Below are 111,337 nucleotides of genomic sequence, written 5' to 3'. Positions count from 1 at the left end.
CTCGATGCGTATTTCGTCTATCCCGAAGAGTTGAAGTCGGTGGCGCGCGTCCAGGTATTCCGCGATTTCATCGTCAGCAAGGCGCAGCGCTGGCCGTCATAGCCAGAGATGTATGCAAAATGTCGCACGCAAGAATGTCGCACGCATCTTGCGCATGACTGACATTCCAAACCCGCTGTTGCGATACATCGCCGCTCGATACGATACTCTTTTCATCCGATGCGGTGGTCTGCTTCCTGTCCCCTCCTCCTGCGGACCCTTGCACCGGAATCTTTCAAGCCGTGAAAGCGGAAGGAAAGATGATCGTATCGGCCTCTCAAGGCTGTCGACTAACAAGCCGGGCTTTTAGCCCGGCTTTTTTCGTTTCAGGTATTCCGTTCGCCCCGCCTTCACCATGGCGTAAGTCGCGTCACGCGGAGAGCTGCAGCCGCGCCAGCCGCAGGGCGTTTCCGATCACGCTCACCGATGACAGCGCCATGGCCGCGGCGCCAATCGCGGGTGACAGCAGCAGGCCGAAAGCCGGATACAAAATACCAGCCGCGATCGGCACGCCCGCCGCATTATAGAGGAAGGCGAACGCCAGATTCTGGCGGATGTTGCGCATCGTCGCCACCGACAACGCCCGCGCTTGCACGAGGCCCATCAGGTCGCCGCGCAGCAGCGTGATGCCCGCGCTCTCGATTGCCGCATCGGTACCACCGCCCATCGCGATGCCGACATCGGCGGCCGCCAGCGCGGGCGCGTCATTGACACCATCGCCGACCATCGCGACGCGGCGGCCCTGCTTCTGCAACCGCTGCACCGCTTCGCTCTTGTGTTCGGGCAGCACATCGGCCTCGACCTCGGTGATGCCGAGTTGCGCTGCGACCGCGCGCGCGGTGGCGATGTTGTCGCCCGTCAGCATCACGATCTTCAGCCCCGCAGCCCGCAACCTGTCGAGCGCGGGCCGCGCGCTGTCCTTGATCGGGTCGGCGATGGCGATGATGCCGCGCACGACGCCATCGACGGCGGCATAGATCGCCGTCGCGCCCTGTTCGCGCTGCTTCCGCGCGGCGTCATCGAGCATTGAAGTGTCGAGCTTCATGTCCCGCATCAGCGCCGCGTTGCCGAGCGCGACGGTCTTGCCTTCGACACGGCCGCTCGCGCCCTTGCCGGCGGGCGAGTCGAAATCCTCGACCTTGCCGCGCGCCAGTTGCCGCCGCTCCGCCGCCGCGACGATGGCCGTAGCCAGCGGATGCTCGCTGGCCTGTTCGACACTGGCCGCGAGACGCAGCAGTTCGTTCTGGCTGAAATTCTCCGTAGTCTCGATCGCGACGACATCCGGCTTGCCTTGCGTCAGCGTGCCGGTCTTGTCGATCACGAAGGTGTCGATTTTCTCCATGCGCTCCAGCGCATCGGCATCGCGCACCAGAATGCCGGAGCGCGCGCCGCGCCCGATGCCGACCATGATCGACATCGGCGTGGCGAGGCCGAGCGCGCAAGGACAGGCGATGATCAGCACCGTCACAGCGGCGAGAAGCGCGAAGGAGTAACGCGGCTCGGGGCCGAACATCGCCCACGCCGCAAAAGCGAGCACCGCCGCCGTCACCACGGCGGGCACGAACCAGCCCGCGACATAATCCGCCAGCCGCTGCACCGGCGCGCGCGAGCGCTGCGCCTTGGCGACGAGATCGACGATGCGCGACAGCACGGTGTCGCGCCCGACCTTGTCGGCGACCATCACAAGTCCGCCGCTCTGGTTCAGCGTGCCGCCGATCAGTTGCGCGCCATCGCTCTTGGTCACGGGCATCGATTCGCCGGTCACCATCGATTCATCGACGGCGGAGCGGCCCTCTTTCACCGTACCGTCCACCGGCACCGTCTCGCCGGGGCGCACCCGCAACAGGTCACCGACCGCGACCATATCGAGCGCGATGTCTTCCTCGGCTCCATCCTTGATGCGGCGCGCAATTTTTGGGGCGAGCGACAGCAGCGCGCGGATCGCGCCGGAGGTCTTCTCGCGGGCGCGCAATTCCAGCACCTGCCCGAGCAGCACCAGCGTCACGATCACCATCGCGGATTCAAAATACACCGCGACGCCGCCATGCATGTCGCGGAATGCTTCCGGGAATGCCTGCGGCACAAGCACCGCCGCGACGCTGTAGAGATAGGCGATGCCGGTGCCCATCGCGATCAGCGTGAACATGTTCAAATTCCACGTCACGACCGAACGCCAGCCGCGCACGAAGAACGGCGCGCCCGCCCACAGCACCACAGGGGTTGCGAGCGCCAGCGACAGCCAGTTCGCCACTGACGGCGGCACCAGATGCCGCCCGAACAAATGTCCGCCCATCTCGATCACGAACACCGGCACGGTGAGAGCGAGCGCGATCCAGAAACGGCGGCGCATGTCGATCAGTTCGGGATCGGGCTTGTCGTCGAGCGAAACGGTTTCCGGCTCCAGCGCCATGCCGCATTTCGGGCAGGTGCCGGGGCCGATCTGACGCACCTCGAGATGCATCGGGCAGGTGTAGATCGTGCCGGGCGCGGCTTCCGGCTCGGGTTGTTTCGGCGCAAGGAATTTTTCCGGGTCCGCCTTAAAACGGTCGTGGCAGCGCTGGCCGCAGAACACGTATTCGGTGCCCTTGTAGGCAAAGCGTCCGCCCTTCGGGGTACGCGGATCGACCTTCATGCCGCAGACCGGATCGATCGCGACCGGCGCTTCGTCCGTGGCCGCCCCGTGGCAACAGGAGCCGTGCGCCTGATGGGAATGCGCGGCAGGCGGGAGCGCTTTCACGTCGTGAGCGCCGGAGCCGTGACCGCCACAGCAGCTTGATGTCTTGCCCGCTTCGCCACTCATCGCACCCGCCTTGATCTTGATACCCCTATGGGGTATATGAACCAGATGAGAGACGAGATCAAGTCATCCTGCCGGAAACGGCTGAAACGCATCGAGGGTCAGGTGCGCGGCCTCATCGAGATGATCGAGGCCGACCGTTACTGCATCGACGTCGTGACGCAGATCGCCGCCGCGCGCGCCGCCTTGCGCCGTGTCGAGGAGGAAATCCTGCGCGATCACGTCGCGCATTGCGTGGAGCATGCGATCCGCTCGGGCGACAAGGCCGACCAGCGCAAGAAGATTGCCGAACTGATGGACGTGGTCAGCCGCGCCGACCGCTGAGCCGTGATCAAGCCGCCAGGCGTGAGAAGCGGCACCGATCGCGTCGAAGATTACGCAATCCGGACCCGCGCCGCCCGCCCGCATGGAGACACTCAACCGATTTTCCTGACCTCGTCAGCCGCGGAGGGCTTATGTCTCTTGATTAATATAGGGTACCCCCCTATGCTAAAGGCATGTCTCACACCGTCAAAAACAAATCCAGACTTCTGGGCCGCGTCAGACGCATCAAGGGCCAGCTTGAAGCCGTGGAGCGGGCGCTGGAAGCCGAAATCGGATGTGCCGATGTCCTGATGCTGGTCGCTTCCGTGCGCGGCGCGGTGACCGGCCTCACGTCGGAACTGCTCGAAGACCACATCCGCCACCACGTCGTCGATCCCGCCCACGAGAAGGACCCGGAAAAGGCCAAAGGCGCGGCCGATCTGATTGATGTCGTGCGAACCTACCTGAAATGACCCGATGACCGATTTCGCAAATCTGCTGCAACAAGGCTCCGCGCACGCCTGGCTGTTCGTGCCGAGCGCGATCCTGCTGGGCGCGCTTCACGGCCTCGAGCCCGGCCATTCGAAGACGATGATGGCGGCCTTCATTGTCGCGATCCGGGGCACCGTATTTCAGGCCATCCTGCTCGGACTGTCGGCCGCGATCTCTCACACGGCGATCGTCTGGATTGTGGCCGCGGCTGGCTTGTACTTCGGGCGCGAATGGGGCGGCGAACAGAGCGAGGGTTACTTCCAGCTCGGCTCGGCGGTCATCATCGTCGGCGTCGCCATCTGGATGGCGTGGCGAACATGGCGTGACAGCCATTCGGATCACGATCATCACCATCATCACGACGCGCCCCAGCGGATCGAGATGGGTCGGTCTACTCTCACCCTTCAGATATTCGAGGACGGCGCGCCACCGCGCTGGCGGATTGCAGCGGAACGCGGCGATCTGCCCGATGCGGAAAGCATCAGCCTCGAAACCGTGCGACCAGACGGCGCGCGGCAATCCTTTCGCCTCACGCGAAGCGGCAACATTCTCGAGAGTCTCGAAGAAATTCCCGAGCCGCATGCGTTTCAGGCAAACCTCAAGCTGGCGGGGCATCCCTCAGCATTCGAACTTGTCTTCGAAGAACATGACCATTCACACATGGACCTCGGCGATGAAGACGATGCGCACGCCCGTGCCCATGCCGCCGATATCCGCAACCGTTTCGCCGGACGAACCGTCACCACATGGCAGATCGTGCTATTCGGCCTCACCGGCGGCCTGATCCCCTGCCCCGCAGCGATCACGGTTCTCCTGCTCTGCATTCAGCTCAAGCAGTTAAGCCTCGGCTTCGTGCTTGTGCTGTGTTTCGGCATCGGCCTTGCGCTGACCATGGTCTCGGCGGGCGTTCTCGCGGCGCTGAGCATACGGCATATCGAAAAACGCTGGTCGGGGTTCAGCCGCTTTGCCCACAACGCGCCGTATGCGTCAGTCGTTCTGATTTTGATCGTGGGTCTGTACACCGGATGGCTTGGATGGAATTCGATCTGACCGCAATGGCAAGCGCTGAGCCAATTCCCGGCACGCCTGATTAAGCGTGCGAAGCGGTCCCGATCGCGTCGAAGATCACGCAATCCGGGCCCGCACCATCGGGGCAATTCGCATCACACGAACGCACCATCGATGCGAGCGACTTTTCCAGCGCGGCCAACTCCGAAAGCCGCCCCCGCACCTTTTCCAGATGCATGCCCGCGAGGTCGCGCGCATCCGAACAGGACGAACGATTGTCCTGCATGGTCGCTAGCAGAGAGCGGATGTCATCCAGCGACAGATCGAACGCGCGGCACCGGCGCACGAATGTGAGCCGGCTGACATCCTCGTAATCATAGGTGCGCTGTCCGCCGCTTAATCTCATCGCGGAGCGCAACAGACCGATCTCTTCGTAATACCGGATGGTGGCGACGGTCGTCTCCGTCCTCCGGGCCAGTTCTCCAATCCGCATCGGCGTGTCCATTTCGGGCTTGAACCTCAAGTTACTTGAGGGGCTACAGCCGGGACATTCACGACCTCGACTGGAGCTTCACATGCACGTTATCGAACAGACGTCCACCTGCACCACCGCCTGCACGCCTGCAACCGACACCACGCCCGGCTGCGGTTGCGCGCCCAGATCCTCACTGAATTCGAAACTGACCGGCGCGGCCGCGACCTCCGCGATGTCCGCTGTCGCCTGCACGTCCTGCTGCGTGCTGCCGCTGGTACTGCCCGCCGTGGTGATGGCGAATATCGGCGGCGCCATCGCCGTTCTCGATCATGCCCATATCTGGATGACACGGCTTGCGATGCTTGTGCTGGCCCTCGCGTGGGGCGTGACGATCCGTCAGGCCGTCAAGAACAGGACATGGCCGGCGCGGACAGCCATCGCCCTGCTCGTCGCCTCGACAGTTCTCACCACGACGGCGGCGTCGTGGAAATGGATCGAACCGGCCGCCTTCCAGATGCTCGGCATCGTCAAGAAGCAAAAGGCACAGGTCGATGCGGGGAAGTACCTGCTTCGGGTAGATGACGCCGGGCGTATGGTGTAGATCGCTCGGCATCCAAGGAGGCGCGATGAGAACCACCCTCGCCTATGCCGGCGCTGCATTCATGGAGATCGCGGGATGCTTCGCCTTCTGGGCGTGGCTGCGCCTCGGCAAGTCCGCCTTGCTGGTGATCCCCGGAATCGCGGCGCTGATCCTGTTCGCCTATCTCCTCACGCTGGTGGAGAGTGAGGCGGCGGGCCGCACCTTCGCGGCCTATGGCGGCGTCTACATCCTCGCGTCGGTGGCGTGGCTCTGGCTGGCGGAAGGGATGCAGCCGGATAAATGGGACCTGTCGGGCGCGGCGATCTGCCTGATCGGGGCCGCAATCATCATCGCCGGACCGCGTTGACCGATCCGATTTACTCGCAAAAGGATAGCTGGAAGGGGCGATGGTACAGTTGGGTGGGATCGAACCACCGACCTCCGGATCCACAATCCGGCGCTCTAACCAGCTGAGCTACAACTGCATCCTTCGTCGCGCCCCGAGGGCTGCGAACGCGCGGAAACTAGGGGCACCGCCCGGCTTTGGCAAGACCGGACAAGCCATTCTGCAACAAGAGATTCTATCAGAATGGCGGCCCTACCGGACAGGCGGAATCCTGCCTTTTGCCAATGCAAATACGAAAACGGCCGGGCAAGCCCGGCCGTTGATGGATCAATTTCTAAAATCGCTCAGGCGACGTTCTGGAACGCCTTGGTGACGCTGGCCTTGAGCGGCTCGACGGTCTCGGTTGCGACCTTCTGGCCAAGCTCGGCGATTTCCTTCGACTGCGCGGTGAGCGCCTCGAACTGCTTGCGCGCATGGGAGCTGACGAGCTCGGCCGCTTCCGCCAGCGAGCCGACGCCGACCAGCGAGTGGGCAAAGTCGAACGATGAAGTCACATTGGTCTGAGCGATCTCGACGAGCTTGGCTGTGAAGCCGCTCGCGCCCTTGGCAGCCGACGCATAGGCCGCTTCCAGCGCCTCATTGTTGCTTTCGGCGGCAGCCTTCAGCTTCTGATAGCCGTCGCGGGCCTGATTGACGCCGTTCTCGGCGAACGCACGGAACTGCTCGGGAATCTGGAACGGGGTGGTGGTGAAAAAGCCCTGGGTGCTCATATTGGTATGTCCTCAGCCTGAGAGATTGAGGCCACGCGCAGCCCGGCACTTGACCGGCCACCAGCCTCTGACCATCCCAATATAGGCGATGTTTTGTGCAATGCAATATTTTTATTGCATTGCGTTAAATTCGTTTTAAGCCGCTGATTTAACGTGGCTTTGCGCTATCCATCGCCGCCTTGGTGACGGCCTGCCCCATTTCCGAGGCCTGCTCGGCCAGCGCCTTCATCTGCGCCTGCACGTATTCGGAATGCAGCCGCATGATCTCGGTCAGGTCCGAGGCGTGTACGAGCTGCTGGGCGTAAGTCAGCGACGACTGGACGTTCTTTTCCGCAAACGAAATCGCCTTGGCCGTAATGTCCTTGGCGTTGGCGCGCGCCGCCTCGCCCGTCCCCGTCAGGGTGCTGGCGGTCTGATGGGCCTGCCCGAGGAAGCTCTCGAACGCCTTGCGAGCCTGATCGAAGCTCGCTTCCGCCATCGAACGCATTTCCTGGGGAATCTCGAAACGATTGTTGTCAGCCATGGCGTCGCTCCTGTTCGTTCCGGCTACTTGCCAGCCTCGTGAAGACCAACGGATGGCAGAGCCAAGCGGTTCCTGCATCATGACAGCGCGGCGTGACAGCCATCCGACCGGTATCGTGCCGCGCGCGAAATTTTTTGCAATCGCCTGAGGCATTGTCGCGGGAGATTTCCTGATACCAGTTAACGTTATCGGCGGTTTGGGCCGCAGCCTCCCCGCCCCCGGTGGACTCATCCGCCGTCCCATTGATAATCAGCCTGTAAGGCTCACACCGATCAGCCGAATTTCTTTTTGGAGCAGGATTTCAAGCGTTGCCCAGAGCCGAGTTTTCCTTGCAGGCCATCCGCAACAACCGGCTCTCGACATTTTGTCTGAGCGCCGCGCCCGCCTGGGTCTGGTCCGAGGCAGGCCATCGCCTACTCTGGGCCAATGCGGCAGGCCGCGCGTTCTTCCGCGCATCGGATGACGATGCGCTGCTCGCCCGCACGTTCGGGCCCGCCGATCCCTATCGCCGGCAGGTGAAGCAACTGGCCTCCATCCTCGCGCCGTCCGGCGCGTTGCGGCTGGAGCGGCTGCGCGGATTCGGCGCACATCTCGGCGGCCTGATGACGTGCGGCTGCTCCAGGATTTCACTCGACGGCGAGAGCGGCATTCTCATCGCCGCCGCACAGCCGGGTGGGCGGGTGCAGCCCTTCGCGGAGCGCCTGCGCGCACTGATCGAGGATATCGGACTACCCGCCGCCGCATTCGTGAACGGGCATCTCGAAGTCGCCAATTCCGCGGCCCGCGCATATGACGAAACCATAGGTGAGCTCGCCGGAATCGCGCTGCCAACGCATTTTCCCGAGCAGGGCTCCGCCCTTGAGACGCCGCTCGGGCGCGCGATCGTTCACCGTGCAGGCGCGGAGCCGGAAACCGCGCTGATCGTGCTGCTGGAGGGGCTGGCCGCGCGTCCGCGTCCCGACAAAGCCGTTGACGCAGCCCCGGTTCCTGTTGTCGAACCGGCCCGGGCGGGCGAGGTTGTGCCCATGCACGAACCGGCTCCGCGCGAACCGGCCGCGCCCTCTTTGCCAAACGAGTTGTTCATGGATGACAGCGTGGGGTCCGATAGCCCTCCCGAGATAGCGCCCGCAGCAACGCCCGAATTGATCCCGCTGCCGGACGATCTCGCCGGACAGCGGCGGAAGCACCCGCTGCGCTTCACCTGGGCGATGGATGCCGAAGGCCGCTTCTCGTTCGGCGCGGGCGAATTCACGCATCTGATCGGCGCGCAGACCGCGGCCGCGTTCGGCCGGCTCTGGAATGAGGTCAACGCGGCGCTGGCGCTCGATCCCGAGAACCGCGTGGCGCAGGCGGTGGCCGCGCGCGACACCTTCAGCAGCGTTCTTTTGCAATGGCCCGCCGACGGTCTCGATGCGCGTTTGCCGGTCGAGATGTCGGGCCTGCCGCTCTTTGGCCGCGACCGCGCCTTAGCGGGCTATCGCGGCTTCGGCATCTGCCGCGACCTCGACGGCCTCACCCGTGCCGCCGCGCAGCGCCGCCACGACACGCTGTTCGACTCCACTCCCGTGCCGACGCCGCCGCCCGCCGCTCCGACTCCTGAACCATCCGTTCCGCACGCCGGGACCGTGTTCGATGAACCGGCCAAGGCCGAAGGCGTGGAGGCGCCGCCCAACGTCGTGCCGTTCCGTCCCGCCAACGACGACGCGCGGGCGCCGGTGCTGACGCCCGGCGAGAACAACGCCTTTCAGGAACTGGCGCGGCAATTGTCCGAACGGCTGGAAAACGAAACCGAGCGGCGGCTCAGCGCCCTGCACGAGGAAGAACTGGCCAACGACAGCACCGCCACCCAGCCGCAGGACGACGCGATCTTCGCGGACGAGGAAGATGAACCCGCGGCGGCGCCCGCGCCATCTTCCCCCGCCGCACACGCGCGACAGAACACCTCGCTCTACGATCAGTTGCCCTCGGGCGTACTGGTCTATCGCGCCGACCGCCTGCTCTACGCCAACAACGCCTTCCTCTCAGCCACCGGCTACACGACGCTCAACGCCCTCAACAGGGATGGCGGGCTCGGCGCGCTCTATGTCGGGTCAGGCGTCGCGGACACGGACTCATCCGGCGAAGGCACGCCGATCAAGGTCTCCACCGTGTCGATGGGCGCGCATCAGGCGCTCGACGCCAGGCTCCACACGATCGACTGGGAAGGCGAGAGCGCGCTGGCGCTGATCCTGTCTCCGGTTGCGCCACAACGGACGGATACCATCCCCGTCGCCGCTGCCGAACCGCCGCCGCGCCCCGACCTCATCGAATCCGACGAACTCGCGACCATTCTCGAGACCACCGCCGAAGGCGTGGTGATGTTCGACGGCGACGGCCGCATCATCGCCTGCAACCGCAGCGCGGAAGCATTGTTCGGCCGCGACGGACTCGAGGGCCACAATCTGTCCGAACTGTTCGCGCCGGAAAGCCAGCGCGCGGTTCTCGACTATCTCGAAGGCATCAAGTCCGGCGCCATGCAGGGCCTGTTCGAACAGGGCCGCGACGTGCTCGGCCGCGCGCCTGATGGCGGCGCGATGGCGCTCTCGGTCACGATGGGACGCACCCGCCCGGATCGCCCGCGTTACTTCGCGGTGTTCCGCGACAAGCCACCCGCCGCTCCCGCGCCTCGCGCGCCGGAACAGGACAAACGCTCCGATGAGCGCACCGCCAGCGCCAAGGCCGACCTGCTCGCCCGCCTCAGCCATGAGGTACGCGCGCCGGTCAACGCCATCATCGGCTTCGCCGACGTGATGATCGAGGAGCGGTTCGGCGCGCTCGGCAACGAGCGCTACGCCGACTACATGAAGGATATTCGCGCCTCCGGCGAGCGGGTGGTTTCCATCATCGATGACATGCTTGATTTGTCGCGGATCGAATCCGGCAAGCTCGATCTCGAATTCGTCAATCAGGATCTCAACGTGCTGGTCGAGCAATGCGTCGGCGTGATGCAGCCGCAGGCCAACCGCGAGCGCATCATCATCCGCTCGTCGCTGACGCACGGCCTGCCGAACATCCAGGCCGACGCGCGGGCGCTGCGCCAGATCGCGTTGACGCTGATCGGCACGGCCATCCATCTCGCCAATGCGGGCGGACAGGTCATCGTCTCGACGGCGCTCAACGATCTTGGCGAAGTGGCGCTGCGCATCCGCGACACCGGTCACGGCATGAACGACAACGAAATCGCGGCGGCGATGGCGCCATTTCGTACGCCCTCGCCCACGGACGAAGTGGCCGCCGGCAACGGCACCAACCTGTCGCTCGCGAAAGCGCTGGTGGAGGCCAATCGCGGCCGCTTCCATCTCAGGAGTTCGCCGAACACCGGCACGCTGATCGAGGTGGCGTTTTCGCAGACCCCCGCGACGGCGTAAGGTCTCTTAGCCCTTCAGCGCCACCTTGTAGTCGGCCTCGGTCTTGGCCTTGACGTCATCGAGCGTCACGCCGTCGGCGAGTTCGATCAGCGTCATGCCGCCCGTGCCGTTCTTGTCGATGGTGAACACCGCCAGATCGGTGACGACGAGATCGACCACCTTCTGGCCCGTGAGCGGCAACGTGCATTTGTGCAGCAGCTTCGGGCCGTCCTTGGCCGAATGCTCCATCACCACGACGACGCGCTTGACGCCCGCGACGAGGTCCATCGCGCCGCCCATGCCCTTCACCATCTTGCCGGGAATCATCCAGTTGGCGAGGTCGCCGTTCTGCGCGACCTGCATCGCGCCGAGGATCGACAGATCGATGTGGCCGCCACGGATCATGCCGAACGAATCCGCGCTGGAAAAATAGCTGGTGTCCGGCAGTTCGGTGACGGTCTGCTTGCCGGCGTTGATGAGATCGGGATCTTCCTCGCCCGCATAGGGGAACGGGCCGGTGCCGAGCATGCCGTTCTCGCTCTGGAGCGCAACGTCGATGCCCTCGGGAATGTAGTTCGACACCAGCGTCGGGATGCCGATGCCGAGATTGACGTAGAAGCCGTCGCGCAATTCCTTCGCGGCGCGCGCGGCCATCTGTTCGCGGGTCCATGCCATGATGGTTCTCCTGAATTAGGCGCGCTGGCGCACGGTGCGCTGCTCGATGTGTTTGAGTGCGGGATCGACCGCGACGATGCGCTTGACGAAAATGCCGGGCGTGTGGATCTGGTCGGGATCGAGTTCGCCGGCAGGCACCAGATGCTCGACTTCCGCCACCGTCATGCGCGAGGCGGTCGCCATCATTGGGTTGAAATTGCGCGCGGTCTTCCGGTAGATCAGGTTGCCGGCGGTATCGCCCTTCCAGGCATGGACGATGGAGAGGTCCGCGAACAGCGCGCGCTCCATCACATAGGTCTCGCCGTCGAAATCCTTCAGTTCCTTGCCTTCCGCCGCCAGCGTACCGACGCCGGTCTTGGTGTAGAAGGCCGGAATGCCCGCGCCGCCCGCGCGGATGCGCTCGGCCAGCGTGCCCTGCGGATTGAATTCGAGATCGAGTTCGCCCGCGAGGAACATCTGCGCGAAGGTCTTGTTCTCGCCGACATAGGACGAGATCATTTTCCTGATCTGCTTCCTCTCCAGCATCTTGCCGAGGCCGATACCATCGACGGCGGCGTTGTTGGAGATCACCGTGAGGTTCTTAACGCCGCTGTCGCAGATCGCGTTGGCGAGCGTCTCGGCGATACCGCACAGACCGAACCCGCCGGACATGATCGTCATGCCGTCGCGGAGCGTGCCTTCCAGCGCCGATTTGGCGTCGGGATATACCTTGTTCATGAGCAACCCATTCCAGTGGACACGACGGCTACCCGCCGGGCTGAAGATGTTCTTAGGCGCAATCCGGAAAAGCCGTCAATTGAGCAAAAATAGGCAGACTGCCCGATGGCGATCCCAGAACCGTCTCAAGACGGTCTCAGGATCGGCCGCTTTCATGACCGGACGATGTCCCGCCCCGATGGCACGGGCCGCGAGCAGGTGTGGCAAAGGCCCCTCAAGCCTTGAAAGCGTCAAGAAAACGGATCAAGTTGCGCGCGGCCGGGGCGGTCCCATGGATCCCCGCAATCACACCATCGAACCGGATCGTTCTATTTGACCACGCACGCGATCAGACGCCTTGCTTTGCCCGTGGCGGCCGTCCTCGGCGCCGTGCTGGCGGGCCTTCTCGCAAGCTCGTGGTTCGTCGATCGCAATGCCGTCCGGCAGGCCGTCGAAACGCAAATTCGCGACGCCACCGGACTGGAGCTTGTCGTCACCGGCAAGACCGAGGTTTCGCTGTTTCCCTCCGCGCGGGTCGTTCTCCACGGCGTCGCCCTGAAGGGCAGCGCGGATAGCGACGCGCCGCTCAGCACGGACCAGTTGCAGGCAAGGCTCAGCCTGTTCGGGCTGATCGCGGGACACACCCGCGTCACCGACGTGGCGCTGCACGCACCGCGCATCCGCGTGACCGTGGACAAGGACGGCCACTCCAACTGGGCGCCGATCGTGCAGACCTTCGCCCGCGCGGTGAAACCCGCCGCCGCGCGCGATGTCTGGTTTTCCGACGTCAGGATTTCGGACGGCACCCTCGCCTATCGCAACGCCAGGAACCAGGCGAATGAAACGGTGGGCGGCATCGATCTCGCGATCTCGCTGCCGTCCAGCTCGCGCAGCTTCTCCGTGCGCGGCCAGTCCACCTGGCACAACGAGCAACTCGAGGGCAGCTTCACGATCGCCGACTTCCTCGCGGCGGTCGATGGCGAGAAATCCGGCCTGAAGGTGAAATTCTCCGGCGCGCCGCTGAAGCTCTCCTTCGACGGCAGCATGACCAACCGTTCGAGCCTGCTGCTCGACGGCACGCTGACCGCCGACACTAACTCGCTGCGCGGCCTGACGCGCTGGGCCGGTTACGAATTGCCGGGCGGCAACGGGTTTGGCCCGTTCTCGCTGAAGGCGCGCGCCAACGTGGTCGGCAATTCGGTGGCGCTGACCAATGTCGCCACCTCGCTCGACGGCAACGCCGCCGAGGGCGTGCTGACCTTCAACGGCAGCACCGGCCAGCAGACCCTGCAAGGCACGCTCGCGGCCGATACGCTCGACCTCACGCCCTATCTCGGGACCATCCGCCTGCTCGCGGGCGCGCATGAATGGAACCGGCAAGCCTTCGACCTGCGGGCGCTGTCGGAAACCAGTCTCGACATCCGTCTCTCGGCGGCAAAAGTCACCATCGGCTCCTCGAAGCTGGGGCGCACCGCGTTCGGCGCGAACGTGCGCAACGGCACGCTGGCGCTCTCGATCGGCGAAGCGCAGATGCTCGGCGGCATCGCCAGAGGCTCGCTTTCCGTCAGCCGCATCGATGACGGCGCCAACGTCAAGGCGCAGTTCGGATTCACCGATGTCGATCTCGAGGCCGGCGGGGCCGAACTGTTCGACATCCGCTCGCTGCGCGGCCGCGGCGACCTCAACCTGACGCTAGAAGCGCAGGGCGCGAGCGCCTTCGCGCTGACACAGACGCTCGACGGCAGCGTCGTGCTGACGGCGCACGACGGCGCACTCTCCGGGTTCAACGTCGAACAATTGCTGCGGCGGCTGGAGCGCCGGCCATTGTCGGGTGCGGGAAGTTTCCGCAGCGGCTCAACGCCGTTCGACACCCTGCGGATCGCCGTCACCATCAATGACGGCATGGCGCACGCGGACGATATTGCGCTCGACGGACCCGCGACGCGCGTGACGCTGACCGGCGACGCCTCGATCCCCTCGCGCGAATACGACCTGAAAGGCACCGCCGCACTGAAGGCGGCCGCGGGTGCGCCGCCGGAATTCCAGTTGCCGTTCGTTGTGCAGGGGCCGTGGGACGATCCCCTGATCCTGCCGGATTCCGATATCCTGATCCGCCGCTCGACCGTGACCGCGCCGCTGCTCGACTCGCTCAGGGACCACAAGGCGCGCGACGCCGTGAAAGCGGTGATCGAACGGCTGTCGGGCAAGAAGCCCGCGCCTCCTGCCCCTGCTGCTCCACCCGCAGCGGAAGCACCGGCAGCGGCGCCGCAGGCGAATTGAACTTACAGCGGCGCGGCGTTCTCGCCACGATCGCTCGACAATTTCGAAGCAAGTGACGCCGCGACGATCACCGCCGCGACAAAGGCCACGATCAGCGTGCAGATCGCGTTGATCTCCGGCTTCACCCCGAGCCGCACTTCCGAATAAATCCGGATCGGCAGCGTCGAGGACCCCGGTCCCGTGGTGAAGCTCGCGATCACCAGATCATCGAGCGACAGTGTGAACGCCAGCATCCAGCCCGCGGCAATCGAGGGCCAGATCAACGGCAGCGTGACGGACGCGAACGCCCGCGCCGGGCTGCAACCGAGATCCATCGCCGCCTCCTCCAGACTGCGGTCGAGCCCGTTCAGCCGCGCCTGCACCACCACCGCGACAAAGCACATCGTCAGCGTGGTGTGGGCGATGGTGACGGTCCAGAAGCCGCGCCCGGCATCGATGGCGACGAACAGCAGAAGCAACGAAAGCCCGGTGATGACTTCCGGCATCACCAATGGCGCATACAGCATTCCGGAAAACAACGTGCGGCCGCGAAAAAATCCGCCGCGCGACAGACCGACGGCCGCCAACGTGCCGAGCAGTGTCGCGAGACTCGCCGACACCACGCCGACGCGCAGGCTCATCCAGGCCGCCGACAGCATTGCGCTATTGTCGAACAATTCGCGATACCATTTCAGCGACCAGCCGCCCCACACCGTGACGAGGCGCGAGGCGTTGAACGAATAGATCACCAGAATGACGATCGGCAGATACAGAAACGCCAGCCCCAGCGCGAGAGCCGCGACATTCACCGCCGAGGGTTTATGCAGCGCGCGCGCCATCAGCGGCTCTCCAACTGCTTGCGCTGGATGTGCTCATAGACCAGCAGCGGCGCGAGCAGCAGCACCAGCAGCACGACGGCGATGGTCGAGGCCACCGGCCAGTCGCGGTTGGTGAAGAATTCCAGCCACAGCGTCTGGCCGATCATCATATTGTCGGAACCCGCGAGCAGATCGGGGATCACGAATTCGCCCGCGATCGGGATGAAGCACAACAGCGCTCCCGCCGCGATGCCAGGCAGCGACAGCGGCACGGTGACGAGCCAGAACGCCTTCAGCCGCGAGCAGCCGAGATCGCCGGCGGCCTCCAGCAATGCGCCGTCCATCTTCGAGAGCGTCGCGAACAGCGGCAGGATCATGAACGGAAAATACGAATAGACGATGCCGAGATACATCGCGGCGTCGGTCGACAGCCACGGCACCGGGCGGTCGATGATATGCAGCGTCAGCAGCAGCGAGTTGAGAAGCCCATCGTGCTGCAAAATGTTGATCCAGGCATAGATGCGGATCAGGAACGAGGTCCAGAACGGCACCACCACCAGCATCATCGTGACGCTTTGCCAGCGTTGCGGCAACCGCGACATCGCGTAGGCGACCGGATAGCCGATCACGAGCAGGATCAAAGTCGAGACCAGCGCCACGGTGACGCTGCGCAGGTAAGAGAAGATATAAATGTCGTCGGAGGCGAGCAGATAGAAATTGTCGAGCGAGAGTTTCGACAGGCCGTCGCGAAAGGCGCTCCACCCCCCGAATAGATCGAACGCCGGCGCATAAGGCGGCTGCGCGATCACCGTCTGCGACAGCGCGATCTTCAGCACGAAGCCGAACGGCACCAGAAAGAACAGCGCCATCCACACATAAGGCGCGACGGCGGCGATCCGTGCCGGACGGGTGAAGATGCGGCGGCTTTTCATTGCGTCAGCACCACCGCGTCTTCCGGCGCGAACGACACCACCACTTGCTGCCCGGTCTCGAACGCCGCCTCGCTGCCCGCCGCGTTGACGCGCGCGACCTGGACGACATCGCCACCCGCGAGTTTCACGCGATAGCGCGTCAACCCGCCGAGATAATCGGCATCAACCACCTCGCCCGGCTGCGCGTTGACGCCGCCTGAGGACACATCATGCGAGAGCGACAGCTTCTCGGGCCGCACCGCGATCGAGACCGCCTGCCCGGCTTGCACCGCGCCCGCGACACGAAACACGCCGGCCGTCGGCATCGCAACGCTCACGCAGCCGCCCGCCTGCGACACCACCTGCCCGTCGAACAGATTGACGTCACCGACGAAGCCCGCGATCCAGCGCGAACCCGGCCGCTCGTACAGCGCGCGCGGCGTTGCCACCTGCACCAGTTGCCCCTTGTTCATCACGCCGATCCGGTCGGCCAGCGTCATCGCCTCCTCCTGATCGTGGGTGACGATGATGAAGGACATGCCGAGGCGGCGCTGCACCTGAATAAGCTCAGCCTGCGTTTCCGCGCGCAGCTTCTTGTCGAGCGCCGCCAGCGGCTCGTCGAGCAGCAGCAGGCGCGGCCGCCGCGCCAGGGCACGCGCCAGCGCCACGCGCTGACGCTGCCCACCGGACAACTGATCGGGCTTGCGCCGCTCCAGCCCCTGCAACCGTACCAGCGCGACCATCTCCGCGACGCGCATGGCGATTTCATCTTTCGGTAGCCCCGCCCGCTTCAGGCCGAAGGCAATGTTGGCCTCGACACTGAGATGGGGAAACAGCGCGTAGTTCTGGAACATCATGTTCACGGGGCGCAGATGCGGCGGCACGTCTGCGATGTTCTCGCCGTCGAGCCAGATGCCGCCTTGGTCCGGCGTCTCGAATCCGGCCAGCATCCGCAACAGCGTGGTCTTGCCGCAGCCGCTCGGGCCGAGCAGCGCAAAGAACTCCCCCGCGCCGATCTGGAGCGACACGCCATCGACGGCGGTAAAGCCGCCGAACCGCTTGCTGACAGTCTCGATGCGCATCAGCGGCGCAGATGCAGCGCCGCTCATGAGAATCCATTCCGCATTTGATCGCGAACTCCCGCCCCGATGGCCTTTTCAGGCCGCGCGCCAAACCAAAGCGTCCATGCTCTTGGCATCACTGTGCGCATTGTCAAGCCGGGCGGCCGCAGCCACCCGACGCACGTTCACAGGAGGGAATGTAAAGCTAGCTGACCCGGCGGATGGTGACGACGTTGCTGCCTTCGACATCGACATAGGGCTTGCGTCCCACCCAGGCGTCGTAGTGCACGATCGGGCCCGGCTTGCCCAGCAGATAGCCCTGGATCTGGTCGCAGGCCTCCACCGCGAGGAAGCTCAACTGATCCTGCGTTTCGACGCCCTCGGCGACGATAGAGATATCGAGGCCGTGACCAAGTCCGATCACCGAACGGATGATCGCCGAGGATTGCTGGTTGCGGCCGAGATTCATGACGAAGGCGCGGTCGATCTTGATCTTGTCGAACGGGAACGCTTGCAGATAGGTCAGCGACGAATAGCCGGAGCCGAAATCGTCCATCGCGATACGCACGCCGAGCGCTTTCAGGCGGCGCAGCAGCAGCAGGCTGCGCTCGAAATCGTCGATCAGCACGCCTTCGGTGATTTCGAGTTCGAGCCGGCCGGGGGTGAGGCCCGTCTCCAGCAGGATCGAATGGACAAGCCCGACCAGATCGCCATGCATGAACTGCGCGGGAGACAGGTTGACGGCGATCTGCAAATGACGCGGCCACGATGCGGCCTCGCGGCAAGCCTCCCGCAAAATCCATTCGCCCAGTTCGACGATCAGGCCGCTTTCCTCGGCGAGCGGAATGAAATCGGACGGCGGCACGAAGCCGCGCGTCGGATGCACCCAGCGTACCAGTGCCTCGAATCCCGTCACGTCGTCGCCGCACAGATGCTGGCGCGCCCGCGCCAGCGGCTGGTAATGCAGCGACATTTCGCCCTTGCGCAGCGCGTTGTGCAGGTCCTGATGCAAGGCGCGCCGGTCGCGAATCTGCTGATCCATTTCGGCTTCGTAGAACACGATCGAACCGCGCGACTTGGCCTTGGCGCGGCTCAGCGCCGCACCGGCATTCGCCAGCAGCGCCGCGCCATCGCGGCCGTTACGCGGGAAGATCGAGATGCCCGCGGTGACGCCGATGCGCAGGGTCTTGCCGTCGATCTCGAATTCCTGAGAGATCATCCTGGCGACAGTTTCGGCGAGTTTCCACGCCGCCGTCGGCTGCTCGCCGTCGATGATCATGCCGTATTCGTCGCCGCCGAGCCGCGCGACCACGCCTGCGCCGGCCGCTTTCTCGAGCCGCTTGGTCACTTCGATCAAGAGTTTGTCGCCGATCTCGTGACCGAACACGTCGTTGACTTCCTTGAAGCGATCGAGATCGACCGACAGCACCGCGAATTCCTCATTGGTGCCGTCGCAGGCGTCGATCAGTTGCGCCAGCGCCTGCAAGAACGCGGCGCGGTTCGGCATGCCGGTGAGGCCGTCGTGATAGGCCATGTGCGCCATGCGCGATTCCGTCTCGCGCCGGTCAGTGATGTCGTCGCTGGTCTTGATGAGATATTGCGGCGCGCCCGCCTCATCGGTGACGGTGACGCGGCGGGTGGCGAACAGACGCAGCCCGTTGTCAGTCGGAATCGGGTGTTCTTCGGTGACAAGGCCGCCCTGCTGGATCGCGGCATCGTCGCGCTGAAGCACGAACTTCGCCGCAGCCTCGGGATGAACCTCCATCACCGTCTGGCCGATGATGGCGCCACGCTTGCGATTCAGAATAGTCTCGGCCGCGCGGTTGGCGAGCACGAACTTGCCGTCCTTGATGCGCTTGACCATGACGGCGGAGGGGATGTTGTCGAGCACCATCTCCAGGAAGCGCTTGGTCGAGGCCAGTTCTTCCGAAAGCCTGCCCTCCTCGGTGCAATCCTCGTGCGTGGCAACGATACCGCCGTTGGAGAGCGTCTCCTTCTTCATGCGGATACGCCGCCCGTCCGGCAGCACATTGACATAGCCCTCGGGCGCCATGGAGTCCTGCCAATAGGTCTCGATGTCTTCCGCCAGCATTCCACGCGCCTTGCGAAGCTCCATCAACTCGAGCCGCGTCATGTTCTTGCGGATGTCGGAACGCGACAGGCCGTAGATTTGCAAATACCGGTCGTTGCAATACGTGACCACCTGCCGCGCATTGGTGATGACGATGCCTTGCGACAGGTTGTTGAGCGCGGAGGAGACGAAAAATTCGCGGCGCGCATTGATCCGGCGGGCGCGGCGCAGCGCGGACATCACCCAGACGAACATCGCGAACAGAATGAAAATGACGATCAGGCCATCGACCACGATCTGAAAAGTCAGGGACCTCTGGTCCATGCCAGCGAAACCGGTCGCGACTTCGGCGTCGGTCATGGCATGGGCCATCGGGGCGGTCATCATCGACAACGCGACAACCAAACCCACCCCGCCGGAGAAGCGGATGGCCCCCGTTCTGATGATCCTGCGCCAGACGTCCATGATAACCCGTGGATTGACGAGCGACACTCTCTGGTTGCAGCGGTATTCATCGGGTAAACGCGTACCCCAGCACCGCGATTTATTCACTTCCGCGCGAGCAAATGGTTGGTCATGGTTAATGAAATCCTCACCGGCCCGAAGCCACGAACGCCTATGACGCAAACGCCGCACCGGAGAATGCATGGATCGCGTTGAGTGCATCGTCGTGGGCGCGGGAGTCGTGGGCCTCGCTGTGGCGCGCGCGCTCGCTTTGGCCGGGCGCGAGGTGATCGTGATCGAGACTGCGGGCGATATCGGCACCGGCACGTCATCGCGTAATTCGGAAGTGATCCACGCCGGCATCTATTATCCCGCGGGCAGCGCCATGGCGCGGCTGTGCGTCACCGGCAGGGAGTTGCTGTACCGCTACTGCGAGGACCACGGTGTGCCGTACCGCCGCTGCGGCAAGCTCATCGTCGCCACCGGGCCCGACGATCCCGAGAGACTTTCCGCGATCCGCGCCCGCGCCGAGGCGAACGGCGTCACCGATCTGGTCACCTTGAGCGCGGACGAAGCGCGCGCGAAAGAACCCGCACTGAACTGCACCGGCGCGCTGCATTCGCCCTCGACCGGCATCATCGACAGCCACGCATTCATGCTCAGCCTGCGGGGCGATGCCGAACAGGCGGGCGCGGCGTTCGCCTTTCACGCTCCGCTCATGAAGGCGCGGCGGGAGGGCGAGGGATTCGTGGTCGAGACCGGCGGCGATGCGCCGATGACGCTCGGCTGCGATCTCCTCATCAACGCGGCCGGACTGAGCGCGCCGGAGGTGGCCCGCGCCATCGAAGGACTGCCGCCCGAGCATATTCCCACGGCCTACTACGCCAAGGGCAATTACTTCGCCTGCGCGACGCGCGTGCCGTTCTCACGCCTGATTTATCCGCTGCCCGAGCCGGGCGGCCTCGGCGTGCATCTCACGCTCGATACCGGCGGCGCCGGACGGTTCGGCCCCGACGTCGAATGGGTGGAAACGCTCGCCTATGATGTCGATCCAGAACGCGCGGAGCGTTTCTATCCGGCGATCCGGCGCTATTGGCAGGATCTTCCGGATGGCGCGCTTGTGCCGGCCTATTCAGGCATCCGGCCCAAGATCGTTCCGCCCGGCGCTCCCGCGCAGGATTTCGTGATCCAGGGCGCGCAGCGTCACGGCGTCCCGGGACTCGTCAACCTGTTCGGTATCGAATCGCCGGGCCTGACCGCATCGCTCGCGATCGCGGAAGACGTGCGGGCCCTCTTTCCGCGCGATAAATAGCGGCGAAAGAGCGGCCCTTCACGTCCAGTCGTTTCAAGTCCTGGAAAAAGACAGGCGGGAAAATCAGTGCAGGGTCTGACCGCCGGACGCCTTCAGGCGTTCGATCTGGTCCTTGAGCAGCAGCTTGCGCCGCTTCAATTCGACAATACGCACATCGTCAGTCGCGAGATTCTTCAAAGCCTCGTGCAGTTCGCCTTCGAGCATACGGTGCTTACGCTCCAGTTCAACGAGATGCGCCTGAATCGCCATTAGAAGTCTCCTTCTTCCGTGGATGTCAGATACGAGGTCGAACGGAAGATTGTACATCGCAATTGCGATCTGTCGACTGGGATCGATGCGACACATTCAAACTTGTTGTTATCCGGAGAAGGGAACGGATCGCATTTTAGAAAATCCCAACCAGAAATTGCGAAGGCTGGCACCGCACGTTCTTTTCTGCCATGAAGAGAGCGAACTACACGTCGCAGACCGGCAAGCCGTCGATCATTATGGCCGAACAAGACAATAACGAATTCGCTCTCGAACTGGCGCGGCTGCAACAGGAGCATCGTGACCTTGATGCCGCAATCGAGGCCCTGCACCATTCCCCCGCGCCGGACCTGCTGCAACTGCAACGGCTGAAAAAGCGCAAGTTGCAGTTGCGCGACCGGATTTCCTTCCTCGAAGACCAGATCACCCCCGACATCATCGCCTGACCGGCGGCCGTGGCCGAAAAACCCGGGCGGCATGCCCCGTGTCCGGCATTGACCATGACGCCAACTCCCTCCCAAAGCGGTTGCCCCGCAGGGGTGCGCTCCTGTAATCCTTGTCTTTCCGCCATTTTTTCGAGAACCAAGCCGCCATGTCCGCCCCGATCGCCATCATCATGGGAAGCCAGTCCGACTGGGAGACGATGCGGCACGCTGCCGAGACGCTGGACGCCCTTGGCGTCGCCTCGGAGCGGCTGATTGTGTCCGCCCACCGCACCCCGGAGCGGCTCTACAGCTTCGCCAAGGGCGCCAAGGCCGCAGGCTACAAGGTCGTGATCGCGGGCGCGGGCGGGGCCGCCCATTTGCCCGGCATGACCGCCGCCATGACCGAACTGCCGGTGTTCGGCGTGCCGGTGGAATCCAGGGCGCTGTCGGGCATGGATTCCCTTTATTCCATCGTGCAAATGCCCGCCGGGGTGCCTGTTGGAACCTTGGCGATCGGCAAAGCCGGCGCTATCAATGCAGCACTTCTCGCCGCCAGCGTGCTCGCGCTGTCCGACGGCGCGCTGGCGGTGAAACTCGCCGCATGGCGCAAGCAACAAACCGACGCCGTCTCCGAGCGGCCATAAGGATCTCCGGTGATTTCATCGAAACAGGTGGCGCTGAAACCCGGCGACACGGTGGGTATTCTGGGCGGCGGCCAGCTCGGCCGGATGCTGGCGCTCGCGGCCGCGCGGCTCGGGCTTAAATCGCACGTCTTCTCGCCGGACCCGGATTCTCCCGCCTTCGACGTCGTGCAGCACTGCACCTGCGCCGAATATGCCGACATCGAGGCGCTGGAACTGTTCGCTTCCGATGTCGATGTCATCACCTACGAATTCGAGAACGTCCCGACCGCCGCCGCGCTGGCCTTGCAGGCGCGCCGCCCGGTGCTGCCGGATACGAAAGTCCTCGAAACGACTCAGGACCGCCTCAGCGAGAAGAACTTCGTCAACGCGCTCGGCATCGGCACCGCCGGTTACGCTGACGTGACCTCCGCCGAGAGCCTGCGGCAGGCGGTGAAGAAGATCGGCCTGCCCGCCGTGCTCAAGACCCGGCGCTTCGGTTATGACGGCAAGGGTCAGGCGATGATCCGTGAAGGCGACGATCTCGACGCGGTGTGGGCGGCGCTCGCCACCCGATCGGCGATTCTGGAAGGCTTCGTGCCGTTCGAGAAGGAAGTTTCGGTGATCGCCGCACGCTCGGCGGATGGCCACGTCGTCTGCTTCGACGTGACCGAGAACGAGCACCAGAACCACATCCTGAAATTCTCTTATGCGCCTGCGGCGATTCCCGCGGCACTGGCCGACGAGGCGCGCGACATCGCCGCGAAAATCGCCAACGCGCTGAACTATGTCGGCGTGCTCGGCGTGGAATTGTTCGTGGTGCCCGGCGCGAACGGGCCGCGTCTGCTGGTCAACGAGATCGCTCCGCGCGTGCACAATTCCGGCCACTGGACGCTGGATGGCGCGTCGGTGTCGCAATTCGAGCAGCACATCCGCGCCATCGCGGGTTGGCCGCTCGGCAACCCGATCCGCCACGGACAGGTCACCATGACCAACCTGATCGGCGACGACATCCTCGACTACGGCAAATGGCTGACCATGCCCGGTGCGACGGTCCATCTCTACGGCAAGGGCACATCGCGCCCGGGACGCAAGATGGGGCATGTCACCGAGGTGAAGCCGCACAAGTAAAACAAAAGGCCGCCGCGATCGCTCGCAGCGGCCTTTGTGTTTCGAAGTGAAATTACTTCCGCCCTTCGACGATGCCAGCCGGCTCATCGCTCAGCCAGCGATAGACCACCCCGCCGATGACGCCGCCGATCAGCGGCGCGACCCAGAACAGCCAGAGCTGCTGCAACGCCCAGCCGCCGACGAACAACGCGGGGCCGGTGCTGCGCGCGGGGTTCACCGAGGTGTTGGTGACGGGAATGCTGACGAGGTGGATCATGACGAGCGCAAGGCCGATGGCGAGCGGCGCGAAGCCCGCAGGCGCACGGCCGTGGGTCGCGCCCATGATGACGAACAGGAACATGGCGGTCATCGTCACTTCGCAGACGAAACCGGCCACGAGGCTGTATTTGCCCGGCGAGTGATCGCCATAGCCGTTCGAGGCGAAGCCGCCCGCGAGGTCGAAGCCCGCCTTGCCGCTGGCGATGACATACAGGAGTGCGGCACCCGCGATCGCGCCGATCACCTGGGCGACGATGTAGGGGATGACCTGGCTTCCGGGAAAGCGGCCGCCCGCGCAAAGCCCCACCGTCACGGCGGGATTGAGATGGCAGCCGGAAATGTGGCCGATGGCGAAGGCCATGGTGACGACGCTCAGGCCGAAGGTCAGCGAGACGCCCAAGAGGCCGATGCCGACCTGCGGAAAGGCCGCCGCCAGAACCGCGCTGCCGCAGCCCGCGAAAGTGAGCCAGAAGGTGCCGATCAGTTCGGCGGCATATTTTTTCGAATTCATCCGTGGTCTCCCGGAACGGTGGCCTGTCTGTCGGGCGGAACCGTGGGAAATCCGGCGGCCTGAACCATCCAGCGCCCGCGAATCACCCTCCGCCCAAGCCCAATTTGCCTGTGATTTGTGGCTTCCCTACCTGCGAAAAACCCTGTCCACAGGCGTGGACACCATCACCCCGATCTGGTAGAAACCCCGCTTCGACGTGAAGGGCTTTGCCTTTGGCGACCCTTTCTTTCGTCCCCATTTTCAGGCTTTCGAACCAAAAAAGGATGCCGCGTGCAGGTTCTCGTCCGCGATAACAATGTCGACCAGGCCCTCAAGGCGCTGAAGAAGAAGATGCAGCGCGAGGGTATTTTCCGCGAGATGAAGCTCCGCGGTCATTACGAAAAGCCCTCCGAGAAGAAGGCTCGCGAAAAGGCGGAAGCCGTTCGCCGCGCCCGCAAGCTCGCGCGCAAGAAGCTGCAACGCGAAGGTCTGCTGCCGATGAAGCCGAAGCCGGTGTTCGGCGCTGGCGCCGAGCGTGGCGCGGGCGGCCGTGGCGGCGCAGCCGGTGGCGCGCGCGCTCCCCGCTCCTAAGCGGCAAATTTCTTTCAGATACAAAAAACGCGGGCCTTGTGGCCCGCGTTTTTCGTTGGAGCCCCCTCCGCCGATCGCGGAAGGGACATGAGCAAGACATCAGCCTCTGGTGTTGAGCCAGACCACCTTTTCCTCGGTAAAGTTCTTCAGCGCCGCCGTGCCCCGCTCGCGGCCGAGCCCTGAATCATGCGCCCCGCCCCACGGCAGGCGCACGTCGGTGTAGCCGAACGTGTTCAGCCAGACCGTGCCGGCCTTGGCCCGGCGGGCGAAGTTTTGCAGGCGGGCGATGTCGCGGCTCCACGCACCGGCGGCAAGGCTGAATGCCGTGCCGTTGGCGATGCGCAGCGCATCCGCATCGTCCTTGAACTTGATGACGCTCACCACAGGTCCGAAGATTTCCTCCTGCGAGATGCGCATCTCGTGCTCGACATTGGCGAATACCGTGGGCTGGATGTAGAAGCCGCGCGTGCCGATCCGTTCGCCGCCGGTGGTAAGCGACGCGCCCTCCTTCTGCCCGATCTCGATGTAACCGAGAATGCTGTTCATCTGCTTCTCGGAAATCACCGGACCGAGCATGGTGGAGCGATCCGACGGATCGCCGATCTTCATGGTCCGCGCGCGGGCCGTGAGCCGTTCCACGACTTCGTCGTAGACCTTCTCATGCGCAAGCACGCGCGAGCCCGCCGAGCACACCTGGCCCGCGTTGAAGAACACACCCGACGCCGCCGACTTGGTGGCCGCCGCAAGGTCCGCGTCCTCGAAGATCACGTTGGCCGACTTGCCGCCCAACTCGAGCGAGACGTGTTTGAAGTTGCTCGCGGCACCCTTCATGATGCCACGGCCGACGCCCGGCGAACCGGTGAACGTCACCTTGTCGACATCCGGATGGTTGACGAGCGCCTCGCCGACCACGCGGCCGGAGCCCGCGACGATATTGAGGACACCCGCCGGCAACCCGGCTTCGAGGGCGAGTTCGGCGATCCGCAATGCCGTGAGCGAGGTCAGTTCGGCCGGCTTCATCACCACGGTACAGCCACATGCCAGCGCGGGAGCCAGTTTCCACATTCCGATCATCATCGGGAAATTCCACGGCACGATGGCCGCGACCACACCCACCGGCTCGCGCACGGTGTAGGTCAGCGCGTCCTCACGCGCGGGGATCACCTCGCCATGAACCTTGTCGGCCCATCCGGCGTAGTAGGTCAGGGTGTCGATCGCGGCGGGCAGGTCCTGCCGCAACACGGCCGAAATCGGCTTGCCGGCATCGAGACTTTCGAGTTCGGCGAGTTCGTCGGCATGTTCCTTCATCAGTTCGACGAGCCTGAACAGGATCCTGCTCCGCTCGGCGGCGCGCATCAGGCTCCACGGGCCTTCGAACGCCCGCCTTGCTGCGGCAACGGCCCGCTCCACATCCTCCACGCCGCCTTCGGAGACGGTTGCAATAACGTCCTCGGTGGCGGGGTTGATGCTTCTGAAGGTCTTGCCGGAGGCGGCAGGCACCAGCTTGCCGTCGATGACGAGCAGTTTTTCCCGGGCCGAAACGCGCCTGATGAGCGATGCAGCATCGTAGTCATATGCTACAGACATCATATTCCTCCTTTTCTTGTTGTTTGAAGGTAAGTGAGTTGGATCAATAAAAAATATGATATCTTAAGCAGATGCCCCGTTCGCTATCTGGTATATAATATACAGATATATGAATTATTGTGCATAAGGACAGGTATGATGCTTCATATCGAAATCGAGCCGGTCTGGCGGTTTCGCAAGGAGGGCAGCCCGCAGGCGGCCATCGTCATGCTCGGAATCCTCAACGAGATTCGACAGACCGGAAAACTCACCAGCGCCGCCACGCACGCCAATCTGTCGTACCGGCACGTCTGGAATCTGATCGAGCAATGGTCGGCGTTCTTTGGCGCAGCACTCGTTGAACGCCAGCGCGGCCGCGGCACGACGCTGACGCCGTTCGGCGAGAAGCTGGTCTGGGCGGGACAGCGGCTCGAAGCGCGGCTCGGCCCGCAATTGCAGAACCTCGCGCAGGAGCTTGCGAGCGAGATCAAGCCGTTCCTGCATCAGGAGCCGTCCGTGATCCGCGTTCACGCAAGCCACGGCTTCGCGGTGTCGAAACTGCGCGAGATGCTCGACCGCCTGCCCGCGCTCGGCGTCGACCTGCGCTATGTCAGCAACCAGAACTCGCTGGTCTCGCTCGCGCAGAATGCCTGCGACCTCTCGGGCGTGCATCTGCCGCGCGGCCCGTTGCGCGAGCAGAACATCCGCTCCTGCCTCGAATGGCTCGACCCGCGCGAGGACCGCGTCATCAGCCTCGTGACGCGCGAGATGGGGCTGATGGTGAAGCGCGGCAACCCGCTGCAAATCAACTCGCTCGAGGATCTCGTCGCGCGCAAGGCCCGCTTCGTGAACCGCGACCACGATTCCGGCACGCGGCAGGTATTCAATCAATTGCTCGAACTGCACGGCATCCACCCCTCCGCCGTGCACGAGACCCAGCTGGAGTTCACCCACGCGGCGGTCGCGGCGTTTGTGGCGAGTGAAATGGCGGATGCAAGCTTCGGCGTCGAGGCGGCCGCGCGGCAATTCGGGCTCGATTTCATCCCGCTGGTGACGGAGGATTATTTCTTCGTCTGCCACCGCGCCTTCCTCGACACAGTGCCGATGCATCATCTGCTGGAACTGATGAAGGGCGACGAATTCCGGGACGCCGTCTCCAAACTTCCGGGCTACAGTCCGTCCAATCCCGGAGAGATCAGCCCCGTGAAGGATTTCTTCGAGTCGATGGTGGAAAATCCCGGTGCACCGGCGCCTTCGCGGCCCCCGGTCAAACGGGCTCAACCGGGGAAAAAGATCGCCGCAAAGACTGCCGTAAAAACCGCTGCAAAAACCGCGAAGAAAAAAGCACGCCGCTAGGCGCGGTCATCGGACCATCCGCCATTGTCTTCGCCACCGGGCCCGGCTTCACCCGCCCGATGACAGGCTCTGGCGGTACCCGGTCCCGGGAGTGAATTCCCGCTTTCGCGGGAATGACGGGGGGAGAGTCTGCCCAATCCGGACAGGCTGCACCTCAGCGCGGCAGCACCGCCTGAAACGCGGACTTCGTCGCCGACATCACGTCCGAGACGACCGAACCGCTATCCTTCTTGCCGCTATCGCCAGCCTGCAAATCGAGCGGACGCGAGGGGATGTCGGCGGGGGGCACCAGATGCGAGGCGCTGACATCCGCAACGGGCGGCGTGGTGGGAATGGAAGCCGTCGGCAGCGGCGCGACTGAGGCGGGCGGCATCATCGGCGCAGTGGGGCTGATGTCGGCCTCACGCACCGGCGGCGCGGCAGGCTGAGGGCTCGGGGCCGCGACCACCGAAGCGACCGGATGTTCGGGCATTTTCGGAACCGGCTGCGCCACGGCCGCGGGTTGTTCGGCCCGCAGCCGTGCGATGGCGGCGCGCGCCAGATCGTTGGCGTCGGGAGTTGCCGCCGCTTCCTCGGCCGGTCTGGCGGCCGGAGTCCGGGCCACGGGAGCCGCCTTGGCGAGGGCGCGCTCGCGCTTCTCGGCTTCCTTCTTCTCCAGTTCCCGCTTCTCGGCCTCGCGCTTTTCGCTGGCGAGCCGTTCGGCGGCCTTGCGGGCATCGGCCTTGTCCGCGGCGGCCTTCTCGGCCGCAACCCGGGCCGCAGCTGCCTTCTCGCTGGCGATCCGCTCCGCGGCCGCCTTCGCCTCGGCGGCTTTGGCTTCCGCCCTGGCGGCAGACTCGGTCTTCGCGGCGCTCTCGGCGTTGTTCGATGTCCCGGAGGCGGCCTGCGCAGGAGCGCTCATCGCCGCCGGGGGCTTGTCGGCGGGCGGTTTGGCGTTGATGTAGTTCGTGACGATGTACGCGCCGACGACCGTCGCCACGATGGATGGGATCACCTCCAGAAGATATTTGGACAGAAATTTCTTGATCATCGCCGAATAGGCTCCCCGCGCCGCGCCTGCATGCGGGAACTTTTGGGCCGATTGAGGGATCAACTGCGACCGCATGGTGGCAATTCGACCCCTCATTCGCACAGTTCGGTTACAGCATCTTTAAGCGGCCAAACACCATGAAGCTGGTGGGGTTCTTGCCGTACAGACCGACAAGATCGTGAGGAAGCGCGTACTGACTCACGAGGCCGCCGAGACCGAATTTGGCGTGTTCGGTGCGCACGAAATCGTAGATTCCGCCGACGCTGACCTTGCCGACAGTAAACCGGCGCCCTTCGAGGCCCGGAATATCCTCGGTCAGTTCGCCCTCCTGAACGCGCTCGCCGCGCATGAACAGCGTCACATTATTTTGAAGGATGAGCGCGCTCTCGATCAGCCAGGCGTCGAGCACATCGCCCGGCTGTAGCATCTTGCGGCCCCACGCGACCGTCGTGCTCCAGACATTGCCGCCGCCGAACGTCGTCGTATAGATCCCCGACACCGTCAGCCGGTTTTCGTTGACCGTGGGCGCAAGTTGCTCCGGCGAATTCAGATGGCCATACGACACCTGGAATGACCATTCCCGTGCCGGATTCCAGCTCACGCGGCCCGCGAAACTGTCGAGATAGGGCCGCTCGATGTCGTAACGGTACTGATCCGGCTCGCGGCCGCGAAACGACGATCCCTCGATCTTCCAGTCGCCCATCACCACGCCGGCCGTCAGCACGCCGAAGGTGATGTGGGTGGAGTCGAGCCAGTGATGGCTGATCGGCGCTTCCGGATTGTCCGCACCGCTGGTGCGATGCATGAACGCGGGCGGCCCGAGCGCAGGCTCGCCCGGCAGGCCGCCGTAAACGAATACGCTGGAGTTGGCGGTGAGGTTCTGGCTGTAGGTCGCCGCCAGTTCCATGAACAGGTCGTGCGGGTGCTGGCGATCGACCAGATGCGATGTTCCATTCGCCGTCTCGCCGGTCGCCAGCAACAGCGGATAACCATTCGCGCCCATGAAAGGCTCGGGCGATAGCATCGCCCGCACGCCGAACGTGCCGTCGCCGAGCGGCCGCTGCATCATGGTCATCAGCATGCCGCTGGCGAAGGTCTTGTGTGCGCCGCGCGGACCACCCTGATTGTCATAAATCAGATTGACCACCCCGTGGCTCATCACGCTCCAGTCTTCCAGCTTCCGGTAGATGCCCTCATGCGGTGAAGTGTCCGGCAGCCAGCTCGTGCCGGAACCATCGCGGGTCATTGCATACGGACCAAGAGGGCTGGCCATGGCATGCGACATCTGTCCCATGTCATGTCCGTTCATGTCATGACCGTTCATGACCTGCCCGGCCATCTCATGGCCGCGGGTGCCTTTCTGATGATCATGCGCATGATGGGAGGACGATCGCTTTTTCCCGGCGAGCCTCGCCGCCGGTTTCGCCGCGCGATCTTTCGGCATGTCCATTGTCATGCCGTCCGTATGTTTGTGATCGCCATGCGGCGCGGATTGCTCGTCCGCCTGGGCAAAAGCCGGAGAGGAGACGAGGAAAGCAAGCAAGGTGGCGGCACAACCGGCCGCGCGCCATTGTAAATCCAAAGGCATCTGGTTGATCCCAAATTCAAGACCTGACTGGCCTGCGGTCACGCAGGCATGAGACGTCGCCCTTACGGACGCGGTATCAGGCCGCGATGGGAATTCTGGGATCGGGGAAAATGGCGGCGTCGGCCAGCCTTGTTTCGCGCTCACCGTAACGAACGGCCAGCGCAATGCGGGCAGGCGTCAGCGCGCGCGACACCGGTTCGACATAGGCTGTCGCGCACATGGCGCAACACTTCATGTCCTTGCAGGAATCGGCGGATTTTTCCGCAGGCGCTCGGGATTCGGAATGCATATGCATGGCAGGCATTGCATCGTGCTGCGCGGCAGAGGCATGCGCATCCGCATGCATGTGAACAGCCTGTTGCACCGGCGCAGCAGCCGCGACACGGATGTGCGGCACGCCGCTTGCGATCAACGCAAGCACGAGGCATCCGGCCAGAATATATCGCAGCAACCCGATCATGCTCACACCTTAGCCAAGGGCGATATGACCGGCAACAATCGCCGCATACCTTCAGGGTACGAAAACCAGCAGCAGGAAGATCGCGAAAATAACCAGATGCACCAGCCCGAACAGGATGTTGGTGCGGCCGGTTCCGAACGTCATCATGCTGACCAGCATCGTCATCGCCAGCAGCACGATATCCCGTGATGGCAGGCCGAGCACGAGCGTCTTATCGAGAAGGTAGGCCGCCTCGGACACCGCCGGAATCGTCAGGCCGATGGTGGCGAGCGACGAGCCGAGCGCGAGGTTGATGCTTTTCTGCAAATCGTTCTTGCGGGCGGCGGACAGCGCCGCGATGCTCTCCGGCAATAGCACAAGCATGGCGACGACCACACCGGCGAAGGCGGGCGGCGCGCCGATGGCCGCAGCACCGGCATCCACCACCAGCGAGAACTTCTTGGCCAGCAGCACCACGGCCACCAGCGAGACAATCAGCAGCCCCACGCTCATCACCAGCACACCGCCGGACGCGGCCGCGTGGCCATTCTCTTCCTGTTTCCCGCCGATGAAATAATCGCGATGGCGGATGGTCTGGGTGTAGAGGAACACGCCGTAGAGAACGATCGTCGCGACGCTGACAAAGGCAAGTTGCAGGTGCGAGTAGACCGGCCCCGGCGTTTCCAGCGTGTAGTTCGGCATCACCAGCGTGATGGTCGCCAGCACCGTCAGTACGCACAGATAGACGTTGACGCCGGTGATCTGGAATTCCTGCTCGCGATAGCGCAATCCGCCGGCCAAAATGCACGCGCCGACAAGCCCGTTGCAGACGATCATCACCACGGCGAACACGGTGTCGCGCGCCAGCGTGGGAACTTCCTGCTCGCCCAGCATCAATGTGGCGATCAGCGCAACCTCGATGATGGTGACAGCGAGCGTCAAGAGCAGCGTCCCGAACGGCTCCCCGACCCGCTCCGCGATCACCTCGGCGTGGTGGACCGCCGCGAACACCGTGCCGAACAGCACGACGAGCAGCACCGCCGCAAACACCAGTCCCGCAACGGAATGGGTAAAGCCGATGCCGAGCGACGGAATGGCCGTGGCCGCAAACAGCAAAACGGCCAGCGTGGGATATACCCAGGCTGACCGTGGCATGTTGCTATGTGCGCTCATGCCGCAGAGGCTAGCGCATTTTTGCGAAGGTTACATCGCCTTGACGATATTCTCCGTCATCTTCTTGGCGTCGCCCAGCAGCATCATGGTGTTGTCACGATAGAACAGCGGGTTATCGACGCCGGCATAGCCCGAGGCGAGCGAACGCTTGATGAACATCACGGTGCCGGCCTTCCAGACCTGCAACACCGGCATGCCGTAGATCGGCGAGGACGGGTCTTCTTCCGCGGCCGGGTTGGTGACGTCGTTGGCACCGATCACGAAGGCCACGTCGGCCTGCGCGAATTCCGAGTTGATGTCCTCAAGCTCGAACACCTCGTCGTAGGGCACGTTGGCTTCCGCCAGCAGCACGTTCATGTGGCCGGGCATGCGGCCCGCGACCGGATGAATGGCGTACTTCACCTCGACGCCTTCCTTCTTCAGCGTGTCGGCCATTTCGCGCAAGGCATGCTGGGCCTGCGCCACCGCCATGCCGTAGCCCGGCACGATGATAACCTTCTGCGCGTTCTTCATGATGAAGGCCGCGTCGTCCGCCGAGCCGAGCTTGACCGGCTTGGCCTCGCCCGTACCGCCGCCGCCCGCGGCAGCAGCCCCGCCGTCGGCGCCGAAGCCGCCGAGGATGACCGAGATGAAGGAGCGGTTCATCGCATGGCACATAATGTAGGACAGGATCGCACCCGAGGAGCCGACCAGCGCGCCGGTGATGATCAGCGCCGAGTTGCCGAGGGTGAAGCCGATGCCGGCCGCGGCCCAACCCGAATAGGAGTTGAGCATCGAGATCACCACCGGCATGTCAGCGCCGCCGATCGGGATGATCAGCAGCACGCCGAGCACCAGCGCGATGATGGTGATGAGCCAGAAATCGACCGCGCTCTGCGACACGATCAGGCCGTAGATGAAGAACACCAGCGCCAGAGCGAGCACGATGTTGATGATGTGGCGCGCCGGCAGGATGATGGGCGCGCCGCTCATGCGGCCGGAGAGCTTGAGGAACGCGATCACCGAGCCGGTGAAGGTCAAGGCGCCGATGGCGACGCCGAGCGACATCTCGACGAGGCTCTGGGCGTGGATCGCGCCGTGGGTGCCGATGCCGAACGCGGTCGGCGCGTAGAACGCACCGGCGGCGACCAGCACGGCGGCCATGCCGACCAGCGAGTGGAAGGCCGCGACCAGTTCGGGCATCGCCGTCATCGGCACGCGCTTGGCGATCACGGCACCGATCGAACCGCCGATGGCGATGCCGAGGATCACGAGGATCCAGCCGGTTGCGCTCGCCGGCGGATGCGCCGCCAGCGTGGTGGCGACCGCGATGGCCATGCCGACCATGCCGAAGAAGTTGCCCTGACGGGAGGACGCCGGGCTCGACAGTCCGCGCAGCGACAGGATGAAAAGGACGCCTGCGACGAGATAAAGCAGGGCCGAAAGATTAGCGTTCATGGCTCAGGCCCCCGCTCACTTCTGCTTCTTCTTGTACATCGCCAGCATGCGCTGGGTGACAAGGAAGCCGCCAAAGATGTTGATGCACGCGAAGATCAGCGCGACGAAGCCGAAGGCGCGTGCCCAGAGCGGACCGTTGTCGTCGCCGACCAGCGCCACGCCGACCGCGAGCAGCGCGCCGACCACGATCACCGAGGAGATCGCGTTGGTCACCGACATCAGCGGCGTATGCAGCGCGGGCGTCACCGACCACACCACGAAATAGCCCACGAACACCGCGAGCACGAAGATCGACAGCCGGAACACGAACGGGTCGACAACCTCAATACCATGCATGGCTGTATTCCTTATGCTTTCGGCTGGAAGTTCGGGTGGATGACGGCGCCGTCCCTGGTCAGCGCGGTCGCCTTGACCAGTTCGTCGTCCCACTTCACGGCCAGCGATTTGGTTTCCTTGTCGAACATCGTCTCGATGAACGCCTGCAAATTGCGCGCATACAGGCCCGAGGCCGACGCCGCGACGCGGCCCGCGAGGTTGGTGTAGCCGATGATCTTGACGCCGCCCACGTCCGCGATCTCGTCGGCCTTCGCGCCCTCGACGTTGCCGCCGCGCTCCACAGCAAGATCGACCAGCACGGAGCCCGGCTTCATCGACTTGACCATGTCGAGCGTGACGAGCTTCGGCGCCGGACGTCCCGGAATGAGAGCCGTGGTGATGATGATGTCCTGCTTCTTGATGTGCTCGGCGGTGAGCGCTGCCTGCTTGGCCTGATACTCCTTGGACATCTCCTTGGCGTAACCGCCCGCCGTCTGCGCGTTCTTGAACTCCTCGTCCTCGACCGCGAGGAATTTCGCGCCGAGCGACTCGACCTGCTCCTTGGTCGCGGGCCGCACGTCGGTGGCGGAGACCACCGCGCCGAGGCGGCGCGCGGTCGCGATCGCCTGCAAGCCGGCAACGCCGACGCCCATCACGAATACCTTGGCGGCGGGAACGGTGCCCGCGGCCGTCATCATCATCGGGAAGGCGCGACCGAAGGCTTCGGCACCCTCGATCACCGCGCGATAGCCCGCGAGGTTCGCCTGCGACGACAGCACGTCCATCACCTGCGCGCGGGTGATGCGCGGCATCAGCTCCATCGCGAACGCCGCAACGCCCGCGTCGGCGAGCGACTTCAGCGCGGCCTCGTTGTTGTAGGGATCCATGATCGCCAGCGCGAGCGCACCCTTCTTGTAGGATGCAGCCTCGGTCGCGGTCGGGCGCTTCACCTTGATGACGATGTCGGCGTCCTTCACCGCATCCGCGCTCACCGTGGCGCCCATCGCCTCATAGTCGGCGTCCAGCAGACCGGACTTGATGCCCGCGCCCGGCTCGATCGCGACGTCGATCCCAAGCGACTTGTACTTCTTCACCGTGTCGGGCGTCGCCGCGACCCGCGGCTCGGCCGCGTCCTGTTCCTTGGCAATCGCTATCTTCATAAAGCCTCCCGCGATCTCAAAGCCGCGTCTGACCGGTGCACGACGCACCTCTGCTGCACGCGGAAGCGGCGTCAGCCGCTTCCTTCCAATCCCGTTATATGTTCAGGAAAAAAACGAATTCAGGTGAGGAAGATCGCCATCAGCGCCAAAATCACCACCAGCGTCACGCAGGTGTATTTGGTCAGCTTCAAAAAGCCCTCATAGGCTTCCTCGTGAGCGGGATAGTCGTTACCATCCGCGGTCGTGTAGGCCACCTCACTGTGGTCCGCCATTATTCTTGCCTCCAGCACTCGGTTGGTGTTCGAAATACCGTACTTGCCCGGACAGGGCAACGGCCCTTCTAGGCAAAAAGTTGGAGATAGCCCCAGGTGCCGTAATTCAACCCGGCCAGTTGTCCCGTATCCAGCGGGTCAGCCCCTCTTCGCCAACTTCACCCGCCGCCAGCGCGAGGATGATGGCGGTCGCATCGGCCGGTCTCGGGGCAAAGGGAATGTCGTTCATACGCAGGAATACCATCATCGCCTGAAATGCGATGCGCTTGTTTCCATCAATAAATGGATGATTACGGGCAAGCCCGAAGGCATAGGCAGCCGCAAGAACAGCGAAATCGGTTTGTCCGTAGTGCCATTGATTGACTGGCCGCAGAATTGCGGATTCGAGCAGTCCCTGATCCCGAATGCCTTCAGGCCCGCCAAACATCGCCAATTGTTCGGCGTGAATGTCGATGATTTCCCGAATATCCAGCCAGACCGGCTCGCTCATTTTGCCAAGGCGGCGAGCGTGTCGCGATATTCACGCATCACTTGCCGCGCGATCTCCATGGTCTTGGCATGTTTGGGATCGAAAGGAGACAATCGCAGGCTGCCATCCGGCTGCTCGAGCGGATAGACCTTGTCGCCTTCCTTGAGATTCAGGCGCGCAAGCAGTTCCTTGGGCAGGATCAAGCCGACAGAGTTGCCGATCTTGCGGATATGAAGGGCATTCCCTTCGGCTTTCGCGTCGCGAGCGGATTCGGTCATAACTCGTCTCCATTATACGGAATGTATAACGGAGATCGGCGTCCCGTTCAACAAATGTTTTACATACCCGGGCGGGGACCGCCCCTACCCCATCGCCTCCAGTTCGGAAATCATGCCCTCGATCACTGACAGGCCGCCGTCCCAGAACGTCGGGTCCTTGGCGTCCAGCCCGAACGGCGCGAGCAGTTCGGAATAGTGCTTGGTGCCGCCCGCCGCGAGCATGTCGAGGTAGCGCGCCGCGAAGCCGTCCGCCGCGTGCTCATAGACCGCATAGAGCGAGTTCACGAGGCAGTCGCCGAACGCATAGGCGTAGACGTAGAACGGCGAATGGATGAAGTGCGGGATGTACATCCAGAACGTCTCGTAACCGGGCTTGATCTCGATCGCAGGCCCGAGGCTCTCGCCCTGCACCGACAGCCAGATCTCGCCAAGCCGCTCGGCGGTGAGTTCGCCGTTGCGGCGCTCGGTGTGGACCGCGCGCTCGAACGAGTAGAACGCAATCTGCCGCACCACCGTGTTGATCATGTCCTCGACCTTGCCCGCGAGCAGCGCCTGACGCTGTTTCGCGTTCTTGGTCTGCGCGAGCAGCCGCTTGAAGGTCAGCATCTCGCCGAACACGCTTGCGGTTTCGGCCAGCGTCAGCGGCGTCGGCGCCATCAACGCGCCCTGCTTCGCCGCCAGCACCTGATGCACGCCGTGGCCGAGTTCGTGCGCGAGCGTCATCACGTCACGCGGCTTGCCCTGATAGTTCATCAGCACATAGGGATGCGCGGACGGCGTGGTCGGATGAGAGAATGCACCCGGCGCCTTGCCCGGACGCACCGGGGCGTCGATCCAGCGGTCGTCGAAGAAACGCTTGGCGATGCCCGCCATCTCAGGCGAGAAGTCGCCATAGGCTTTCAGAATGGTGGCCTTGGCATCGTTCCAGCCAATCTCGCCGCTGGCCGCGAACGGCAACGGCGCGTTGCGGTCCCAATGCGCCAGCTTCTTCTTTTTGAACCAGCGCGCCTTCAGCGCGTAATAGCGATGCGAGATACGCGGATAAGCCGCGCGCACCGATGCCACCAGCGCATCCACCACCTCGCGCTCGACGCGGTTGGCGAGATGGCGCGAATCCGCGACGTCCTGAAAGCCGCGCCAGCGGTCCGAGATTTCCTTGTCCTTGGCGAGCGTATTGGTGACGAGGGCGAAGGTGCGCTCATTGGCCTTGAAGGTTTTCGCCAGCGCCTGCGCCGCCGCCTTGCGCTTCTCGGGCGCGCGATCCTGCAACAGGTTCAGCGTCGGCTCGATGGCCAGTTCTTTCGATCCGACCTTGAAGCGCAGGCCCGCGATGGTCTGGTCGAACATGCGGTTGAACGCGCCGTAGCTGGTGGTCGATTTCTCGTGGAACAGTTGCTCGATGCGATCCTCGAGCTGATACGGCTTGTCCTTGCGGATGTCCTCCAGCCACGGGCGATAATGCCCGAGCGCCGGCGTCTGCATCGCCTGCTCGATCAGTCCGTCGTCGATGCGGTTGAGTTCGAGCGTGAAGAACAAAAGATGCGTCGAGGCATTGGTGAGACGCTCGGACACGTCGCCGTAGAACTTGGTGATCGCTGGATCGACCGTGTCACCGGCGTGGATCAGGCCCGCATAGGAAATCAGCCGCCCGGCAAGGTCGTCGATCGCCTCAAAGGATTTCACCGCCTCCGCGAGCCAGGCACCGCCATCGGGCCTGGCCAGCGCAGCCGCGATCTTGCCCTTGGTGGCCCCCTCGAACGCTGTGCAGTCGGCATCGAGCTTGTCGAGATCGCGCGCGATTTCCGGCGCGGTGATCGACGAGTACAGATCGCCCAGATTCCATACGGGAAGCTTCGCCGGCTTTGTTTTCGTGGCCGCCTTCGTCTTTGTCTTGGCGGAGGATTTGCGGACGGCGGGGGAGCGTGCGGCCATTATTCCAAACCTGTTCTGTCGTTTCGGACCAATTCGATATTCGCGAGGCTATCTCCGGTGCGCGGCGGGACCACGACCCCAGTATTTAAGAGGTCGTTAATCCGCATGCGCGAGAGTGCCCCGATTCGGGACAATTCAATCACATAGTCCGTGTTGCGGGGAGTACCATGGTTGCGACCATTCTGATTGCCGACGACGACGCCGTCCAGCGCCGTTTGCTGGAAAACATGGTGCAGCGTTGCGGCTATCAGACCATCGTCGTCGAAAGCGGCGACGCCGCGATGACGGTACTCACGGACGAGATGCGCACGGTCGACGCCGTGGTACTCGATCTCGTGATGCCGGGTCTCGACGGCCTCGGCGTCCTGTCGAAGATGCGCGAGATGGGTCTGCACATCCCCGTGGTGGTGCAGACCGCGCATGGCGGCATCGACAATGTGGTCTCCGCGATGCGCGCGGGCGCGCATGATTTCGTGGTCAAGCCGGTCGGCATCGAGCGGTTGCAGGTGAGCTTGCGCAACGCGCTCGACGCCAGTGCGCTGAAGGGCGAGTTGCAGCGCATCCGCCACTCGCGCGAGGGCCGCCTCACCTTCAAGGACATCGTGACCCGCTCGGAAGCGATGGGTCACGTGCTGGAGATGGGCAAGAAGGCAGCGTCCTCCACGATTCCGGTGCTGATCGAGGGCGAATCCGGCGTCGGCAAGGAACTGGTCGCGCGCGCAATCCACGGCTCGTCGGAGCGCGCCAGCAAGCCGTTCGTCACCGTCAATTGTGGCGCGATCCCCGATAACCTCGTGGAGTCGATCCTGTTCGGCCACGAGAAGGGCGCCTTCACCGGCGCAACCGAACGCCATGCCGGAAAATTCGTCGAGGCTTCCGGCGGCACGCTGTTCCTCGATGAAGTCGGCGAACTGCCGCTCACCGCGCAGGTGAAGTTGCTGCGCGCCCTGCAACAGGGCGAGGTCGAGGCGGTCGGCGGGCGCAAGCCGGTCAAGGTCGATGTCCGCATCATCTCGGCGACCAACCGCAATCTGCTCAACCATGTGAAGGCCGGGCATTTCCGCGACGACCTGTTCTATCGCCTGCATGTCCTGCCGCTGACGATCCCGCCCCTGCGGACGCGGCGCGAGGACATCCCCCATCTGTTGCGGCATTTCCTCGCCCGCTTCAGCGCCGAGGAAAACCGCGCCATCGCCCGCGTCGGCGCCGACGCTATGACCCGCCTCGTCAACGCCGACTGGCCGGGCAATGTCCGCCAGCTCGAAAACGCGGTCTATCGCGCGGTCGTGCTGTCCGACGGCGAGGAGTTGCGGGCCGACGACTTTCCCGCCATCAATGGCGACAATCCGGGCCCGGGCGCAGCCCCCGAGATCGAGCCGCTGACGCTCGCGCAACCCGCACGGGTTGCGGGCCATGAAATTCCCATCGCCCCCGCCCAGCCCGCACCGGCGTTCCTGCCGCACGGCACCCTGGCAATGCTGGACGAGGACGGCGAATGCCGCGCACTCGACGAGATGGAAGCCGAGATCATCCGTTTCGCCATCTCGCATTATCGTGGCCAGATGTCGGAAGTGGCGCGGCGGCTCAAGATCGGCCGTTCCACGCTGTACCGGAAGATGGACGATATCGCCGCTGTTCCCGCCGGGAAAACCAGGGACTCCTGAAAAAGGCCCCGCCCCTTCGAACCGTTGCGGCTTGGTGACAGACCAAGAGAAAGCATGCCGGGGCGGTTGCGGATCACCGCTGGTACGGTCAGTTTCCCGTGACACGTTCCGGCGCAAGCTAGGCGCATTGCGTCCGTGCGTGTACACTCTCGATGGTGCGATGAATCGACCGGCCGCGCTGCGCCCGGAACAATGAGACAACATCGCTGTTTCAGGCCGAAACAGCCTCGCTCAGGGAACTCGATAATGCATGACTTCTCGACCGGCCGCAGCGGTTTCGATCGCGTGCTGGCAGCCGTTGCGGCAACCTTCCTGCTGACCGGGACCGCAACCTTGGCCCATGCCGACCCGGCGAAGCCAGCGGATGCCGCCGCCATCAGCGCCGCAGTTCCCACACCTGACACGTCGAACGTCCCGCCGCCCACCGCCGCCGACCTCAAGTCCGAAGCGGCCAAGACTGCCGCCGAGCCCGCCAAGGCGGATGCGAAGACCGGCAACAATGCGGCGGCCGCCGACGCGCCGAAAACCGGCGCCGCCACACCCGCCGAGGCCGCCAAAACCGAGCCTGCGAAGGCCGATACGGCCACGACAGCCCCCGCCGCTCCGGCCAGGCCGGATGACGTCAAGACCGATAACGCCAAGACCGAAACTCCGGCCGCCGCTCCCGCCGTCGCTGCACTCGATCCGTCCGCCGAGGCGCTGCGCAGCCTGGTGACCGCGAAGGCGTCGAAGTATTTCGACCGCAAGAAAGAACGCGAGGCGGTGGAAGCCTTCTACAAGGACCGCAACTACGCCCCGCTGTGGACCAAGGGCGCCGCCGCGACGGCGCGCGCCAACGACGCGATCGCGCGGCTGAAGAAGGCCGATGAGGACGGCCTCGACGCCGACGATTATCCGGTGCCGAATTTTGCCGCCGCGGCCACGCCTGACGCGCAGGCCGACGCCGAACTGAAGCTGACCGAAAGCGTGCTCGACTACGCCCGCCATGCCCAGAGCGGCCGCATGCACTGGTCGCAGGTGTCCGGCGACATCCAGTATCCCGAGCACTCTCCCGACCCGGCCGAAGTGCTGATCAACGTCTCGACCGCGCGCAATGCCGGCGCGGCCCTTGAGACCTACAATCCGCCGCACAAGCTCTACAAGGAGTTGAAGGCGAAGCTCGCCGAGCTGCGCGGCAAGACCGAGGAAGCCGCCAAGATCGCCGACGGCGAGACGCTGCGCTTCGTCAAGCCGACCAAGAAGAACCCGAACCCCGCAATGATGGACGACGCCCGCGTGCCCGCGTTGCGCGCCAAGCTCGGCGTCACCGAAAATGCGAGCGACACCCATTACGACGCGACCGTCGCCGCAGCGGTGCGCAAATTCCAGAGCGCGAACGATCTCAAGGCCACCGGCGTTCTCGACAACCACACGGTTGCAGCGCTCAACGGTCCGCGCAACGACCGCAAGATCGATATCGTCCGCGTCAACATGGAGCGCTGGCGCTGGCTGCCGCGCGATCTCGGCGCGGCCGCGCTCGGCGATGCCTATGTCATCCTCAACATTCCCGATTACAGCCTCCAGTTGATGCATAATGGCGCAACGGCCTGGAAGACCCGTGTCGTCGTCGGCAAACCCGGCAAGCACGCCACGCCGCTGCTGACGGAGACGATGAAGTACATCACCGTCAATCCGACCTGGAACGTGCCGCCGTCGATCATCTACAACGAGTACCTGCCCGCCTTGCAGCAGGACCCGACCGTGCTTGAGCGCATGGGCCTCAAGCTCCAGCGCAACCCCGATGGCACCATCCGCATCTCGCAGCCGCCGGGCGAAGCCAACGCGCTCGGCCGCATCCGCTTCAACTTCCCGAACAAGTTCCTCGTCTATCAGCACGACACGCCGGACAAATATCTGTTCGCCAAGAGCGAGCGCGCGTTCAGCCATGGCTGCATGCGGGTGCAGAATCCGGATCAGTACGCCGCGACGATCCTGAGTATCGCGCTGCCGAAGGATCATTACACGCCGGAGAAAATCCGCAGCATGTATGGCCACAACGAGATCAACATCAACCTGCCGACGCCGCTCCCGGTCAACATCACCTACCAGACCGCGTTCGTGGACGACGCCGGCAAGCTCGAATTCCGCAAGGACATCTATGGCCGCGATGCGACCATGATCAAACTGCTGAAGGAAGGCGGCCGCCGCAACCTCGAAACCGTCGTCGCGCATTCGCAGCCGAACTACGTACGGCCCACCGGCAACATCAATATTCCGGGCGACGGCTACGCGGACCGCTCCTCGGCACCGAATTTCTTCCAGATGCTGTTCGGCGGCGGGGGCCGCGCGGAGGCCGAGCCGGAACCCCGTTCCCGCCGCCGCTCCTACCGTTAGGCCCGTCAATTTTTCGGGCCGGGTTCCCGGCACCGGAATTTCATCTTCCGCAATAAAATCAGGGCCCCGCCGCAAGCGGGGCCCTTTGCGTTAACCCTGACCCAGAACGCGGTATAAATACCGGCCCTTTTTTGCCACAGTCGGCTCGTTAGCTCCCGATCGCGTGATCGGGGGTGGGGGTAAATTTCCATTAACCGGCCGACGTTACACACAATTCACCATCTCCGCTGCGTGGGGTAGCGGGGATCTCTTCCTGGGCGTTCCAACAGGACGATAAGTGGCGGGCGATCATTCACGCGGCAGCAGCCTTTGGCCTGTGCGGCACTCCTTGCGAGTGAGCGCGGCCGCTATGCTTCTGCTGTTCGCGGGCGCTGGCGCGGTGCATGACGCGACCGCCAGCAACGACACCCGCACCCTCTCATTCCACCACACCCATTCCGGCGAAGACCTCACCGTCACCTTCAAGCGCAACGGCCGTTACGACGCCGACGCATTGAAGAAGCTCAACCACTTCCTGCGCGACTGGCGCAGCCAGGATTCGACCACGATGGACCCGCATCTGTTCGATATCCTGTGGGAGGTCTATCGCGACGTCGACGCCAAACAACCGATCCAGATCATCTCGGCCTATCGCTCGCCCAGGACCAACGCGATGTTGCGCCGCCGCTCGGCGCATTCCGGCGTCGCGCGTTTCAGCCAGCACATGCTCGGCCATGCGATGGATTTCTTCATTCCCGGCGTGCCGCTCGAAAAGATTCGCTTCGCCGGGCTTCGTCTGCAACGCGGCGGCGTCGGCTTCTACCCCACCTCCGGTTCGCCCTTCGTGCATCTCGACACCGGCAACATCCGCCACTGGCCGCGCATGACGCACGACCAGCTCGCGCGCGTATTCCCGGACGGCAAGACGGTCCATGTCCCCACCGATGGGCGTCCGCTGAAGGGCTACGATCTCGCGCTCGCCGAAATTCAGCGCCGCAAGGGCGACGAAGCAACCACAACAAGCAGCCGCAGCCTGCTCGCCTCGCTGTTCAGGGGCAAGCAAGCCTCGGAGGATGACGAGGAATCGTCCGCCGCCACACCGGCGACCGAACCCGCCGCCGAAACACCCGCCAAGCCAGGCCTGATCGCCTCGGCCGCCGAGAAGGTGAAGGACAAGATCGCGGAGATCGTGCCGGTGCCGCGCGCACGGCCGGTGCAGACCGCGAGCTATCGCATAGCCTCCGCGGCCCCTACCGAAATTCCGCTCGCTCCCGCCAAACCTGCCCGGGCAGCCAAACAGCCGCAGACCATGGCCGAGATGATCGAGGCCCGCGTCCGCTGGGATGACGCCGCGATGACGCCGAAACCCGCCTCGGCCGAACAGATCGCCGCCGCTAAGGCGCGCGCCGCCGATCCGCAGTCCACCGCATCGCTTCCCGCAAACGTCGCCAATGCGATGGCCTATGACGCGCCGCAACTGCTCGACCGCAACAAGATCGTCGCCGCGAGCGGGCCGGTTCCGCCGACGCACATCGCGGCCCTCGCGCGCGATGCGGCGGTGTCCGTCCATGCCACCACCGTGGTCGGCAAGACATTGCGCGGCCAGTCCCGTTCGCTGGCGACCATGCTGCGCCTCGCCAGCGCCGATCAGGCGAGCGACATCTGGCTGCGCGCGATGGTGCTGACGCCGAGCGCCAACAACGCGCTCTACACCTCGGTGATGGGCGACTGGGACATGAGGGCGATGGCCGCGCATTTCGTGAAGCCCGCGCGCGCGGTGACGATCACCTTCTCGCTCGATCCGCAGATCGGCCCCGCCTGCGACCGCTTCAGCGGCCAGGCCATCGCCGCGATGCCGACGACGAATTTCGTGCAGACCGCGGCGCTGCGGTAGGCTCACAGCAGAATGTCATGCGCGGGCTTGACCCGCGCATCCATCGTCCGCTTTAGCGGACAACCCTCATTATATGGATCGCACGAAAAAATAATGGATTGCCGGGTCATAAGGGCGTTCACGCCCGTCTTCGACGGGCTATGCCCGGCAATGACAATTTTGAAATGCGAAACTAGCTCGGCCAACCTGATACTTCGATCGGCCTCACAGCATCCCGAGCGCCTGCATGTAGGTTTCGAGGATGGTTTCCTGTTCCTCGCGCTCGTTGGCGTCCTGCTTGCGCATGCGCACGATGGTGCGCAGCGCCTTGACGTCGAAGCCGTTGCCCTTGGCTTCGGCATAGACGTCGCGAATGTCGTCGGAGATTGTCTTTTTTTCTTCTTCCAGCCGCTCGATGCGCTCGATGATGGCCTTGAGCTGGTCCTTGGCGAAACGGTGGGCGACGTCTTCCTTCACGGCGGCGGCTGTGGCCATCGGGTACTCCTGAACTTTGATGAGGCGGCGCCGGCCGGGCGGCAAAGCGTCTGTCGCGGCCACACTCATCCAGTCCACGCGGCTGCGTCAAGGCAACGCGCCGCGCCGTCCACAATGCCCACAGGGCATGTTCAGAAGGCCGTTCGCATCACGATTTTCAGTGTTCCGGGAGCGCTTCAGTGCCCGGCGGCGGCCTGCTTCATGGCCGCGATCTGTTCCGGCGAGGCATCGGTCTGGTACTTCGCCTTCCATTCGGCGTAAGGCATGCCGTAGATCGCCTCGCGGCCCTCGTCCTTGGTCATGGGCACGCCGCGCTCGTCGGCGGCGTCCTTGATCCAGTTCGACAGGCAGTTGCGGCAAAATCCCGCCAGATTCATCATGTCGATGTTCTGCACGTCGGTGCGCCTCTGCAAATGCGCGACGAGACGGCGGAAAACGGCGGCTTCAAGCTCGGTCTGGGTGGCTTTGTCGATCGCCATGATGCTCCTCGTTGTTCGGCTCCGGCCCGGATCGCCCGTGCCCTGTCTCGCTCCTGTCCAAGCACATAACCCCGGCAGCGGATTTTACCAGCCCCCCGCGTGCGGCGCGGTTGGAATTGCGCCCGTCTTTGAGTAGCCTGCATCCATGCCGAAAGTGAATTCGCGGTTGCCCACCTTGCGCCTTTTCCTGCCCCTTGTCCTCGGATCGATTCTCGCCGTCCCGGCCCTGTGCGCGTCAACCGCGCCGGCGCGGGCCGACTTCCGCCTGTGCAACAACACCTCCAGCCGCGTCGGCATCGCGCTCGGCTACAAGGACAGCGAAGGCTGGGTCACCGAGGGCTGGTGGAATATCTCCTCCCACGCCTGCGAGAGACTGCTCAAGGGCACGCTGGTGGCGCGGTACTATTACATCTATGCGCTCGATTACGATCGCGGCGGCGAATGGTCCGGCCAGGCGTTCATGTGTTCGCGCGACAAGGAATTCACCATCAAGGGCACCGAGAACTGCCTCGCGCGCGGATTCGACCGCACCGGCTTCTATGAGGTGGACACCGGCGAACAACGGTCATGGACCGTGCAACTGACCGAGACCAACGAGCAGAATCTCCAGCGCCAGCAACAACCCACCTTGCCGGGGTTGCCGAACGCGCCCGGCGCGGGCCAGCCCGGCGGCATTCTGCCCACGCCCGCCCCGCTTCCCGCACCGGGAACGAAGCAATGAGGCGGCTGCGCCGCGTCCGGATTCTCGCAACGCTCGGACCTGCGTCCTCCGACAGCGCCACCATCCGCAAGCTGTTCGAAGCGGGCGCCGACGTCTTCCGCATCAACATGAGCCATACCTCGCATGACAAGATGCGGGAGCTGATCGCCACCATCCGGAATATCGAAAGCAGCTACAACCGCCCGATCGGCATTCTCGTCGATCTGCAAGGGCCGAAACTGCGGCTCGGCGCCTTCAAGGAGGGCGCCGCGATCATCGCCAACGGCCAGAGTTTCACGCTCGATTCCGATCCCGCGCCCGGCGACAAGACCCGCGTTCACCTGCCGCATCCGGAAATCCTGCGCGCGCTGAAGCCCGGCGACGCGCTTTTGATCGACGACGGCAAGCTGCGGCTGATCGCGGAGGAAACCTCGCACGACCGCGCCGTGACGCGCGTGGTGATCGGCGGACGCATCTCCGACCGCAAGGGCGTCAGCCTGCCCGACACCGACCTGCCGGTCTCGGCGATGACACCGAAGGACCACGCCGATCTCGCCGCCGCGCTCGATGCCGGCACCGACTGGATCGCGCTGTCGTTCGTGCAGCGTGCAGACGATGTGCACGAGGCGCGGCGCATCGTGCGCGGCCGCGCGGCGATCATGTCCAAGATCGAGAAGCCGCAGGCCATCGAGCGTCTTGAGGCCATCATGCACGCCTCCGACGCCATCATGGTGGCGCGCGGCGATCTCGGCGTCGAAATGCCTGTGGAGCGCGTGCCGGGTTTGCAGAAGCAGATGACGCGCATGGCGCGGCGCATGGGCAAACCGGTGATCATCGCCACCCAGATGCTGGAATCGATGATCGCCTCGCCGGTGCCGACGCGCGCTGAAGTCTCCGACGTCGCGACGGCGGTGTTCGAGGGCGCGGACGCGGTGATGCTGTCGGCGGAATCGGCGGCGGGCAAATATCCTTCCGACGCGGTGATGATGATGGATCACATCGGCGAGGAAGTGGAGCGCGATCCGAATTTCGGAAGCGTGATCGACGGGCAGCGCCCCGCGCCGGAAGCGACCGCGGGCGACGCCATCGCCGACGCCGCGCGACAGATCGCCGAGACGCTGCACCTGCCCGCCATCATCTGCTGGACCAGTTCGGGCTCGACCGCGATGCGCGTGGCGCGCGAGCGGCCGCGCTGTCCGATCGTCGCGATCACGCCCAACGCCGTGGTCGCGCGAAAACTGGCCCTGTTATGGGGCGTGCATTGCGTGGTGGCCGATGACGCGCAGGACGGCGACGACATGATCCAGCGCGCCGGGCGCATCGCCTATCGCGACGGCTTCGCCAAGGCGGGCGAGCGCGTCATCGTCGTCGCGGGCGTGCCGTTCGGCACGCCGGGTACCACCAACATGGTCCGCATCGCCACCATCGGCGCGGACAGCGACGCCAATATCTGATTTCAGGCGGCGCGCGCCCGCTCGAAGCGGATCACCTGCCAGACGAACAGCACCACGCTCCCCAGCACCATGATCGAGCCCGCTCCGGCCAATGGCTCGCCCTCGTGCCTGCCCATATGGATCATCGCGACACCGATCACCATCACGATGGTCCCGGCGACCCAGACCATCACCTGCAAGCGCGCCACCCGCGCGACATCGAGCACGGGATGCAGGCGATAGAACAGTCCGAACAGAAACAAAGACACCCAGCCGAGCAGGTTGAGATGGGCGTGGGCCGTCAAGGTTGAATGATTCTGCGAGATCGCCATCGCAAGGCCCCAGATCATTCCGAGGGCGAGGATCAAGGCGGCGACAAGAAAACTGAGCGACGAAGCTCTCATGATGCAATCCCCTCAAATAAAGCCGAGACATAGCAAAACCGCCGCCGCGTATGAAGCGGAGCGGCGGTTCATCCACGATTTCAGATATCGCGGCCTTCGACCTTTTCGGTGAGGCTCTTCACCATGTCTGGCACCTTGTCGAGGTGCGGATTGATGGCGAGCGCGCGGCGGAACACCTCCAGCGCGTGCTTGTCGTCGCCGATCTCCTCGAGAATGACGCCCAGCCCCGCCAGCGCGCCGAAGTGACGCGGCTCGCGGCGCAGTACCTCCTCGATGTCTTCCATCGCGCGGGTGTAGTCGTTCTTCTTGTAATAAAGCGTCGCGCGCCTGTTCCAGGCTTCCGTGTAATCGGGGCGCAGCTTGATGATGGCGTCGAGCAGTTTCAGTGCTACATCGGATTCGTTGTTCTCCAGTGCGATGCTCGCGCGCGACATCAGGAGCGCGACGGTGTCGCTCGGCGTCTTCATCCAGATCGCCCAGATCCGCGCCTCGACCGCGCGGGCGCTGTCCTCGTCGGGCGCGGCCTTCAATGCATCGAACAGGAAGTCGAGGCTCTTGCCGTGAGACTGGACGGACGGAAGCTGCTTCGGCGCCTGCGGCAGTTTCTGTTTGGAAGGAGAATCGGCGTGCGCAGCCGGAGGCGCGAAAGCGAGAAGCGCCGCAAAAACAAGTCCGGCCGGAACATTGACAGCAACACGCTGGCGCAGGGTCATAAGGTGACTCTAGACGCGCAAAACGCCGCCTGCAAAGGGCAAGCGGCGTCAAACAGGCGTGATGATTTCACGGGGTGCCGGACAGCGTCCGGCAAACATCAGAGGCGATCAGCCCTGACGCGCCTTGAAGCGGCGCTGCACCTTGTTGATGACGTAAACCCGGCCCTTGCGGCGGACCAGACGGTTGTTGCGGTGACGGCCGCGGAGCGATTTCAGCGAGTTACGGACCTTCATGGGACATGCTCTTGCGAAAGGCCGTATCGACAGGCCGAGTTGCATCAATATTTATGGGCGCCCGGGCGGCAAGGCCGTCGCCGGGATGGCCGGTTTCTAGAGAGCGCGAGGCGGAATGTCAATGCAATCAAGGCTTTTTCCGCCCATCTGGCGGGAAAAGCCTTGGTTTTTCCGGCCTCTCCTGCTGAAATCCTTGGGAAAATCCCACTCTCCCGCCCCGGCGGCAGTTTACGCCCTCGGCCGCGCACCAGCCGCCTTGCCCAGCCGCGCCAGATGGGTGGCGAGGAACTCGATCAGCACCTCCACGCGGGCCGGACGCGGGCCGCCCGGCGGCATCACCAGATGCACCGCCCCTTCCGGCTGCCTCCAGCCCTTCAGAATGACTTCGACCTGCTTTTTGGCGATGGCCTCGCCGATGATGAAGTCGGGCAGGTCGGCGATGCCGAGCCCGGCGATCAGCGCCGGGATCACCGCCTCGCCATTGTTGATCCGCAACGGGCCCGACGGCCGAACCGCGACCTGCTCGCCCACATCGTTGGTGTAATGCCAGACCTCCGGCGTGGTCCGGTAGGCGTAGGTGAAGCAGCGGTGCTGGGCGAGATGCATCGGGTGCATCGGCCGCCCATGCTTTTTCAGATAAGAGGGAGCCGCAACGGTGTAGAGCGGCATCGGGCACAACCGCCGCGCCACCAGCGAGGAATCCGGCAGCCGCGCGATCCGCACGCCGATATCGAACCCCTCCCCGATCAGATCGACCATCGCGTCGCTGAGATGCAGGTCGATCGACACATCCGGATATTGCGCGAGAAATTCCGGCAATAGCGGCGCGACCACCCGCTGGCCGAACGTCATCGGCACCGCGAGCCGCACCAGCCCGCGCGGCGATGCCGCCTGCGACAGCGCCTCGTTCTCGGCCTCCTCGCCGTCCGACAGCAATTGCGCCGCGCGGATCGACAGCGCACGCCCGGCATCGGTCAGCGCGAGGCGGCGCGAGCTGCGGTTGAACAGCCGCGCGCCCAGCCGCTCCTCCAGCCGCGTCACCGCCTTGGAGACGGTCGCTTTCGACAGCGTGAGTTCACTCGCGGCGGCGGCAAACGAGCGCAGCTCCACCACCTTGGCGAAGATCGCCATCGCCTCGAAATCGGGAAGTTTCGACATCGCGCTGATTATCTCAATTTTGGAAACAATAAGTTTCAATAGTTTCTATTTATACACCAGCGAACGAAGCCTATTCAAGGGTCATCGAATTTCAACCACGGAGAAATCCAATGACCAGGTCTCTCAACGGCAAGGTTGCTCTCGTCACCGGCGGCTCGCGCGGCATCGGCGCGGCCAGCGCTCTCGCGCTCGCGGATGAAGGCGCGAACATCGCGATCAGCTACACCGCGTCGCCCGACAAGGCCGAGGCGGTTGTCCGGGAGTTACGCGGCAAGGGCGTGCAGGCGGAAGCCTTCAAGGCCGATCAGGGCAAGCCCGCCGAGGTCGAGCAACTTGTCAGCGATGTTGCCAAGCGTTTCGGCCGCCTCGACATTCTCGTGAACAATGCCGGCGTCGCCGTGAGCGGCACTGTCGATGATCCGAAGGCCGACACCCGGGCGTTCGATCGCCAGTACGCGGTCAATCTCGACGGCGTGGTGACCGCGATCCGCGCCGCATCGAAACTGATGGGTGAAGGCGGACGCATCGTCACCATCGGCTCGGATCTCGCCACCCGCGCCTCGTTTCCCGGCATGGCCGATTACGCCGCCACCAAGGCCGCGGTCGTCGGTTACACCAAGGGCGCGGCACGCGATCTCGGCCCGCGCGGCATCACCGTCAACGTGCTGCAACCCGGCTCGATCGCAACCGACATGAACCCGGAAGACGGGCCTTCGTCGGAAGCCCAGCGGTCGCTGCATGCGCTGCAACGCTACGGCAAGCCCGAGGAGATCGCCGCAGGCGTGGTCTTTCTCGCAAGTCCCGGCGCGTCCTTCGTGACCGGCACGGTGCTGAACGTCGATGGCGGCTTCGGCGCGTAACGCGAATGCCCCCGGACGAATGGCGTCCGGTTTTTTTCAGAATTCACTTCGCAATCCACTTGGAGGACATGACATGATCGAACTTCGTCCCTTCAGTTCTCTTGGCGGCGCCAACCACGGCTGGCTCAACGCCAAGCATCACTTCTCGTTCGCGAGCTACTACGATCCCGCCCGCATGAGCCACGGCGCGCTGCGCGTCTGGAACGACGACGAGATCGCGCCCAACACCGGCTTTCCGGCGCATCCGCATTCCGACATGGAGATCATCACCTATGTCCGCGAAGGCGCGATCACGCATCAGGACTCGCTCGGCAACAAGGGACGCACCGAAGCCGGCGACGTTCAGGTGATGAGCGCAGGCTCGGGCATCCGTCATGCCGAGTACAATCTGGAGCCGGTGAAGACCACGCTGTTCCAGATCTGGATCGAGCCGACGCAGCAGGGCGGCCAGCCTTGCTGGGGCGCGAAGCCTTTTCCCAAGGGCGATCGCTCGGGCAAGTTCGTGACGCTCGCCAGCGGCTTCAAGGATGACGCCGATGCGTTGCCGATCCGCGCCGAAGCACGGGTGCTCGGCACCACGCTGAAGGCCGGCGAAAGCGTCGACGTCGCGCTCAACGATAACCACAAGGGTTATCTCGTGCCCGCGACCGGCGCGGTCGAGGTCAACGGCGTGCGCGCCAATGCCCGCGACGGCGTTGCGATCAGCAACGAGCCGAACCTGCGCATCACCGCGCTGGAAGACTCCGAACTCGTGCTGGTGGAGACGGCGGCATGATTGACCTGTTGCTCGCGATGCCGGCGGTGACGCTGAGCCTGCGGACTCTGCTCGGCCGCGCCCGGCGCTGCCAGGCGCATCCGCACTGACGACAACGCCGTGGCCCATCCGGGCCACGGCACCCATTCCCTCACAAGCATAGCTGGAGACTTCCATGCCCAAGGTTCTCGTTCTTTATTATTCCGCCTACGGCCACATCGAGGCGATGGCCAACGCCGTTGCCGAAGGCGCGCGCGAAACCGGCGCCACCGTCGACATCAAGCGCGTACCCGAACTGGTGCCGCCGGAGGTCGCCAAGGCCGCGCATTACAAGATCGATCAGGCCGCACCTGTGGCGAAGATCGAGGACCTCGCGAACTACGACGCCATCGTCGTAGGCACCGGCACGCGGTTTGGCCGCATGTCCTCGCAGATGGCGAACTTCCTCGATCAGGCCGGCGGCCTATGGGCGAAGGGCGCGCTGCACGGCAAGGTCGGCGGCGCGTTCTCCTCGACCGCGACCCAGCACGGCGGACAGGAAACGACGCTGTTTTCCATCATCACCAACCTCCTGCACTTCGGCATGGTGATCGTCGGCCTCAATTACGGCTACGCCGGCCAGATGGGCGTCAAGGAAGTCCATGGCGGCGCGCCTTACGGTGCAACCACGATTACCGATGGAGACGGCTCACGCATGCCGAGCCAGAACGAACTCGATGCCGCGCGCTATCAGGGCCGCACCATCGCCGAAACTGCGAAGAAGCTGCACGGGTAAGCATATCGTCAGCGTCATTGCGAGCGAAGCGAAGCAATCCAGACGTTCCATCCGCTGGATTGCTTCGTCGCTTTCGCTCCTCGCAATGACGCGCAAGGGCGTCGTCCCCGCGCAGGCGGGAACGACATCAAGAGAGGTCCACCCGATTTTACCGCCCCCATTCGTTTGCGACGTGTCGCGGTTTTTGTCATGGTCTGCGTCCCTCGCGACTGAGACGAGCACCTGATCCCTCGCGCGTTTTCAGGTTCGCTATCACCCTTTGCAAAAATGGACTGCCCATGACCATCAAGGCCTTCGTGTTCGATGCCTACGGCACGCTCTACGACATCCAGTCGGTCGCAACGGTCACCGAGGAGGCTTTCCCCGGCCATAGCGACTTCATCACGCAGGTCTGGCGGATGAAGCAACTCGAATACACCTGGCAGCGCAGCATGATGCAGCGCTACGAAGATTTCTCGGTGGTGACGCGGGAATCGCTCGTCTATTCGCTGAAGCTGCTCGGCCTCACCTACAGCGAGGCCGTGTTCGAGCGCATCATGGACAAATACGTCCACCTCGACCTGTATCCGGACGCGAAGGCAGCACTCGCGGCCCTGAAAGGCCACAAGCTCGCGATCCTGTCGAATGGCAGCAGCCAAATGCTCAACGATCTGGTGACGAACACCGGCCTCAACCGGGTGCTCGACGCCACCATCAGCATCGACAGCGAGCGCATCTTCAAGCCCGCGCCGCAGGCCTACACGCTGATCGAGAAAAAACTCGGCGTGAAACCGGCCGAGGTGATGTTCGTCTCGTCAAATCCGTTCGACGTGGCGGGCGCGAAATCCTTCGGCCTCAACGTCGCATGGATCGAACGCGTCACGCCGCAGGCGATGGCCGCCGAGATCAAGCCCGGCGCGCCGGTAGCTCCCGTCACCATGTTCAAGGCCGTGCGAACGCAGATGGACGAACTTGGATTCCTGCCGGATCACCGCATCCGCGCATTGTCCGACCTGCCGAAGCTCGTCGGACAATAATCAGCTCTTGAAATACGGCTCGACAGTGCCGGAAAATTTCATGGTGATCGGATTGCCGTGGCGATCCTTCGCCGAGCCGACGCTCATCCGCACCCAGCCCTCGCTGACGCAATATTCCTCGACATTGGTTTTCTCGACGCCCTTGAAGCGGATGCCGATATCGCGCGACAAAACCTTCTCGTCGTAGAACGGGCTGTTGGGATCGACCGAAAGACGGTCGGGCAATTCATTGCTCATCATCATCCTTTAATTGTCGCCGCAGGCATGCCTGCCATGCGCTCATGCGCTGCCGTCCGTCATCAGACGATCAGAACGGCAAATGTCCGCTTTTGAAATAATACATCGCGAGATAGCCGATCGCCAACCCGATCACCACACCTATCGCCACTCTCATGCGCGCCTCCATTGCCTCATCATAGGCGCATCTTCACGACGGCGCGATACCGCCCGAAAGGGGAACCATCCCGTCTTACGTCCGTTTTATTAGCATTATAGCTTTGCCACCGGGGCACGGGGCGCAGGATTTAACTTTCAGCCGCCGGGAAAATTCCAATGGATGCTCCGCGCTCGACACCGGGTGATACCGCCCATCAAACCGGCATCGATCAGCTCTGTATCAACACCATCCGCACTCTCACCATCGACGCCGTGCAGAAAGCCAATTCGGGCCATGCCGGCGCGCCGATGGGGCTGGCGGCCGTTGCCTACACGCTGTGGCAGGAGGTGTTGCGCTACGATCCCGCCGATCCGCTGTGGCCGAACCGCGACCGCTTCGTGCTGTCGTGCGGCCATGCCTCGATGCTGCTGTACTCGCTGATCCATCTGTCCGGCATCAGGCGGGTAAAGGACGGCAAGGTCACGAGCGCGGAAGCGGTGACGCTCGACGACATCGAGCATTTCCGCCAGATCGACAGCGTGACGCCGGGCCATCCGGAATACAGCCACACCACCGGCGTCGAGACCACCACTGGGCCGCTCGGTCAGGGCTGCGGCAACAGCGTCGGCATGGCCATCGCCTCGCGCTGGCTGGGCGCGCACTACAACAAACCGGGGCACACGGTTTTCGATTTCAACGTCTATACCATCTGTAGCGACGGCGACCTGATGGAAGGTGTCGCCTCGGAGGCCGCTTCTCTCGCGGGGCACCTTGGATTGGATAATCTGTGCTGGATCTACGACAGCAACACCGTCACCATCGAAGGCCACACCGAACTCGCGTTCGATGAAAACGTCGCGGAGCGGTTTCGCGGCTATGGCTGGCACGTCACCCATGTCACGGACGCCAACGACTGCGAGCGCATCCGCGCCGCGCTGGAGGAATTCCGCGAGACCAAGGGCCGCCCCACCCTCATCATCGTCAACAGCGTGATCGGCTACGGCGCGCCGGACTTGCAGGGCACCTCGAAAATCCACAGCGATCCGCTTGGTGCGGAAGAAATCAAAAAGACCAAGGCCTTTCTCGGCTTTCCGCAGGACAAGGACTTCTACGTGCCGGACGGCGTGCGCGAACGCTTCCATAGCGGCATCGGCCAGCGCGGCGCGGCGGCACGCGCGGCGTGGGACAAGAATTTCCGGAATTACGCCAGGGAATACTCCCATCAGGCAAGCCAGATCGAACGCGGCCTGAAGCATGAGTTGCCGGAGAACTGGGCCAGCACCCTGCCCGTGTTCAAGCCCGATACGAAAAGCATTGCCACCCGCGAAGCGTCCGGCAAGGTGCTCAACGCCATCGCCGAGGAATTGCCCTGGGTACTGGGAGGCGCCGCCGACCTCGCGCCATCGACCAAGACCAAGCTGACCAGCGAAGGCATGACCGCGCTGGAGAAGGCCACGCCCGGCGGGCGCAACATGCATTTCGGCATTCGCGAGCACGGCATGGGTGCCATCGTCAACGGCATGGGTCTGTGCCATCTGCGCGCTTTTGGCGCGACCTTCCTGATCTTCTCGGACTATATGCGGCCGCCGATCCGTCTCGCCGCGTTGATGCGGTTGCCGGTCTTCCACGTCTTCACCCATGACTCCATCGGCGTCGGCGAAGACGGCCCGACCCATCAGCCGGTCGAGCAACTGGCGAGCCTGCGCGCCATTCCGGGCCTCGTCACGCTGCGCCCGGCCGACGCCAACGAGGTGCGCGAGGCGTATAAAGTGATCTTCAGCCTCAAGGACGAACCCGCCGCATTGATCCTCAGCCGCCAGGCGCTGCCAATTTTCGACCGGGGCAAATACGCTCCCGCCTCCGGTCTCGCGCGCGGCGCATATATCATGGCGGATGGCGATGGCGAGCCGCAGGTGATCCTGATCGGTACCGGCAGCGAGGTGCAATTGTGCGTCGCAGCTTTTGAGGAGCTGAAATCCCGCGGCATCCGTGCCCGCGTGGTCAGCATGCCGTCATGGGATTTGTTCGAGAAACAGGACAAAACCTACCGCGACACCGTACTGCCCCCGCATATCACCGCGCGGGTGGCAGTGGAGCAAGGCTCAACTATCGGCTGGGATCGTTACGCAGGCCCTTCCGGCGCCATCATCGGTATGCATACTTTCGGTGCCTCGGCGCCGCTGAAGGATCTGTTGAAGAAATTCGGCTTCACACCGGATAAGGTTGTCGAAGCGGCATTGCGTCAAATCGAACAGAACAAGGCATCATGAATCCTCTCAAAGAATTGCAGACCCATGGCCAGTCGATCTGGCTCGATTTCCTCGCGCGCGGCTTCATCGCCAAGGGCGAATTGAAAGCCATGGTTGAGCGCGACGGCATACGCGGCGTCACCTCCAATCCCTCGATTTTCGAGAAAGCCATCGGCACTGGCGACGAATACGACGCAGCCTTCGCGAAGCTCCTGAAGGGCGGCGACCGCTCGGTGATCGATCTTTATGAATCCGTCGCCATCGAGGATATCCAGAACGCCGCCGACGTTCTGCGGCCGGTCTATGACGAACTGCACGGCCATGACGGCTACGTCAGCCTCGAAGTCTCGCCCTATCTCGCCCGCGACACCGAGGGCACGCTCCAGGAGGCGCGACGGCTGTGGAAGGCGGTCGGCCGCAAGAACCTGATGGTGAAGGTGCCGGGCACAAGCGAGGGCCTGCCCGCGATCGAACAACTCACCGCCGAAGGGCTGAGCATCAACATTACGCTGCTGTTCTCGCAGAAGGTCTATGCCGACGTGCTGGAAGCCTACATCTCGGGGTTGGAGAAATTCGCCGCGACCGGCGGCGATCTCTCGAAGGTTGCGAGCGTCGCCTCGTTCTTCGTGTCCCGCATCGACACCGCCGTGGACCGGCAGCTTGACGACAAGATCGCCGCCGCCAACGACGACGACCGCAAGGCGCAGTTGGCCGCGCTGAAAGGCAAGGTTGCGGTCGCCAACGCCAAGCTCGCCTATCAGCACTACAAGAAGGTCATCGCCACCGACCGCTGGAAGGCGCTGGAAGCGAAAGGCGCGCGCGTGCAGCGCCTGCTCTGGGCCTCGACCGGCACCAAGAACAAGGCTTACAGCGACGTGCTCTATGTCGAGGAATTGATCGGCAGGGATACGGTCAACACCGTGCCGCCGGCGACGCTCGACGCTTTCCGAGACCACGGCAAGGTGCGCGACACGCTGGAGGAGAACGTCAACGAGGCCGAGGGAATCCTGTCTGGCCTGCGGCTCGCCGGCATCTCGCTCGACGCCATCACCGATCATCTGGTGGAAGACGGCGTGCGGCTGTTCTCGGAAGCCGCCGACCAGTTGCTCGGCGCGGTCGCCTCCAAGCGCGCGCGGATGCTGGGCGCGAAGATCGACACGCAGGCGCTCGCGCTCGGGGACGACCTCACCCGTTCCACCAAGGCGCTGACCGACGACTGGCGCGCCGAGGGCAAGGGACGGAGGCTGTGGAAGCGCGACGCCTCGGTCTGGACCAACCATGATGAGGCCAAATGGCTCGGCTGGCTCGATGCCGTCGAACGCGAGCATAATTCGCTCAAGCTCTACCAGCGCTTCGCCGACGCCGTGAAGCGCGCGAAATTCACCGACGCCGTGGTGCTCGGCATGGGCGGATCGAGCCTCGGGCCTGAAGTGCTCGCCACCACCTTCAAGCAGGCGAAGGGTTTCCCGAAGCTGCACATCCTCGATTCCACCGATCCCGCGCAGGTACGGCGCGTCGAGAAATCCATCAACCTCACCCGCACGCTGTTCATCGTCTCCAGCAAATCCGGCGGCACCACCGAGCCGAACGCGCTGATGGATTATTTCTTCGCGCGCGTGGAGAAAGTCAGCGGCCAGAAGCCCGGCGTGCACTTCGTCGCCGTCACCGACCCCGGTTCGTCGCTGGAGAAAGTGGCGCGGCAGCGCAATTTTATCCACGTCTTCCATGGCGAGCCGAGCATCGGCGGCCGCTATTCGGTGATCTCGCCGTTCGGCCTCGTACCTGCGGCGGCGGCGGGTATCGATATTGGAAAACTTCTCGCAGCGGCGGGCGCGATGGCGCATGCCTGCGGCGCGGACGTGCCGCCGCACGAGAATCCCGGCATCCAGCTCGGCCTCGCCCTTGGTGCCGCCGCACGCGCGGGCCGCGACAAGGTCACGCTGTCGGCCTCATCGCAGATCGCGGATTTCGGCGCGTGGACCGAACAATTGATCGCCGAATCCACCGGCAAGAACGGCCGCGCGCTGATCCCGCTCGCCGACGAGCCGCTCGGCAAGCCGGACGTCTACGGTGACGACCGCGTGTTCGTCGATCTCGCGCTGAAAGGCGACACCTCGCGCGAAGACTCGCTCAAAGTCCTCGAACAAGCCGGTCATCCGGTGATCCGCATCGCGGTGACGGATGCCGCGCATATCGGGCAGGAGTTCTTCCGCTTCGAGATGGCGACGGCGGTCGCGGGCAGCGTGATCGGCGTCAACCCGTTCGACCAGCCGGACGTCGAGGCCGCCAAGATCAAGACCCGCGAGCTCACCGCCGCCTTTGAAAAATCCGGCGCGCTGCCACAGGAAGAACCGCTCGTCACCGATGGCAATCTCGCGATCTATACCGACCGCAACAATGCCGAAGCGCTGCGCGAGGCGGGCGCGAACGGCACGGTGGACTCGTGGCTCAAGGCGCATTTCTCGCGCATCGAGTCCGGCGACTACGCCGCCCTGCTCGCCTATATCGACCATAACGACAAGGACATCGCCGCGCTTCAGACCGCGCGCATCGCGATCCGCGACAACAAACACGTCGCGACCTGCGTCGGCTTCGGTCCGCGCTTCCAGCACTCGACGGGACAGGCCTACAAGGGCGGGCCGAACAGCGGCGTGTTCGTGCAGATCACCGCCGACGACGCGAAAGACCTTGCGGTGCCGGGCCAGACGGCGAGCTTCGGCATCATCAAGGCAGCGCAGGCGCGCGGCGATTTCGACGTACTGACCGAGCGCGACCGCCGTGCGTTGCGGCTTCACATCAAGGGCGACGTTTCCAAAGGTCTCGTCGCCATCAACGCCGCGGTCGCCAAGGCACTGTCATAGGAAGACGCCATGCAGATCGGACTTGTCGGCCTCGGCCGGATGGGCGGCAACATCACGCGCCGCCTGATCGAAATGGGCAAGCACGAGGTCGTCGTGTTCGACGTCAATCCGAAGGCGGTGGACGAACTGGCGCAACACGGCGCCATCGCCACCACCTCGTTAAAAGACGTCGCGGCGAAGCTGAAAGCGCCGCGCACCGTCTGGATCATGCTGCCCGCCGGCAAGATCACAGAAGAGACCATCCACGCGCTCTCCTCCATCCTCCAAAGCGGCGACACCATCATCGATGGCGGCAACACCTTCTGGCAGGACGACGTGCGCCGCGCGCAGGCGCTGAAGGAAAAGGGCATCCATTATATAGACGTCGGTACCAGCGGCGGCATCTGGGGCTATGAGCGCGGCTACTGCATGATGATCGGCGGCGATAAGAATAACGTCGATCGGCTCGATCCGATCTTCGCCACGCTCGCGCCCGGTGAAAGCGGCGTGCCGCGCACGCCCGGCCGCGAGAAGCGCGATCCCCGTGCCGAGCAAGGCTACATCCACGCAGGCCCGGTCGGCGCCGGGCATTTCGTCAAGATGGTGCATAACGGCATCGAATACGGGCTGATGCAGGCCTATGCCGAAGGCTTCGACATCCTCAGGAACGCCAATATCGAAGCGTTGCCGCCCGAGCATCGTTTCGACGTCAACGTCGCCGATGTCGCGGAAGTCTGGCGGCGCGGCAGCGTGATCTCGTCATGGCTGCTCGACCTCACGGCAAGCGCGCTCGCGCGCAACGACACGCTCGATGAATATTCCGGCTTCGTCGAGGATTCCGGCGAGGGCCGCTGGACCATCGCCGCGGCCATCGACGAGTCCGTGCCGGCGGAAGTGATTACCGCCGCTTTGTTCGCGCGTTTCCGCTCGCGCAAGGAACACACCTTCGCCGAAAAGATTCTCTCTGCGATGCGCGCGGGCTTCGGCGGCCACAAGGAACCGCAGCAGCATCCCGATGCGCCACGCGCCAAGGCGCCGGAGAAGCTCAAGCCGAAAGACGATTAAGCAGGAGTCTCCTTATGATGAATGCCGATACCGTGAACGCACGCGAGCGGATTCCGGATTCGTGCTGCTTCGTGATTTTCGGCGTCACCGGCGACCTCGCCCACCGGCTGGTCATTCCCGCGCTTTACAATCTGGAGGAATCCGGCCTCTTGCCGGAAAAGTTCTGCATCGTCGGCGTGACCCGCACCGAGACGCAGAGCAAGGCGCTCAAGACAGACCTGATGAAGGCGCTCGAGAAACACGCCACCCGGCCGGTGACGCAGGAGATCGCCGACAAACTGTTCGGCTGCATCACCTCTATCCACGCCGACCCCAGCGATCCCAAATCCGTCGAAAGCCTGAAGGCGCAGCTCGAGAAGGCGCGCAAGGATAAAGGCATCACCAATCACCTGTTCTATCTTGCGGTGCCGCCAAGCGCATTCAAGCCGATCAGCGAAATGCTCGGAGCCGCCGGCCTGCTCAGGGAAAAGGACGGCGCGTGGCGGCGGCTGGTGATCGAAAAGCCGTTCGGCACCGACCTGCAATCCGCCCGGCAACTCAACGCCGATCTTCTCAAGCTCGCCGACGAACATCAGATCTATCGCATCGACCATTATCTCGGCAAAGAGACGGTGCAGAACATTCTCGTGCTGCGCTTCGCCAACGGCATGTTCGAGCCGATCTGGAATCGCAACCATATCGACCATGTTCAGATCACCGTGTCGGAGACCATCGACGTCGGAACGCGCGGCAGCTTCTACGAGCAGACCGGCGCGCTGCGCGATATGGTTCCGAACCATCTGTTCCAGTTGATGGCGCTGGTGGCGATGGAGCCGCCCTCGCGCTTCGACGCGCATTCGGTGCGCTCGGAGAAAGGCGAGGCGCTCGCCGCGATCCAGACCCAGACCGAGGCGGAGGCGCTGAAGAATTCGGTGCGCGGGCAATATCTCGCGGGCCGCATCGGCGACCGGCAGGTCGGCTATTATCGCCAGACCCAGGATGTCTCGCCCGACAGCACGGTGGAGACCTATGCCGCGCTGAAGCTCACCATCGACAACTGGCGCTGGGCGGGCGTGCCGTTTTACTTGCGCACCGGCAAGGCGCTCGCCGCCAAGCGCACGGAAGTCGCGATCCGTTTCAAGCAGGCACCGTTCTCGATGTTCCGCACCACCGAGGTGGAGCGGCTGTCGCAGAACTATCTCGTCATCGGCATCGAGCCGACCGAAGGCATCATGCTGCAATTCAACACCAAGGTGCCGGGCCCGCAGGTGACGATCGACGGCGTGGAAATGAAGTTCAAGTACAAGGATTATTTCAAGGCTTCGCCCAATACCGGCTACGAGACGCTGATCTACGATTGCATGATCGGCGATAACATCCTGTTCCAGCGCGCCGATGGCGTGGAAGCCGGATGGACGGCGGTACAGCCTTTCCTCGATGCGTGGAAGAAGGCCGGCGGCAAGGGGCTTGCGATGTATCAGGCCGGCACCGACGGTCCCGAGGAAGCGCACGAATTGCTGGAACGCGACGGCCGCCGCTGGCGCGCCATCGACGGTGAATGAAAATGCCCCGCCCGCGCATCATCGTCGAACGGGACGCGGTGGCCCTCGCCGAACGGGCAGCCGAGCGTGTCGTTGCGCGCGCCAGGGAAAACACCGGCGAGCCCGCGATCTGCCTTACCGGCGGCTCCACGCCAAAGCGGCTCTATCAATTGCTGGCGACGCCGGAATGGCGCAACCGATTGCCGTGGCAGCGGGTGCAATGGTTCATCGGCGACGACCGCTTCGTGCCGCCGGAGGACGACCTCAGTAATATCGGCATGGCACGCCACGCGTTCCTCGACGGCTGCGCGCCGCCCGGGAACATTCATGCAATCCCCATCGATGCTGCCTCGCCTGAGGAAGCCGCCCGGGCCTACGAACAGACCTTGCGTGAATTTCAAACCCGCCATCGCACGGACGGCGCACCGCTGTTCGACCTCGTGCTGCTCGGCGTCGGGCCGGACGGTCACACCGCCTCGTTGTTTCCGGGCTATCCCGCCGCCTCCGAGACAGAGCATTGGGTCGTCGGCGTGCCGGAAGCACACGTCGCGCCCTTCGTGCCGCGCGTCAGCCTGACGCTGCCCTGCCTCGCGCAATGCCGCGAGATGCTACTGCTCGCTGCCGGCCACGACAAGCGCGCGATCCTGTCCCGCGTTTTCGCGGGCGAAGATCTGCCCGCCACGCACGCGCAATCCGCGCGCGGCGAAACCTGGTGGCTGATCGACAAAGCCGCGGCGCCGGAATCCGGTGAGGCGTGATGGCGAGCGGGACCGTCAGGATCATCATCGTGATGGGCGTCTCCGGTTCGGGCAAGACCACGATCTCGCAGGCGCTCGCCGCGCGCTCCGGATTCACCGAGATTGATGGCGACGATTTTCATCCCGCCGCGAATATTGAAAAAATGAAGGCGGGCATTCCGCTGACCGACCGGGATCGCATGCCCTGGCTACATGCCATCGCGGACGCCATCGACAGTTATGCAGAGAACAACACCCCGACCATCATCGCCTGCTCCGCGCTGAAGCGCGCCTATCGCGATATCCTCGTGCACGGCCGCAAGGACATACGAATCGTCCACCTGAAAGGGCCGGCCGATCTGATCGCTCAGCGCCTTACGCAGCGCGGCGGCCATTTCATGCCGCCCCGACTGCTCGACAGTCAAATCGAGACACTGGAACCGCCACAGCCCGGCGAACATATTCTGACGGTGGATATCGACGCACCTGTGGATCGCATCGTGGACGAGATCATCACCGCCTTGCACCTCCCGGACAAAGCAGGAGTCCGCGCCTCATGAGCCCCATTCGTCTGGTGGTTTCCGATGTCGACGGCACGCTGGTCACGCGCGACAAGCGGCTGACACCCGGCGTCATCGCCGCCGTGCATCGCCTGCACACGCGCGGTATCGCATTCACGGCCGTGAGCAGCCGTCCGCCCTTCGGCATGCGGATGCTTTCGGCGCCCTTGAAGATCGCGCTGCCGATGGGCGCGTTCAACGGCAGCACGCTCTTCAATCCGGACGGCTCCATCCTCGAGAACCACACCATCCCGCCCGATGCCGTCGATGCCGCGCTTGATCTCCTCAATGAACGGGGCGTGGAGATCTGGCTGTTCACCGCGGAGCGCTGGCTGGTGCGGCGCGGGGATACGCCCTATGTCGCGCGCGAGCGCCATACCATCGATTTCGAACCGGAAGTCGTCGGCAACGATGCGCTTCCCCGCGACGGCATCTGCAAGATCGTCGGCGTCAGCGACGATTTCGATCTCCTCGCCAAATGCGAACCCGATTTAAAGGCGACGCTCGGCAAGGCTGCGCACGCCGCGCGCTCGCAGAATTATTATCTCGACGTCACGCCGCCCGCTCTCGACAAGGGCACCTTCGTCGAATCCGTCGCCAACCGTCTCGGCATTCCGCTCAAGGAAGTCGCCGTCATCGGCGACATGGCCAACGATCTGCCGATGTTCCTGAAGGCTGGAATGTCCTTCGCGATGGCGAACGCCAGCGACGCGGTGAAGAAGCGTGCGACCTACACCACCTCCTCCAATGAAGAAGACGGCGTCGCATCCGCCATCGACAGAATTCTGGCGCTCGTCTAGTTCTTCTTGGCGCGCTGCACGGCGGGCTTGTCGGGATGCAGCGCCGCGAAAATATTCTGAGCGGTGTTGATCATCGCGATATGAGTCAGCGCCTGCGGGAAATTTCCGGTCTGCCTCCGCAAGACGGGATCGTATTCCTCCGAGATCAGACCGACATCGTTGGCGATGCCGTGCACCCGCAGATAAAGCTCGCGCGCATCATTGACACGACCGAGCAGCACATAAGCGTCCGCGAGCCACAGCGTGCAGGCCAGGAACGCGCCCTCGATCGGCTGCACCTCGCCGTCATGCGCCTCCTGTGGATCGTGGCGCAGCACGAAGCCATCCTTCATCATCCGCCGCTCGATGGCGTCGACGGTGCCGACGATGCGCGGGTCATCCGGCTTGAGGAAACCGACGGCGGGCAACAGCAGCAGGCTCGCATCCATCATCTTCGAGCCGTAGGCTTCGACGAAGGTATTTTCCTCCGCATCGAATCCGCTGGCGCAGATCTCGGCATGGATGCGATCCCGGATGGCGCGCCATTCCTGCACCGGCCCTTCCCTGTGGAATTTTTCCACGGCCAGAACCGCGCGATCGAACGCCACCCAGCACATGACCTTCGAGAACACATAATGACGCGGCGTATCGCGCCGCTCCCAGATGCCGCAATCGGGCTCCACCCATACCTGCGCGAGATGTTTCAACAACGCCGTCTCGACCGGCCATGTCTCGCCGTTGAGCTGGATCTTGTGCACGCGCGCCTGATGGAAGGCATCCATCAGCTCGCCATAGACGTCGAGCTGCAACTGCGCGTGCGCGGCGTTGCCGAACCGGACCGGTTTGGAGTCCTCGTAACCCGGCAGCCAGTCCGCCTCCCATTCCAGCAAACGGCGCTGGCCGGTGATGCTGTACATGATCTGCATGTCGGCGGGCGCACCCGCGACCGAACGCAGCAGCCATTCGTGCCAGGCGACGGCTTCCTCGACATAACCGCTATCGATCAGTGCGAGCAGCGTGAAGGTGGCGTCGCGCAGCCAGCAGAAACGATAATCCCAATTCCGCGCCCCGCCGATCTTCTCCGGCAATGAGGTGGTCGGCGCGGCGACGATGCCGCCGGTCGGCGCGTAGGTCATGGCTTTCAGCGTAATCAGCGAGCGCTGGATGAAGTCGCGGTGCCTGCCCTTGAAATTGCAGCGCGACGACCATTCCGTCCAGAACGACTCGGTCTCCTCCAGCGCGATCTCGATATCGATCGCCTCCGGTACCGGAAAATGCGAGGGATCGTAAGTCATCACGTAATGATACGTCTCGCCCGCATGGACCCTGAAGTCGGAGACGGTGGTCATGCCCTCGCCGCGCATCTCGACATTGCTGCGCAACACCACCATATCCGGCCCAGCGACCGCTTGCAGCGTGCCGTCGTCGAGCCGCCGCACCCAGGGCACGTTGGCGCCGGAGCCGAAGCGCAGCAGCAATTCCATCCGCATCTCGATCACCCCGGCATCGCCGCGAACCAGCCGCACGATGTCCGACGCCTCGCCGCGCGGCGGCATGAAGTCGATCAGCGTGCAGGTGCCGCTTTCGCAACTGAACGTGGTTTCGAGAATAAGAGTGCCGTCGCGATAGGCACGTTTGGCGGTGAACGCCTCGCCCTTCGGCGCAATCTTCCAGCGGCCATGTTCGGGCGTGCCGAGCAATGCCGCGAAACAGGCATCGGAGTCGAATGTCGGCCAGCACAGCCAGTCGATCGAACCATCACGACTCACCAGCGCGGTCGTCAGGCAATCCCCGATCAGGGCGTAGTCTTCGATGGAAGAAGGCAATCCCGACCTCGCAAACGGCATAATAAAACCGCGCCGAAAATGACGCGTGGAAGATCAACTTCCAGTCTCTCAAAAAGTTCACGCGCCGGAAACGCTTCCGGCGCGTGAACCATTTCGAATTTTCGTGAAAATCTCCGGGTCGCGGAGTCTGGCTACAGGTTCGAGCTGTGAATGGCGTCGATCACAGCATCCGTCACATCCTTGGTGTTGTTCTTGCCGCCGACATCCGGCGTCAGGACTCCCGCGCCGGTCACTTTCTCCACGGCACGCATGATACGGGCGGCGCCATCCTGCTCGCCGAGGTGATCGAGCATCTGTACTGCGGTCCAGAAACTCGCGACCGGATTGGCGATACCCTTGCCGGTGATATCAAAGGCCGAGCCGTGGATGGGCTCGAACATCGACGGATAGCGCCGTTCGGGGTCGATGTTGGCCGTCGGTGCAACGCCGAGGCTGCCCGCCAGCGCGCCCGCGAGATCGGACAGAATGTCCGCCTGAAGGTTCGACGCCACGATGGTGTCGAGACTCTTCGGATTGAGCGTCATGCGCACGGTCATCGCGTCGACGAGGGTCTTGTCCCAGGTCACGTCCGGAAATTCCTTCGAGACCTGTTCAGCGATTTCGTCCCACATCACCATGGCGTGGCGCTGCGCATTCGATTTGGTGGAAACGGTCAGATGCTTGCGCGGGCGCGACTGCGCGAGCCTGAAGGCGAACCGCAGCACCCGCTCGCAGCCGACCCGCGTGAACACCGAGGTTTCGGTGGCGACTTCTTCCGGCAGTCCGCGATGCACGCGGCCGCCATTGCCGGCATATTCGCCTTCCGAATTTTCCCGCACGATCACCCAGTCGAGATCGCCCGGACCGACATCGCGCAGCGGCGACTTGATACCCGGTAAAATCTTGGTCGGGCGCACGTTGGCGTATTGATCGAACCCCTGGCAGATCGGCAGCCGCAGGCCCCACAACGTGATGTGATCAGGCACGTCGGGCGCGCCTACAGCACCGAAATAGATCGCGTCGAACGGCTTGAGCTGCTTCAAGCCATCCGCCGGCATCATCACGCCGTGCTTCTTGTAATAGTTCGAGCCCCAATCGAAAGACTTGAAATTGAACTTCACGTCGCCCAGCCGCGTCTCGAGTGCCTCCAGCACCCTGATGCCGGCAGCGATCACTTCGGGGCCGATACCGTCGGCGGGAATGGCTGCGATGGAATATTCACGCATTGTCGTCAGATCCTTGCTTGTGACTGAACTGGGGGATTATCGGCCGCAGGCTTGCGGCCGGTGCGGGCGAGAATGAGTGTGATGATCGCGGAGAGCGTCAGCAGGCCCGCGACGAAATACAGGCCGCCCGCGAAACTGCCGGTCGCCTGCTTGATCCAGCCGATCATCGCCGGCCCCGCGAAACCGCCGAGGTTACCCAGCGAGTTGATGGTCGCGATTCCCGTCGCCGCAGCCGTGCCTGAGAGGAACATGGTCGGCATGCTCCACAGCGGCGGCTTTGCGCAGCTGACGCCGATATTGACGACGGCGAGTGCTGCGACCACGGCGACCACCGTTCCGGCGAAGCTCGCCATCATCAATCCGCCCGCAGCCACCAGACACGCGATAACAACGTGCCATGTGCGCTCGCCGGTACGGTCGGAGTGGCGCGACCACAGCACCATGCCGACGACAGCGAGAACGGCGGGAATGGCATTGACGAAGCCAACCTGCAACGAGGTCAGGCCGAACGACTTGATGATCTGCGGCGCCCAGATGCCGAGCGTGTAAAGGCCGGCCGAGGTTCCGAAATAGACCAGCGACAGCGCAAGCACACGCATATCGGTGAGGCCCCTCCAGAAGCTGTGGCCTGTACCCGGTCCCTTCGCGGCATTTTCCGCCGCCAGCGTATCGACCAGCCACTTGCGCTCATCGTCCTTGAGCCATGTTGCCTGCTCCGGCCGATCCGTCATGAAGAACAGGACGACGACGCCGAAGATCACCGCCGGAAGCGCTTCCATGATGAAAAGCCATTGCCAGCCGGCCAGTCCGAGAATGCCGTGCATCTGCAACAGAGCGCCCGAAATCGGCGAGCCGATGGCCGTGGAAAGCGGTGCCGCCGCCATGAACACGGCAGTTGCCGCCGCGCGGCTTCGCGCCGGGAACCAATAGCTGAGGTAAAGAATGATGCCCGGGAAGAAACCCGCTTCCGCCGCCCCCAGCAGGAAGCGCAACGCATAAAAGCTGTGCGCACCCTGTACCCAGGCCATCGCGGCAGACACGATGCCCCATGAAATCATCACCCGCGCGATCCAGATTCGCGCGCCAACCTTGTGGAGGATGACGTTGGAGGGAACCTCGAACAGGAAATAGCCGAAAAAGAAGATACCCGCGCCAAAGCCGAACACGGCAGGCGACAGGCCAAGATCCTTGTTCATCGTCAACGCCGCGAAACCGATATTCACGCGGTCGATAAAGGCAATGAAGTAAAGCAGCATCACGAACGGCACGATGCGGATCGTGATCTTGCGCAGCACGCGCGTTTCAAGCTCGCTCGCCATCGACGTTTCTCTCCCTGGATTTCGTTGTCCGTGCCGTTTTCGGCATCGGCGAAAGGCTAAGGGCGGGAAAGGCGGCACCTCAATACTCACCCGATTGTGCAAATTTTTGTTATAATCGCCGCAGAGGTGACGCCATGGACTTGCACCAGCTTCGCTGCTTCATCGCCGCGGCCGAAGAACTTCATTTCGGACACGCGGCCCAACGGCTTGAAATGCTGCCGGCCGCGCTTGGCCGTCACATCCGCCTGCTCGAGGACGATCTCGGCACCCGCCTGCTCACGCGCACCACACGCAACGTCACGCTCACCAGCGACGGCGAGGTTCTGCTGGAGGAAGCGCGCGGCCTGATCGAGCAAGCGGACAAGATCGCCGCCCGGTTTCGCGAGCGCGGCCGCCATCAAACACAGACGCTTCGCATCGGCGCGATCGACAGCGCCGCCGCAGGCCTGCTGCCGTTGCTGCTGCACGACTTCCGCGACCAGCATCCGGAGATCGGCGTGCACCTGTGCGAGGAAAAAACCATCAAGCTGTTGCCGAAACTGCTGTCCGGACGGCTCGACCTCGCCTTCATCCGGCCACGGCCGAACATGGACGCGAGGCTCGTCCATCGTCACCTGTTTCACGAAACGGCCGTGGTCGCGGTACCGAAAACCCATCGGCTGTCCCGGCGCGAGAGCGTCAGCATCCGCGATCTGGCCAATGAATCCCTGATCGTTCCGGAGCGCCGCTCACGGCCGCACAGTCACGATCTCACCATGAAACTTTTCGCCGAAGCGGGGCAGCACGCCAACATCGTCCAGATCGCGGATGAAAAGCAGACCATTCTCAATTTGGTCGCAGCCAACATGGGCGTCGCCATCGTCCCTCACTGGACGTCGCGCATGGCGACAAAAGGCGTGCGTTATCTGCCGCTGCGAATACCGGATGGGACAATGGACAAGCTGCCGCTTGCGGTGGCCTGGGTCGGGAAGGCGCGCGACCCGTTACGCGATGCCATGCTCTCGACCCTGAACGAACGCCTCACCGCCTACGCCCGCGAGGCGTAAGCCTCAGTTCGCGATCAGCACCGTGTCGAGCACCGCGCTGTAGTGGCAGGCGGCCGCGAGCAGCACGAAGCCGTGCCAGATCGCATTCTGGAAGCGCAGCCGCTCCCAGGCATGAAAGATCACGCCGGCCGAATACAGCACGCCGCCGATGGCGATCAGCCACAGCGTCGTGCTGGAAAGCGAAGCCGCGATGGAGTCGTAAGCCATCACCCCGCTCCAGCCGAGCGCCAGATAAAGCACGACTGCGAGCTTATCGAACCGGCCCGGATAGAAAACCTTCAGCGCGATGCCGATCAGGGCAACCGACCAGACCCCGCCGATCAGCAGGAAGCCAAGCCTGCGGTCGGCCATCTGCGCGAGGAACGGCGTGTAGGTAGCGGCGATCAGCACATAGATCGCGGAGTGGTCGAAGCGGCGCAAAACCCACTTCACCGGCGAGACCGGCCACAGATTGTAGACGGCCGAGAACGCCAGCATGGCGATGAGCCCCACGGCATAGATCGCGGTGGTGACGAGGTTGAGCGTCGAGGCATAAATCCCCGCAAGCACGATCAGCACGGTCGCGGCGATCAGCCCGAGCGACAGGCCGGTGACGTGAACGATGCTGTCGGCGATCAGTTCGGCCCGGTCGTAGCACCAGTGCTTGGCTCCCCGGCCGGGCAGCGGCGGGAAGGCCGTCAGATCTTTCAACCGGAAAATCGTCATCCGCCAACCACTACGCTTCGGCCCAACCCTACGCCTTGACCCACAACAAAATCCTACCGTCACCTACCGTCCCATGACAACGCGATCACAATTCATGACGTCCACGTTATCTTGATTTCGGGTTCCATCATCGCCAGCTTTTCAGAGACACCCACGCTATCCTCCCCTCTCATTTGATCGAATTATGGCACCAGGCCTGTCTGACATTCTCGACGATCTGCGGCTGTCGGCGCGCTCGCTGCTCGACTACAGCGAGAGCCTGCTCAACCCGACCATCCGCCTCGGCGTCACCGGCCTGTCGCGCGCGGGCAAGACGGTGTTCATCACCGCGCTCGTGCACGGCTTCCTGCGCGGCGGCCGCTTTCCGGTGTTCGAGTCGCTGTCCAGCGGGAGGATCGCGCGGGCGCGGCTGGAGCCGCAGCCGGACGACGGCATTCCACGCTTCGCCTATGAGGCGCACCTGTCCACGCTGATCGAAAAGCGGCTGTGGCCGCAATCGACCACCGACATCAGCGAATTGCGGCTCGCCATCGACTACCAGCGCGAGAACGGCGCGATGCGCACGCTGACACTCGATATCGTGGACTATCCCGGCGAATGGCTGCTCGACCTGCCGCTGCTGCACAAGAGCTATGAGCAATGGTCGGCGGAAAGTCTCGCGCTGTCGCGGCAGGCGCCCCGCGCCGCGCTCGCCAGACCGTGGCACGACCATCTCGAAAGCCTCGCTCCCGTCGCGCCGGAGAACGAATTAGCGGCGCAGGCGGCGGCGAAACTCTTTACCGAATATCTGCAAGCCTGCCGCCACGAGCAATTCGCGATGAGCCTGCTGCCGCCCGGCCGCTTCCTGATGCCGGGCGCGCTCGCGAACTCGCCCGCCCTCACCTTCGCGCCGCTCGATTTGCCGGCGGGCGGCACGCCTCCCGCAGGCTCGCTATGGGCGATGATGCGCAGGCGTTATGAGTCCTACAAGGACATCGTGGTGCGGCCGTTCTTCCGCGACCACTTCGCGCGGCTCGACCGCCAGATCGTGCTGGTCGATGCGCTCGCCGCGTTCAACGCCGGGCCGGAAGCCTTGCGTGACCTCGAAGGCGCGCTGGAGGGCATTCTCGAGTGTTTCAACACCGGACGGCGCACGCTTTTGAGCATGATGTTCCGCCCGCGCATCGACCGCATCCTGTTCGCCGCCACCAAGGCCGATCATCTGCATCACGTCAGCCACGACCGGCTGGAGGCGATCCTGCGCAAGATGGTGGAGCGCGCCGCCTCGCGCGCGGAATTCGCGGGCGCCGCCACCGACGTGGTGGCGCTCGCCGCCGTGCGCGCCACCCGCGAGGCCAGCGTGCAGCACCACGGCGAGACGCTGCCCTCCATCATCGGCACGCCAATGCAGGGCGAGGTCTCCGGCAAGGAGACATTCGACGGCGAAACCGAAGTCGCGACCTTCCCCGGCGATCTTCCATTGTCACCGGAAGCCCTGTTCAGCGAAGGTACGTTCAAAGGCTCGGGCTCCGCGCATCCCGGCGAGGCCGATTACCGCTTCCTGCGTTTCCGTCCGCCCCGGCTCGACGCCGCGCAGGGTGAACCCGCATTGCCCCACATCCGCCTCGACCGCGCGCTGCAATTCCTGATCGGAGACAAACTGCAATGAGCGAGCGCAGCCACCCGCGCAAACCCGCCTCGTTCAGGCTCGACGACCCCCGCGTCACCCTCGCAGAAGCGGGCGAGAGCGGACGCGCACCCCATGGCGGCATCCGCATCACGCCCGAGCCGGATGCGCCGGCGCTGCCCGCGCCGATCGAATCCATCCGCCCGCGCCGCCGCCGTTTTCCGTGGGGCGGATTGTTCTGGACCACACTCGGCGGGCTTGTCGTGCTCGGCCTCGGACTTGGTGCTGCCAATCTGATCGAGGATCTGTTCGCGCGCAGCGAGGCGCTGGGCGTCACCGGCATCGCGCTCGCGGTGCTGTGCGCACTCGCCTTCGTCGTGATCGTCGCGCGCGAAGCTCTGGCGCTGGCGCGGCTCGACACCATCGAGCAGTTGCATGCGCGCGCCGACGCGGTGCTCGCCTCCGACGACCGCAAGGAGAGCGACGTCATCGTCCGCGATCTCCTGAAAGTCGCGCACGACAATCCGCAGCTCGCCCACGCCCGCGCGGTGATGCAGAGCCACACCCACGACATCATCGACGGCGCCGACATGCTGCGGCTTGCGGAGCGCACATTGATGGCCCCGCTCGATCAGGAGGCGCGGCGGCTGATCTCGAGCGCGGCCTCGCGCGTCTCCATCGTCACTGCCGTCAGCCCGGGTGCTGTGATCGACATGCTGTTCGTGTTCGTCGCGGCGTTGCGGCTGGTGCGGCAACTGGCGCGGCTCTATGGCGGGCGCCCCGGCACGCTCGGCATGATCAAACTGATGCGACACGTCATCGCACATCTCGCCGTCACCGGCGGCATGGCGGCAAGCGACAGCCTGATCCAGCAGGTGCTGGGGCATGGCGTCGCGGCGAAACTCTCCGCACGGCTTGGCGAAGGCATTCTGAACGGCCTCCTGACCGCGCGGCTTGGCCTTGCCGCCGTGGATGTGACGCGGCCGCTGCCGTTTGCGGCGCTGCCCCGCCCTGCTTTGTCCGATCTGGTGAAGGACCTGATGCGCCGCGCCGATCCGGCCGCCCGGATCGAGGCGCAAAAAAATCCCGATTCCCCTGAACCGGAATGAACCTGTCCGGCGGGGCGCGCAACCAATCGATATCGGGCCACCCCGGCCCCTTATCGGAGAATGACCATGTTGCGCAAACTCACCCTTGGACTTGCCGCGGCCACCGCCCTGACCTTTGCCGCCCTCGCGCCCACCACCGCGTCCGCCCATGGCTGGCATCACCATCACGGCTGGCACGGCGGTTACGGTTTTGGCTACGGCCTCGGCGTCGGCCCTGTCTATGTCGGCGGCCCCGCTTATGACGACTGCCTGCGGCGCCAGCGCATCATGACGCGCCATGGCTATCGCTGGCGGACGGTGAACGTCTGCTACTGATCCGCGCGGTCATGAAGGCCACTTTCCGGCCCGTCCCCCGGCCGGAAGGTGGCCTCTTCGCATTGCAATATACCCCCGGCCCACCGCCGCCGGTCCGGTACCATCCGGCGAATTCGGGCTTTGCCGCTTTACCCCATGCATAAATTGCGTATCGTGTGCGCCGTTGGACACGCATCCGCGCGCCGACTGGTATCTTTCTGGAGAGTGACTAATGGCTAAAGGGACTGTGAAGTGGTTCAACCCGACCAAGGGCTACGGATTCATCCAGCCCGCGGGCGGCGGCAAGGATGTGTTCGTGCATATCTCGGCGGTTGAAAAGGCGGGCCTGACTTCGCTGAACGAAGGACAGACTATCGAGTTCGAGGAAGTCGCCAATCGCGGCAAGACGTCGGCGGAAAACCTGAAGGTTTAATCCCGGCCTTCGCGAACCTGAAATCTCTTCGGGTCCGCGCACAATTCGGCACAAGATCGTTGATCGACTAAATCAAACCGACTGGGCAAGTCCCCGAGGCCATCCACCGTCATCCGGTCGATCGGCCTTTTTATTTTGCCTGCATTTCCCATGGACCTGCTGGCACAACGGCACGAAACGCAGGTTCAATACGAGCACGGGCCCATCATGCGGTCCTCGAGCGCGCGCCAGGCACGCGGCGACATCCTCGGCATGCGCGGGTTATAGCTCGAACAATCCGTCGCCTTGTCGCCGGGCATCAGCACTCCGCCGCAATACGGACAGGCATTGTCGTTGGCATGCGAGGGCCACACGTCATCCGTTGCCTCGCGCACTTCCGTGGCAAAGAATCTGACGACGTTGTCCGGAGAAAAATTTATATCGCCCGTCATGCATGTACCTCATTGTCGATGAGGCGCACCATGCCAGCAAGATCATGCCGTAGCGTTCAAGCAAAGGCTCAAATTTTATCGGAGATTTCCGGCAACGGATTTACGCACCGGTGAGACGGGAACTTACCTCGCGACAATCAGCCCGCGGCTCGTCACCACCACCCAGCGGCCGTCCTGCCGGCGGATCGCATCGACCCGGCCCACACCCGGCAACGGATCGCCGGCATAGACCTCGAAAATACCGGCGCGGCCCTCGACCAGCGCGCCGCCATTGGCGACGGCCCGCACGACCCAGCCATCGATGGTCGGCAACCGGGCAATCTGCGGGGCGGGCTTGGCCGGAACCGGCGCGGGCGCGGCGGGCGCCGGAATGCTGCCGGTCGCGTCGGCGGCTTTTATCTTCTCGAGCGCCTCGCTGAACTTGGCGATCTTGCCGGCATTGGTTTTGGCGGCATTTTCAGACGACATCTTCAACGACTGCAACTCGGAATTGACCTGCGCCAAGGCGTTGTCGATCGCGCGGTTGCGCTCGGCCACGGCGACCTGCGCCTTGTCGTCCCTGCCGAAATGTTCGTTCGAGAACCAGGTGGTGCCGACGCTGCTCATCACGCCGACGAGCGCAGCCACCCCGATCATCAGGGCCATCGAGGAAAACTGGCGCGGGTTCTGCGGCTGCGGCGGCGCATCGCCGAACACGATGTCTTCCCAGGAACCCTGCGGCGGTAACCGCTGAAGCGTGATGTTTTTCGACTCGCCTCCGGAAAAATCCTTGGCCTTGCTCTCCGTGGAACTCTCGCTTTCGGCGCGCGCAGAGGCGGCGGGGACGAGCGACTGGCCACCGCCATCACCCTGCGAATTGCCGGTATGGTGACTGTCGTCCTGCGCGTTCATGGCCCTGATCCCAAAGCTGTTTGACACTTTGGTAACCATGAATGTCTTGACGAATGGTTACGATTCCGCCGCCATCGCCTGCCGCGCCATCAGGAGCCGCAGCATCGTATCGATACTGGAGCGATCCACCCGCCCGTCGACCCGTATGGGACGGAAATGCCGCTGGAAGGCGGCGACAATGGCCTGCTTGGTCTCGCACGGATCGGAGAGCTCCACCCCGTATCCGTAAGTCGCGAGCGCCTCGACGAAGGCATCCAGTTCGCGCGGCTTCGCCTCGAACGCCTCGTCGAACGGCGGCACCGGCTCGACCCACAGGCCGACGCCCTCCGCCGCAAGCCGTTCCCACGGAAACCACTCGCCGGGGTCCTGCTTGCGCTGCGGCGCGATGTCCGAATGCGCCAGCACCTGATCGCGCGGGATATGCCGGCGCGTCGCGATATCGCGGGTGAGCGCGATCACCGCCTCGATCTGCACGTCCGGAAACGGCGGGCAGCCGCCATCATGGCCGGGATTGACGATCTCGATGCCGATCGAACGCGCGTTGATGTCCGTCCACTCCCGCCAGCGCGACACGCCCGCGTGCCAGGCGCGCTTGTCTTCGGCGACAAGCTGCACGATCTCGCCGCTCTCGCGCACCACATAATGGGAGGAGACTTTCGCCTCCGGATCGCACAGCCGCGCCAGTGCCGCTTCCTCCTCCGGCATCCCGGTATAATGCAGCACCACGATATCCACCGGACTCCCGTCGCGCTCGTCGAAATTCGGCGAGGCAAGGAACCGCGATGCGAATCTTGAGTCGGGAGCGATGTCCGCCATCGCGCTATCAAGCCGCCACCGCGATGCCGCGTCAATGGCTGTTGGCCGGATGAAACGGCTTTGCTAGCGTGCATTCTCTTTTCCGAACCGGCTTTTCCGATGCCAGACACAACCGCTTCGCAGATCGTCTATCGCGGCATGACGCGCGCCCTGCTCGACGACGCCTACAACAACAGCAAGGCGGTCGCCGACAGCCCGCAATGGCTCGTCAAATGGGTCCAGCGCAGCGCGGAGGCCCGCCGCCGCTCCGATGCCGTGCTCGACAAAGCCTATGGGCCGCGCGAGCGCCAGTGCTTCGACTACTTTCCCTCGGGCCATGCGGGCGCACCGCTGTTCGTCTTCATCCATGGCGGCTACTGGGTGCGCAACGTCATCTCGATGTTCTCGTTTCTCGCCGAAGGCCCGAACGCGCGCGGCATCGATTTTGCGGCTCTCGGCTACACGCTGGCGCCGCAGGCACGGCTCGATGAGATCGTCGATGAAATCCGCCACGGCCTGACGCATCTGCAAGACGCCATCGGTCCCGGCTACGACCCGAACAGGATTTACGTCGGGGGCTGGTCGGCGGGCGGCCACCTCGCCGCCATCACCGCCGGTCATCCGGCGGTGCGCGGCACCATGCCGATCAGCGGCATTTTCGACCTCGAACCGCTATCGCTGAATTACCTCAACGACCCGCTGCAATTGACACCGGACGAGATCCGCGACCTCAGCCCGCAGCACCAATTGCGCGCGAGCCTGCCGCCGATGCGCATCATGTCGGGTGGAAACGAACTGCCCGAATTGCAGCGGCAGTCCGCCGATTACGCGCGTGCCGCGCAGGCCGCGGGCCTTGACGCCAAACTCTACGTCCTGCCGGGCCACCATCATTATTCGATCCTCGACGAACTGGCGAAGGCGGACGGCATCCTGACGCAGACGCTTGTGGAGCTTTGCAGGCCGTAAACCGACGGCCGCCGCGGCAAGTTATGCGGCTGACGCGTGAATCATTATGGCCTATATTTCAGCCGAACCTCGCAGGAGATCCGGAGTCGCGATGACAAACGCCAGCCGCCGCCGCGCTCTTGGTGCCCTCGCCGGTTTCGTCGCCGCCGTGATGCTCACTACGGCGGCCGCCGCGCGCACCGTCACCGATTCCGCGGGCCGCACCGTCGATATCCCGGATACGATCACGCGGGTGTTTGCCGCGGGGCCGCCCGCCTCCGTCATGCTTTATGTGCTCGCGCCGCAGGACATGATCGGCTGGGTCCGCGCCCCGCGCGATGCCCAAAAACCCTACCTCCTGCCCGCGACACGCGATCTGCCGGAACTCGGACGCGTCACCGGGCGCGGCGATACGCTCAATCTCGAACGCCTGCTCGCCGCCAGGCCCGAGATCATCATCGACTACGGCACCATCAACGACACCTATCGCTCGCTCGCCGACCGCGTGCAGACGCAGACCGGCATTCCGTATCTGCTGATCGACGGACGCTTCGAGAACACACCGGCTTCGCTGCGACTGTTGGCCGACATTCTCGGCGTGAAGGAGCGCGGGGAGATGCTGGCGAAGGCCGCCGAGGCTATTCTCGCGCGCGTCGACAAAACCATCGCGGAGATTCCGGCGGCGAAACGTCCGCGCATCTATCTCGCGCGCGGCCCCGAGGGACTCGAATCCGGTTCGAAAGGCTCGATCAACACCGAGATCATCGAACGCGTCGGCGGCGTCAACGTGGTGGAGGGCCTGCGCGAGAAAGGCGGCATCGTCCGCGTCTCGCCCGAACAGGTGATCTCATGGGCGCCCGACACCATCATCACGCTCGACCGCGCTTTCAAGGACGGCATCGCGCAGAAGCAAGAATGGAAGCCGGTGCCTGCGGTCGCGGACGGACGCGTCTTTCTCGCGCCCGGCCTGCCCTATGGTTTCATCGACGCGCCGCCCTCGCTCAACCGTTTCGCGGGCCTGATCTGGCTGCTGCACACGCTCTATCCGGACAAGACAGACGGAAATCTGCGCGACGAAATCCGCTCGTTCTACACGACATTCTATCAGGTCGAACCGAGCGACGGCGAATTGACCGCATTGCTCGGCGGCTCCGGAGGCTGAGCCGCTCCCTTGCGCACGGCAACCATCCTTCTCGCGCTCACAGCGCTCCTGATCGCCGCCGCGTTACTGGCGGCAGGCATCGGGCCTTATCGCATTCCCCCGCTCGCGGTGGTCGAGGCGCTGTGGCAGCGGCTCAGCGGTGGCAACGTGCAGGGCACCATCGACACCGTGCTGTTCAACATCCGCCTGCCGCGCATCGTCGCGGCCGGCTTCGTCGGCGCGGCGCTGGCGGCGGCGGGCGCCGCCTATCAAAGCCTGTTCCGCAATCCGCTGGTATCGCCCGACATCCTCGGCGTCTCGACCGGCGCGGGCCTCGGCGCCGTGGTCGGCATCCTGCTCGGCTTCCCGGTGGCGATGATCCAGTTTCTCGGCTTCGCCGGGGGTCTCGCCACCGTCATCCTCGTGGTGACGCTGGCGCGCGCGCTGCGATCGAGCGGCGACGTGCTGGTGCTGGTGCTCGCGGGCATCGTGGTCGGCGCGCTCGCCGGTGCCGCGATCTCGCTGGTGAAAGTGCTGGCCGATCCCTACGACCAGTTGCCCGCGATCACCTTCTGGCTGCTCGGCAGCCTGTCCGGCGTCAAGGCGCATGACGTCGCCGCGACCGTGCCCGTGGTGCTCGCGGGTCTCGTGCCGCTGATCCTGCTGCGCTGGCGGATCGGCGTCCTCTCGCTCGGCGATGACGAAGCACGCGCGCTCGGCGTCGAGGTCGGGCGGCTGCGCGCCATCGTCATTGCAGCCGCCACCCTCGTCACAGCGAGCGTGGTCGCCATTTCCGGCGTGATCGGCTGGGTCGGGCTGATGGTGCCGCATATGGCGCGGCTGCTGGTCGGCCCGCGTTTCGACCGGCTGCTGCCCGCCGCGATCCTGCTTGGCGCCGCCTTCATGATCGGCGTCGATACGCTGGCCCGCTCCGGCGCGCGCATCGAGATTCCGCTCGGCGTACTCACCGCCGTGATCGGCGGCCCGGTGTTTGTCTGGCTCCTCGCGCACAACCGGCGGAGGTTCCTGCCATGAGCCTGCTCGACGCGGACGGCCTCGCCATCGGTTATGGACGCACAGAAATTGCCAGCGGCATCGATCTTGCGATCGAACCCGGCACCGTCACCTGCCTGCTCGGACCGAACGGCATCGGCAAGACCACGCTGTTCAAGACGCTGATGGGCCTCATTCCATCTCTCGCAGGCGGCGTGCATCTCGACGGCGAGGCGCTTGCGCAACTCAGCCGCGAGCGCATCGCCCGCCACATCGCCTATGTGCCGCAGGCGCATCCAAGCGAATTCGCCTACACCGTCCTCGATCTGGTGGTGATGGGACGCACCGCCTATCTCGGCACCTTCGGCGCGCCGAAACAGGCCGATTATGATGCCGCGACCGCTGCACTGGAGACGCTCGGCATCGGCGCGCTGGCAGAGCGGGACTCGACGCGGATCTCCGGCGGACAGCGCCAGCTCGCGCTGATCGCCCGCGCTCTGGCGCAGCAATCGCGCATCGTGGTGATGGACGAACCGACCGCAAGCCTCGATCTCGCCAACCGCATTCTGGTGCTCGATACCGTGCGCAGCCTTGCGGCGAGCGGCCTTGCCGTGGTGCTGTCGACGCATGAACCCGAACATGCGTTCCTCGTCGCCGATCAGGTCGCGATCCTCGGCCGCGAACGCTTCATCACCGGTCCGGCCGCCGATGTGCTGACGCCCGGACAACTGTCGTCGCTCTATGGCGTCGCGCTCGAAGTCGAGACCACGCCGTCCGGCCGCCACGTCGTGGGGCCTTCAACAGCGCCGCGCTGAACGCTTCAGGCGAGAAGCTCGCGCACGCGCGGTATCACCTCGCGGCCATAGAGTTCGATGCATGTCATCAGCTTGCCGTGCGACAGCGTGCCCGCGCTGTATTTCAGATCGAATCGCGACGCGCCGAGCGCCTTCACCGTCGCCGCGATCTTGCGCGCCACCGTGTCGGGCGAGCCGAGGTAGAGCGATCCGTGCTCGATCTCGCGCTCGAACTCGGCCTTCTCCATCGGCGGCCAGCCGCGCTCCTTGCCGATGCGGTCACGCATGCCTTTATAGGGCAGCCAGAATTCCGCGCGCGCCTGTTCGTCCGTCGCGGCGACATAGCCCGGCGAATGAATGCCGACCGGCTGCATCGGCGTCTTGCGCTGCTCGTGGGTGCGGCGATAGAGATCGACATAGGGTGCGAAGCGTTGCGGATCGCCGCCGATGATCGCGAGCATCAACGGCAACTGGTAATAGGCCGCGCGCACCACCGACTCGGGCGTGCCGCCGACGCCGATCCATGCCTTCAACCGCCCATGTTCGATGGGCGGAAAGATGCTCTGGTTGACCAGCGGCGGACGGATCGAGCCTTCCCAGTTGACGGGCTCCTGCTTGAGAACCTCGACGAACAGATCGAGCTTCTCCTGAAACAGCCGCTCGTACTGGTCGAGCGGGAAACCGAACAGCGGAAAGGATTCGGTAAACGAGCCGCGCCCGAGGATGACCTCCGCGCGGCCGTTCGACGCGGCATCGAGCGTCGCGAACCGCTGGAACACGCGGATCGGATCGTCCGACGACAGCACCGTGACGGCGGTGCCGAGACGGATGCGCTTTGTTTGCCCGGCAATGGCGGCCAGCACCGTTTCCGGTGCGGAAATCGCGAAGTCGGCACGATGATGCTCGCCAAGGCCGATGAAATCGATGCCGAGACTGTCGGCCAGCACCGCCTCCTCGATCACGTCGCGGATCACCTGCGCGTGGGGCAGCAAGTGTCCCGACGCATCGGCGGTCACGTCGCCGAACGTATCCAGTCCCATTTCGAGCAAGGGGCGCCTCCGTCGCGGATGAATGATGCGGCGGATGGGCCGCAGCGCCTATCTAGGTGCTTTTCCCGCGCGTTCCAGCTCTCGCAGCTTCACGGCCACCTGAAGCGTGAGGTTGGCGGGCGTGGGGATGCCGAATTCAGCTCCCTTGCGGACGACATGACCGTTGAGGAAATCGATCTCGGTGGGCCTGCCGCGCGCCAGATCCTGCGCGGTGGAGGCATACTGATCCGGCATCACCTTGACCAGCGCGAAGGTCTTCTCGCGGATATCGGGCGAGACCGCGATGCCAAGCTCCGACGCCACCGCGATGCATTCGAGGATGGCGCTGTCCATCACCTCTTTCGTACCCTCCACCTCGAACAGGCGGCCATAGGGCAGTTGCGCGATCGCCGACAGCGCGTTGTAGGCGCAGTTGATGATGAGCTTGTCCCACAGCCGCGCCAGCACTTCGCCCGACACCACGGCCGGGATCGCGGCCTCCGTGAAGGCTTTCGCAATATCATCGCTGCGCGGCGACGGGCCGATGATGAGATCGCCGCGCCCGTGATGCTGGATGTGACCCGGCCCGCCCATTCCGGCCGCGACATAGACGACGCTTGGCAGCACAGTCTGTTTGAGAACGGCCGCAAGGCGTTCGGCATTGTCGACGCCATTCTGCAAGCTGATGACGACGGCATCGGTCTTGAGATGCGGCGCGATCTGTTGCCCCGCCTCCCCGGTGTCGGCGGACTTGACGCAGAACAGCACGACATCCGCTCCGGCGACGGCGGAGGGTTCGGTATCCGCCTTGAGCGGAATGACGCCATCGAAGATCGCGCTCTCGAACCGCAGGCCGCCGCACCTGGCGATGGCCTCGACATGCGCCGGACGGCCGATCAGCATCACCTCATGCCCGCCGCGCGCCAGCATGCCGCCGTAAAAACATCCAACGGCTCCTGCTCCCATCACCGCGATCTTCATGTCTGCTTCCCATCTTGATGACGGCAGACGATGTAGCAGATCGGAATGGCGGCCCAAAGTTAGCAGTTCGTGATACGTGACCTGCGCGGCAGGGATATCAGTCGCGGTGCGCGCTGGCGCGTGGCCTCATGAGCAAGGGACCATAGACAAGAGCGAAGCCGAAAAACGCCATCACCCATGCCAGTGCCGCAAGATGCAGCAACCCCTCGCTCCAGCCCGGCATCATCACTGCCGCGATACGCGCGAGTGCCGCGACAATGATCGCCAGATAGATCGCTTGCGTCGGCAACGCCGCCGTCAGCGGCTGCCCCGTATGGCCGAGGCTCGCGCGCGTCATCACTGCCAGGGTCATGACGCCGGCGCCGCCCGCCATCCATGCATGGATGGCGGCGCTCGCGGGCACGAGATCGAAAGCCGCCGCTGACGCCAGCAGAAAACCGGCCGGGATGAAGGCATATCCGACATGCAGGATGAGGACGAGGCGCTCCCTGCATGTGCGATCCCCCGCCCATCGGCCGAGGCGAATGACATTCAGAACGCCCGTCACGGCAAGCAGGACGCCGACGAGAGGACCATCCTGACGAACGACCCACACCAGCAGCGCCGCCGCGCTCACCAGCACGATGGCGATGTCGAACTTCGCAAAGGGTGACGGCAGCCGCCCCGGATTTTCACGCACGAGCCAGTTGCGTGTGAAGCTCGGGATGATGCGCCCGCCGATCAGCATGATGAGCACGGTCACGGCCGCGATCCCGATACGAATGCCGTAATCCGCCGTGCCCGACACATGCGCTTCCAGATGGAAGGCGATATTCCCGACGAGGAGAAGAACGACCAGCGCGACAACCTTGAGATTGCGCCAATTCCGCCCCGCGAAAACCTCGCGCCCCGTGGCGGCCGCGATCAGCGCAAGAAAGCTGGCGTCGATCAGCATGGCCGCGAGCCAGCCGATTCCCGCCGAACACGTCACGGCGAAACGCCCCAGCAGCCACACGACGACCAACACAAGCAACGGCCCGCCCTGCACCGGAAGCCGCCCGGTCCAGCTCGGAATCGCCGTGAACAGAAACCCGGTGATCACCGCCGGCAGATAGCCGTACAGCATTTCATGCACATGCCAGTCGCGCGGAGCGAACGCGGTCGATAGCGTCAGTTCGCCCATGAACACCGGCAGCCAGACCAGAATGGCGAGCCCCGCGTAGATCGCTCCCAGCAGGAAGAAAGGCCGGAAGCCATAGGACAGGATCGCGGGACCCCGATAATCGCGCAAGCGCGGCACCGGCTGACGCTGTGTCATCGCACGTCCGGCGCCGGATCGGTACCCAGCCAGTTCATCGCGCCCATGCCAGATCCTCGACGCGCGCGACATTCTCCAGGCGAACGCCTCTCGGCACGTTGACGATGAGTTTCTTCCGCTCCAGCCGCCGGAACGTGCGGCTGGCCGTCTCGATGGTCATGCCGAGGAAATCCGCGATGTCCCGCCGCTTCATCGGCAGCGGCAAGGTCTCCGGTATCTCGCCAAACCGCGCAAGCCGGTCGCGCCAGCCGATGAGAAACAGCGCAACGCGCTGCTCCGCCGAATGACTCCCCAGCAGCAACAACTGGTTTCTGGCCAGATGAAGCTCCCGCACCTCGAACTCGTTCATGCTCCGCAGGATATTCGGCTTGGATTCGACGAACCGCAAAAACTTGTCACGGGAAAACCGGCAGGCAATGATTGGCGTAATGGCGTCGGCCGAGAAACTGTAGTGATCGGAGGATGTCGCTCCGAGGAAATCGCCCGGCAGGCCGAACCCGACAATATGACGCCGCCCGTCCGGCAACAGCCTGTACAAACGCGCGACGCCCTGCGTCAGGTTGAAAACATGCCGCGCCTTGTCGTCCTCGGAGAACAGGGCATCCTTGGTCGCGAAATGCGTCTCGGGACCAAGTTTCTCCATGGCGGAGAGATCGGGCGCATCGAGTGCTGCGCATATGCTCAGCGACCGCGCCTGACAGTGCAGGCACCGGCGCGGATAACCGCTGGGAGATTCTTCCGACAGGATCGACTGCGGCATCAGGCTTTGCCACGACGGATGCTTGGTTTCCATGCTCGTCCTCGCCATTCGCCCGTTCTCTTCGCTTATCGGCATTCGTGAATACTCTCGTGTGACCAAAGCCAGACGGCGCGCCCTATCCCAGTCCTGCAAGCCAGCGCCCGATCTGATCGATATCCCCCGGCAGCTCGATCGCGAATTCATCCGCGAAATTCCGCCACGCCTCCAGATTGCGCGCTGGAACGCCGATCACGACGGGAATGCCGCGTTCGAGCGCCCTGGCGATCACCCCGCACATGCCGCCACCCTCCGCCTCTATTTTCCCGAACTTGTTCAGGACAAGAAGCGAAGGATTGGTCTCAAAGCCGCGTTCGATTTCCATCGCGGCCTCTAACAACGCCCCCACATCGAGGCGGCACCCTTTGGCGCCCGGACCACGATCATCGAACAGCACCGTGCGACGGCCGCTGACAATATCTTCAAGCACCACATCGCAACTGGGGTCCGCGCCTTCGAACGCCGGAAATTGCAGGACGCCAGCCAGCGCCAGACCGCGCGCCCGGCATTGGCCGACGATCCATTTGAACAACTCGTCCGGATATTTATCGTTCTCGTAGACGATCGCGCCGATCTTGGGCGCGTCGTCCCGGACCGGCTCAATTGCCCGGGCGGAATGCAATGCACACATCGGAATCGACCTCGATACGGCGCGCCCCGATCAATTCGAGGCAATACGGAATGGCGGGGAAAATAGCGTTCAGACAGACGTCGATAGCCGCCGGGCGGCCCGGCAAATTGACGATCAGGGAACGGTTGCGCGTCCCGGCGAGCTGCCGCGACAGGATCGCGGTCGGCACCTGCTCCAGACTGACCCGCCGCATCAATTCGCCAAAGCCGGGCATTTCGCGGCCGATGACCATGCGCGTGCCCTCTGGCGTGAGATCGCGCGGCGCGGGGCCGGTGCCTCCCGTGGTGAGAACCAGATCGCAGCCTTCACGATCCGACAATTCGATCAATGCGCTCGCCACGCTCTCGGCGCCATCGGGCACGATCTTGAAGATGATAAGCCAGTTCGAGCGGATGGCCTTCTTCAGAAAATCGCCAACGGCCTTGCCGCTCTTGTCTTCATAAACGCCTTCGCTCGCGCGGTCGGAGACGACAAGGACACCGATCCGCGCCAGCGTTCCCGATCCGACAAAAGAGTCCGATCCGTCGCGATCGATATCCATGTGGTTCATGAGCAACCTCCATGTCCGCCGCAGGTGCAACCTTCATGAGAGTGGCCGCCCTCCTCCGGCGCAGCCGCCATCGCTTCGTCATGCTTCAGCGACCAGCCGACCATGTAGGTCAGGCATCCAGTGCCGGGATCGCTGGCGCGCTCCAGAACATTCATCAGCCCGAGCCAGTCCTCGCTCTCCGCAAGGCTGGAAAAACGCCGCACCGCTCCGGACGCATACTCACCGACGGTCTCGCCGAACCGGCTGGTCATCGCATCGACGCGGGCCAGCAACGCAACGTCTCCGCACGCAACCAGCGCCTCGGCGGCATTCGCTTCGTCGTCAAAACCGCGTATCACCTCACCGAGCTGCATGGACCGCGCTCCTCTATTGAACCAATGGCGTGTCCGTCGCGACAAGCGAGATGCCCGTGATCTCGGCCTGCCCGGCGAGGATCGAGATGTATTGCGCGAGCGCACGATGCTCGACGCTGGCGGCGAGATAGCCCGCGATCCGTTCTTTCGCGAGTTCGAACGGCAACGTCTGTCCTTCCGCGCGGTGATCCAGCCGGACCACATGATAGCCGTAGCGCGTTTCAGCGATCGCCATCTCGCCCGGCTGCATCCGCTCCAGCGCCGCCTCGAATTCGACCACGGTCTGGCCGCGCGAGATCTGGCCGAGACGGCCGCCCTCAGCAGCCGAGGTCGAGCAATCCGAATGGTTCGACGCCATGTCCGCGAACGAAGCCGGATTGGCCTTCACCGCGGCGAGAATGGTCCCGGCCTGCTCGCGCGCCGCCACCCGGGCCGCCTGATCGTCGCGCGGCGCGGCGATCAGGATATGGGCGGCCTCGTAAAGATCGCCGAGCCGGAAACGCTGAATGTTCTGCTCGTAGAAGCGACGGCAGGCCGCCTCATCCGGCTCCGGCGTCTTGACCTCGCGCTCGACCAATGCGCGCATCGCGGCTTCCTCGGCGGTTTCGCGCCGCCCGTCCGGATCGCACAGCGCTTCGGTCGCGATGCCGAGCCGCGCGGCTTCCTGCAACAACAGCTCGCGCACCACGAGCGCGCGCGCCGCCGCCTGCCAGGCGTGGATCGGCTTGTCGGCCGGATGGTTCTGCACCTCCTGCGCGATGGCTTCGCGGGAAATCGTCACGCCGTTGACGCTGACGGCCTTCGGTTTCGGCAGAGTATTCGAGAGTGAACAATCCATGTCCCTACTCCGCAGGCTGGATCGGCGGTGGAGCAGGCATCCGCGGTGTCGCGACCGGCGCCGGGCCGCTGCCCGGACGGCTGCGCACGACCTGATAACCGCGGCGGCCGAGATACCAGACCGGCGCGCTCCAGATGTGCACAAGGCGCGTGAACGGGAAGACGAGGAAGATCGTCATCCCGAGCATCAGATGCGCCTTGAAGATCGGATGCACGTCGAGGACATAATGCGCCGCATCCGGTTGCAGCGTGACGATGGCCTGCGCCCAGTTCATGAACTTCACCATCTCATGGCCGTCGAGATGACCGGCCGATACCGGAATGGTGGCGAGGCCGAGCAGAAGCTGCGCGAACAGGATCAAGAGGATCGCGGTGTCGCCGAACGACGAGTTGGCGCGGATGCGCGGATCGAACAGCCGGCGATGCGTGAGCAACGAAATGCCGACCAGGCACATCAGACCGGCGATGCCACCGGCGGCCATCGCCAGCATCTGCTTGAAGCTGTGCGATATGCCCATCATGTCGAACACCCAGATCGGCGTCAGCAGGCCGACGAAGTGGCCGCCGAAGATCACCAGGATGCCGACGTGGAACAGGTTGGAGCCCCAGATCAACTGGCGGCGGCGCAACAACTGGCTCGAGCCGCTGCGCCAGGTGTATTGCTCGCGGTCGAAGCGCACGAGACTGCCGAACAGGCAGACGAAAGCGCACAGATACGGATACCAGCCGAAGGCGATGGAATTGATTGTCGTGTACATCTGTCCCTCCTTCTCAGGCTGCCGGTGACTTGACGGCGCGCGAGGCATGGCGGAGCCGCGACTGCAACCCGTCCCGCCCGCATGACGATTGGCTCTGCGCGGCGGGTCCGAAATTGACTTCCTCTTCTTCCCACGCCGCATCGAGCGCCGCGAAGTCCATCGGATCGGGGTCCGGCCCCTTCAACAATTCCTCGACCGCCTCGCGCTCGGGCTGTTGCTCGGCAATCGCGACCAGAGCGTCAAAGACAGCCTTGTAGTTCGACTCGCGGCGCTCCAGCCGCTCGGCGATGGCGGCGAGAATATGCGCGGGCTGCCCCAGCAATTCACGCGCCGCCGCAATCGGCTGGGTCGAGAGGAATTCGAGGAACAGCGGAATGAAATCCGGCAGATCGTTCGCGGTGATGAAGAAGCCGGCATTCTCATACAGCGTCTTCAGATCGACCATGGCCTGGCCACGGTCGCGGCTTTCGCCATGGACATGCTCGAACAGATGCAGCGCCAGCGAACGGCTGCGGTCGAACAGCAGGCCATAGCGTTCCTGTAGATCGTAGAGATCGCCGGCCGCCAGCTCATCGAGCAGCACGTCGAGCTTCTCGCGCGCGGCCAGCGGCACCAGAGCCTCATCATCCAGCACCGCGCCGAACAGCGGCGCGGCTGCAACGAGGTCTTCGGAAGGATAGGTCAGAAGTGCGGACAGCACCTTGAACGTCTTCATCACACCACCTCCATCGGATTCTTGGTCTTGCGCGGCGAGCCGAACAGATTGACCTCGGTTTCGCCGCCGCCGCAGCCATTGCCGAACGAGAAGCCGCACGAGCCGCGCATGTCGTAGGCGTCGGCGCCGAGTTCGCGGTGCGCGGTCGGGATCACGAAGCGGTCCTCGTAATTGGCCAGCGCCATGATCTTGTACATCTCGTCGATCTGCGCGCCCTTGAGGCCAACACGATTGGCAATGGCCTCGTCGATCACGCCGTCCACCGTCTTGGCCCGCATGTAGGCCCGCATCGCCAGCATGCGCTCGAGCGCGAGCGCCACCGGCTCCTCGTTGCCTGCCGTCAGGAGGTTGGCGAGATAGCGCATCGGAATCCGCAGCGAGCGAACGTCCGGCATCTCACCATCGAGACCGATCTTTCCGGCGGACGCCGCCGAGGTGATCGGCGACAGCGGCGGCACGTACCAGACCATCGGCAGCGTGCGATATTCCGGGTGCAGCGGGAACGCGACCTTCCATTCCATCGCCATCTTCCAGATCGGCGACGATTTGGCGGCCTCCAGCCACGCATGAGGAATGCCCTGACGCTCGGCTTCCGCGATCACCGACGGATCGTTCGGATCAAGGAACACGTCGAGCTGGGCCTGATAGAGGTCGCGCTCGTCCGGCTTGCTGGCGGCCTCCGCGATGCGGTCGGCGTCATAGAGCACGACGCCGAGATAGCGGATGCGGCCGACACAGGTCTCCGAGCACACCGTCGGCTGCCCCGCTTCGATGCGCGGATAGCAGAAGATGCACTTCTCGGATTTGCCCGACTGCCAGTTGTAGTAAATCTTTTTGTAGGGGCAGCCCGACACGCACATGCGCCAGCCACGGCACTTGTCCTGATCGATCAGGACGATGCCGTCCTCCTCGCGCTTGTAGATCGCGCCCGATGGGCACGACGCGACGCAAGTCGGATTGAGACAGTGCTCGCACAACCGCGGCAGGTACATCATGAAGGTGTTTTCGAACTGGCCGTAGATGTCCTTCTGCACGCCGTCGAAATTGTAATCCTTCGAGCGCTTGGCGAATTCGCCGCCGAGGATTTCCTCCCAGTTCGGCCCCCACTGGATTTTCTCCAGCCGCTCTCCGGACACCAGCGAGCGCGGCCGCGCGGTCGGCATCGCCTTCATGTCCGGCGCGTTCTGCAAATGCTCGTAATCGTAAGTGAAGGGCTCGTAATAATCGTCGATTTCCGGCAGGTCGGGATTGGCGAAGATGTTCGCCAGCACCCGCCACTTGCCGCCGATGCGCGGCGCGATGGAGCCGTCGCGCCGGCGCACCCAGCCGCCCTTCCAGCGCTTCTGGTTTTCCCAGTCCTTCGGATAGCCGATGCCGGGTTTGGTTTCGACGTTATTGAACCACGCATATTCCATGCCTTCGCGGCTGGTCCATACGTTCTTGCAAGTCACGCTACAGGTGTGGCACCCGATGCACTTATCGAGATTGAGCACCATTGCGATCTGGGCACGGATCTTCATTCTGCGGCCTCCAGGCTTGCGCTCGATGCGGCGACAGGCTCGTCCAGCCAGTCCACCTTTGTCATCTTACGGATGACGACGAATTCATCGCGGTTGGAGCCGACGGTGCCGTAATAGTTGAAACCGTAAGCCTGCTGCACATAGCCGCCGATCATATGGGTCGGCTTGAGCACGACGCGGGTCACCGAATTATGGATACCGCCGCGCTGGCCGGTCTGCTCGGAGCCCGGCATGTTCACGATCTTCTCCTGCGCGTGATACATCATGCACATGCCCTGACGGACGCGCTGCGACACCACCGCACGCGCGACCAGCGCGCCGTTGGTGTTGAACACTTCAATCCAGTCGTTATCGACCAGCCCCGCGTTCTTCGCATCAGCCTCGCTGATCCACACGATCGGCCCGCCGCGCGACAGGGTGAGCATCAGAAGGTTGTCGGTGTAGGTCGAGTGGATGCCCCATTTCTGGTGCGGCGTGAGGAAGTTCAGGACGATCGTCTTGTTGCCGTTCGGCTTGCGGTCGATGACCGGATTGACCGACTTGGTGTCGATCGGCGGCCGATAGACGCAGAAGCCCTCGCCGAATGCCCGCATCCACAGATGGTCCTGATAGAGTTGCTGACGGCCGGTCAGCGTGCGCCACGGGATCAGTTCGTGGACGTTGGTATAGCAGGCGTTGTAGCAGACGCTTTCCGATTCAAGCCCGGACCAGATCGGCGAGGAGATGATCTTGCGCGGTTGCGCGATCACGTCGCGGAAGCGGATCTTCTCGTCCTCCTTCGGGATCGCGAGATGGGTGTGATCGCGGCCGGTGAAGGTGCCGAGCGAACTCCATGCCTTGACCGCGACTTCGCCATTGGTTTCCGGCGCAAGCGAGAGCAGCACCTCGCAGGCGTCGATGTCGGTGTCGATGCGCGGCAAGCCCTTGCTCGGTCCCTCCTCGGTGACGACGCCGTTGAGCCGCTTGAGCAGCGCGATCTCGTGATCGGTATTCCAGCTCATGCCCTTGCCGTTGTTGCCGAGCTTGCTCATCAGCGGGCCGAGCGAGGTGAACTGCTTGTAGATGTTCGGATAGTCGCGCTCGACCACGGCGACAGACGGCATGGTCTTGCCGGGGATCGGCTCGATCTCGCCTTTCTTCCAGTCCTTGACGTCGAACGGCTGCGCTATCTCGCCCGCCGAGTCGTGCATGATCGGCGTCAGCACCACGTCCTTTTCGACGCCGAGCACTTCCGGCGCGACCTTCGAGAACGATTTCGCGATGCCCTTGTAGATCTCCCAGTCGCTGCGCGACTCCCACACCGGATCGACCGCGGCGGTCAGCGGGTGGATGAAGGGATGCATGTCCGAGGTGTTGAGATCGTTCTTCTCGTACCAGGTCGCGGTCGGCAGCACGATGTCCGAATACATGCAGGTGGTGGACATGCGGAAGTCGAGCGTGACGAGAAGGTCGAGCTTTCCTTCCGGCGCTTCCTCGTGCCAGACCACCTCGGACGGCTTGCGGCCGCCGACATCACCGAGATCCTTGCCGAGCACGCCGTGGCTGGTGCCGAGCAGATGCTTGAGGAAATATTCGTGGCCCTTGCCGGACGCGCCCAGCAAATTGGAGCGCCACACGAACAGATTGCGCGGCCAGTTCTTCGGATTGTCCGGGTCCTCACAGGACATCTTCAGTTCGCCGGACTTCAGCGCCTTGGCGACGTAGTCCTTGGCTTCCATGCCCGATGCCGCCGCCTGCTTCGAGATGTCGAGTGGATTGGCCTGCAACTGCGGCGCGGACGGCAACCAGCCCATGCGTTCGGCGCGCACGTTGTAGTCGATCAGCGCGCCGTCCCACGGCCCCATCGGTGCGGTCGGCGACAGCACGTCCTTGACGTCGAGCGTCTCGTAACGCCACTGGTCGGTGTGCGCATAGAACGCCGAGGTCGAGTTCATCTGGCGCGGCGGCCTGCTCCAGTCGAGACCGAAAGCGAGCGGCACCCAGCCCGATTGCGGCCGCAGCTTTTCCTGCCCGACATAATGCGACCAGCCGCCACCGGACTGGCCGACGCAACCGCACATCACCAGCATGTTGATGATGCCGCGGTAGTTCATGTCCATGTGGTACCAGTGATTGAGACCGGCGCCGACGATCACCATCGAACGGCCATTGGTCTTTTCGGCGTTACGCGCGAACTCGCGCGCCACCGTGATGATCTGATCGCGCGGCACGCCGCTGATCTGCTCCGCCCACGCCGGGGTGTAAGGCTCGATCTCGTCGTAACCCTTGGCGATATTCTCGCCGCCGAGGCCGCGATCGATGCCGTAATTGGCGACGAACAGATCGAACACCGAGGCCACCAGCGTCTCGCCATCGGCAAGCTGAAGCGTCTTCACCGGAATGTTGCGCGTCAGCACGCCCGGATGATCGGTGCCACGGAAATGGTCATGCTCGCGATTGCCGAAATACGGAAATCCGACCTTGGCGACATCGTCCTGAATGTCCATCAGCGACATCCGCAGCCTGGTGTCGCCGCCCGCCGCCTTCTCCTCGAGATTCCAGTTGCCCTTTTCGCCCCAGCGGAAGCCGATCGAACCGTTCGGAGCGACGATGCCGCCGCTGACCTCGTCATAGGCGACGGTTTTCCATTCCGGGTTGTTGGCCTCGTTGAGGCCGCCGACGAAATCCGACGCGCGCACGAAGCGATCCGGAATGTAGTGATCGCCCTGCTTCACCAGACGCACCAGCATCGGCATGTCACTGTAGCGGCGCATGTAGTCGTCGAAGTACTCGGTCTTCTTGTCGATATGGAATTCGCGCAGGATGACGTGGCCCATCGCCATCGCCACCGCCGCGTCGGTGCCCTGCTTCGGCGACATCCACATGTCGGCGAATTTCGATGCTTCCGAATAGTCCGGGCAGATCACCACGCTCTTGGCGCCCTTGTAGCGCGCCTCGGTGTAGAAGTGCGCGTCCGGCGTGCGCGTCTGCGGCACGTTGGAGCCCCACAGGATCAGGAATCCCGCGTTGTACCAGTCGGCGCTTTCCGGAACGTCGGTCTGCTCGCCCCAGGTCTGCGGCGAGGCCGGCGGCAGGTCGCAGTACCAATCGTAGAACGACATGCAGACGCCGCCGAGCAGCGACAGATAACGCGCGCCCGAGGCGTAGCTCACCATCGACATCGCCGGGATCGGCGAGAAGCCGAACACGCGGTCGGGGCCGTGAGCCTTCACCGTGTACGCGTTCGCCGCGCCGATGATCTCGTTGACCTCGTCCCAGTTCGCCCGCACGAAACCGCCGAGGCCACGACGCCTGGTGTAGGCGGCGCGCTTCTCGGGGTTCTCGACGATCGACTTCCATGCGGCGACCGGCGTCAGCGTCGCGCGCGCCGCGCGCCACAGCTTCAGCAGCTTTGAGCGCACCAGCGGATACTTCACGCGGTTGCCGGAATACAGATACCAGCTATAGCTCGCGCCGCGCGGGCAGCCGCGCGGTTCATGGTTCGGCAGATCCGGCCGCGTGCGCGGATAGTCGGTCTGCTGGGTTTCCCAGGTGACGATGCCGCCCTTGACATAGACCTTCCACGAACAGGAGCCCGTGCAGTTCACGCCATGCGTGGAGCGCACGATCTTGTCGTGCTGCCAGCGCTTGCGGTAACCGTCCTCCCACGACCTGTCTTCCGTCGTGGTGATGCCGTGACCGCCGGCGAACTCGGTTCTGGTTTTCGTGAAGAACGAAAGCCTGTCTAGAAAATGGCTCATCAGCCTCTCCTTACTGCGCCGGCTGGGCAACCGCCGTTGCGCCACGCCGCTCGACATCATGAAGCAGGCCGCCCTTGCGGGTGTAGACGGCCCAGGTAATCACCACGCAGGTGATGTAGAAGATGAAGAAACCCCACAGCGCCGCTTCCACGCCGCCGGTCATGTCGATCGACGTGCCGAACGACTTGGGGATGAAGAACGCGCCGAACGCTGCGATCGCGGAGGTGAAGCCCGTGATCGCGGCCGATTCCTTCTCCGCCTGACGCGTACGCTCCGCGACATCGCTACCCGGCATCAGGCGGTCCATTTCCTTGCGCATGATGTTCGGGATCATCTGGAAGGTGGACGCGTTACCGACGCCGGTGGCGAAGAACAGCAGAAGGAACATCGCGAAGAAGCCCCAGAACGCACCCGGCTGCTCCTTGATGCCGATGAAGTAGAGAATGCCGAGCACGCCCGCCATCATCAGCACGAACACCCAGAGCGTGACACGCCCGCCGCCCCATCTGTCCGCGATCCAGCCGGTCGCCGAGCGCGACAGCGCGCCGACCAGCGGGCCGAGGAAGACGAAGGGGAGCACGTTGATGTTCGGGAACAGGATCTTCGCCAGCAGCGGGAAGCCCGCCGAGTAGCCGATGAAGGAGCCGAACGTGCCGGTGTAGAGCCAGCACATCACCCAGTTGTGCTTGCGCTGGAAGATCACCGCCTGATCGGCGAACGACGCCTTCGCCGAAGCGATGTCGTTCATGCCGAACCACGCGGCGAAGGCGCTAGCGGCGATGAAGGGCACCCAGACGAAGCCCGCATTCTGCAACCACATCGGCACCTCACGCGGCCCATCCGCGACCATCACCGGATCGCCGCCGAACCAGCCGAGCACACCGGCGGTAATGACGAGCGGAACCACGAACTGCACGGTGCTGACGCCGAGATTGCCGAGACCTGCATTGAGCGCCAGCGCGTTTCCCTTCTCCGAGCGCGGGAAGAAGAAGGAGATGTTGGCCATCGAGGAGGCGAAGTTGCCACCGCCGAAGCCGCACAGCAGCGCCAGCCCCAGGAACACAACGTAAGGCGTCGAGGGCGTCTGCACGGCATAACCGATGCCGACCGCCGGGATCATCAGCGACCATGTCGCGAGCGTCGTCCACAGCCGTCCGCCGAAGATCGGCACCATGAACGAGTAGAATACGCGCAGCACCGCGCCGGAAATACCCGGTAAAGCCGCCAGCCAGAACAGTTCAGCCGTGGTGAACTTGAACCCGACCGAGGGCAGCTTCGCCACCACCACCGACCAGACCTGCCAGATCGCGAACGACAGCAGCAGCGACGGAATTGAAATCCACAGATTGCGCCGCGCGACGGCGCGCCCCTTGGTTTCCCAGAACTCGCGATCCTCCGGCCGCCAGTCGGTGAGCACGACGCCAGCCAGCGCGCCAATATGCTCGGGCTTGTGGATCTCCTCCATTTCGGGGAACTGCGGCAGCTTCCGCAGCGCCTCGCCGGCGAGACCGCGCTCCATCTGGCGCACCGCCAGATGCATCCAGAGCAGCGACACCGTGACGATCAGGAACAGCAGCATGAAGCAACTGGTCCACAGCCCGGTGAGGTCGTTCAGCGCACCGAAGGCGATCGGCAGCACGAAACCGCCGAGGCCGCCGATCATGCCGACAAGGCCGCCGACCACGCCGACATTGTCGGGGTAGTAAACCGGGATATGCCGGAACACCGCCGCCTTGCCCAGCGCCATGAAGAAGCCGAGCACGAACACCGTTATCGTGAACGGCACCACGCCCATTTCAAGATGGAAGCCGACCGAGCCGGTCACGGTCCGCACGACATAATCCGTCGGCGGATAGGACAGGATGAAGGTACAGGCGACACCGACCAGCAAAGACCAGTACATCACCCGCCGCGCGCCGTAGCGATCGGAGAGATGCCCGCCATAGGCGCGGAAGATCGACGCCGGGATGGAGAACATCGCCGCGATCATGCCGGCGGCCTTGAGATCGACGCCGTAGACGTTGATGAGATATTGCGGCAGCCACAGCGCGAGCGCCACGAACGCGCCGAACACGAAGAAATAATAGAGCGAGAAACGCCAGACCTGAATATTCTTGAGCGGGGCGAATTCGAGCCACATGCTCTTCGGCTTCTCGCCGCGCGCGCGCCGCGCGCGCATCACCGGGTCCTCTTCCGAGAAGACCCAGAAGATGACCGCCATCACCGCGAGCACAGCCGCCCAGACCTGCGCGACCATTTCCCAGCCGAACGCGACCATGACGAACGGAGCGAGGAGCTTCGTCACCGCGGCGCCGACATTACCCGCTCCGAAGATGCCGAGTGCGGTGCCCTGCTTGCCCGCCGGATAGAATCTCGAGACGTAGGCGACGCCGACCGCGAACGAGCCGCCGGCAACGCCGACAAAGAACGCCGCGACCAGGAATTGCGGATAGGTGTGCGCCCAGGTGAGGAAATAGGTCGCGACTGCGGCCGCCAGCATCACAATGGTGTTGACGCGACGCCCGCCATACTGATCGGTCCACGCGCCGAGGACGAGGCGGATCAGCGACCCGCTGAGGATCGGCAAGCCGACCAGCAGGCCGAACTCGGTCTCATTGAGGCCGAGCTTCTGCTTGATGCTGATGCCGATGATGGAGAAGATCGTCCAGACTGCAAAGCAGATCGTGAACGAAATCGTCGACAGCCAGAGTGCTCTGCCACGCGCGGCACCGGTTTGAGATGATTCGTCCACAGCACCTCTCCAAATCTGTTGCGAGAGGAAATTGAGTGCTGCATGGCACAATTGATTTGCGGTGGATCAAGATAGTATTTTCAGCCTCGAATTATATGAAAGTACACATTTCCGAATGATCTTATGTGCACCGCAAAGTGACATTTGCTAAATTCGGATTTGATAAAAATCACACCTCGACCGCCACCGTAAGTGGAGGGCCGGCCTTGCGCACTGACGATATCAAACAGTTACAGGAACTGCCGATGTTCTCCGGAATGAGTCCGGAAAATCTCGGACGTCTTTTTGACGCAGCATTGTTACAGAAATTTCCGGCAGGCGTCGTTCTGATCCATGAAAACACCCAGGCCGATTTTCTGCATGTCCTGATCGACGGCCTTGCCGAAATCTATACCGAGCAGGATGGCGGAGAATGGGGCATCTCGCTGGTTAATCCGGTCTCCGCTTTCATTCCCGCGGCCATCATCAGCCACCAGCCCTATCTGAGTTCGGCGCGAACGCTGCTCGAATCGCGCGTTCTGCTGATTCCCGCCGAGCGGGTCCGCGAGGTATTCGCCCAGGACATCGTCTTCGCCCGCGTGATCGCGAAAGAGCTTGCGCGCGCGTATCGCGGCTCGGTCAAGAAACTCAAAGGGTACATGGCCAGATCGAGCGTCGAACGGCTGGCCAACTGGATACTGGCCGAAGCCCAGAAGGATACCCATCAGGGAAACGTCGTCATCCCATTCGACCGGGGCACGCTGGCATCGCATATCGGCACCACGCGGGAAAACCTGTCGCGCAACCTTGCGTATCTGACGGACCACGGCGTGCGGATTCGCGGGCGGGAAATCGTCATCGACGACAAGAATCAGCTCACCCTGTTCGCGCGGCCCCAGCGGTTGATCGACGACCCCGCGTCCTGAAACCGCACTCCCCGCCATCACAAAGAACACCGCACCCCCCGATATTGCGCTAACGCAAGGCGGACGGGGCGGATTTGCTGAATGCTGCTTCGCGATCCTGATATTCGGAAGATCGCGCATGACAGTTCCACGACTTCTTCAGATGCGATCCGGCCTTAACCGCCGGTATGGCGAAGAACGTCTGCCGCGCTACACCAGCTATCCGACCGCGCCTTACTTTTCCGAATCGATCACACAGCATACGTACCGCCAATGGCTTGCGGGAATTCCGCGAGACAAAACGGTGTCGCTTTATCTGCACATTCCGTTCTGCCAATCCATGTGCTGGTATTGCGGCTGCAACACCACCATCGTCCGGCGTCACGAGCCCGTCGCCGAATATCTCGCAGCATTGAGCCAAGAGATCGAGATGGTGACGGACCATATTGGGCAGCGGCTCAAGGTCGGCGCGGTGCATTTCGGTGGAGGCACGCCGACGATCATGACGCCGGACCAGTTCTCGGACCTCATGACCGTCCTGAGACGAAAATTCGATTTTCTGCCCGGCGCCGAAATCGCCATCGAGATCGACCCGCGCAGGCTGACACCCGAGATGGCGCGCGCACTCGGCGCCAACGGCGTCACGCGGGCAAGCCTCGGCGTGCAGAGTTTCGATCCCGCCGTCCAGCAGGCCGTCAACCGCATTCAGAGTTTTGAAGACACCGCCGCCGTGACCGAAGGACTGCGGGCGGCAGGTATCAACAGCATCAATTTCGACCTGATCTACGGCCTGCCACACCAGACGGTGGCGTCGTGTTTCGATACCGTTCAGAAATGCATGCAGCTTCGCCCCGACCGCTTCGCGGTTTTCGGCTACGCTCATATCCCGACATTCAAGAAGCATCAGCGCAAGATCGAGGAGACAGCGCTTCCGGATGGCGAGCAGCGCCACCTTCAGACCAACATGATCGCCCATTGCCTGACCAATGCAGGCTACCGGCAGATCGGCCTCGATCATTTCGCCCTTCCCGCCGACAGCCTGACGACGGCACAGGCGGCAGGACACCTGCACCGCAACTTTCAGGGCTACACCACCGACGACAGCGACATCCTGATCGGCTTCGGCGCCAGCGCCATCGGGCGGCTGGAACAGGGTTACGTTCAGAACGAAGTCGCGCCCCTGACCTACCGGACGCAGATCGGCAACGGCAACCTTCCGACACGGAAGGGTTATGCGCTGAGCGACGACGACCGCCTGCGCGCGGACATCATCGAACGGATCATGTGCGATTTTCACGTCGACTTGCAGCAGGCCTGCGCAAGACACGGCACAAGGCCGGAGACAGTGCTGCGATCGGCCGACCGCCTGGACATGCTGATCGCCGATGGCATCGTCCGGCTTGAAGGACCTGTGCTTTCGGTCGCGGACGACACACGTCACCTCGTGCGCAGCGTCGCCGCCGCATTCGACGCCTATCTCGGAACCTCCGGCCCGGTCTATAGCCGCGCGGTGTGACGCCGCCAGCTATCGCTTGAGAACGATGACCGCGCGCGGCAACTCGTTGCGCGGGCAATTCAGGGTCGGCGGCTCGATGTCGCGCAAGGCCGCCGCACCGGCCTCTGCCGATCGGCCGATCTCGTCGAACAGAAGCGCCATTTCCGTGAAAACCGTGCGGTCCTTCTCGTTCTCCGTCAGTTGATCGAGTTCGGAAAGAAGCATGAGAATGGCGTCGATACGATCCTTGTGGTCGCGCGCGCGCAGCAGCGACCGCCGCGACAGGCGCTGCTCCTCAAGATTGGAGAATCGTTCCAGAGCATCGCTCAGAATCTCGCGGCAACTACAGTCGAGATCCATGCGCGTCAGCACTGTCTCCAGTCGCCCGATCAAATCCAGCGCTTCACAGGTACGTCCCTTCTCACCCATCACAGCCTCCTCACCACATCGCGCCATGTCGTTGCGCTTCACTGAACGGCGTCCCGCATTCGCGGCTCCGCGCCCGCTTCGCTGGCAACGAACGCCGCACCCGGCTGTCCGTGCACAAAGCCATTCGCGAAAGGCACGTCAGGATAGATGCGCGACAATTCATGCATGCCGTCCTCATAGGCCCGCCTACCATCGATCACGTCCCGGAAGACCCGAGCCACCGCAACCATGTCGCATTGCTGCGGCGACAGCCGAAGCGCCCCGACACCGGCCATCGCGAGATCGTCCACCTCACCGAGCAAATTGGCGCAGGCATGGGACATGGTCTGCACGCCGTTCATGGCGAGGAACGGCTCACCGTCGAGCGTAGCGACAGCCAATCCATCGGGATCTTTCTCGCAGACGAAACGGCAATTGTCCTTCGACAGCTTGTGAAGGCGGGCATGATAACAGCGCGCGGAAATCGCAAGCGGCACGCGGCCGAACGCGAAGACCTCCGTCGTCACGTCAGGCAAGCCCGTCGCGATGGCGCGGATCGAATCCATCGGCAGTTCCGGCGGCAGGCAAATCCGCTGCGCGCCCCGGCGCGCGAAATAGGATGCCGTCGCCTCGTTGTAGATGTTGACGAACGGCCCGATCGCGTGCGGACGATCCGCAAGCGAGCCAAGGCAAGTGAGGTCGTTCGCCTCCACCATGAAATCGGTGTTCGCGGCCAGCTCCGCCATCTGCTGGCGCTCCCGCTTCAGCGACACCAGAATCAGGGACCCGAGAACGACCTGCTTGCCGCAGGCCGCGAGCCGCTCAATCACCGCGGGCATGTGCTCGGCGAAAAACGGCGAACGTTTCGAGCAGACGATTTCGCCGATGACGGCCACATCCACAGGGGCCTCCTCGGCGATGCGAAAATAAAAGTCCCGCCACCGATCGGGAGCCCAGTTGTAGAGCACAGGCCCAAGGGTCAACTGCATCAACGCAACCTCATATGAAATGCGCCGTCAATGGCGGGCGGGAATGACATCATCGCCAGCTCTTGCGATAGGCTCCCGCCGTTGTTGACTGGCCTTCGGTGAGGGCGACAAGATCACCGGACGGACCTGCAAGGTCGCTCTCCAGCCCCGCGAGGATCTGGCGGAAGCTGCGGACCACGCGCTCGATATAGGCGCGGCCGCGTTGCCGGCCCTCGATCTTGAGCGCCGTCACGCCGGCCCTTCGCAAGTCCGGCAGCATGGATGTCGCATCGAGACTGACCGGGTCCTCGAAAAGGTAGCCAGCGCCGTGCTCGGTCTGGAAACGCCCCTTGCAAAGCGTCGGGTATCCGGCAGGCTCTCCCGCGGCGAACTTGTTGACGGTGAACGCGCCGAGGCGCGAGATCAGTTGTCCATCCTGCTCGCGATAATGAACATGGCTCGCGGGCGAGCAAACGCCATTCATGTTCGGGGATTCTCCCGTGGCGTAGGAGGAGAGCGAGCAGCGCCCCTCCTCCATCACGCAAAGGCCGCCGAAGACGAAGACTTCCGTCTCGCAATCGACCTCCCGCGTGATCGCCGCGATCTCGGGCACGCTCAGCACGCGCGGCAGAACGACCCGGCGCACGCCGAACGCCTTCACATAATAATCGATCGCATCCGGATTGGCCGCCGCCGCCTGAACCGACAGATGCAGGCGCTGATACGGATGATGCCGGGCGGCGTAGTCGAGGACTCCGACATCCGCGACGATCAGCGCATCCGCCCCGGCGTCGGTGGCGGCGTCCACCGCGCGCTCCCACACGTCGAGCGATCCTGCTCGCGCGAATGTGTTGATGGCGACGAGAACCCTGACGCCATGGTTGTGGGCGTAGGCAATTCCGGCCCTCAATTCCTCGGGGCTGAAATTCAGGCCCGGGAAATTGCGCGCGTTGGTTTCATCGCGAAACCCGCAATACACCGCATCCGCGCCCGCATCGACGGCGGCCCTGAGCGCGGCAGGCGTCCCGGCAGGGCAGATCAATTCCATGGGCGCCCCTCTGGCGCCAGCCCGCTTTGCTGCTGGCCGGGCGGATTGCCGATGACGCCGCGCAGAATCTGCGCGGCAATGGGCGACAACGGCCCCAGCCAGGCGATGGATTCCGCGACGATGTCGATCCCGGCTTCATCGATGGCATTGCGCAACGCGACCGCAGCCTCCATGTCGCCCTCGACCCGTATATCCCGAGAGAAAAACAGCGCATCGCCATCGCAGGAGCCATCCACGAGGCCGATCAACGCCGCGATGCTCCCCGTCACCTTGACGTCGACCTGCGGCATCGACCTAACCGCGACAACTTTCGGATTCACGCGCGCGGGCTCCAGCACGAAGACGAAAGGCAGGTCCGTCGGGTCGAGTCCAAACCGTTTCGCGGCGTGCGTACCGAGGCGATCGAAGATTTGCGGATGTCGCCTCTGGATTCCATGCAGGCATGCGCCAAGCACCGGCTGCAACGGCAACAGCGGCAGGTATTGCCCGACAAACGCCAACACCGGCGGCACTCTCGAAATGAACGGGCCGGACGCCGGCATCAGAGTCTCCTCTGTGGCGGTCATATCATCGGCCTTAGGCGAATTCCTTGTTCGGGGACAATGAATGTTGATGCCTTCTGCTTCAGGAAAGACACGGGAAATCTTTTCCGGAGACCACGCCTCTGTTGCGTCGCGACCAGCCTCTTTTCAAAAGCCTGCGCAGCTTTCTCTCTTACCTCGAGACCCAGGGCCAACTTGTCCGCATCCGCGAGCCGGTCTCGGTCGTCCACGAGATGACCGAGATTCACAGGCGCGTGCTTCAGCGCAACGGTCCCGCACTGCTGTTTGAGCAGCCCATCAAGGCCGACGGCGCGGCCTCCGAGATGCCCGTTCTCGTCAATCTGTTCGGCACGCGCGAGCGCGTTGCCTGGGGACTTGGCGTCGATCCTGAGCATTTGCCGGACCTCGGCCGGGCGCTGGCGGAGCTGAGCGAGCCGGAGCCGCCGCACAGCCTCGCGGACGCGATGGCAAAACTGCCGCTCGCGCGCGGGATCATGGCGATGCGCCCGAAGTACATCGATACGCCGCCCGTGCACGACATCGTCTGGCGAGACGACTCGATCGACCTCGCGCGGCTGCCGGTGCAGGTCTGCTGGCCGCGCGAACCGGCTCCGCTCGTTACATGGCCGATGGTCGTCACCCGCTCGCCCGACGACGCGACGGACGCCAACGTCAATGTCGGCGTCTACCGCATGCAGGTACTGGATCGCAATCGCCTGATCCTGCGCTGGCTCGCCCATCGCGGCGGCGCGCGCCATCATCATCTGTGGAAGGCGCGCGGTCTCGACATGCCGGTCGCGATCGCGATCGGCGCTGATCCGGCGACGATGCTCACGGCGGCACTTCCGCTGCCGGAAACGCTTTCGGAGTTCCGCTTCGCCGGTCTTCTGCGCGGGGCGCGCCTGCCGCTCGCGCGCTGCGTCAGCGTTCCGCTGATGGTGCCCGCGGAAGCCGAGATCGTCATCGAAGGCACCGTCTCTCCCGATGAAACGGCTCCCGAAGGACCGTTCGGCGATCACACCGGTTATTACAATGCCGTCGAGAATTTTCCGGTGATGCGCGTGTCCGCCATCACCATGCGGTGGAAGCCGACCTATTTTTCAACTTTCACCGGACGCCCGCCGGATGAGCCGTCCCGCATCGGCGAAGTCTTCAACGAACTTCTTGTGCCGCTGGTGAAAAAACGGATTCCGGAAGTCGTCGATCTGTGGCTGCCTCCCGAAGCCTGTTCGTACCGGATCGCCGTCGCGTCGATCTCAAAACGCTATCCGGGACAGGCGCGGCGGGTGATGCTCGCACTGTGGTCGATGCTGCCGCAACTCACCTACACGAAATTCCTGATCCTCGTCGATCCGGATATCGACGTCCGCAACTGGTCCGATGTGATGTGGGCGGTTTCCACGCGCTCCGATCCATCGCGCGATCTCGTCACGCTGACCGATACGCCGATCGACTATCTCGACTTCGCGTCACCGAAGCCCGGCCTCGGCGGCAAGGTCGGCATCGACGCGACCACGAAGCTGCCGCCTGAAACGGATCGCGAATGGGGCCGTGTCCTCGACATGGACGACGCCGTGGTCGCGCGCGTGAACGGGCTTTGGCAGCGGCTCGGTCTTCCATCAGACATCAAGCCCACGGAGAGACAACAATGAGCGGCCGCTTGCGAATCGTGGTCGGCATCAGCGGCGCGTCGGGCGCGGCGCTCGGCGTGCGCGTCGTCGAATTGCTGACTGAGACCGACCAATGCGACATCCATCTGGTCGTCACGCATCATGCCGAACGAACGCTGCTTCACGAGGTGGGGCGCAATGCGCTGTCGGCGCTCGCCTCAATGGCCACGCGTCATCATGCGGATGAAGACATCGGCGCAAGCATCGCCAGCGGCTCTTTCCGCACGGCGGGCATGATCGTCGCGCCCTGCTCGATCCGCACTTTGTCCGCGATCGCAACCAGCGCCGCGAGCAACCTTCTGGTGCGCGCGGCGGACGTCCAGCTCAAGGAGCGGCGCAGGCTCGTGCTTCTGGTCCGGGAAACGCCGCTGCATCTCGGTCATCTGCGGGCGATGACCGCCGCCACCGAAATCGGGGCTATCATTGCGCCGCCGGTGCCAGCCTTCTATCACAAGCCCGCGTCAATGACCGAAGTGATCGACCAGACCGCGCGCCGGGCCATCGACCTTCTCGACCTCGATCTTCATCTTCCCGCGCATGAATGGGAAGGCGAAGACCACGTCCGGGATGCGGTCCAACGATAGTCCGTCAGGACATCACCTCGAAGGACGATCGCATCACTTCGTTATGGATGAATCCGCGCTGGACATAAGCGAGCGTCATCTCGGCGAGTACGGGCGCGAGCAGGAAGCCGTGGCGATAAAGGCCGTTGACCGATATCTTTTTCCTGCTGACAACGATGCGCGGCAGATGATCCGGGAACGCGGGCCTGAGCCCCGCGCCGACCTCAAGGATATAGGCATCCCTGAAAGCCGGATGAATGACGTAAGCCGCAGTCAGCAATTCAATGGTCGAGCGCACGCTGACGGCGGTGTCCTCGCTTTCAATGCTCGTCGCCCCGATCATGAAGCAATTGTCCTCGCGCGGAATGACATAAATCGGCCAGCGCGGATGCAGCAGGCGGACCGGGCGCGACAGTTTGAAGTCCTGCACCTCGACGACAACCATCTCGCCCTTGACGCCACGCAGATCTGAAAACTTGTCTCTGGCAGCAAGGCCGCGGCAATCGATCACGATGCCATCGGTTTCAAGCGCGAGCCTGTCGAGATCGCAGTCCGACTGAAACTTGATGATACCGCCGGCGGCGACGAACCTCGCATGCAGTTGCGGCAACACCGCGCGCGGCTCGACATGCCCTTCTCCCGCAAAGAACAACCCTGCGTGAAACCGTCCATACAGCGCCGGTTCAAGCTCTCCGACCCCCTCCGCGTCGAGGCGATCATGGCCCGCCGTCAGCCGCGCGAAGCGCTCGAAGTCGGAACGGTCGCGCGGTTGGGCCACGACAAGGGAGCCGTTAAACGACGTGCCGGGAAGATGCTGACGCCACAGTTCGAGCGAACGCGTTCCGAGATGCGTGATCAGTGGCTCGGAGACTTCGCCTTCGCACCATGGCGCCAGCATTCCCCCCGCCCAGTGACTGGTCGCATAGGTCATCCTGATGTCGTCACGATCAAGCAGCGTGACGTCATAACCCGCGCATGCAAACAGCAGCGCCTGCCAGCTTCCCGCGACACCGGCGCCAATGACCGTGACGGAAGATGCTCCCTTCGGAGAAGGCGGCTCTCTCAACATCATCCCTGTCCCGAACCGGATGCGCCGATTATCGCCTCCGCTTCGTTGTATTGGCGATCTTCCATGGCTCCAGCGCATCGAACAGCAACGTCGACAGATAACGCTCGGCGAAGGACGGAAGCAGCACGACAAGGTTCTTGCCCGCGTTCTCCCGCCGCGAACCGATCTCGGCGGCTGCCTGCAACGCCGCACCGGACGAGATGCCGACCGGCACCCCTTCCAGCCGCGCGACAAGCCGCGCATTGGCGATCGCATTTTCATCCGAGACCCTGACCACCTCGTCGTAAATCGCGGTATCGAGCACTTCCGGCCTGAAGCCCGCGCCCAGACCCTGAATCTTGTGCGGGCCGGGCTCGCCGCCCGACAGCACCGCCGAAGTCTCCGGCTCCACCGCGATGACCTGAACCGATGGCTTGCGGCGCTTTAGCACCTGCCCGACGCCGGTGATGGTGCCGCCCGTGCCGACGCCCGCCACGAAAATATCGACACCGCCGCTGGTATCGTTCCAGATCTCCTCGGCGGTGGTGATGCGATGGATTTCCGGATTGGCCGGATTCTCGAACTGCCGCACGATCACCGCGTCGGGCAGCGTGGCGGCAAGCTCCTCGGCTCTCGCGATCGCGCCCTTGATGCCCTTGGCGCCATCGGTCAGCACCAATTGCGCGCCCATGAACACCAGCATCTTCCTGCGCTCCACCGACATGGTCTCGGGCATGGTCAGGATCAGCCTGTAGCCTTTCGCCGCCGCCGCGAAGGCCAGCGCGATGCCGGTGTTGCCGGATGTCGATTCGATCAGCGTGGTCTTGCCCGGCGCGATGCGACCGGCCGCCTCCAACGCCTCGATCATCGCCACCCCGATACGATCCTTCACCGAGGCGACAGGATTGAAGAACTCAAGCTTGGCGATGAGATTGGCGGCAACGCCCCTTTCCCTGGCGAATTTATCCAGCCGCACCATCGGCGTATTGCCGATCGTCTCCGTGATCGAACCATAGACGCGGCCGCGACCCGGCACATTGAGGGGAATAGCAGGCTTGTTCATCGGCTCGCCCAATCTTTCCGGCCGCGGCGCGATGAAATCGCCGCGCGATCATCCGGTACCCCGATCCTATCCGGCGCTGCGAGGCGATTCTTTGCTTCGGCGCAAATTTGCATTGATGCGGTTGCCGTATAGAGATAGTCCGCCAGAGTACGGGGCGACGGCGCGCGCGGAGGCGCGCGCCGAACGCAGGGAGACCATCGATGACCGTCAACCCTCGCGAAGGGAGCCCCGCCTTCAATCTCGAAGATCTGTCGCCAGCCTATTTCGGTCTGGTGATGGCCACCGGCATCGTATCGCTGGCCGCCTTCATGATGGAGCATCCGGACATCGCGATTGCATTGTTCTATCTGAACATCGTGCAGTACGCCGTCCTGTGCCTGCTCTACGGCTTGCGGGCCTGGTATTACCCGCAACGATTCTTCGGCGACATGATCGCCCATCTGCGCGGGCCCGGCTATTTCACCACGGTGGCAGGCACCGGCATTCTGGCCAGCCAGTTCATGGTGCTGCACGAAAACGTCGCGGCCGGCGCGGGATTATGGATGTTCGCCATCCTGCTCTGGGTCGGCTTGACCTACACGATCTTCACGGCCTTCACCGTGAAGCGCAGCAAGCCGACGCTCGACAAGGGCATCAATGGCGGCTGGCTGCTCGCGGTCGTCGCGACACAGGCTCTTTCCGTATCCAGCGCATTGCTCGCTGCGCGCATCGGACAGCCCTACCGGCTCGAACTCAACCTGATGGCCCTGTCGATGTGGCTATGGGGCGGCATGCTTTACATCTGGATGATGTCGCTGATCTTCTATCGCTACGCGTTCTTTCAGTTCTCGCCCGGAGACCTCGCGCCACCCTACTGGATCAACATGGGTGCGATGGCGATCTCGACGCTGGCCGGCTCCCTGCTCATCCAGAACGCGCCGCATGCGCCCTATCTGGCGTCGCTGCTGCCGTTCCTGAAAGGCTTCACGGTGTTCTACTGGGCGACCGGGACGTGGTGGATACCGATGCTGCTTCTGCTCGGCATCTGGCGCTACGGCTACGAGAGATTTCCATTCGAATACGATCCGCTGTATTGGGGCGCGGTGTTTCCGCTCGGCATGTATGCGGCCTGCACCTGGCAAATGGATCGCGCCATGGAGTTCGGCTTTCTGGCCGGGCTGCCGCGCATATTTCTGTACGTCGCACTGGTGGCATGGACGATCACGTTCGTCGGCATGCTGCGCGCGCTGGCGCGCGGGCTGCGCCACTAACGGAGACAATGCTCTCACCAATCGAGCTTGCGCGTCAGCCGGTGAAGAAGAACGTCGAAACGGCGTGACGCGGCAGGATCGCTGGCGCGCAGCATCACGCAGGCTTGACCGGCGAGACGGCAAGCCTGCTCGACTTCTCCGGCGGCGGCGAGGGCCGTCAGGCTCGCCAGCAGAATTTCAGGCAGGCGCATGGCCCCTGCGATCACCTTATCCTCGCCCGGACGACGCACTGGCGCGACGGCTTCGCTCACCATTGGCTCCCGATACCCAGATGCGCTTTCGCCTCGGGCGTCATCATGTCCGGCGTCCAGCGCGGCTCATAGGTCAGCCTGACATCGACAAACTCCACCCCATCGACCGAACTCGCCGCCTCGCCCGCGCCTGTCTTCAGATAATTCGTCGCCGGGCATCCCGGCGTGGTCGTCGTCATCGTCACGATGGTGACGCCGCCATCCTCGACCGTGACATCGTAAACAAGGCCGAGATCGACGATGTTGTAGCCAAGCTCAGGATCGATCACCCGCCGCAATGCCTCGCGGATCTGTCCGGTGGCGCTCGCATCGCCCTCCCCGCCCGATGCGACGGCGGGAGCGGAAACGCCGGGCGGCGTTCGCACCACCGGCGCGCCGGACATGAAGTGCTCCATGATCGCGCCTAGAATCGGAGGCTTGAGATGCTGCCAGTCCGAGCCCGACCGCGTCACCACGATCGAATCCTTGTTGAGCAGCACGCCGGCGACGCCGGGAATCGCGAAAAGCTGCTCAGCGAGCGGCGACGAAGCGGCCTGCTCCTTTGTCTTGAGGTTAAGCGTCCCCTCGGGCAGCACCTCACGGCCCGGGAGAAATCTCAGCCGTTCGGAATCCTGCGTTTCTTCCGTCTGAATGAACATTGCACACCTCCTGCGTCAGACCTCGCGGCCGCGATGAAACGGCGGCCACGAAACTGCATGCTCAGACAGCAGCCATATCGGCCGCGCCGATCCGCACCAGAATCTTGTAGGTCTTGCCGTCACTCTCGAAGCCGCCACGCCAGGCATGACCGCGCTTCGCAAGCTCCGGAAGCAGGAAGATCGGCTCGCGGCACAACAGAGCGGACAGCACCTCGCCCTTCTTCAATTCTTCCGTGGCCGCGAGAATGCGCACCATCGGTTCCGGCGGATCGAGATCGCGGTTATCGAGATGTTGGGCGGGATCGGGCCACTCCGCCGTGTCCCGCGCGGGCGCGGCCACAGGCGGTTCCGAGTTTGGCACCCCGTCCGCCGGGCTGAAAAGAACCTCCCAATCCCCGCCGCCGATCTCGCGCGCTTCATGGCTGAAACCCTTCGAGCCGAGCACGCTGAACAGCGGCGTGGGCTTGAAGGTCGCGAGCAATTTCAACCCCTGCCCCGGCTGGAGCCTGGTCACCGCGCCCATGATTTCTCCGAAAGGTTCTCCGCCATCGCGGAGGATCGGCCGGACATCCAGTTCAACGAACGATGTTGTCATCGCATAATCTCCTCTTTCGATCAGGTGTGGCACGACAGCAGAAGGTGCGGGAGATGGACGCCCTGCGGCAGGCGCGCCTCCGCCTTCACATCCGCCAGACGGCGGGTGCGTATCAGTTGCGCGACAATGCCTGTGGTCCCGGCGGCCATCGCAACGGCGGCAAGCCGGAAGGCCGTCGGCGCATCCGCAAGCAGCGCCACAGCACCGATCCCGACCGCTGCGAAATAGAGGACGAACCACTTGATCGCGCGCGCCTCCACCACGAGGTCCTGCACGCGCGGCGTCTGGATCTTGCCGAGCACCGGTCCGTAGCATTCAAGCCAGGTGAGAAATGCCACGATCTTGTAGAGCTGGGAGAGCCCAAGCCCCGTGAGCCAGCCGAATGCGACCAGAAAGACCACGACGCCGATGTGATCGCCCAGGCGCCCCAACGCCAGAAGAACCAGGATCAGCGCGACCGACACAGCAAGATAACCGAGAGCGATCCCGGCCGTTCGGCTGTTGAGTTCGATATTCCGGCGCTTGCGCGCACGATAGAGATGGACGGCATCGAGGCCGTAAAATGCGCATGCCGGAAGCGCCACGGCCAGCGCGGCAAGAAATGTCAGCGACAGGTTGCCTTCGAGAAGAATCGTGACAACTCCGCCGACGATCACGATCGTGAGCGCCGCCGTACCCAAATAGAACGCACTTTTCGGGCGCGCGCCCTCAAGCTCCGGTGCCAGCATGAACATCGCGAGCAGCCGATAGCTCACGCCGACCGCCGTAAAGGTGAGCCAGCCGCCGAGACCCGCGACCGCGTGAATGGGAAGCCCTGCTCCGACCAGCGCAAAGAGCGGCCCGGATTCGATCACGCCTCCCAGTACGAGAGAGAAAATCACCCCGAGCGTTACCGTCGCGACGACGCTCGCGAGCCCCGCCGCGACGAACCACGCCGGCAGCGGCACGGTCTTCGACGCGATCATCGTCCGCACGAGATTATACAGCACCAGCGCGAAACCAATGCTCAACAGGATGGCGGCCGCCGTGAAGAAAGGAATGCCCACATCGATGCGTCCTCCGAATTGCAGGAACGCGAGAATCAAGGCTGCAAGACCTCCGATCAGCGAAGCCAGCGCAGGCACCGCAAGCGCATTGCTATGGAGCGGTTGCGCCACGAGAACCGGCAGAAACTGGAGAAGCGCGCCGCACATCAAAAGGCTGAGCCAGCCGATGGCGACGACATGCACGAGGATCAGCGTATCGGGCGATGCGATCGCCACGGCCGGAAAGCCGAAGCCCGTCGCCATCATGATTTCGGCCGCGAGCAACGCAACGAGCGCCGCGGCAAAATAGGACATCGACCATCGCGACAGTGAAACGCCGACCATGCGCACCTCCTTATCGAAGCCCGCGCCGGTGCATGGAATTCCGGCGCGAGCCTCGCGGGAAAGACTCAGGCAGCCTTTGCGAGCTTGCCGATCTCCACCTGCCAGACCTCCGGTCCACGCTCGACATAGGTCCAGGAGAACTGCTTCGGATATTCAGCCTCGAGCTGATAGTACAGCGGCTTCGGATCGTGATCGTTGACCAGGATGAAACTTCCGCCGGGCGTCAGCTTGTTTACGAGTTCGAAGATTTTCGCGTGGCGCTGCGCCGGGATCAGGCTGCGCACATCGACCTTGTTGACGTTCGAAGTGTTGGTGGCATCGGACATAGTCAGGCTCCTACCATGGGATTGATCTCGATCGGCCGGCGCTTGCGCCGCACCGCGTCCGCGAACGCGCGGAACGTCGTCTCCCGAAGACCGCTGCGTCGTTCGATGTCTGCGGCCTGCCGTCTTCAGATGGGAGAAGCATCGTCCCTAAAAGATACATTGTCAATATATGTTTTAAGACGGTTTCGTCCGCGCTATCCGCGGCGTCCTGATCGCGCGGGCATCCATGCGAACGGCAAAGGCCGCCGATGCTTTTTCGGCCGAGAGTTTCTGCTTCACAAAATCGAGAGCGGGGATGTCATGACGCGGAAAGCGATCGCCGCGCCTGCTCCTGTCAGCGATGCCTCAGCGCGACAAAAGTACACATCGCGACGGGCGGGTGATGAAATGCTGCGTCACCCCGCCAAGGACCCACTGCCGCAACCGTGAGTGGCCGTAGGCGCCGGCAACGATCACACCCGCACCCATATCGGATGCGATGGTCTCCAGGTTCTCCGGCGTATTGGTGTCTTCCTTCGTGATCGCCGAGGCAGCCACGCCATGCCGGGCCAGCCATGCCGCCACATCATTGGCCCGCTCGCTCGCCGCCGGTTCGCTGAGCGCATCGCAGACTTCCGCGACGGTGACTTCTTCCGCCTTTTGAAGGAGCGGCAGCGCGTCGGCAACCGCGCGGCGCGATTCCCGGGTGTCTTTCCACGCCACGAGAATCCGGCGCAAATCCAGCCATGTCGCCGACGGCGGCACGATCAGGACCGGGCGTCCGGCCCCCATCACCAGATCGGATGGGCTGGCCATGGCGTAAGGATCGCTGTCGCCCTCCCCCTGTGCGGCGGTGACAACGATATCGACACTACGGGCTTGCGCCGGAATGAAATCCTTGGCGATGGTCAGGCTATCGCGCCACTCGGCAGTTTTGATGCGCCCATCCAATGCGTGGTGGAATTCCGCTTCCGCATGCACAAGGCTCTGGCGAAGGCCCGCCCCCTCGCGTTCCAGAAATTCGGCTCCATACGAACCATCGGTATAATAGAGTGGCGCGGGCAATGTCGTTGCCGCCATCCCGATCACGCGCGCATGGAAACGCTCCGCGAGTTCGGCCGCGATCGTCAGACACGCCCTGTTCGAGGTGCCGAGCGCCATGCTCGCGCCAATCGATTTGTAGCTCACGGCAGCCTCCCGTATTCAGCGGGTCTGGTTGCTCAACGATAACTGCCCGGGGCGGCGGCGGCATGAGCTAGATCAAACGGCACGATATATTTTATGCCCGGATGCGGCCGCCACCCAGTCCCGGAGCAGACCCCTGTCCTCCTTCGAGAACGCGGCCCGGCGCCTGATATCCTCCAGCGTCTCGCCCGGGTGACACCTTGCGAAGTCCTCGCCGATCATCGCCTCCAGCGATCTCCATTCCGCCTCGCTCTGCGGCAGCACGTAACGATGCGAGTTGCTTAACATTCCGGCCTCCCATCCTGACGCGCACCTTCGTGCGCAAGCAGACGCAGGCGGACCCGCCAGCGATCGGGACCTTGCTCCAGATAGGACCAGCCGCATCGCGAGCCATGAGACGCCTCCAGTTGCATGCGGAGCCGCCTTGGGTCGTGATCGACGACAAGCTGCAACGATTGATCCGGCGTCAGGTGTTCGAACAGGCGAAACAGGATCGCGTGGCGGTGTTGAGGCTCGATGTCGAGAACGTCGATCACCCGCTCGTCAGTGCGCGGTTCGGTCATGGCCGCCCTCCTTGGCAGAGAGAGCCGGCCCGGGATGATCGGCCTTCCATTCGATCTCAAGAAACAGCGCATCGACATGGCGGATCAGCGACTCCGCCTCCTCCGGTCCAAGCAACCTCTGCAAGGCGGCATGGAAGTATGGTTTGAGAATCTTCCCGGTCACGCCGCGCTCGGCGCACATCAAATCGACGATGTTGCGCGCCAGCGGCGAAAGCCGGTCGGCCGTCGCCGCCGGGTTCAGAATGACGTTCAGCTCACGCTCCACCTGGGTCCAGTTCGCGCGCGAAATGTGCGTCAGCACGTTGCTGATGTGCGGATGCCCGCGAAAGATAGCAAAGATTCGGAACGCAAGCTCCGCCGTTGAAAGCCGGACCGGCGTCGCAACGCCGCGATCCATTGGCGGCGGCGGCGGCAGCGCCTGACAGAGAGCCGGGCCATGCGCGGGACGCGAACCCGCCTGCATTTCCATCTGAAGGGTCACGATTGATCTCCCGTCTAAAAGATATATTTTGTATATATCTTTTACGGTGTTTCGGCAAGGAGAAATGCAATGGTCAAATGTCCCAGGGAGAACAGCCCGGCAACTACCCGCCAGGGCGCGGTCGATATCAGCGACGATACATTCATGGTGGATGCAGCGCTGATCGGCGAACTGCTGGGTCTTTCCGCCTCACGCGTGCCGCTCCTGATGCGTCAGGGAGAAATCACCAGCGTCTGCGAGCGCGGGTTCGAAGAACACGCGGGAGAATTCCGCCTCAGCTTCTTTTACAGCAATCGCCGCGCGCGCCTGAGCACGGATCTGGAAGGCCGCATATTGCGCAAATCGATCGTCGCCTTCGCCGACCGCCCGCTGTCAGGGACGCCAGCCACCTAAATACTGTTTGAAAAAATGCGTGGCCGTCAGGCTACGATGTAAATCGCGATGATTATGGATATAATGCCGGATAATCCACATTCACGCGAATCTGAAATCAGTTATATTTGACACAAGCAACGGCAGGGAGCCGCGACAGGAAATGCTGGACATCTCTTTGAGCAGCGCTTTGCTGGCTGGCCTGCTCTCATTTATTTCGCCCTGTGTTTTGCCGATCGTTCCTCCTTATTTCGCCTGGATGGCGGGCATTAGTTTTGACGATCTACGCGATACGAGAGCCGATCGCTCGCGGTTGCGTCTGGCTGCGGTCGCGGTTGCATTTGT

Annotated in this window: 113 protein-coding genes, 1 tRNA gene and 1 pseudogene (2 of these 115 only partly in view); 47 read left to right on the top strand and 68 right to left on the bottom strand. The window is 63.8% G+C overall.

The annotated features are described in order from the left end of the window. A protein-coding gene (locus AFIC_RS04375) for a LysR family transcriptional regulator (protein ID WP_009337250.1) crosses the window boundary here: on the top strand, positions 1-102 show its end. 822 nt of this gene lie to the left of the window's left edge; 102 of the gene's 924 nt are visible here — the last part of the coding sequence; its start codon lies beyond the left edge, outside the window; its stop codon occupies positions 100-102. A 307-nt stretch (positions 103-409) separates the two neighbouring features. Here the strand turns inward: AFIC_RS04375 and AFIC_RS04370 are convergent, their stop codons facing one another. Then, positions 410-2,839, bottom strand: coding sequence for a heavy metal translocating P-type ATPase (locus AFIC_RS04370; protein ID WP_275247936.1), 2,430 nt, complete (start codon positions 2,837-2,839; stop codon positions 410-412). Between the two features lie 45 nt (positions 2,840-2,884). Here AFIC_RS04370 and AFIC_RS04365 point away from each other — a divergent pair, with 45 nt between their 5' ends. From AFIC_RS04365 to AFIC_RS04355, 3 genes are all read left to right on the top strand, one after another. Further along, the gene (locus AFIC_RS04365) at positions 2,885-3,160 is read left to right on the top strand and encodes a metal-sensitive transcriptional regulator (protein WP_275248643.1); all 276 of its coding nucleotides are present in this window, start codon (positions 2,885-2,887) and stop codon (positions 3,158-3,160) included. A 173-nt stretch (positions 3,161-3,333) separates the two neighbouring features. Continuing rightward, on the top strand, positions 3,334-3,612 hold the full coding sequence (locus tag AFIC_RS04360) for a metal/formaldehyde-sensitive transcriptional repressor (protein ID WP_275247935.1): 279 nt from the start codon (positions 3,334-3,336) through the stop codon (positions 3,610-3,612). 4 nt (positions 3,613-3,616) lie between these two features. Beyond that, positions 3,617-4,681: a nickel/cobalt efflux transporter gene (locus tag AFIC_RS04355; protein ID WP_275247934.1), complete on the top strand. Its 1,065-nt coding sequence runs from the start codon at positions 3,617-3,619 to the stop codon at positions 4,679-4,681. Positions 4,682-4,721: 40 nt separating this feature from the next. Here the strand turns inward: AFIC_RS04355 and AFIC_RS04350 are convergent, their stop codons facing one another. Continuing rightward, on the bottom strand, positions 4,722-5,132 hold the full coding sequence (locus AFIC_RS04350) for a MerR family transcriptional regulator (RefSeq protein WP_275247933.1): 411 nt from the start codon (positions 5,130-5,132) through the stop codon (positions 4,722-4,724). Positions 5,133-5,214: 82 nt separating this feature from the next. Here AFIC_RS04350 and AFIC_RS04345 point away from each other — a divergent pair, with 82 nt between their 5' ends. Continuing rightward, a complete protein-coding gene (locus AFIC_RS04345) occupies positions 5,215-5,715 on the top strand; it encodes a hypothetical protein (protein ID WP_275247932.1) in 501 nt (166 codons plus the stop codon). 25 nt (positions 5,716-5,740) lie between these two features. Beyond that, a complete protein-coding gene (locus tag AFIC_RS04340) occupies positions 5,741-6,061 on the top strand; it encodes a YnfA family protein (RefSeq protein ID WP_275247931.1) in 321 nt (106 codons plus the stop codon). 41 nt (positions 6,062-6,102) lie between these two features. On the opposite strand, the gene AFIC_RS04335 is transcribed toward AFIC_RS04340, so the two are convergent. The 3 genes from AFIC_RS04335 to AFIC_RS04325 all read right to left on the bottom strand — a co-directional run bounded on the left by AFIC_RS04335 (position 6,103) and on the right by AFIC_RS04325 (position 7,333). Further along, positions 6,103-6,179 (bottom strand) — tRNA-His (locus AFIC_RS04335). Between the two features lie 205 nt (positions 6,180-6,384). Beyond that, positions 6,385-6,810 carry a phasin gene (locus AFIC_RS04330; protein WP_275247930.1) on the bottom strand — a complete coding sequence of 142 codons (426 nt, stop codon included), beginning with the start codon at positions 6,808-6,810 and terminating at the stop codon, positions 6,385-6,387. A gap of 148 nt (positions 6,811-6,958) precedes the next feature. Next, positions 6,959-7,333 carry a phasin family protein gene (locus AFIC_RS04325; RefSeq protein WP_275247929.1) on the bottom strand — a complete coding sequence of 125 codons (375 nt, stop codon included), beginning with the start codon at positions 7,331-7,333 and terminating at the stop codon, positions 6,959-6,961. Positions 7,334-7,641: 308 nt separating this feature from the next. On the opposite strand from AFIC_RS04325, the gene AFIC_RS04320 reads away from it, so the two are divergent. Then, on the top strand, positions 7,642-10,740 hold the full coding sequence (locus AFIC_RS04320; protein WP_275247928.1) for a PAS domain-containing protein: 3,099 nt from the start codon (positions 7,642-7,644) through the stop codon (positions 10,738-10,740). A gap of 6 nt (positions 10,741-10,746) precedes the next feature. On the opposite strand, the gene AFIC_RS04315 is transcribed toward AFIC_RS04320, so the two are convergent. Both AFIC_RS04315 and AFIC_RS04310 read right to left on the bottom strand, forming a co-directional pair. After that, a complete protein-coding gene (locus AFIC_RS04315) occupies positions 10,747-11,394 on the bottom strand; it encodes a 3-oxoacid CoA-transferase subunit B (protein ID WP_275247927.1) in 648 nt (215 codons plus the stop codon). 15 nt (positions 11,395-11,409) lie between these two features. Beyond that, positions 11,410-12,111, bottom strand: coding sequence for a CoA transferase subunit A (locus AFIC_RS04310; RefSeq protein ID WP_275247926.1), 702 nt, complete (start codon positions 12,109-12,111; stop codon positions 11,410-11,412). A 312-nt stretch (positions 12,112-12,423) separates the two neighbouring features. Between AFIC_RS04310 and AFIC_RS04305 the strand changes: the two genes are divergently transcribed. Further along, entirely contained in the window at positions 12,424-14,370 is a 1,947-nt protein-coding gene (locus AFIC_RS04305; protein ID WP_420833364.1) for an AsmA family protein, read from the top strand. A gap of 2 nt (positions 14,371-14,372) precedes the next feature. On the opposite strand, the gene AFIC_RS04300 is transcribed toward AFIC_RS04305, so the two are convergent. The 4 genes from AFIC_RS04300 to AFIC_RS04285 form a co-directional block, all read right to left on the bottom strand. Beyond that, complete coding sequence (locus AFIC_RS04300; RefSeq protein ID WP_275247924.1) at positions 14,373-15,188, bottom strand: ABC transporter permease; 816 nt, start codon at positions 15,186-15,188, stop codon at positions 14,373-14,375. Continuing rightward, the gene (locus AFIC_RS04295; RefSeq protein ID WP_275247923.1) at positions 15,188-16,099 is read right to left on the bottom strand and encodes an ABC transporter permease; all 912 of its coding nucleotides are present in this window, start codon (positions 16,097-16,099) and stop codon (positions 15,188-15,190) included. Before AFIC_RS04295 ends, AFIC_RS04300 begins: the two co-directional genes overlap by 1 nt. Further along, positions 16,096-17,187 (bottom strand): ABC transporter ATP-binding protein, encoded by a 1,092-nt coding sequence (locus tag AFIC_RS04290; RefSeq protein ID WP_275247922.1) that lies wholly within the window; start codon positions 17,185-17,187, stop codon positions 16,096-16,098. The genes AFIC_RS04295 and AFIC_RS04290 overlap by 4 nt, the downstream gene beginning before the upstream one ends. A gap of 157 nt (positions 17,188-17,344) precedes the next feature. Continuing rightward, positions 17,345-19,675 (bottom strand): EAL domain-containing protein, encoded by a 2,331-nt coding sequence (locus AFIC_RS04285; RefSeq protein ID WP_275247921.1) that lies wholly within the window; start codon positions 19,673-19,675, stop codon positions 17,345-17,347. Between the two features lie 181 nt (positions 19,676-19,856). Here AFIC_RS04285 and AFIC_RS04280 point away from each other — a divergent pair, with 181 nt between their 5' ends. Then, complete coding sequence (locus AFIC_RS04280) at positions 19,857-20,966, top strand: NAD(P)/FAD-dependent oxidoreductase (RefSeq protein ID WP_275247920.1); 1,110 nt, start codon at positions 19,857-19,859, stop codon at positions 20,964-20,966. Positions 20,967-21,029: 63 nt separating this feature from the next. On the opposite strand, the gene AFIC_RS04275 is transcribed toward AFIC_RS04280, so the two are convergent. Further along, positions 21,030-21,215 (bottom strand): YdcH family protein, encoded by a 186-nt coding sequence (locus AFIC_RS04275; RefSeq protein ID WP_275247919.1) that lies wholly within the window; start codon positions 21,213-21,215, stop codon positions 21,030-21,032. Between the two features lie 239 nt (positions 21,216-21,454). On the opposite strand from AFIC_RS04275, the gene AFIC_RS04270 reads away from it, so the two are divergent. The 3 genes from AFIC_RS04270 (at position 21,455) to AFIC_RS04260 (ending at position 23,391) form a co-directional block, all read left to right on the top strand. Next, the gene (locus tag AFIC_RS04270) at positions 21,455-21,661 is read left to right on the top strand and encodes a YdcH family protein (protein ID WP_009337291.1); all 207 of its coding nucleotides are present in this window, start codon (positions 21,455-21,457) and stop codon (positions 21,659-21,661) included. A 146-nt stretch (positions 21,662-21,807) separates the two neighbouring features. Beyond that, on the top strand, positions 21,808-22,284 hold the full coding sequence (gene purE, locus AFIC_RS04265; protein WP_275247918.1) for a 5-(carboxyamino)imidazole ribonucleotide mutase: 477 nt from the start codon (positions 21,808-21,810) through the stop codon (positions 22,282-22,284). 9 nt (positions 22,285-22,293) lie between these two features. Beyond that, complete coding sequence (locus AFIC_RS04260; RefSeq protein ID WP_275247917.1) at positions 22,294-23,391, top strand: 5-(carboxyamino)imidazole ribonucleotide synthase; 1,098 nt, start codon at positions 22,294-22,296, stop codon at positions 23,389-23,391. A gap of 52 nt (positions 23,392-23,443) precedes the next feature. Here the strand turns inward: AFIC_RS04260 and aqpZ are convergent, their stop codons facing one another. Further along, a complete protein-coding gene (gene aqpZ / locus AFIC_RS04255; RefSeq protein WP_275247916.1) occupies positions 23,444-24,160 on the bottom strand; it encodes an aquaporin Z in 717 nt (238 codons plus the stop codon). A 270-nt stretch (positions 24,161-24,430) separates the two neighbouring features. On the opposite strand from aqpZ, the gene rpsU reads away from it, so the two are divergent. After that, positions 24,431-24,730, top strand: coding sequence for a 30S ribosomal protein S21 (gene rpsU / locus AFIC_RS04250; RefSeq protein WP_009337295.1), 300 nt, complete (start codon positions 24,431-24,433; stop codon positions 24,728-24,730). A 99-nt stretch (positions 24,731-24,829) separates the two neighbouring features. Here rpsU and AFIC_RS04245 read toward each other — a convergent pair whose 3' ends face one another. Then, positions 24,830-26,317 carry an aldehyde dehydrogenase family protein gene (locus tag AFIC_RS04245; RefSeq protein WP_275248642.1) on the bottom strand — a complete coding sequence of 496 codons (1,488 nt, stop codon included), beginning with the start codon at positions 26,315-26,317 and terminating at the stop codon, positions 24,830-24,832. A 138-nt stretch (positions 26,318-26,455) separates the two neighbouring features. On the opposite strand from AFIC_RS04245, the gene AFIC_RS04240 reads away from it, so the two are divergent. Then, the gene (locus tag AFIC_RS04240; RefSeq protein WP_275248641.1) at positions 26,456-27,652 is read left to right on the top strand and encodes a substrate-binding domain-containing protein; all 1,197 of its coding nucleotides are present in this window, start codon (positions 26,456-26,458) and stop codon (positions 27,650-27,652) included. A gap of 154 nt (positions 27,653-27,806) precedes the next feature. Here the strand turns inward: AFIC_RS04240 and AFIC_RS04235 are convergent, their stop codons facing one another. After that, positions 27,807-28,682 (bottom strand): hypothetical protein, encoded by an 876-nt coding sequence (locus AFIC_RS04235; protein ID WP_275247915.1) that lies wholly within the window; start codon positions 28,680-28,682, stop codon positions 27,807-27,809. Between the two features lie 109 nt (positions 28,683-28,791). Continuing rightward, on the bottom strand, positions 28,792-29,991 hold the full coding sequence (locus AFIC_RS04230; RefSeq protein ID WP_275247914.1) for a hypothetical protein: 1,200 nt from the start codon (positions 29,989-29,991) through the stop codon (positions 28,792-28,794). A gap of 3 nt (positions 29,992-29,994) precedes the next feature. Between AFIC_RS04230 and AFIC_RS04225 the strand changes: the two genes are divergently transcribed. Continuing rightward, positions 29,995-30,258: a hypothetical protein gene (locus AFIC_RS04225; protein ID WP_275247913.1), complete on the top strand. Its 264-nt coding sequence runs from the start codon at positions 29,995-29,997 to the stop codon at positions 30,256-30,258. A gap of 88 nt (positions 30,259-30,346) precedes the next feature. Here the strand turns inward: AFIC_RS04225 and AFIC_RS04220 are convergent, their stop codons facing one another. From AFIC_RS04220 to AFIC_RS04180, 9 genes are all read right to left on the bottom strand, one after another. Further along, positions 30,347-30,730: a hypothetical protein gene (locus AFIC_RS04220; protein WP_275247912.1), complete on the bottom strand. Its 384-nt coding sequence runs from the start codon at positions 30,728-30,730 to the stop codon at positions 30,347-30,349. A gap of 51 nt (positions 30,731-30,781) precedes the next feature. After that, positions 30,782-31,882 carry a calcium:cation antiporter gene (locus AFIC_RS04215; RefSeq protein WP_275247911.1) on the bottom strand — a complete coding sequence of 367 codons (1,101 nt, stop codon included), beginning with the start codon at positions 31,880-31,882 and terminating at the stop codon, positions 30,782-30,784. Positions 31,883-31,912: 30 nt separating this feature from the next. Further along, positions 31,913-33,319, bottom strand: coding sequence for an NAD(P)(+) transhydrogenase (Re/Si-specific) subunit beta (locus tag AFIC_RS04210; RefSeq protein ID WP_275247910.1), 1,407 nt, complete (start codon positions 33,317-33,319; stop codon positions 31,913-31,915). Between the two features lie 15 nt (positions 33,320-33,334). Next, positions 33,335-33,655: a proton-translocating transhydrogenase family protein gene (locus AFIC_RS04205; RefSeq protein WP_275247909.1), complete on the bottom strand. Its 321-nt coding sequence runs from the start codon at positions 33,653-33,655 to the stop codon at positions 33,335-33,337. An 11-nt stretch (positions 33,656-33,666) separates the two neighbouring features. Beyond that, positions 33,667-34,794: a Re/Si-specific NAD(P)(+) transhydrogenase subunit alpha gene (locus AFIC_RS04200; protein WP_275247908.1), complete on the bottom strand. Its 1,128-nt coding sequence runs from the start codon at positions 34,792-34,794 to the stop codon at positions 33,667-33,669. A gap of 119 nt (positions 34,795-34,913) precedes the next feature. Beyond that, the gene (locus AFIC_RS04195; RefSeq protein WP_275247907.1) at positions 34,914-35,066 is read right to left on the bottom strand and encodes an aa3-type cytochrome c oxidase subunit IV; all 153 of its coding nucleotides are present in this window, start codon (positions 35,064-35,066) and stop codon (positions 34,914-34,916) included. 106 nt (positions 35,067-35,172) lie between these two features. Further along, positions 35,173-35,556 (bottom strand): type II toxin-antitoxin system death-on-curing family toxin, encoded by a 384-nt coding sequence (locus tag AFIC_RS04190; RefSeq protein WP_275247906.1) that lies wholly within the window; start codon positions 35,554-35,556, stop codon positions 35,173-35,175. Continuing rightward, positions 35,553-35,813 carry an AbrB/MazE/SpoVT family DNA-binding domain-containing protein gene (locus AFIC_RS04185; RefSeq protein ID WP_275247905.1) on the bottom strand — a complete coding sequence of 87 codons (261 nt, stop codon included), beginning with the start codon at positions 35,811-35,813 and terminating at the stop codon, positions 35,553-35,555. The genes AFIC_RS04190 and AFIC_RS04185 overlap by 4 nt, the downstream gene beginning before the upstream one ends. An 84-nt stretch (positions 35,814-35,897) precedes the next feature. Continuing rightward, positions 35,898-37,745, bottom strand: a complete 1,848-nt coding sequence (locus AFIC_RS04180; protein ID WP_275247904.1) for a M3 family oligoendopeptidase — start codon at positions 37,743-37,745, stop codon at positions 35,898-35,900. Positions 37,746-37,912: 167 nt separating this feature from the next. Here AFIC_RS04180 and AFIC_RS04175 point away from each other — a divergent pair, with 167 nt between their 5' ends. The 3 genes from AFIC_RS04175 to AFIC_RS04165 all read left to right on the top strand — a co-directional run bounded on the left by AFIC_RS04175 (position 37,913) and on the right by AFIC_RS04165 (position 43,655). Continuing rightward, positions 37,913-39,409, top strand: coding sequence for a sigma-54-dependent transcriptional regulator (locus tag AFIC_RS04175; RefSeq protein WP_275247903.1), 1,497 nt, complete (start codon positions 37,913-37,915; stop codon positions 39,407-39,409). A 246-nt stretch (positions 39,410-39,655) separates the two neighbouring features. Further along, positions 39,656-41,782 (top strand): L,D-transpeptidase family protein, encoded by a 2,127-nt coding sequence (locus AFIC_RS04170; protein ID WP_275247902.1) that lies wholly within the window; start codon positions 39,656-39,658, stop codon positions 41,780-41,782. A 277-nt stretch (positions 41,783-42,059) separates the two neighbouring features. Beyond that, positions 42,060-43,655 (top strand): peptidoglycan L,D-endopeptidase MepK, encoded by a 1,596-nt coding sequence (locus tag AFIC_RS04165; RefSeq protein WP_420833363.1) that lies wholly within the window; start codon positions 42,060-42,062, stop codon positions 43,653-43,655. A gap of 204 nt (positions 43,656-43,859) precedes the next feature. Here AFIC_RS04165 and AFIC_RS04160 read toward each other — a convergent pair whose 3' ends face one another. After that, positions 43,860-44,129 carry a DUF2312 domain-containing protein gene (locus tag AFIC_RS04160; RefSeq protein WP_275247900.1) on the bottom strand — a complete coding sequence of 90 codons (270 nt, stop codon included), beginning with the start codon at positions 44,127-44,129 and terminating at the stop codon, positions 43,860-43,862. Positions 44,130-44,305: 176 nt separating this feature from the next. After that, positions 44,306-44,608: a DUF1244 domain-containing protein gene (locus AFIC_RS04155; protein WP_275247899.1), complete on the bottom strand. Its 303-nt coding sequence runs from the start codon at positions 44,606-44,608 to the stop codon at positions 44,306-44,308. 145 nt (positions 44,609-44,753) lie between these two features. Between AFIC_RS04155 and AFIC_RS04150 the strand changes: the two genes are divergently transcribed. Both AFIC_RS04150 and pyk read left to right on the top strand, forming a co-directional pair. Further along, complete coding sequence (locus AFIC_RS04150) at positions 44,754-45,329, top strand: DUF1036 domain-containing protein (protein ID WP_275247898.1); 576 nt, start codon at positions 44,754-44,756, stop codon at positions 45,327-45,329. Beyond that, the gene (pyk, locus tag AFIC_RS04145; protein WP_275247897.1) at positions 45,326-46,762 is read left to right on the top strand and encodes a pyruvate kinase; all 1,437 of its coding nucleotides are present in this window, start codon (positions 45,326-45,328) and stop codon (positions 46,760-46,762) included. The genes AFIC_RS04150 and pyk overlap by 4 nt, the downstream gene beginning before the upstream one ends. Before the next feature lie 2 nt (positions 46,763-46,764). Here the strand turns inward: pyk and AFIC_RS04140 are convergent, their stop codons facing one another. From AFIC_RS04140 to AFIC_RS04125, 4 genes are all read right to left on the bottom strand, one after another. Continuing rightward, positions 46,765-47,145 (bottom strand): hypothetical protein, encoded by a 381-nt coding sequence (locus AFIC_RS04140; RefSeq protein WP_275247896.1) that lies wholly within the window; start codon positions 47,143-47,145, stop codon positions 46,765-46,767. An 80-nt stretch (positions 47,146-47,225) separates the two neighbouring features. Then, positions 47,226-47,858, bottom strand: coding sequence for a tetratricopeptide repeat protein (locus AFIC_RS04135; RefSeq protein WP_275247895.1), 633 nt, complete (start codon positions 47,856-47,858; stop codon positions 47,226-47,228). A 108-nt stretch (positions 47,859-47,966) separates the two neighbouring features. After that, on the bottom strand, positions 47,967-48,092 hold the full coding sequence (gene ykgO / locus AFIC_RS04130) for a type B 50S ribosomal protein L36 (RefSeq protein WP_002718645.1): 126 nt from the start codon (positions 48,090-48,092) through the stop codon (positions 47,967-47,969). 228 nt (positions 48,093-48,320) lie between these two features. Next, entirely contained in the window at positions 48,321-49,250 is a 930-nt protein-coding gene (locus AFIC_RS04125) for a LysR family transcriptional regulator (protein WP_275247894.1), read from the bottom strand. Between the two features lie 110 nt (positions 49,251-49,360). On the opposite strand from AFIC_RS04125, the gene AFIC_RS04120 reads away from it, so the two are divergent. From AFIC_RS04120 to AFIC_RS04105, 4 genes are all read left to right on the top strand, one after another. Next, positions 49,361-50,110, top strand: coding sequence for an SDR family NAD(P)-dependent oxidoreductase (locus AFIC_RS04120; protein WP_275247893.1), 750 nt, complete (start codon positions 49,361-49,363; stop codon positions 50,108-50,110). 73 nt (positions 50,111-50,183) lie between these two features. After that, positions 50,184-50,885, top strand: coding sequence for a pirin family protein (locus AFIC_RS04115; protein WP_275247892.1), 702 nt, complete (start codon positions 50,184-50,186; stop codon positions 50,883-50,885). Between the two features lie 154 nt (positions 50,886-51,039). Then, positions 51,040-51,639 carry an NAD(P)H:quinone oxidoreductase gene (gene wrbA / locus AFIC_RS04110; RefSeq protein WP_275247891.1) on the top strand — a complete coding sequence of 200 codons (600 nt, stop codon included), beginning with the start codon at positions 51,040-51,042 and terminating at the stop codon, positions 51,637-51,639. A 278-nt stretch (positions 51,640-51,917) separates the two neighbouring features. Then, positions 51,918-52,655: a haloacid dehalogenase type II gene (locus tag AFIC_RS04105; protein ID WP_275247890.1), complete on the top strand. Its 738-nt coding sequence runs from the start codon at positions 51,918-51,920 to the stop codon at positions 52,653-52,655. Here AFIC_RS04105 and AFIC_RS04100 read toward each other — a convergent pair whose 3' ends face one another. After that, on the bottom strand, positions 52,656-52,892 hold the full coding sequence (locus AFIC_RS04100; protein WP_275248640.1) for a DUF3297 family protein: 237 nt from the start codon (positions 52,890-52,892) through the stop codon (positions 52,656-52,658). 315 nt (positions 52,893-53,207) lie between these two features. On the opposite strand from AFIC_RS04100, the gene tkt reads away from it, so the two are divergent. From tkt to AFIC_RS04065, 7 genes are read left to right on the top strand one after another with little or no spacing between them, the layout of a single operon-like run. Next, positions 53,208-55,301, top strand: coding sequence for a transketolase (tkt, locus tag AFIC_RS04095; RefSeq protein WP_275247889.1), 2,094 nt, complete (start codon positions 53,208-53,210; stop codon positions 55,299-55,301). Beyond that, positions 55,298-58,141: a bifunctional transaldolase/phosoglucose isomerase gene (locus tag AFIC_RS04090; RefSeq protein WP_275247888.1), complete on the top strand. Its 2,844-nt coding sequence runs from the start codon at positions 55,298-55,300 to the stop codon at positions 58,139-58,141. The genes tkt and AFIC_RS04090 overlap by 4 nt, the downstream gene beginning before the upstream one ends. Positions 58,142-58,150: 9 nt before the next feature. Then, positions 58,151-59,185, top strand: a complete 1,035-nt coding sequence (gene gnd, locus AFIC_RS04085; RefSeq protein WP_275247887.1) for a phosphogluconate dehydrogenase (NAD(+)-dependent, decarboxylating) — start codon at positions 58,151-58,153, stop codon at positions 59,183-59,185. A gap of 14 nt (positions 59,186-59,199) precedes the next feature. Next, positions 59,200-60,726: a glucose-6-phosphate dehydrogenase gene (zwf, locus tag AFIC_RS04080; protein WP_275247886.1), complete on the top strand. Its 1,527-nt coding sequence runs from the start codon at positions 59,200-59,202 to the stop codon at positions 60,724-60,726. A gap of 2 nt (positions 60,727-60,728) precedes the next feature. Then, on the top strand, positions 60,729-61,463 hold the full coding sequence (gene pgl, locus AFIC_RS04075) for a 6-phosphogluconolactonase (protein ID WP_275247885.1): 735 nt from the start codon (positions 60,729-60,731) through the stop codon (positions 61,461-61,463). Continuing rightward, the gene (locus tag AFIC_RS04070) at positions 61,463-62,002 is read left to right on the top strand and encodes a gluconokinase (protein ID WP_275247884.1); all 540 of its coding nucleotides are present in this window, start codon (positions 61,463-61,465) and stop codon (positions 62,000-62,002) included. Before pgl ends, AFIC_RS04070 begins: the two co-directional genes overlap by 1 nt. Next, on the top strand, positions 61,999-62,802 hold the full coding sequence (locus AFIC_RS04065) for an HAD family hydrolase (protein ID WP_275247883.1): 804 nt from the start codon (positions 61,999-62,001) through the stop codon (positions 62,800-62,802). Before AFIC_RS04070 ends, AFIC_RS04065 begins: the two co-directional genes overlap by 4 nt. Here AFIC_RS04065 and AFIC_RS04060 read toward each other — a convergent pair. The 3 genes from AFIC_RS04060 to AFIC_RS04050 all read right to left on the bottom strand — a co-directional run bounded on the left by AFIC_RS04060 (position 62,799) and on the right by AFIC_RS04050 (position 67,152). Further along, positions 62,799-64,607, bottom strand: a complete 1,809-nt coding sequence (locus AFIC_RS04060) for a glycoside hydrolase family 15 protein (protein WP_275247882.1) — start codon at positions 64,605-64,607, stop codon at positions 62,799-62,801. The two genes, AFIC_RS04065 and AFIC_RS04060, sit on opposite strands and share 4 nt — an antisense overlap. A gap of 152 nt (positions 64,608-64,759) precedes the next feature. Then, positions 64,760-65,833: a tartrate dehydrogenase gene (locus AFIC_RS04055; protein WP_275247881.1), complete on the bottom strand. Its 1,074-nt coding sequence runs from the start codon at positions 65,831-65,833 to the stop codon at positions 64,760-64,762. Positions 65,834-65,838: 5 nt separating this feature from the next. Then, a complete protein-coding gene (locus tag AFIC_RS04050) occupies positions 65,839-67,152 on the bottom strand; it encodes an MFS transporter (RefSeq protein WP_275247880.1) in 1,314 nt (437 codons plus the stop codon). A 134-nt stretch (positions 67,153-67,286) separates the two neighbouring features. Between AFIC_RS04050 and AFIC_RS04045 the strand changes: the two genes are divergently transcribed. Further along, complete coding sequence (locus AFIC_RS04045; protein WP_275247879.1) at positions 67,287-68,198, top strand: LysR substrate-binding domain-containing protein; 912 nt, start codon at positions 67,287-67,289, stop codon at positions 68,196-68,198. Positions 68,199-68,201: 3 nt separating this feature from the next. On the opposite strand, the gene trhA is transcribed toward AFIC_RS04045, so the two are convergent. Further along, a complete protein-coding gene (gene trhA / locus AFIC_RS04040; protein WP_275247878.1) occupies positions 68,202-68,903 on the bottom strand; it encodes a PAQR family membrane homeostasis protein TrhA in 702 nt (233 codons plus the stop codon). 184 nt (positions 68,904-69,087) lie between these two features. On the opposite strand from trhA, the gene AFIC_RS04035 reads away from it, so the two are divergent. From AFIC_RS04035 to AFIC_RS04020, 4 genes are all read left to right on the top strand, one after another. Next, positions 69,088-70,551 (top strand): YcjX family GTP-binding protein, encoded by a 1,464-nt coding sequence (locus AFIC_RS04035; protein WP_275247877.1) that lies wholly within the window; start codon positions 69,088-69,090, stop codon positions 70,549-70,551. After that, on the top strand, positions 70,548-71,618 hold the full coding sequence (locus tag AFIC_RS04030; protein WP_275247876.1) for a YcjF family protein: 1,071 nt from the start codon (positions 70,548-70,550) through the stop codon (positions 71,616-71,618). Before AFIC_RS04035 ends, AFIC_RS04030 begins: the two co-directional genes overlap by 4 nt. Positions 71,619-71,684: 66 nt before the next feature. Continuing rightward, on the top strand, positions 71,685-71,933 hold the full coding sequence (locus AFIC_RS04025) for a hypothetical protein (RefSeq protein ID WP_275247875.1): 249 nt from the start codon (positions 71,685-71,687) through the stop codon (positions 71,931-71,933). A 211-nt stretch (positions 71,934-72,144) separates the two neighbouring features. Further along, positions 72,145-72,345, top strand: coding sequence for a cold-shock protein (locus AFIC_RS04020; RefSeq protein WP_009337339.1), 201 nt, complete (start codon positions 72,145-72,147; stop codon positions 72,343-72,345). A 185-nt stretch (positions 72,346-72,530) separates the two neighbouring features. Here AFIC_RS04020 and AFIC_RS04015 read toward each other — a convergent pair whose 3' ends face one another. The 3 genes from AFIC_RS04015 to AFIC_RS04005 all read right to left on the bottom strand — a co-directional run bounded on the left by AFIC_RS04015 (position 72,531) and on the right by AFIC_RS04005 (position 74,483). Beyond that, the gene (locus tag AFIC_RS04015) at positions 72,531-72,776 is read right to left on the bottom strand and encodes a hypothetical protein (RefSeq protein WP_275247874.1); all 246 of its coding nucleotides are present in this window, start codon (positions 72,774-72,776) and stop codon (positions 72,531-72,533) included. A gap of 123 nt (positions 72,777-72,899) precedes the next feature. After that, positions 72,900-73,667 (bottom strand): hypothetical protein, encoded by a 768-nt coding sequence (locus tag AFIC_RS04010; RefSeq protein WP_275247873.1) that lies wholly within the window; start codon positions 73,665-73,667, stop codon positions 72,900-72,902. A 57-nt stretch (positions 73,668-73,724) separates the two neighbouring features. Beyond that, a complete protein-coding gene (locus tag AFIC_RS04005; RefSeq protein WP_275247872.1) occupies positions 73,725-74,483 on the bottom strand; it encodes an N-acetylmuramoyl-L-alanine amidase in 759 nt (252 codons plus the stop codon). Positions 74,484-74,582: 99 nt separating this feature from the next. On the opposite strand from AFIC_RS04005, the gene AFIC_RS04000 reads away from it, so the two are divergent. The 4 genes from AFIC_RS04000 (at position 74,583) to AFIC_RS03985 (ending at position 78,356) form a co-directional block, all read left to right on the top strand. Further along, on the top strand, positions 74,583-75,428 hold the full coding sequence (locus tag AFIC_RS04000; RefSeq protein ID WP_275247871.1) for an alpha/beta hydrolase: 846 nt from the start codon (positions 74,583-74,585) through the stop codon (positions 75,426-75,428). Positions 75,429-75,519: 91 nt separating this feature from the next. After that, positions 75,520-76,569 (top strand): iron ABC transporter substrate-binding protein, encoded by a 1,050-nt coding sequence (locus AFIC_RS03995; protein WP_275247870.1) that lies wholly within the window; start codon positions 75,520-75,522, stop codon positions 76,567-76,569. 9 nt (positions 76,570-76,578) lie between these two features. Then, positions 76,579-77,583 carry a FecCD family ABC transporter permease gene (locus tag AFIC_RS03990; protein WP_275247869.1) on the top strand — a complete coding sequence of 335 codons (1,005 nt, stop codon included), beginning with the start codon at positions 76,579-76,581 and terminating at the stop codon, positions 77,581-77,583. After that, a complete protein-coding gene (locus AFIC_RS03985; protein ID WP_275247868.1) occupies positions 77,580-78,356 on the top strand; it encodes an ABC transporter ATP-binding protein in 777 nt (258 codons plus the stop codon). Before AFIC_RS03990 ends, AFIC_RS03985 begins: the two co-directional genes overlap by 4 nt. Before the next feature lie 5 nt (positions 78,357-78,361). On the opposite strand, the gene AFIC_RS03980 is transcribed toward AFIC_RS03985, so the two are convergent. From AFIC_RS03980 to AFIC_RS03920, 13 genes are all read right to left on the bottom strand, one after another. Then, the gene (locus AFIC_RS03980) at positions 78,362-79,375 is read right to left on the bottom strand and encodes an LLM class flavin-dependent oxidoreductase (RefSeq protein ID WP_275248639.1); all 1,014 of its coding nucleotides are present in this window, start codon (positions 79,373-79,375) and stop codon (positions 78,362-78,364) included. 57 nt (positions 79,376-79,432) lie between these two features. Beyond that, entirely contained in the window at positions 79,433-80,344 is a 912-nt protein-coding gene (locus AFIC_RS03975; protein WP_275247867.1) for a ketopantoate reductase family protein, read from the bottom strand. A 97-nt stretch (positions 80,345-80,441) separates the two neighbouring features. Next, positions 80,442-81,641 (bottom strand): NnrS family protein, encoded by a 1,200-nt coding sequence (locus tag AFIC_RS03970; RefSeq protein ID WP_275247866.1) that lies wholly within the window; start codon positions 81,639-81,641, stop codon positions 80,442-80,444. A 34-nt stretch (positions 81,642-81,675) separates the two neighbouring features. Continuing rightward, positions 81,676-82,401, bottom strand: coding sequence for a Crp/Fnr family transcriptional regulator (locus tag AFIC_RS03965; protein ID WP_338063154.1), 726 nt, complete (start codon positions 82,399-82,401; stop codon positions 81,676-81,678). A 115-nt stretch (positions 82,402-82,516) separates the two neighbouring features. Continuing rightward, on the bottom strand, positions 82,517-83,068 hold the full coding sequence (locus tag AFIC_RS03960; protein WP_275247864.1) for a DUF2478 domain-containing protein: 552 nt from the start codon (positions 83,066-83,068) through the stop codon (positions 82,517-82,519). Continuing rightward, the gene (gene mog / locus AFIC_RS03955; protein WP_420833362.1) at positions 83,037-83,618 is read right to left on the bottom strand and encodes a molybdopterin adenylyltransferase; all 582 of its coding nucleotides are present in this window, start codon (positions 83,616-83,618) and stop codon (positions 83,037-83,039) included. The genes AFIC_RS03960 and mog overlap by 32 nt, the downstream gene beginning before the upstream one ends. After that, positions 83,615-83,971 (bottom strand): hypothetical protein, encoded by a 357-nt coding sequence (locus tag AFIC_RS03950; RefSeq protein WP_009337359.1) that lies wholly within the window; start codon positions 83,969-83,971, stop codon positions 83,615-83,617. Before AFIC_RS03950 ends, mog begins: the two co-directional genes overlap by 4 nt. A 13-nt stretch (positions 83,972-83,984) precedes the next feature. Beyond that, positions 83,985-84,809, bottom strand: a complete 825-nt coding sequence (locus tag AFIC_RS03945; RefSeq protein ID WP_275247863.1) for a peptidylprolyl isomerase — start codon at positions 84,807-84,809, stop codon at positions 83,985-83,987. Between the two features lie 4 nt (positions 84,810-84,813). Beyond that, on the bottom strand, positions 84,814-85,566 hold the full coding sequence (narI, locus tag AFIC_RS03940; protein WP_275247862.1) for a respiratory nitrate reductase subunit gamma: 753 nt from the start codon (positions 85,564-85,566) through the stop codon (positions 84,814-84,816). A 13-nt stretch (positions 85,567-85,579) separates the two neighbouring features. Further along, positions 85,580-86,281, bottom strand: coding sequence for a nitrate reductase molybdenum cofactor assembly chaperone (gene narJ, locus AFIC_RS03935; protein WP_275247861.1), 702 nt, complete (start codon positions 86,279-86,281; stop codon positions 85,580-85,582). Continuing rightward, a complete protein-coding gene (gene narH, locus AFIC_RS03930; protein ID WP_275247860.1) occupies positions 86,281-87,801 on the bottom strand; it encodes a nitrate reductase subunit beta in 1,521 nt (506 codons plus the stop codon). The genes narJ and narH overlap by 1 nt, the downstream gene beginning before the upstream one ends. Further along, entirely contained in the window at positions 87,798-91,541 is a 3,744-nt protein-coding gene (locus tag AFIC_RS03925) for a nitrate reductase subunit alpha (RefSeq protein ID WP_275247859.1), read from the bottom strand. Before AFIC_RS03925 ends, narH begins: the two co-directional genes overlap by 4 nt. Before the next feature lie 10 nt (positions 91,542-91,551). Then, the gene (locus AFIC_RS03920; RefSeq protein ID WP_275247858.1) at positions 91,552-94,293 is read right to left on the bottom strand and encodes a nitrate/nitrite transporter; all 2,742 of its coding nucleotides are present in this window, start codon (positions 94,291-94,293) and stop codon (positions 91,552-91,554) included. A gap of 206 nt (positions 94,294-94,499) precedes the next feature. On the opposite strand from AFIC_RS03920, the gene AFIC_RS03915 reads away from it, so the two are divergent. After that, positions 94,500-95,198, top strand: coding sequence for a cyclic nucleotide-binding domain-containing protein (locus AFIC_RS03915; protein WP_275247857.1), 699 nt, complete (start codon positions 94,500-94,502; stop codon positions 95,196-95,198). A 142-nt stretch (positions 95,199-95,340) separates the two neighbouring features. After that, entirely contained in the window at positions 95,341-96,693 is a 1,353-nt protein-coding gene (gene hemN, locus AFIC_RS03910) for an oxygen-independent coproporphyrinogen III oxidase (RefSeq protein ID WP_420833381.1), read from the top strand. Positions 96,694-96,702: 9 nt separating this feature from the next. Here hemN and AFIC_RS03905 read toward each other — a convergent pair whose 3' ends face one another. The 4 genes from AFIC_RS03905 to ubiT are packed head-to-tail and all read right to left on the bottom strand — an operon-like array spanning position 96,703 to position 99,638. Beyond that, positions 96,703-97,101, bottom strand: coding sequence for a hypothetical protein (locus tag AFIC_RS03905; RefSeq protein ID WP_275247855.1), 399 nt, complete (start codon positions 97,099-97,101; stop codon positions 96,703-96,705). Positions 97,102-97,139: 38 nt separating this feature from the next. Continuing rightward, on the bottom strand, positions 97,140-98,069 hold the full coding sequence (gene ubiV, locus AFIC_RS03900) for a ubiquinone anaerobic biosynthesis protein UbiV (protein ID WP_275247854.1): 930 nt from the start codon (positions 98,067-98,069) through the stop codon (positions 97,140-97,142). A gap of 49 nt (positions 98,070-98,118) precedes the next feature. Continuing rightward, the gene (gene ubiU, locus AFIC_RS03895; protein ID WP_275247853.1) at positions 98,119-99,096 is read right to left on the bottom strand and encodes a ubiquinone anaerobic biosynthesis protein UbiU; all 978 of its coding nucleotides are present in this window, start codon (positions 99,094-99,096) and stop codon (positions 98,119-98,121) included. Continuing rightward, positions 99,087-99,638, bottom strand: coding sequence for a ubiquinone anaerobic biosynthesis accessory factor UbiT (ubiT, locus tag AFIC_RS03890; RefSeq protein ID WP_275247852.1), 552 nt, complete (start codon positions 99,636-99,638; stop codon positions 99,087-99,089). Before ubiT ends, ubiU begins: the two co-directional genes overlap by 10 nt. A gap of 122 nt (positions 99,639-99,760) precedes the next feature. Here ubiT and AFIC_RS03885 point away from each other — a divergent pair, with 122 nt between their 5' ends. Both AFIC_RS03885 and AFIC_RS03880 read left to right on the top strand, forming a co-directional pair. Beyond that, positions 99,761-101,290: a UbiD family decarboxylase gene (locus AFIC_RS03885; RefSeq protein ID WP_275248637.1), complete on the top strand. Its 1,530-nt coding sequence runs from the start codon at positions 99,761-99,763 to the stop codon at positions 101,288-101,290. Then, positions 101,287-101,892, top strand: a complete 606-nt coding sequence (locus AFIC_RS03880; protein WP_275247851.1) for a UbiX family flavin prenyltransferase — start codon at positions 101,287-101,289, stop codon at positions 101,890-101,892. Before AFIC_RS03885 ends, AFIC_RS03880 begins: the two co-directional genes overlap by 4 nt. A 4-nt stretch (positions 101,893-101,896) precedes the next feature. Here the strand turns inward: AFIC_RS03880 and AFIC_RS03875 are convergent, their stop codons facing one another. Then, entirely contained in the window at positions 101,897-102,940 is a 1,044-nt protein-coding gene (locus AFIC_RS03875; protein WP_275248636.1) for an FAD-dependent oxidoreductase, read from the bottom strand. Positions 102,941-102,968: 28 nt separating this feature from the next. Beyond that, on the bottom strand, positions 102,969-103,982 hold the full coding sequence (gene cysK, locus AFIC_RS03870) for a cysteine synthase A (protein ID WP_275247850.1): 1,014 nt from the start codon (positions 103,980-103,982) through the stop codon (positions 102,969-102,971). A gap of 200 nt (positions 103,983-104,182) precedes the next feature. Here cysK and AFIC_RS03865 point away from each other — a divergent pair, with 200 nt between their 5' ends. Then, positions 104,183-105,232, top strand: coding sequence for a tellurite resistance/C4-dicarboxylate transporter family protein (locus tag AFIC_RS03865; RefSeq protein WP_275247849.1), 1,050 nt, complete (start codon positions 104,183-104,185; stop codon positions 105,230-105,232). Positions 105,233-105,246: 14 nt separating this feature from the next. Here the strand turns inward: AFIC_RS03865 and AFIC_RS03860 are convergent, their stop codons facing one another. From AFIC_RS03860 to AFIC_RS03815, 10 genes and pseudogenes are all read right to left on the bottom strand, one after another. Further along, positions 105,247-105,486: a hypothetical protein gene (locus tag AFIC_RS03860; protein WP_275247848.1), complete on the bottom strand. Its 240-nt coding sequence runs from the start codon at positions 105,484-105,486 to the stop codon at positions 105,247-105,249. Continuing rightward, positions 105,480-105,773 (bottom strand): metal-sulfur cluster assembly factor, encoded by a 294-nt coding sequence (locus tag AFIC_RS03855; RefSeq protein WP_275248635.1) that lies wholly within the window; start codon positions 105,771-105,773, stop codon positions 105,480-105,482. Before AFIC_RS03855 ends, AFIC_RS03860 begins: the two co-directional genes overlap by 7 nt. Before the next feature lie 144 nt (positions 105,774-105,917). Continuing rightward, positions 105,918-106,121: pseudogene (locus AFIC_RS03850) on the bottom strand (NifU N-terminal domain-containing protein); the annotation flags it as partial. Between the two features lie 61 nt (positions 106,122-106,182). Beyond that, entirely contained in the window at positions 106,183-106,716 is a 534-nt protein-coding gene (locus tag AFIC_RS03845; RefSeq protein WP_275247847.1) for a DUF2249 domain-containing protein, read from the bottom strand. A 20-nt stretch (positions 106,717-106,736) separates the two neighbouring features. Further along, a complete protein-coding gene (locus tag AFIC_RS03840) occupies positions 106,737-108,086 on the bottom strand; it encodes a hypothetical protein (RefSeq protein ID WP_275247846.1) in 1,350 nt (449 codons plus the stop codon). A 65-nt stretch (positions 108,087-108,151) separates the two neighbouring features. After that, complete coding sequence (locus tag AFIC_RS03835; protein ID WP_275247845.1) at positions 108,152-108,412, bottom strand: DUF2249 domain-containing protein; 261 nt, start codon at positions 108,410-108,412, stop codon at positions 108,152-108,154. 345 nt (positions 108,413-108,757) lie between these two features. After that, complete coding sequence (locus AFIC_RS03830) at positions 108,758-109,579, bottom strand: universal stress protein (protein WP_275247844.1); 822 nt, start codon at positions 109,577-109,579, stop codon at positions 108,758-108,760. Positions 109,580-109,651: 72 nt separating this feature from the next. Further along, positions 109,652-109,864: a hypothetical protein gene (locus AFIC_RS03825; protein WP_275247843.1), complete on the bottom strand. Its 213-nt coding sequence runs from the start codon at positions 109,862-109,864 to the stop codon at positions 109,652-109,654. Further along, complete coding sequence (locus AFIC_RS03820) at positions 109,858-110,139, bottom strand: DUF2249 domain-containing protein (protein ID WP_275247842.1); 282 nt, start codon at positions 110,137-110,139, stop codon at positions 109,858-109,860. Before AFIC_RS03820 ends, AFIC_RS03825 begins: the two co-directional genes overlap by 7 nt. Beyond that, positions 110,120-110,620, bottom strand: a complete 501-nt coding sequence (locus AFIC_RS03815) for a hypothetical protein (protein WP_275247841.1) — start codon at positions 110,618-110,620, stop codon at positions 110,120-110,122. The genes AFIC_RS03820 and AFIC_RS03815 overlap by 20 nt, the downstream gene beginning before the upstream one ends. A 69-nt stretch (positions 110,621-110,689) precedes the next feature. On the opposite strand from AFIC_RS03815, the gene AFIC_RS03810 reads away from it, so the two are divergent. Next, positions 110,690-111,013 carry a DUF6522 family protein gene (locus tag AFIC_RS03810; protein ID WP_275247840.1) on the top strand — a complete coding sequence of 108 codons (324 nt, stop codon included), beginning with the start codon at positions 110,690-110,692 and terminating at the stop codon, positions 111,011-111,013. A 142-nt stretch (positions 111,014-111,155) separates the two neighbouring features. Then, on the top strand, positions 111,156-111,337 hold the beginning of the coding sequence (locus tag AFIC_RS03805; RefSeq protein ID WP_275247839.1) for a cytochrome c biogenesis CcdA family protein. Its footprint extends 550 nt past the window's final position; 182 of the gene's 732 nt are visible here — the first part of the coding sequence; it begins with the start codon at positions 111,156-111,158; its stop codon lies beyond the right edge, outside the window.

Origin of the sequence: [Pseudomonas] carboxydohydrogena (assembly GCF_029030725.1) — a bacterium.
Taxonomy (GTDB): domain Bacteria; phylum Pseudomonadota; class Alphaproteobacteria; order Rhizobiales; family Xanthobacteraceae; genus Afipia; species Afipia carboxydohydrogena.
This window is presented reverse-complemented; position numbering and strand designations above follow the sequence as displayed.

What these genes read in the sequence shown, in the direction of transcription:
- AFIC_RS04370 (WP_275247936.1), bottom strand. Translation starts at nt 2,839, where the DNA reads ATGAGTGGCGAAGCGGGCAAGACATCAAGCTGCTGTGGCGGTCACGGC.
- AFIC_RS04365 (WP_275248643.1), top strand. Translation starts at nt 2,885, where the DNA reads ATGAGAGACGAGATCAAGTCATCCTGCCGGAAACGGCTGAAACGCATC.
- AFIC_RS04360 (WP_275247935.1), top strand. Translation starts at nt 3,334, where the DNA reads ATGTCTCACACCGTCAAAAACAAATCCAGACTTCTGGGCCGCGTCAGA.
- AFIC_RS04355 (WP_275247934.1), top strand. Translation starts at nt 3,617, where the DNA reads ATGACCGATTTCGCAAATCTGCTGCAACAAGGCTCCGCGCACGCCTGG.
- AFIC_RS04350 (WP_275247933.1), bottom strand. Translation starts at nt 5,132, where the DNA reads ATGCGGATTGGAGAACTGGCCCGGAGGACGGAGACGACCGTCGCCACC.
- AFIC_RS04345 (WP_275247932.1), top strand. Translation starts at nt 5,215, where the DNA reads ATGCACGTTATCGAACAGACGTCCACCTGCACCACCGCCTGCACGCCT.
- AFIC_RS04340 (WP_275247931.1), top strand. Translation starts at nt 5,741, where the DNA reads ATGAGAACCACCCTCGCCTATGCCGGCGCTGCATTCATGGAGATCGCG.
- AFIC_RS04330 (WP_275247930.1), bottom strand. Translation starts at nt 6,810, where the DNA reads ATGAGCACCCAGGGCTTTTTCACCACCACCCCGTTCCAGATTCCCGAG.
- AFIC_RS04325 (WP_275247929.1), bottom strand. Translation starts at nt 7,333, where the DNA reads ATGGCTGACAACAATCGTTTCGAGATTCCCCAGGAAATGCGTTCGATG.
- AFIC_RS04315 (WP_275247927.1), bottom strand. Translation starts at nt 11,394, where the DNA reads ATGGCATGGACCCGCGAACAGATGGCCGCGCGCGCCGCGAAGGAATTG.
- AFIC_RS04310 (WP_275247926.1), bottom strand. Translation starts at nt 12,111, where the DNA reads ATGAACAAGGTATATCCCGACGCCAAATCGGCGCTGGAAGGCACGCTC.
- AFIC_RS04300 (WP_275247924.1), bottom strand. Translation starts at nt 15,188, where the DNA reads ATGGCGCGCGCGCTGCATAAACCCTCGGCGGTGAATGTCGCGGCTCTC.
- AFIC_RS04295 (WP_275247923.1), bottom strand. Translation starts at nt 16,099, where the DNA reads ATGAAAAGCCGCCGCATCTTCACCCGTCCGGCACGGATCGCCGCCGTC.
- AFIC_RS04290 (WP_275247922.1), bottom strand. Translation starts at nt 17,187, where the DNA reads ATGAGCGGCGCTGCATCTGCGCCGCTGATGCGCATCGAGACTGTCAGC.
- AFIC_RS04285 (WP_275247921.1), bottom strand. Translation starts at nt 19,675, where the DNA reads ATGGACGTCTGGCGCAGGATCATCAGAACGGGGGCCATCCGCTTCTCC.
- AFIC_RS04280 (WP_275247920.1), top strand. Translation starts at nt 19,857, where the DNA reads ATGGATCGCGTTGAGTGCATCGTCGTGGGCGCGGGAGTCGTGGGCCTC.
- AFIC_RS04275 (WP_275247919.1), bottom strand. Translation starts at nt 21,215, where the DNA reads ATGGCGATTCAGGCGCATCTCGTTGAACTGGAGCGTAAGCACCGTATG.
- AFIC_RS04270 (WP_009337291.1), top strand. Translation starts at nt 21,455, where the DNA reads ATGGCCGAACAAGACAATAACGAATTCGCTCTCGAACTGGCGCGGCTG.
- purE (WP_275247918.1), top strand. Translation starts at nt 21,808, where the DNA reads ATGTCCGCCCCGATCGCCATCATCATGGGAAGCCAGTCCGACTGGGAG.
- aqpZ (WP_275247916.1), bottom strand. Translation starts at nt 24,160, where the DNA reads ATGAATTCGAAAAAATATGCCGCCGAACTGATCGGCACCTTCTGGCTC.
- AFIC_RS04245 (WP_275248642.1), bottom strand. Translation starts at nt 26,317, where the DNA reads ATGTCTGTAGCATATGACTACGATGCTGCATCGCTCATCAGGCGCGTT.
- AFIC_RS04240 (WP_275248641.1), top strand. Translation starts at nt 26,456, where the DNA reads ATGCTTCATATCGAAATCGAGCCGGTCTGGCGGTTTCGCAAGGAGGGC.
- AFIC_RS04235 (WP_275247915.1), bottom strand. Translation starts at nt 28,682, where the DNA reads ATGATCAAGAAATTTCTGTCCAAATATCTTCTGGAGGTGATCCCATCC.
- AFIC_RS04230 (WP_275247914.1), bottom strand. Translation starts at nt 29,991, where the DNA reads ATGAACGGACATGACATGGGACAGATGTCGCATGCCATGGCCAGCCCT.
- AFIC_RS04225 (WP_275247913.1), top strand. Translation starts at nt 29,995, where the DNA reads ATGACCGTTCATGACCTGCCCGGCCATCTCATGGCCGCGGGTGCCTTT.
- AFIC_RS04220 (WP_275247912.1), bottom strand. Translation starts at nt 30,730, where the DNA reads ATGATCGGGTTGCTGCGATATATTCTGGCCGGATGCCTCGTGCTTGCG.
- AFIC_RS04215 (WP_275247911.1), bottom strand. Translation starts at nt 31,882, where the DNA reads ATGAGCGCACATAGCAACATGCCACGGTCAGCCTGGGTATATCCCACG.
- AFIC_RS04210 (WP_275247910.1), bottom strand. Translation starts at nt 33,319, where the DNA reads ATGAACGCTAATCTTTCGGCCCTGCTTTATCTCGTCGCAGGCGTCCTT.
- AFIC_RS04205 (WP_275247909.1), bottom strand. Translation starts at nt 33,655, where the DNA reads ATGCATGGTATTGAGGTTGTCGACCCGTTCGTGTTCCGGCTGTCGATC.
- AFIC_RS04200 (WP_275247908.1), bottom strand. Translation starts at nt 34,794, where the DNA reads ATGAAGATAGCGATTGCCAAGGAACAGGACGCGGCCGAGCCGCGGGTC.
- AFIC_RS04195 (WP_275247907.1), bottom strand. Translation starts at nt 35,066, where the DNA reads ATGGCGGACCACAGTGAGGTGGCCTACACGACCGCGGATGGTAACGAC.
- AFIC_RS04190 (WP_275247906.1), bottom strand. Translation starts at nt 35,556, where the DNA reads ATGAGCGAGCCGGTCTGGCTGGATATTCGGGAAATCATCGACATTCAC.
- AFIC_RS04185 (WP_275247905.1), bottom strand. Translation starts at nt 35,813, where the DNA reads ATGACCGAATCCGCTCGCGACGCGAAAGCCGAAGGGAATGCCCTTCAT.
- AFIC_RS04180 (WP_275247904.1), bottom strand. Translation starts at nt 37,745, where the DNA reads ATGGCCGCACGCTCCCCCGCCGTCCGCAAATCCTCCGCCAAGACAAAG.
- AFIC_RS04175 (WP_275247903.1), top strand. Translation starts at nt 37,913, where the DNA reads ATGGTTGCGACCATTCTGATTGCCGACGACGACGCCGTCCAGCGCCGT.
- AFIC_RS04170 (WP_275247902.1), top strand. Translation starts at nt 39,656, where the DNA reads ATGCATGACTTCTCGACCGGCCGCAGCGGTTTCGATCGCGTGCTGGCA.
- AFIC_RS04160 (WP_275247900.1), bottom strand. Translation starts at nt 44,129, where the DNA reads ATGGCCACAGCCGCCGCCGTGAAGGAAGACGTCGCCCACCGTTTCGCC.
- AFIC_RS04155 (WP_275247899.1), bottom strand. Translation starts at nt 44,608, where the DNA reads ATGGCGATCGACAAAGCCACCCAGACCGAGCTTGAAGCCGCCGTTTTC.
- AFIC_RS04150 (WP_275247898.1), top strand. Translation starts at nt 44,754, where the DNA reads ATGCCGAAAGTGAATTCGCGGTTGCCCACCTTGCGCCTTTTCCTGCCC.
- pyk (WP_275247897.1), top strand. Translation starts at nt 45,326, where the DNA reads ATGAGGCGGCTGCGCCGCGTCCGGATTCTCGCAACGCTCGGACCTGCG.
- AFIC_RS04140 (WP_275247896.1), bottom strand. Translation starts at nt 47,145, where the DNA reads ATGAGAGCTTCGTCGCTCAGTTTTCTTGTCGCCGCCTTGATCCTCGCC.
- AFIC_RS04135 (WP_275247895.1), bottom strand. Translation starts at nt 47,858, where the DNA reads ATGACCCTGCGCCAGCGTGTTGCTGTCAATGTTCCGGCCGGACTTGTT.
- ykgO (WP_002718645.1), bottom strand. Translation starts at nt 48,092, where the DNA reads ATGAAGGTCCGTAACTCGCTGAAATCGCTCCGCGGCCGTCACCGCAAC.
- AFIC_RS04125 (WP_275247894.1), bottom strand. Translation starts at nt 49,250, where the DNA reads ATGTCGAAACTTCCCGATTTCGAGGCGATGGCGATCTTCGCCAAGGTG.
- AFIC_RS04120 (WP_275247893.1), top strand. Translation starts at nt 49,361, where the DNA reads ATGACCAGGTCTCTCAACGGCAAGGTTGCTCTCGTCACCGGCGGCTCG.
- AFIC_RS04115 (WP_275247892.1), top strand. Translation starts at nt 50,184, where the DNA reads ATGATCGAACTTCGTCCCTTCAGTTCTCTTGGCGGCGCCAACCACGGC.
- wrbA (WP_275247891.1), top strand. Translation starts at nt 51,040, where the DNA reads ATGCCCAAGGTTCTCGTTCTTTATTATTCCGCCTACGGCCACATCGAG.
- AFIC_RS04105 (WP_275247890.1), top strand. Translation starts at nt 51,918, where the DNA reads ATGACCATCAAGGCCTTCGTGTTCGATGCCTACGGCACGCTCTACGAC.
- AFIC_RS04100 (WP_275248640.1), bottom strand. Translation starts at nt 52,892, where the DNA reads ATGAGCAATGAATTGCCCGACCGTCTTTCGGTCGATCCCAACAGCCCG.
- tkt (WP_275247889.1), top strand. Translation starts at nt 53,208, where the DNA reads ATGGATGCTCCGCGCTCGACACCGGGTGATACCGCCCATCAAACCGGC.
- AFIC_RS04090 (WP_275247888.1), top strand. Translation starts at nt 55,298, where the DNA reads ATGAATCCTCTCAAAGAATTGCAGACCCATGGCCAGTCGATCTGGCTC.
- gnd (WP_275247887.1), top strand. Translation starts at nt 58,151, where the DNA reads ATGCAGATCGGACTTGTCGGCCTCGGCCGGATGGGCGGCAACATCACG.
- zwf (WP_275247886.1), top strand. Translation starts at nt 59,200, where the DNA reads ATGATGAATGCCGATACCGTGAACGCACGCGAGCGGATTCCGGATTCG.
- pgl (WP_275247885.1), top strand. Translation starts at nt 60,729, where the DNA reads ATGCCCCGCCCGCGCATCATCGTCGAACGGGACGCGGTGGCCCTCGCC.
- AFIC_RS04070 (WP_275247884.1), top strand. Translation starts at nt 61,463, where the DNA reads ATGGCGAGCGGGACCGTCAGGATCATCATCGTGATGGGCGTCTCCGGT.
- AFIC_RS04065 (WP_275247883.1), top strand. Translation starts at nt 61,999, where the DNA reads ATGAGCCCCATTCGTCTGGTGGTTTCCGATGTCGACGGCACGCTGGTC.
- AFIC_RS04055 (WP_275247881.1), bottom strand. Translation starts at nt 65,833, where the DNA reads ATGCGTGAATATTCCATCGCAGCCATTCCCGCCGACGGTATCGGCCCC.
- AFIC_RS04050 (WP_275247880.1), bottom strand. Translation starts at nt 67,152, where the DNA reads ATGGCGAGCGAGCTTGAAACGCGCGTGCTGCGCAAGATCACGATCCGC.
- AFIC_RS04045 (WP_275247879.1), top strand. Translation starts at nt 67,287, where the DNA reads ATGGACTTGCACCAGCTTCGCTGCTTCATCGCCGCGGCCGAAGAACTT.
- trhA (WP_275247878.1), bottom strand. Translation starts at nt 68,903, where the DNA reads ATGACGATTTTCCGGTTGAAAGATCTGACGGCCTTCCCGCCGCTGCCC.
- AFIC_RS04035 (WP_275247877.1), top strand. Translation starts at nt 69,088, where the DNA reads ATGGCACCAGGCCTGTCTGACATTCTCGACGATCTGCGGCTGTCGGCG.
- AFIC_RS04030 (WP_275247876.1), top strand. Translation starts at nt 70,548, where the DNA reads ATGAGCGAGCGCAGCCACCCGCGCAAACCCGCCTCGTTCAGGCTCGAC.
- AFIC_RS04025 (WP_275247875.1), top strand. Translation starts at nt 71,685, where the DNA reads ATGTTGCGCAAACTCACCCTTGGACTTGCCGCGGCCACCGCCCTGACC.
- AFIC_RS04020 (WP_009337339.1), top strand. Translation starts at nt 72,145, where the DNA reads ATGGCTAAAGGGACTGTGAAGTGGTTCAACCCGACCAAGGGCTACGGA.
- AFIC_RS04015 (WP_275247874.1), bottom strand. Translation starts at nt 72,776, where the DNA reads ATGACGGGCGATATAAATTTTTCTCCGGACAACGTCGTCAGATTCTTT.
- AFIC_RS04010 (WP_275247873.1), bottom strand. Translation starts at nt 73,667, where the DNA reads ATGAACGCGCAGGACGACAGTCACCATACCGGCAATTCGCAGGGTGAT.
- AFIC_RS04005 (WP_275247872.1), bottom strand. Translation starts at nt 74,483, where the DNA reads ATGGCGGACATCGCTCCCGACTCAAGATTCGCATCGCGGTTCCTTGCC.
- AFIC_RS04000 (WP_275247871.1), top strand. Translation starts at nt 74,583, where the DNA reads ATGCCAGACACAACCGCTTCGCAGATCGTCTATCGCGGCATGACGCGC.
- AFIC_RS03995 (WP_275247870.1), top strand. Translation starts at nt 75,520, where the DNA reads ATGACAAACGCCAGCCGCCGCCGCGCTCTTGGTGCCCTCGCCGGTTTC.
- AFIC_RS03985 (WP_275247868.1), top strand. Translation starts at nt 77,580, where the DNA reads ATGAGCCTGCTCGACGCGGACGGCCTCGCCATCGGTTATGGACGCACA.
- AFIC_RS03980 (WP_275248639.1), bottom strand. Translation starts at nt 79,375, where the DNA reads ATGGGACTGGATACGTTCGGCGACGTGACCGCCGATGCGTCGGGACAC.
- AFIC_RS03975 (WP_275247867.1), bottom strand. Translation starts at nt 80,344, where the DNA reads ATGAAGATCGCGGTGATGGGAGCAGGAGCCGTTGGATGTTTTTACGGC.
- AFIC_RS03970 (WP_275247866.1), bottom strand. Translation starts at nt 81,641, where the DNA reads ATGACACAGCGTCAGCCGGTGCCGCGCTTGCGCGATTATCGGGGTCCC.
- AFIC_RS03965 (WP_338063154.1), bottom strand. Translation starts at nt 82,401, where the DNA reads ATGCCGCAGTCGATCCTGTCGGAAGAATCTCCCAGCGGTTATCCGCGC.
- AFIC_RS03960 (WP_275247864.1), bottom strand. Translation starts at nt 83,068, where the DNA reads ATGTGTGCATTGCATTCCGCCCGGGCAATTGAGCCGGTCCGGGACGAC.
- mog (WP_420833362.1), bottom strand. Translation starts at nt 83,618, where the DNA reads ATGAACCACATGGATATCGATCGCGACGGATCGGACTCTTTTGTCGGA.
- AFIC_RS03950 (WP_009337359.1), bottom strand. Translation starts at nt 83,971, where the DNA reads ATGCAGCTCGGTGAGGTGATACGCGGTTTTGACGACGAAGCGAATGCC.
- AFIC_RS03945 (WP_275247863.1), bottom strand. Translation starts at nt 84,809, where the DNA reads ATGGATTGTTCACTCTCGAATACTCTGCCGAAACCGAAGGCCGTCAGC.
- narI (WP_275247862.1), bottom strand. Translation starts at nt 85,566, where the DNA reads ATGTACACGACAATCAATTCCATCGCCTTCGGCTGGTATCCGTATCTG.
- narJ (WP_275247861.1), bottom strand. Translation starts at nt 86,281, where the DNA reads ATGAAGACGTTCAAGGTGCTGTCCGCACTTCTGACCTATCCTTCCGAA.
- narH (WP_275247860.1), bottom strand. Translation starts at nt 87,801, where the DNA reads ATGAAGATCCGTGCCCAGATCGCAATGGTGCTCAATCTCGATAAGTGC.
- AFIC_RS03925 (WP_275247859.1), bottom strand. Translation starts at nt 91,541, where the DNA reads ATGAGCCATTTTCTAGACAGGCTTTCGTTCTTCACGAAAACCAGAACC.
- hemN (WP_420833381.1), top strand. Translation starts at nt 95,341, where the DNA reads ATGCGATCCGGCCTTAACCGCCGGTATGGCGAAGAACGTCTGCCGCGC.
- AFIC_RS03905 (WP_275247855.1), bottom strand. Translation starts at nt 97,101, where the DNA reads ATGGGTGAGAAGGGACGTACCTGTGAAGCGCTGGATTTGATCGGGCGA.
- ubiV (WP_275247854.1), bottom strand. Translation starts at nt 98,069, where the DNA reads ATGCAGTTGACCCTTGGGCCTGTGCTCTACAACTGGGCTCCCGATCGG.
- ubiU (WP_275247853.1), bottom strand. Translation starts at nt 99,096, where the DNA reads ATGGAATTGATCTGCCCTGCCGGGACGCCTGCCGCGCTCAGGGCCGCC.
- ubiT (WP_275247852.1), bottom strand. Translation starts at nt 99,638, where the DNA reads ATGCCGGCGTCCGGCCCGTTCATTTCGAGAGTGCCGCCGGTGTTGGCG.
- AFIC_RS03880 (WP_275247851.1), top strand. Translation starts at nt 101,287, where the DNA reads ATGAGCGGCCGCTTGCGAATCGTGGTCGGCATCAGCGGCGCGTCGGGC.
- AFIC_RS03875 (WP_275248636.1), bottom strand. Translation starts at nt 102,940, where the DNA reads ATGTTGAGAGAGCCGCCTTCTCCGAAGGGAGCATCTTCCGTCACGGTC.
- cysK (WP_275247850.1), bottom strand. Translation starts at nt 103,982, where the DNA reads ATGAACAAGCCTGCTATTCCCCTCAATGTGCCGGGTCGCGGCCGCGTC.
- AFIC_RS03865 (WP_275247849.1), top strand. Translation starts at nt 104,183, where the DNA reads ATGACCGTCAACCCTCGCGAAGGGAGCCCCGCCTTCAATCTCGAAGAT.
- AFIC_RS03860 (WP_275247848.1), bottom strand. Translation starts at nt 105,486, where the DNA reads ATGGTGAGCGAAGCCGTCGCGCCAGTGCGTCGTCCGGGCGAGGATAAG.
- AFIC_RS03845 (WP_275247847.1), bottom strand. Translation starts at nt 106,716, where the DNA reads ATGACAACATCGTTCGTTGAACTGGATGTCCGGCCGATCCTCCGCGAT.
- AFIC_RS03840 (WP_275247846.1), bottom strand. Translation starts at nt 108,086, where the DNA reads ATGGTCGGCGTTTCACTGTCGCGATGGTCGATGTCCTATTTTGCCGCG.
- AFIC_RS03835 (WP_275247845.1), bottom strand. Translation starts at nt 108,412, where the DNA reads ATGTCCGATGCCACCAACACTTCGAACGTCAACAAGGTCGATGTGCGC.
- AFIC_RS03825 (WP_275247843.1), bottom strand. Translation starts at nt 109,864, where the DNA reads ATGTTAAGCAACTCGCATCGTTACGTGCTGCCGCAGAGCGAGGCGGAA.
- AFIC_RS03820 (WP_275247842.1), bottom strand. Translation starts at nt 110,139, where the DNA reads ATGACCGAACCGCGCACTGACGAGCGGGTGATCGACGTTCTCGACATC.
- AFIC_RS03810 (WP_275247840.1), top strand. Translation starts at nt 110,690, where the DNA reads ATGGTCAAATGTCCCAGGGAGAACAGCCCGGCAACTACCCGCCAGGGC.